The following is a 115343-nucleotide window of genomic DNA, read 5'->3' as shown; positions in this document are numbered from 1 at the left end:
AGAGAAGACACGATTAAGCTCTGTTTACTGGCAGCTCTCGCCGGCGAAAGTGTATTCTTATTAGGTCCTCCGGGCATCGCAAAAAGTCTTATCGCTAAGCGCCTAATCCAAGCTTTTGACAACAGCAGCTATTTCGAATATCTGATGACACGTTTCTCTACGCCAGAGGAAGTGTTTGGCCCGTTAAGCATCCAAGAATTAAAAGACAACGGTCGCTATGTAAGACTGACCGAAGGCTACCTACCAACAGCACAAGTTGTGTTCCTTGATGAGATCTGGAAAGCAGGTCCTGCAATCCTAAACACACTGCTTACTGTCGTGAACGAAAAAACCTTTAAGAACGGCAGCGACATTGAGCGTGTACCGATGCGCTTGTTGGTTTCTGCATCTAATGAACTTCCAGACGAAGACAGCGGCCTAGAAGCGCTTTATGACCGTATGTTGGTTCGCGTGTTTGTAAACCGTATTCAAAACAAACAAAACTTCAAATCGATGCTGACGACTGGCACATCTCAAGAGGCCGTGATTCCAAAAGGTTTGGCGATCACTGACATTGAATATCACCAATGGCAGAAAGAGCTCGACAAGCTAGAACTGACCGATAACTCGTTTAACAAGTTGTATGAACTGAAAACCATGCTTGAGGAAACAGTTAAGAAGCAAGGTTCAGCATCTGAGTCTGATTTGTACGTATCAGATAGACGTTGGAAGAAAGCCGTTAAGTTATTAAAGGCGAGTGCTTTCTTTAGCGGTCGAGACAGCGTAAACCCGCTAGATATCATGCTGCTACAAGACTGTTTATGGCACAGCCCTGAATCACGTGATGTGGTTCGTAGCGTGGTTAAAGACTTTGCATTGAATCGTGCGTTCGATCAGCAAGAATCAAAAGCGCAAATCGAAATGTCTCGTGAAGAGCTTGAAGAAATTCAGGACGACGTTGAATCGACGCTGTCTGTGTCTTTGTCGATGGAGTCTACCAGTGGCTTGCTACGTAAAGACGTTTACCAAAACGATATCAAGAACGCGAAGATGTACAGCGTGGGTAGCGCGTACAACTTAGTAAAACTGGTTCTGCTACAAAGCAACATGTCAGTGTCTGAATCCGAGAAAGGCGATAGCCGATGGGTGTACGTAGCCAAAGACGATTTTGACCGTGTGCTTAAAGAAGGTCATGGAGACATCTACGGTTACGTAAACGAAAACAAAAATCTGTGCCGCTTGAAACTGGATCTTGATGCATCAAACCAGTTGGTTATTAAAGACATCGCTAATCGCTCGGTATTAGTCAGTGTCGTGACAACCGACGGTTTGGACCAAGAGCTTTACAACAAGTGGCTAACTGGCGCAGAGAGAGCGTTAGAGCAGCTCACAGAGGCCGAGTTCAAGTTGAAACGAGTTCGTACTGAATTCCATGATGCGTTGCCACATAACTACATCGACCCAGAGCTCCCTAAAGCGATGGAATCAAGCTTACAAGCGGTTACACAAGACTTGGAAACCACAAAGGTGAAGAGCAGCAAGATCGCACAGCGCATTAAGTTTATGAGTCAGTACTTCGAGTAAGGGGAGACAAGTATGTTAGGAGCAGACGGCTTAAACCTTGCTTTAATGGTTGCTGACTCAGGCATCATAGATACAGCGATGAATGATCTCATCGCTCGTTCTCAGGTCATGATGGCGGCTGAGAATAAAGGCGTGAAAACGTCAGTAAAAAACCACTTGGTAAAATGGCGCGGTAAAGTGAAAAAACGCGTCACCAAGGTGTGTGAAACGGACCGATTCCAAGAAGAAATCGCACTTTACCAAGAAGTCATTCACTGGGATGAGCCCCAGTTTTTTGATGAGATTGACAGTGTCATCAAAAAATTGGAGTGGCACTCAGCGTTTTACCTTCAAGCAAGACGTCTGATGGAACACAACAAGGGCGTTTACAATGCGATGTTCCCGCACTATTTCTGCGACCAGTGGTATCAATCACTGTCCGACGCGATCAAGCAAGCGCAAGTTACTGAACTTGAAACCAGCAAAGAGAAAGTCTTAGCCGACCTATACCAGCGCATGGAAACCATGAAAAACATGGATAAAGTGACCGAATCTGGTGATGAAGGCAGTGTAGGGCGCTTGTGGGACATGGCATCGGCTAAGTTAAGTAAAACTGACTTAACCGTAATGAAGCGTCATGCTGAATTCTTAAATAAGCATAAAGGCCTACAAGAGATCGCCGAAAAACTTGGCCGTATGGCTGGTGAGGAAGATGATCTTTCGCTACACAAAGCCCCTGTAGAAGAACTGCAGATGGTGGAAGAGAAAAGCGATGAAGCGGTTGATGACATTGTCGGGATTCACGAGAGTGATGACCTTAATAAGATGCTTCCAAACGAGACCATGTTCCTAGCTTATCCTGAACTCGAAGTTATCTTCTACAAGCATTTGGCTGACAAGCGCTTACTAAGCTATCGCTCGCAAGGTAAATCTCGTACGTTACGCAAAGTTAAAGCGCAAAAACCGGATAGCAAGAAAGTTGATATCGAAAAAGGCCCATTTATCGTTTGTGTGGACGCGTCTGGCTCGATGAGTGGCTTCCCAGAGCAATCTGCCAAAGCAATGGCTTATGCTTTGATGCAAATCGCTCTTGCGGAAGAACGAGACTGCTACGTGATTCTGTTCTCTTCTGAGCAGATCACCTATGAGCTAACACGACAAGATGGCCTGCGTGAGGCAAGTGATTTCTTAAGTTACTCATTCCACGGTGGTACGGATTTAGAACCTGTGCTGATGAAGTCGATTGATTTGATGACGGGTGATAAGTACAAAAACGCAGATTTGATTGTGCTTTCTGATTTTATTGCGCCTAAGCAGTCAGACGAGATGATCGCTCAAGTCGAAAAGCTGAAAGAACACAAAAACCGTTTCCATGCAGTGAGCTTATCTAAGTACGGTAACCCTCAACTCATGACCATGTTTGACCATTGTTGGGCATATCACCCAAGCTTAGTTGGTCGTTTCATGAAGAAGTGGTAACGCTAGAACATCTTATATAACTCGATTTTGCTGTGTGTTTTTTGATTGAAGAGAGCGAACATGCAGCAATTTGATTTAAATGTCAGCAAACGGAATTTAAATTCACTTTTTTGTTTGACTATCTCCTCTCAATCCGTAAAGTAGGCACCCGAACACAGCGGTGCGGCTTACTTTAGTCCCTAAAGTGTTGAATTAAAAAGGCGCCTTGGCAGAGTGGCTATGCAGCGGATTGCAAATCCGTGGACCTCGGTTCGACTCCGGGAGGCGCCTCCATTATCTCTCTAATTTCTAGAGTTGAATAATGAAATGCGATACTAGCTCAGTTGGTAGAGCGCAACCTTGCCAAGGTTGAGGTCATCGGTTCGAACCCGATGTATCGCTCCAAATTTTGTAATGTTGATTTATTTCGACATGAAGATGGTGTTTTACTTTTCAGTAATCGGCATCGCAATAAAGAATTGCGTGCCCTGGTGGTGGAATTGGTAGACACAAGGGATTTAAAATCCCTCGACGTTCGCGTTGTGCCGGTTCAAGTCCGGCCCGGGGCACCATCTATTTGGTTGTTACTTCTGTAGGTAGCATTCAAAAGAGTTGTTCTCTTAAAACACTATTGAAGGCGCCTTGGCAGAGTGGCTATGCAGCGGATTGCAAATCCGTGGACCTCGGTTCGACTCCGGGAGGCGCCTCCATCATTTAGAAAAAACCAGTCCTCGCGGCTGTTTTTTTCGTTTCTGGCTTTCCCAAAAACCTCTTAAGTGCACATTTCAATGTTTATCAAAGAAATCCTTATTGCGGATATATTTGCTCATCAAGTGATAAGAGAAAGGTCTTATTAACCAACTAAAAATAGAACGTCCAAGGCGAATAAACGTTGGAGTGTTTTCATAGATTCTGCCGTTGTAGAGCCAAAGTACCTTTCCTACATGCCAATACAGTAAAGGTACGGGCGGCATGAAGGTCACGATGTCGATATCACAGCAGATTCGGTAAGTCTTCTTACTTAAGCGATAGTGCTTTCGAAAACTCCAATCACCGATCGCAGGTTGCCCAAAGGTCACGATTCGCTTAATGCAGCCTGGGTATTTCTGGTCAAAGTAGTCGGCAAAAACACAACCAATCGCGCCGCCGGAAGAGTGACCGGTAATCGAGATTCTTTTTCCTTGTTCCAAAAGCGGGATGAGCGTCGCTTCCAACCGTTCAATTACCGTTAAGCCAAGCTTATCTTCATTACGATTTGGTTGGCTTTCCTGAAACATCAGATGATAGAAGCCAGCATGTACTTGGTAATTGAGTCCAATCCTTTTGCAGCTTCTTGTCCATAGGGCGAAGTTAAGTAGCCAGTCTGACACACTGTGTGACCCTTTAATAACCACAACCACTTCGTCTTTGTCGCTGCTCCAAAGCACTCGAATCATGGTTTTACCAAACTGGTTCTTTATGATGCGCTGTCCATTAGGATCGAAACCATAGCGAGTTTGCTTAAAAACTCTAGGGTAGGCGAGGTTACAAAGAACGGCGTAGCGTTCATATTGGTATCGTTTTAGTGGTTTCACATGTTTGCTTCTTAATAAGAGTTACTTAAAACTCTAGTCGTTGAATGTGAAAAGCACATGAAAACACCATTTACTTGATTCGTTAGAGAAAAATCGAAATAGGCTGCTGTCGCCTAAGTTAATCCTAGTTAGTAAATAGCGTTATAAAACTAGAGAACAACGTATAAGAACCGTACAAGCTGCACTAAATTTATTCTTTGGAGAGTGATAATTAATCACTTGAATTAAAAGATAAAATTTATGGTTGACGAATTTTATCCATCCGTTAAAGTACACCTCGTTCTCACGGCTTAGGTCGCTGAGAGATGGTGTTTTACTTTTCAGTAATCAGCATCGCAAGATTGCGTTGCCCTGGTGGTGGAATTGGTAGACACAAGGGATTTAAAATCCCTCGGCGTTCGCGCTGTGCCGGTTCAAGTCCGGCCCGGGGCACCATCTATCTTGCTTCTACTTCTGAGTAGAGTGATGAACAAAGAGTTGTTCTCTTAAATCACTATTAAAGGCGCCTTGGCAGAGTGGCTATGCAGCGGATTGCAAATCCGTGGACCTCGGTTCGACTCCGGGAGGCGCCTCCATTCTCTCTTTCATTTTAGAAAGTTGATGAATGAAATTGCGATACTAGCTCAGTTGGTAGAGCGCAACCTTGCCAAGGTTGAGGTCATCGGTTCGAACCCGATGTATCGCTCCAAATTTTGTAATGTTGATTCATTTCGACATTAAGATGGTGTTTTACTTTTCAGTAATCGGCATCGCAATAAAGAATTGCGTGCCCTGGTGGTGGAATTGGTAGACACAAGGGATTTAAAATCCCTCGACGTTCGCGTTGTGCCGGTTCAAGTCCGGCCCGGGGCACCATCTATTTGATTGTTACCTTGTTTGGTGATGCTCAACAGAGTAGTTCTCTTAAAACACTATTGAAGGCGCCTTGGCAGAGTGGCTATGCAGCGGATTGCAAATCCGTGGACCTCGGTTCGACTCCGGGAGGCGCCTCCACTATTCAACGTGAAAGGCCAGCAGAAATGCTGGCCTTTTTGCTATCTGAAATTCCATTTCTTCGCACTTTCCTAATTTCTAACGCCGTCCATTCATTGAATCGCAATTCTGGCTAGATGACTCAATCTGATTGCTCTGCTTTACGGAGTTCTACGTTATCAAGGCGCTTTATTGCACTGGTTGTATAAGTTAACCCAAACGTATTTCTAAGAAAGTTGTTTGAAGAAAACTGCGAGTAGCTCAGCAAGACAAACCAAGTTAATCGAGTGTGCGATTTATAAATGGAATCGATGGGTAGGGGATCTGAACGACTGTGTTTTTGGTCATCCAGTTCTTCACATTTATACACAGTTGCTCATGAACCTGTAACGCTTTCATGAGTTATTACACTTCTTATGACTGCAAATGAAAATGATTGTCATTTACTTGCGTTGTTGCTAGTCTATTGTGAAATATTACAACAAGCATGCTTGTGTGTGAAATTGCCTATAAAACGCCTCTAAACCTTATCAAACCTATGGTTATTCGTTTGCTATGGCGTAAAATTAGCCACTTCTACCTCTTTTGTTCTACCCCTTTTGGGTAGTTCGATTTCGTAATTGATTTACATCATATTTTCATTTTCTTTCATAATTCATTATTCGCTCAGTTAAGAAATATATAACCTTCAGGAATTCTTATGAGCAAGATGAAGCTAGTCGTAATCGGTAACGGGATGGTCGGTCATCGCTATATCGAAGATTTAGTCGAGAAGACAGATGTTGCTAACATGGACATCACGGTGTTCTGTGAAGAGCCTCGCGTAGCCTATGATCGTGTACACCTTTCTTCTTATTTTTCACACCATACTGCGGACGAACTTTCTTTAGTTAAAGAAGGCTTCTACGAGAAACACGGCATCAACATGCTGATCGGCGAACGTGCTATTAACGTTAACCGTGAAAAGAAAACAGTTTACTCAAGCACTGGTCGTGAAATTCAATACGACAAACTCATCCTTGCTACAGGTTCATTCCCATTCGTTCCGCCAATCAAAGGCAACGAAGGTAAAGACTGTTTTGTTTACCGCACAATTGAAGATCTAAAAGCTATTGAAGCGACGGCTAAGAACTCTAAGTGTGGTGTTGTTGTTGGTGGTGGTCTACTTGGCCTTGAAGCGGCAGGTGCACTTAAAGCGCTTGGCGTAACCACACACGTTGTTGAGTTTGCTCCTAAGCTAATGGCTGAGCAGCTTGACCAAGCGGGTGGTAACCAACTTCGTCAAAAAATCGAACGTATGGGCGTTAACGTACATACAAGCAAGAACACGCTTGAGATTGCTCCTGAAGGCACTGAAGCTCGTAACGTAATGCGCTTTGCAGACGGTACAGAGCTAGAAACTGATTTCATCGTATTCTCTGCTGGTATTCGCCCTCAAGACAAACTTGCTCGTCAAATGGGCTTAGGCATTGCACCTCGTGGCGGTATCGAGATTAACGATCACTGTCAAACGACAGACAAAGATATCTACGCAATCGGTGAGTGTGCGTCTTGGAACCAAACGTTCTACGGGCTAGTGGCTCCTGGTTACAAGATGGCGACAGTTGCCGTTGACCACGTTGTTGGTAACGAAAGCACATTTGAAGGTGCTGACATGTCTGCGAAGCTTAAGCTTCTGGGCGTGAAAGTAGGTTCAATCGGTGATGCAAACGGTCGTACTCCTGGTTGTAAAAGCTACGTTTACCAAAACGAAGAGCAAGAAGTTTACAAACGCTTAATCGTTTCTGAAGACAACAAGAAACTGCTTGGCGCAGTAATGGTTGGCGATACTTCTGATTACGGTGACCTTCTTCAACTTATGTTGAACGAAATTGACCTACCAGAACATCCAGATGCATTGATTCTTCCAGTACACGCTGGTGGTGAAAAACCAACGCTTGGCGCTGATTCATTACCGGAAACTGCCGTTATCTGTTCTTGTTTCGACGTAACCAAAGGCAAGATCGCTCAAGCGGTCGCTGAAGGTCACCATACCATTGGTGATATCAAAGCAGTCACTGGCGCAGGTACAGGTTGTGGTGGTTGTATTCCACTTGTAACTTCTGTGCTAAACGCTGAACTTGCTAAAGCAGGTGTGGAAGTGAAGAACGACGTTTGTGAGCACTTTGCTTACTCTCGCCAAGAGCTTTTCCACCTGATTCGCATCGAAGAAATCAAAACATTCGATGAGCTACTAGAGAAATACGGTAAAGGCTACGGCTGTGAAGTATGTAAGCCTCTAGCGGGTTCTATCCTTGCTTCTTGCTGGGGTGACCATATCCTTAAGCCTGAGCTAGTAAAACTGCACGATACCAACGACAACTTCTTAGGTAACATCCAAAAAGACGGTACTTACTCGGTTATCCCTCGTATGGCGGGTGGCGAAGTAACGCCTCAAGCTCTAAGCGTTCTTGCGGATGTTGCGGCTGAATACAACCTATATACGAAGATCACTGGTGCACAACGTATCGGTCTATTCGGTGCTCAGAAAGATGACTTACCAGCAATCTGGAAGAAGTTAATCGCTGCAGGTTACGAAACGGGTCAAGCTTACGCAAAAGCACTTCGTATGGCTAAGACATGTGTTGGTTCAACTTGGTGTCGTTACGGCGTTCAAGATTCAGTTGGCCTAGGCGTGATGATCGAGAACCGTTACAAAGGCATCCGTACTCCTCATAAGATGAAGTTCGGTGTGTCGGGCTGTACTCGTGAGTGTGCTGAAGCTCAAGGTAAAGATTTAGGTATTATCGCAACGGACGCTGGTTGGAACATGTATGTGTGTGGCAACGGTGGTATGAAGCCTCGTCATGCAGACCTACTGGCAAGCGACCTAGACCAAGAAACGCTGCTGAAATACATCGACCGTTTCATGATGTTTTACATCCGCACGGCTGCGCCACTACAACGTACTTCGGTATGGATGGACAACCTAGAAGGCGGCGTTGACTACCTACGTGAAGTGATTGTTGATAACAAACTTGGCATTAACGACCAGCTTGAAGCTGACGTGGCTGGCCTCGTGGGTAACTTCGCTTGTGAGTGGACTGACACTATCAACGATGAAGCTCAACTTAAGCGCTTTGCTCACTTCATCAATGCTGATGACCGTGATGAAAACGTTGTTTTTGTTGATGATGGCCGTGAACAACACCGTCCTGCGACATTCACTGAGAAACACCCTGAAGCCATTACTTCAAAGCACCAGGGCGACATCATTCACGTAGAAACTGTTTAAGGGGAGACGACATCATGGCATTTACCAAAGTTTGTAAGATCGAAGACATTATCCCAGGTACAGGTGTTTGTGCATTGGTTGGTGGTGAGCAAGTAGCTATCTTCCGCCCAACCAAAGCTGAAGAAGTATTCGCGATTAGTAATACAGACCCTTACTTCCAGTCTAACGTGTTATCACGTGGTCTGATTGTAGAGCACAAAGAAGAGCTTTGGGTGGCAAGCCCGCTTAAGAAGCAACGCTTTAACCTGACAACAGGTGCGTGCATGGAAGACGAGAATTTCAACGTGAAAGCGTACAAAGCTCGTGTTACCAAAGGTGCTGTAGAAATCTCTGCTTAATCTTTGGATGAGTAAGATTTGATAGTTCAAGGGTTCTAGTTCTCGATATTGCCTTAACTCGGCAACTAGAGCCTTTTCCTATCCAATTTTAACTTTTAATTTTACTTTTTAAGGACAACATTATGTCTCCTGATTACAAACCAGCTGAATTCGTTCAAACGATGATTGATGTGGGTGAAGCGAAAACTAAAACAAGCACTCGCGACCTTCTGATTCGAAGCACTATGGCTGGTATCATTCTTTCTCTAGCGGTTGTTGTCGCTATTACAGCAATGGTACAAACAGGCATTGGCCTTGTTGGCGCACTAGTGTTCCCAGTTGGTTTCGTTATTCTAAGTGTTATGGGTTATGACCTAGTCACTGGCGTTTTCGGCCTTGCACCTTTAGCTAAGTTCGACAACCGCCCAGGCATCACTTGGGGCCGTATCCTACGCTGTTGGGGTATTGTTGGTCTTGGCAACCTTATCGGTTCTTTGATTGTTGCTTTCCTAGTGGCTGTTTCATTAACAGGTAACTTCTCTCTAGAGCCAAACGCTGTTGCTCAAAAATTCATTGCTGTTTCTACAGGCCGTAGCTTAGGTTTTGAAAACATGGGTATGGACGGATGGATCACGTGTTTCGTACGCGGTATCTTCTGTAACCTAATGGTATGTCTAGGTGTGATTGGTAACATGACAGCGCGTACTGTGTCTGGCCGTGTAGCAATGATGTGGTTCCCAATCTTCATCTTCTTCGCACTAGTATTTGAGCACACAGTAGTAAACATGTTCCTATTCCCACTGGGTATGATTCTTGGCGCTGACTTCGGTATCGCAACATGGTTGAACTTCAACCTTATCCCAACAATCCTAGGTAACATCGTTGGTGGTCTACTAATGACATGTGTTCCTCTATATCTTACTCACGCTAAAACAGCTCCTTCTCTAGGCGCTAAGTAATTCTGAATACGGTGAAACGTAATTTAGTGTGAGATTGAAAGCCCCAACAAAATGTTTGGGGCTTTTTAGTTCGAAAGCCCTTATATCATTGCGCAAATTACTCGCAATAGACTGTTTTGTTATAATTACTTCTATCTTCGTTAGTATTTAAACTGAATATTTATATCAACACCTGATAGTCTAAGGGTTAAGGATTTGGATAAGTCATCATGAATACAGTGACTTATCACATAGATTGAAGCTTGAGATAAAACAAGCAAACCTTCGGAGCGCAGCATGTCAGAAGTATCGTCATCGAATGTTAAAGAAGTACACAACGGATTTGTTTCATTGGTAGGTGCAGGTCCAGGCGACCCAGACTTACTTACGTTAAAAGCGGCACGCGTGATTCAGCAAGCAGACGTTTTGGTTTATGACCGCTTGGTATCAAAAGATATCTTAGCGATGGCTAACCCAGACGCAGAAATGCTGTATGTGGGCAAAAAGCTTGATCATCACTGTGTACCGCAAGATCAGATCAACCAATTATTGGTCACTAAAGCAAAAGAGAATAAACATGTAGTACGCCTGAAAGGTGGTGACTCGTTTATCTTTGGACGTGGCGGGGAAGAGTGTGAAACTCTGGCTGAGAATGACGTGAGATTTGAAGTCATTCCTGGTATCACTGCAGCTGCTGGTGCTACGGCTTATGCGGGCATCCCGTTGACTCACCGTGACCACGCTCAAAGCGTCCAGTTTATTACCGGCCACTTAAAGAAAGATGGCGAAGATATCGACTGGCAATCTCTTGCTCAACACAATCACACGATCGTGTTCTACATGGGTTTAAAAGAGAGTCCGAATATTCAGAAGAATCTACTCGATAATGGTATGCGAGCTGACATGCCGGTTGCGATAATCGAAAATGGAACACGCCAGGAACAGAAGGTGTATCGAGGTGGGTTGAGTGACTTAGCTAACCTTGCAAGCGTCGCTAAAAGCCCGGCTTTGATCGTTGTTGGCAGCGTGGCTCAGCTTCATGAAAAACTTGATTGGTTTAACAAGTAACCAAGTCACGCTTAATCGATTTGTATAGAGTTAAATACTGCAGCGGCTACTTTGTCGCTGCATTTCTTGTTGACGCATTGGCATTTCGTCGATGATATTGGTGATTTTCTGCCAGTCTGTCTTACCATTCCATCTGTGTTTCTCTTTTCCGTCTTTACCAATCAATACCGCAGTGTGTGACCCTTTAGGGATCTCATAAACGCTGGTTACTGCCTCTAGGTTAAACTCTTCTTCTAACCAAGTGGGTACGGTGTAGCCACTCTCTGCAATCACCATGATAACCACATCACGTTCGTCCAATTGGCAGTTGTTGATCAACACTTCGTTTAGAAATTCTTTGACCACTGAGTCCTCTTTTGGCGCGAAATATATGACGCTTCGGTGTGGGAGTGGACTGGAATGAGAATAAGCTGGGTAGGCAAGCACTGAGTTGATGGTTAAGCTCATGATTAACACCGTACTGATAGTTAGAACCTTTAAAACATTAGACCAAACGTCCGAGCGATTGACTGCTTGCGCCGCTTTGGATGTTTCAATGCTTATGCACGATTTGTGTGTTTGTCGGTGTAGCATAGCCAACCTCCTTTTAATACGCTAAGCCTGAGTACGATTCAGTTGTGACGTCAATGAAGCCCACGAAACACGGCGCCATCTAGCAGCAGAACAAATCGACTGACTTTAAGCATAGTTAGGTTTACGCCAAAGGTACTTAGGTCACCACTAAATATAATCAGATTTACGTTAACGATAGCCAGTAGGTTCATTTTTATTGAGTAAAGCGACTCGCATTTTACAATTGAATAGAATAGGGTATACGGAAAATCTAAAGGTATGAATTTATGGAAAACATAGCAATTTTGGTCGACGTTCAGAACGTTTACTACACGACACGCGATAAATACCGTTCTAACTTCGACTATAACCAGTTTTGGTATGTTGCCACGGAAGGGCGTAACGTTGTTGCGGCTAATGCTTACGCAATCTCAAGCCAAGATCCTAAACAGCGTCAATTTCACCATATCCTTCGTGGTGTAGGCTTTAATGTGAAGTTAAAGCCGTTTATTCAACGTCGAGATGGCAGTGCAAAAGGTGACTGGGATGTGGGTATTGCGTTAGACGCGATAGAGCTTGCTGAGACGGTTGATACGATTGTTTTGGTATCAGGAGATGGTGATTTCGAAATCCTTGTAGAGCGAATCAAAGAGCGCTTTGGCAAACCTGTTGAAGTGTATGGTGTTCCCGGGTTAACTGCTCAAAATCTTATCGATTCTGCCTCAAAATTTGTACCGATTGAAAAAGATTTTCTTCTATAGGGTAAATCTCTCATTTTATAATTGAAATCAATAATAACGATAATTAGAATGCAAACAGTTCTTATTTATCGGTGTGTGCAATGTCACGTGTTTTAGTTGTTGATGATGATATTCAGTTGTGTGAACTACTGGGTGAAGTATTGGAAAATGAGGGGTATCACGTTGATACCGTTCATTGCGGTGAATCCGCTCTAGAGTTTATTCAATCGAATCCTGTTGATTTGGTTTTACTCGATGTGATGCTCCCCAATTTAAGTGGCTTTCAAGTCGCAAGACGTATTTGTCAGCGTTTTGCTACTCCTATCCTTATGCTAACCGCGCTTAACGACGATGTCTCAATGCTCGATGGCTACCAAGCTGGGGCCGACCAGTACATCGCTAAACCTTTCAATGTTCCTGAACTCTTAACCCGTATTAAGGTGATCTTGCGCCGAGTGGGTTTTGAACGCCAAAGACAATCTTTAGCTTCGTCTAATCACGGCTTGTGTGAACAACTCTCTCGTTTGCCATTAACCGGCACTGAAAAAGACCTGCTAGATTATTTGGTTAAAAATGACGGTATTGTTGTGTCCAAATCTGATTTGCAAATCCATGTACTCAAGAAAGAGCTGTGTCCTTTCGATCGTAATTTAGATATGCATATCAGCAATATACGTAGAAAGCTCGTTCAGGCAGGTTTGTCTAAACAACATATTAAAACCGTTCGTGGTAAAGGTTACAGTTACCTCGAGTCGGTCGGAGCATGAGTAAAAAATTGCTGCGTTGCCCTGATTTTATTGCTAAGCGTAAAGACGGACTCACTTTCCAACTGTTCAGTTACCTGACCGTCATTTTGGTGAGTATTTTGATCCTGCAAGTTGTCGCTGAAAGAGCCTTGATGAAAGCGCTACTTAAAGTGCCAGAATCGGTAAAAGCGGAAATGCTAGACCTTGCTTACCAAGCGAATGTGTTGATCGAAGAAGGGGACATGGATGAACTCGCAGACTGGGGTAATGCTCAGCAGTATTATCTGTTCGTCATCGATAAAGACAATCGTCCGATCACACATCGTCACATGCACCCGCATTTTGAATTTAAGCTCAAATACTTAAGAACGTTAGATCACCAACTTAGTGATCGTGTGAGTAAGCCGATCTTCGGCTTACCACTGGATAACGGTAAAACACTGGTTATCCAACTACCGCACCAGTTTCACCCCGCAAAATCTTTTGCGCCATATTCCTATATGCTTAAAGCATTGATTGCATTGGTCGTATTGTCTCTGTTCTCGATTATCATGGCCAAAAGCCTGCAGCAACCGTTGGATAGATTGAGAGAAGCGAGCCGCAGACTTGCGCAAGGTGACTTTACGGTCAGTGTGGTATCGGAGTTAAATTCCACCACGCGAGAATTCAACGAGCTCGCACACGATTTTGATCATATGACCTTTGAGATTCAATCTCTGGCTGAAAAGCAACGTCGTTTGATTCGTGATGTGTCACACGAGTTAAGAACGCCATTAGCAAGGCAAAACCTCGCACTGCACCTGCTGCGCAGCAAGGTTGATGATAAAAGCATTGGTTTGTTAGAACGAATGGAAAATGAAACAGAAGAGATGAACAAGCTGGTGGGTGAGATACTTGAATTTAGCCGGTTAGAAACCTCTCGCTATGACTCCAAGTTGAGCTTGATGCACCTAGAGCACTATTGTTCAATGTTGATCGCCCAGATGCAAAACGATTTAAAGCCAAACCAAACCCTAGTCGGTGATTTATTAACGCCAACATCGATGGTGAATGTTGATGAGAGGCTGCTTCTAAGAGTGATTGGCAATCTGTTCGGTAATGCCATTAAATACGCAGGTGAACATGCTCATGTTGTCGTTACTACGTATGAACAAACGACAGATAAACGTTACAGTGTCATATCTGTAGAAGATGATGGTGATGGCATTCCTGATAACAAGATTGCAGGTATATTCGACCCGTTTACACGCATTGAGTCAGCTCGAGACAAACAGTCTGGTGGGTACGGCCTAGGGCTTGCGATTGTTAAAGAAGCGATGGGTGTGATGAATGGGCACGTTACTGCTGAGAATAGAGAAGGTGGGGGACTGAGGGTCAATCTTATGTTCCCAATCGACGATTAACTTAAGTACTTTTTCTAGAGATAGTTAATACCGAATACGAATTCAAAAAACGATACTCAATAAAAAACGCCACTGCATCTGCAGTGGCGTTTCTGTTTATACGCTTTTTTGAGTTAAGGTGTAGCCATTAATTACACCTTAGCTCGAAGGCAAGAGCGTAGCGAAACTAGATTATGCCTGTTGGCGTGCTAGCTTAACTTCTTCTTCTTTCTCACCTGCTGCTGGGTCGTTGAAGCGAGACTCGTCTAGAGCGCCTTCAGACTTAGCAACGATGATAGATACGGCACTATCACCTGTGATGTTTACAGCGGTACGAATCATATCAAGAAGGCGGTCAACACCCATGATTAGAGCAATACCTTCAAGCGGTAGACCAACTTGGTTCAATACCATCGCTAGCATAACAAGACCAACACCAGGGACACCTGCAGTACCAACAGACGCCAGTGTCGCCGTTAGGATAACCATTAGGTAATCACCCATTGAAAGGTCGATGTTGTACGCTTGCGCGATAAACGCAGTCGCAACACCTTGCATGATTGCAGTGCCGTCCATGTTCACAGTTGCACCTAGTGGTACTGTGAAAGAAGCGACTTTGTTGTCTACGCCCATGCGGTTCTTAGCTGTTTCCATTGTTACTGGAATTGTTGCGTTCGAAGATGCCGTTGAGAATGCAAACATGATTGCATCTTCCATCTTACGTAGGAACGTAATCGGACTAAGACCTGTGAATCCTTTAAGCATTGCGCTGTAAGTCACCAAGCCGTGTAACAGTAGGGTACCTGCAAGTACTAAGAAGTATTCTGCTAGGTTCCAAATTGCACCTAAGCCAAGGCCTGAGAACAGTTTCGCCATCAAGAAGAACACACCGTAAGGAGCAAGGTTCATCAGTAGCGCAACAAGCTTCATGATCACTTCGTTTAGATCAGAGAAAACTGCAGCGATACGTTCGCCGGGTTTGCCCGCTGCACTGATTGCGATACCAAACAACACAGCAAACACGATAACTTGCAGTGTCTTACCTTCAGCCATAGCCTGAATAGGGTTGGTAGGGAACATGTCGATGATAACTTGGCCCAAAGAAGGGGCATCCGCTGATTTGAAAGAGCTCGCAGCAGTAAGATCCGCACCAGCTCCAGGTTGGAACAGGTTACCGATAGTTAATGCTAGAGTGATGGCAACGGCAGTAGTACCGATATAAAGTGCAAGCGTTTTGCCACCCATACGGCCAAGAGTTGATAAGTCTTTAAGAGAACTTGTACCGCACACTAGTGAAACGAAGACTAGAGGCACAACAAGCATTTTTAAACTGGCGACAAAGATTTGTCCGCCTACTTCAAAGAGTCCGTTAACGATGTAGTTGTTAACAAATCCGCTGTCTGCAAAAAGGGATTGAATGGCAAATCCCGTTAATATACCTACGACCATACCGAGGATTACTCGACCAGTCAGAGACATAGGTTTCTTGGTATTCATTTAGAACACTCCTTATTATTTGTAACTTTGATACCTTTTCAAAGTGAGCAGGAGATTAGCAGTCGGTTGTTCAAATCGAAAAACAAAAAATGAGTTTGGAATTATAGATGTGATCAAAATCACTGATAATTCCGTCAATTAAACAAAATCAAACAAAATAATTCACCATAAATTTACATTTATCGAGAGTTTTATACATAAAGCTGTCGTTTCAAAGGTAGTAAATAAGAAGAGATAATTTTCTTATCAATCTTGCCATCTTAAATAGGTGGAGCTAATAACGCTGTTTCAAAAGATTTGACGTCGATAACCACTTTTTAGCGTAAATGCTCTCTAACCATCTGTATTGAATTGGTTTTGTTTAACTTTATAAAAACGACTCCCCGACACGCCTTTACAAAACTTTACGAATGCAAAGAATGTAAATTTAATGCAAATGGTAATAGTTATCACTTATATTCTCTCTCGGAATAATTCAGTGGTACCGGAAACGGTTCAGCGAGCACATCGAATAAATAACAAAGTGCTCGTCTAAAAGAATAAAAACGGAGTAAAGGACATGTTTTCAAAGAGCCCATTGGCTTTAGTGATCGGCGCGGTATTAGCTTCACCAGCAGTATTGGCAGAAACAGTAAAAACAGACGAGCATATGGTTGTTGAAGGTCGTGACTACGGTTACAAAGCCGACACGAACACAACAGCAATGCGCATGGAGGCGACTCAATTAGAGACTCCGGGACAAGTTTCAGTAATCGATGAGCAAATCATCGATGAACAGCGTGCAACAACGCTTGGTGACGTGCTTAAAAATGACGCGAGTGTAAGTGCTGGCGGTACAAGCCGTAACCGTGAACGTTTCTCTCTACGTGGTTTTTCGGTAGAAAGCTCTTCGGGCTTCCTTAAAAATGGCCAGCAACATTGGTCTCACTACCGTCAACCAATTGAACTGCTAGAGCGTGTTGAAGTACTAAAAGGACCTTCTGGTCTTCTTTACGGTATTTCTGCACCAGGTGGTTTGATCAATATGGTAAGCAAGAAGCCAACTTACGATACACAAGTAAGTGTTAGCCAAGATATTGGTTCTAATGACCATTCTCGTACGACGGTAGACGTAAGTGGCGCTTTGAACGATGCTGAAACTCTACGTGGTCGCGCGATTCTATCTAAAGAAAGCTACGGCTCTTGGAGAACTTACGGTGACGGAACTGAACCACAAACAGAACGTTTTGTTGGTGGTGTATTCGTTGATTACGATGTTACTGAAGACGTTACGGTTTCTGTTCATTACGACAAAACTAACGACGAAGGTAGCGTAGATTCTGGCGCTCTATACACACTAGACGGCAACCGAGTGGGTAGCGACAAGCACATCTGGGATGCACAATGGTCACAGATCGAGAATGATGTTGAGAACGTTGGTTTTGATATTGCTGCTAACCTGACTGATACATGGTCAGTAAAAACAGGTTTCAATTACCAAGATTTCGAACGTATTGATATGGAAAGCTACCCAAGCTTTTCAAATATGAATCCTGATGGTACGGGCACCGTGACTCAAGGCGGTAACTACCGTCATGATAAATGGCGTTTCAGAACGGCTTACGTTGATCTAACAACAACCGCTGATCTTGCGGGCACAGAGCACCAACTATTATTCGGTGCTAACTGGTTAGGTTACAGCTACTACCGTGGTATGGATCGCTTCAGCAGCGCTGAATACGCACCAGATGCAACAGTACCAGCGCCGTCAGTGGGTCCAACATCGTTAGGTAAGATGAGTACTTACGATACTTGGGGCTTCTACATCCAAGATTTGATTACTATCAATGATGAATGGCAAGTTCTTGCGGGTGCTCGTTTCGACCGTAAAGTAAGTGATGGCGTAGCAGAAGAAAACGTGGCGCCTAAGCTTGGCGTGATTTACCACCCAGCATCAAACGGTAGTATCTACGCTTCTTACTCTGAAAGTTTCGAACCACAAGGTGTTGTTTCTAGCGGAAGCCGCAACTACACCAACGATGGTGAACTTCTTGACGCAGCAACGGGTGTTTCTTACGAAGTCGGTACTAAGTGGGAGCTGATGGACGAGCGTCTGTTTGTTTCTGGTGCGGTATTTGATATCACTCAAGAAAACATCTCAATGGATGTAGAAGACACTGCATCAGGTGATTGGACGAAGACACAAGGTGGCGAACAAGTTCACCGTGGTGCTGAGCTAGCCGCACAAGGCTTTATTTCAGAGCGCTTCTCAATGTCTGGTTCTGCAATGTACTTAGATGCTGAAATCACTAACCATGAAACATATGAAGGTAACCGTCCAGTAGACGTACCTGAGTTTGCAGCAAGCGTTTGGTCTACTTATGCAGCAACAAACGAAGTTGATGTAAACCTAGGTCTTATCTACGAAGGTTCTCGTTACGGTGATAGCGCGAACACATTCAAGAAAGACGGCTACGCTCGTGTAGATATGGGTGCTGCATACACGCTTAAGTACGACGATTCTCTTGACTTCGTAGCGCGTCTAACAGTAGAGAACGTATTTGATAAAGAATACCTAGCGGGTGGCGGTTCAACATCTTCAAACCACCAATTTGCTGAAGACGTAGTAATCGGCGAAGGCCGCAACTACATGGCGACTTTACAGGTAAAATACTAATTTGTTAGTAGGGTACTATTGTTAGCCTAAATACTAAGGGGAAAGTTTCGGCTTTCCCTTTTCGTGATTCTGTTATTCAGTAAAAATATCCCTAGTAATGAGAGTGACTTTTAATGATAATGAGAGTGCTTATCAATAAAATTCATTTGACCTTCTTCTATAGTAAATGACTACAATTATGAATCTTTTAAAAACTAGCCTAGCGCTTGCCATCAGTTTGGTTGCAACGTCTTCTATGGCAAACAGCTTGGATCAAGCTCAATCAATTCAAAACAAGACCAATAACGCGTCGGCTTCGAGCCAAAAGGTTATTGATAAAAGCTCACAAGCGACTTTAATGCTGCAAGCTGAGATTGAGCGTCTGCAAGAAGAAGTGAAAAATCTAGAAATCTATCACGATCACCTTGCTGCATTGGTTGAGAGCCAGAAACAAGAAGCTCAGAGCATTGAAGGGCAGATCGACGAAATCAAATACACACGTCAAGGTGTTGTGCCTCTGATGTATCAGATGATTGATGGCCTTCAACAGTTAGTTGAGCAAGATGTGCCAATCAAGAAAGAACAGCGTCTGGAAAGAGTTGAAAAGCTACAAGCAATGATGATTCGTGCTGATGTGAGTGATGCTGAGAAGTATCGTCGTATCCTAGAAGCTTACCAAATCGAGATGGACTACGGCATCAAGCTCGGTGCTTACCAAGGTCGTATTGCATTGAGCAACGATAGAACGATTGAAGCTGACGTGTTGCATCTAGGTCGTATCTCTTTGGTGGCTCGTAACCTAAATGGCAGCCAATACTGGTCTTGGAATCAAACACAAAATCAGTGGCAAGAGCTAGATTCTTCAATGAAATCTGAGCTAGATAAAGCTTACGACATTGCAAGCCAACAAGCGGCGCCAAGCCTAATTACTTTACCTGTTTCTTTAACTGTTGCGGAGGTTAAGTAATGAACTTAAAACCATTAGCAGCATTGCTTTGCATTACGTCTATTTCATTTTCTGCTTTCTCTGCATCAGACACGACGGCTCAGCTAGTTAATAAAGCAAAATCAGAGAGTCGAACTCAAGCTTCTCACAACGTAGTGCGTGAAGCTGATTTCAAAAAGACAGAACAAGAACTGAAAGCGATCAAAGCTCAGCTTGAAGCGAAACGTACCTCTATCCAAGGTGCGACAGATGTTCTGACTCAAACCTTCAGTGATAACGAAAACAAGCTTGCTCGCTTAGAAGAGAAGCTGCGTTTAGAAACCGGTAGCTTAGGCGAGCTGTTCGGTGTCGTTCGTCAAAATGCTAAAGAACTAGGCGCAGAGCTTAGCTCAACAGTAAACAGTGTTGATCGTGCGGAGCACACAGCGACTGTTGATCAGATTATCGATGCGAAATCACTACCATCAATGCCACAGCTTTCTGGCTTGTGGATGAGTATGGTAGAGCAGATTCAAGCGAGCTCTGAGCTTAGCAAATCTCAAATTGCTTTCATCAATGGTGAAGGCAACACACAAACTGTCGACGCTTATCGCTTAGGTTCAATCGGCCTGGTAACAGACCAAGGCTATGTTAGCTGGAACACTCAGCGTGGAGATGCGATTGCGTATCTGAAACAGCCATCGAATGGTCCAACTTTAGCATCGCTATCTACATTAGCTAATGGCGATGTGTCTAACGTGGTTGTCGATCCTTCTCGTGGGTTCATGCTAGAGCAACTAGCGCTAACACCAAGCCTCATAGATCGCCTTCAAGCCGGTGGTGTTGTTGGTAAAGTGATTCTTGGCTTGCTGGCAATTGGCTTAATCATCGCATTAGTTCGTGGTATTTCTTTGGCTATCGCTCGCCAGAAAATTCGCGCTCAACTTAAGAATCCAGAGCAAGCGGGTGATAACCCACTAGGTCGTGTTCTTGCGGTTTACAACAAAGAGCAAAACCAAACCGTTGAAGCACTAGAGCTACGACTTTTAGAAGCGGTAGTGGATGAACAGACTCACCTAGAGAAAGGCTTATCGATGCTTAAGCTATTGGCAGCGCTTGCTCCAATGTTAGGTCTTCTAGGTACTGTAACCGGCATGATCGAAACATTTCAAGTGATCACACAGTTTGGTAATGGCGACCCTAAAGTGATGGCGGGTGGTATTTCGATGGCGCTGGTAACAACCGTACTTGGTCTTGTTGCAGCAATGCCTATTCTATTAGCACACAACATTCTTAGCACTCAGGCTGAAAATATTCGCAATATTCTTGAGAAACAAGGTATTGGTCTTGTTGCTGAGCAGGCAGAAAAAACGGTTGAATCAAAAGCTGTCGTATCACCAGTTGGGACTGCTGCGTAATGGATATTTTTTCGGGTTCTCTATTACCAGCGCGTTGGTTAACGAGTGACTGGCTGCTGTCTTTATCAAGCTTTATGGAGCAGGGCGGTTTCGTTCTGTGGTGGCTAGCGGCTGTCGTCCTGGTTTATTGGGTGCTTGTAGTCGAACGTGTACTTTATCTTGCGTTCTACTTTCCAAAGCAGCGCCAAGCTTGGATTACTAAGTGGCATGAAAGAGAAGATCACTCTTCTTGGCACGCCAAAGCCATTCGTGAAGGTTGGTTAGGGCAAGCGAGTATCTTACTTAACCAGAACTTGAACTTTATTAAGCTGTTAGTCTCTATTTGTCCGATGTTGGGTTTGCTGGGTACCGTTACCGGTATGATCTCTGTTTTCGATGTCATGGCGACTCAAGGAAGCAGTGACCCTAAATTGATGGCTTCAGGTATCTCGTTGGCAACACTGCCAACCATGGCGGGTATGGTTGCTGCATTAGCGGGCATGTTTGTTCACGCTCGTTTAGCGAAAGTGTGTAACCGCTTAGAATTGAAATTAGAAAAATCTTTAAGGAGTCAACGATGAGACTCGGTCGACGTCATTCAAAAAACGAAGAGGCTCAAATAGACCTTACTTCGATGCTTGATATTGTATTTATCATGCTTATTTTCTTTATTGTGACCAGTTCATTTGTTCGTGAATCAGGGGTTGAAGTCAATCGCCCACAAGCATCTAACGTAGTAAGCCAAAAGGATGCGGGCATCTTTGTTGCGATTACTTCTGCGAATGACATCTTCATCGATAAACGTGTTGTTGATGTTGAGCGTGTCCAAGCGACGTTAGAACACTTGTTGCTAGAACAACCTGATGCTTCTTTGGTTATTCAAGCGGATGAACACGCTTACAACGGTACGGTTGTTAAAGTGATGGACGCCGCTAAAGGTGCGGGTGTTAAAAACATCGCGCTTGCTGCTGAAAAGCGATGATCTTGGAGGATCTTCATAAATGATTCGCCTATTTCTTGCTTTACCGCTAGCGGGTGCATTGGGCTTAGCTCTGTTTTCTTTTATGGCTTGGATGGTCGATAATGGCCATCAACGTTCACCAGACAACAGTGAGACGTTAAGTTTCAACATGGTAATGGTGGAACAAGAACAAGAAGTCCAAAGAAGACAACGTGCAGTTCCTGAAAAACCAGAAATGCCAGAGCCGCCACCGGAAGCGCAAACGTCTCAGTCACAAGCTGAAGTTACGCCTCTGAATTCGATGTCTTCACTGCCTTCTTTGGATTTGAATACATCGATTGACGGCCTAGCGATTAACGCTCCGACATTTTCTGATTTTGGGTCAAACCAACAGGCAATGCCTTTGTATCGAGTAGAGCCTCGTTATCCTGCGAAAGCGCTGAAGCGCGGAGCTGAAGGCCATGTGATTATGTCTTTTACTATCGATGAAACGGGACGCCCAATTGACATTCAAGTCACTGACGCAAACCCACGTCGTATGTTTGAACGTGAAGCGATGAGAGCACTTAAAAAATGGAAATATCAACCGAAAGTCGTCGATGGAAAAGCGATAGCTCAGGTTGGTCAAACCGTGAAACTAGAGTTTAAGTTGGCAAAATGATGAAACAGATATGGATATTAGTGGGCTTGTTGTTAATGCCCCTTACAACACAAGCGCAAGAGCTATCTCAATATACTGCCATTCGTGTTCAAAAGGCGCATAAGCTTGCTCAAGATGAACAGGTTAAGCAGGCGATTGATGTACTTGCAGGCTTGGAGCTTTCTAAAGGTTACGACAAAGCATACGTAGCTCGTATGCTGGGTGTGTTTTACTGGCAAGATGGCAAAACTGACGCGGCGATTAAGCAGCTAACTTATGCCGTCGATACGAATTTGCTAGTCGATGAGCAAGCTTGGATAACGAAGCGTATGCTGGCTGATTTGTTGTTGAACGATCAGCAGTTTAAAAACGCGCTTCCGCACTACTACGAGTTAGTGAAAACAGCGCCAGAGAAGGAAAAGAAAGACACGCTTTGGATGCGAATTGCACAAGCTGAATACCAAATTGAAAACTGGTCGAAAGTCCTAGTGGCCATCGGTAATCACGACAAGTTCAATTCAAAACCAGAGTTATCACCTCTATCGCTAAAACTGGGCGCACAGCTTCAGTTAAAGCAGTGGAAACCGTCTATTCCGACACTGGAAAGCCTCATTGAACTTCAACCAGAGAAAGATAACTGGTGGCGTCAACTTGTTGGTATTCAGCTAAGATTAGAACGTAATCGTGATGCATTGAACACGTTAGCACTGGCTGAATTACAAGGTGTTAAGCTGAAAAACTCAGATCGCCGCTTGTTAGCACAGCTTTACGCGAAACGCGGCATTCCAGAACGTGCAGCTCAAGAAATTAGCAAGCTAGATGATGCGAACAGCGACGTTCAACTTCTGGCGGAGCAAGCAACTTACTGGCAGCTAGCGAAAGAGTGGGACAGTGCCATTGAAGTGTGGACGTTAGCGTCTAAAAAAGACACTCAATATCATTGGAACGTGGCTCAGTTATTGGTTCAGCAAGGTTACTACGACCGAGCGCTGGTTGTTTTAGACAAAGTGAAAGACAAAAACAAACAGGCTGACGTTGCATTAGCAAAAGTGCGTTCATGGTACAAGCTAAAGAATCTTGATAACGCGCTTGCTCAAGCAAAACGTGCAAACAACATTGAACCATCTTCTGAAGCAAAAGGTTGGATTAAATATCTGACTCAGCTACGAACAGTCAGCGATAACGGAAACGTCTAACGGCTGATAGTCAGAAACACAAGAAACAAAGCAACAAAGTAGAAAAAGGGTGTCATTTGATCGTTCAAATGACACCCTTTTTAATTTTGTCTCGTAACCTGTCTCATAATTCAGTCGGCTAGAGTGGGTCTAGTTTTACTCGTCGGATCGATTACGGGTCGCACATTGTCCCACTAGGCGTAGCACTTTGAATCACTAGGCGTAGCACTTTGAATCACTCCGTTGGTATCAGCAATCCAGTTAATGGTGCAGTCACGATAAGGGTTCTTAAAGGCATGTAAAGTATAACCATTATCTAATGGTTTCTTTGTTTCAGCCCAGGCATAGTTTCGAGATGCCCAAAAACTAACAGGGCGTGAGCGTTCGGTTAGGTAGCGCTCTTGTACATCGGTTATATCTGAACCGATATACTCCTGGATAGGTTCTTCCGTGCTGGCCATTTGGCTACTGCACGCTGTTGCTAGCGCTGCAAAAGCCAAAACAAAAATACGCATTTCAAATCCTTTTAAGCTTCATTAGCTATCATCAAACCAGTGATCAAATAGTCCCAACTTTCTATCCTTAAAGCCACAACTGTTACCTTAAACCCATCTTAATCAAGCGTGTTGAGATTGAGTTTTTTTTGAGCTTTGACCCTGTTATCGATAACCTCTAATAGAACGAATCAAATCCCTTTAGTACACGTTAGCAAGAATATGCATACAGTTCGATTACTTCCCATGTAATGTTATGTAAATTTCCTTACGCCACTCGGCAAACGTAAACAATGTAAATTGAATGCCAATACGAATGATTATCAACTAAATTGTCGCCATAAAATTTATAGGTATTGGTTTGTATGTCGTTAAAAAGTAGGGCGGTTCAGTCATGGGCTCGTCGGCTTCATGTTTATATTTCTATGGCGCTTCTGTTCGTGCTTCTTTTTTTCTCAGTGACAGGTATCACCCTGAACCGACCTGAGTTATTTGAATCAAGCCAACCCAATATCCAACGCTCTACGCTAACGCTTCCTACGAGTTTATTTACGATCCAAGACGGCCGGTTAAAAGCTGACGAGACAGCATTTGAAACGTTTCTGTTTGAAGAAGCTAACCTCTCCGGCGTGCCTTCAGGTTTAGACATCTACGCCGAGATTGATGACGGTGAGTTGCTCATCGGCGAAGTGTCTATGGACTTCAAAGGACCAGGCTACAACGCCTCTGTGTTCGTTGACGTGACGTCTGAAATGGTGGAAGTCGAAACCACCAATTACGGCGTTATCGCGCTTTTGAACGACCTACACAAAGGCCGTAACAGCGGTGAAGTTTGGAAGTGGTTCATCGATATCACTGCTCTGCTGATGATCTTTTTTGTGCTGACTGGCGTGTGCTTATTGTTACCTAAGAAAAAAACACTCAATACCTCCATTAAATGGACGGTATTTGGCTCTGCAATCTCACTTGCTATCTATTTTGTCGCCGTACCTTAACCCTCAGTTCGATTGCGAGAGCAACTTGAAGAACGGATGAAAGGTTTAACGGATTTAAAAGGTTGTAAAACATGAACAAATTGAACTGGAGCAAGGTGCTTCTTGCTTTATCTCTTTTGCCAAGTCTAGCTATGGCACAAGCGATCCCTGATACGGCAAAACTTGATGTGAACTTTAAGCTTCCAAAGATTGATACCTCTATGTACGCGCGTCCTTATGTGGCGGTGTGGGTAGAGAACAGCGAACGAAAGTCAGTGAAAACCATTGAGCTTTGGGTCGGTAAAGATGAATGGCTTAAAGACTTACGTAGCTGGTGGAGAAAAGTTGGGCGTTACGATCGTGAATTGGTTGATGCAGTGACTTCTGCAACGCGTCCTGCTGGCCAGTACCGTTTCGTTTGGGATGGTAAGAGCGATGATGGCCAAACTCTAGAGCAAGGCGAATACACGGTTCATATCGAGGTTGTGCGTGAACACGGCGGCCGTAATTACCTTCGTCAAAAAGTATCGCTAACGGATGTAAATGCTTCTTATGAGCTAAAGGCGACAGAAGAGACGGGTGAAATCACTCTGAACTACATCGCTAAATAGTAAGTGCGAATAGCAAAAGCAAACTGAACAGAATAGACAGTCGTCATCGTAGGCTCAGATAGAGCGACACGGCTAACAATTATAAATAATGGAATTGAACATGATGAAACAGACAAAAATTAAGGCACTTGCACTAGCGGGTGTTATGGCGTTCGGCCTAGCAGCAACGACAACAGCGCAAGCTCACCCGCGTTGGATTCTGCCGTCTCACTTTACCGTGTCTAAAGAAGGCGGTGACTGGCTAACGTTCGACGTTACTGCATCTCACGGTACGTTCGTTTTCGATAAGCCAGCAGGCAGTGAAAACGCACATGTCATCATGCCAGATGGTCGCAGCGAGCGTCCTAACTTTGTTATTCGTGGTAAACGTCGTTCTATTTTTGATTTCTACTTCGAAGAAGAAGGTACGCACAAAGTGGCAATCAACAATGAGCCTTCTTACTACACGCAATACAAAGCGGGTCGTCGTGACACAGTGAAATGGATCAAAGCAAACAAAGCGGAACGTGATTCAGTTCTTCCTGAAAAGTCGCGTGACGTGGTAACACAAATCAGCTTCACTCGTGCAGAAAGCTACATCACAGTAGGTAAGCCATCGGATTCAGTCTTCAAAATTGAAGGCAAGCTACTTGAAATGAAGCCAGTAACGCACCCTTCAGACATCATTGAAGGCGAACCGGTGACATTCCAATTCTTCTACAACGGTGAAATCCAAAAAGACGTGAAAGCGGAGATCACTCGTGAAGGCACGCTTTACCGCAACCACCAAGAACAGATTGATGTAGTGAGTGATGAGAACGGTGAAATCACGTTCACTCCAGACGTAGCGGGTCGTTACGTAATGAAAGCGAACTACAAAGGTGAGTTGATTGACAACCCACTGGCAGACAAAGCAAGCGCGAACGTTCACCTAACGTTCGAAGCACTGCTTCAATAATTTGTGATGTCGGGGCTAGATCCCTGATTAAACGACCAAAAAACTTAAGGGCTCATTTGAGCCCTTTATCGCTCAGTTTACTTCTGAGAATTTGCACTGTGGCTAGGGTATGAACCATGACAATAAAAACAAAACTAAAATCGATAATCACTCCATGCTTGGCTCTGGGACTCGGTTTCGCTGCATTACCTGCGCAAGCACACTTTCCACTGATGAGCTGTTGGTTTGAAGGCAAAATCGTGGCGTGTGAAGCGGGTTATTCGGATGGCAGTAAAGCGATTGATTACGCGGTTGAGATGTACGACTACGAAGACAACTTGATTGCAAAAGAGATGACCGATAAGCGCTCTATCGTTGAGTTTCCAAACCCTGACACTGAGTTCTACCTTGTATTCGATTCAGGCCATGAGTTTCCTGTTGAAGTCGACGTTGTTGAGATCAGCGAGAAATGATGATCCAAAGTGTACGTGCTGACACGGGCGGCAGAGAAGGCAAATGGGTAGGGCTGATCATTGTGTTCATTCTGAGCTTTGCTACGGTCGCGATCCCATTTCATCAAGCAGAAACCCACGTAAAAGCGGTACTTGATCATCAAATTCTGGTGACCGATGTTGAACAAGAAAACTTGGCAATGTTGTCAGAGCTGCGTTTAGCGCATGAAGAGATTCGTGACCTACGTATGGACTCAGACGGCGAATGGCCAAGTGTTTCGTCACTTAAAGATGAATGGGTCGCGCCATTTGTTGAAGACCAGAGTTGGAAGCGCAAAGGTTCTCATACTTGGTTATTGGACGCGCGTGGTTACTACTTTTCTACGCCAAGTGAACAAGCTACATCAAGTGAATATGCTGCACAAAGCGAACATGGCTTTGCTGACTCCTTTATTTTAAACGCCAACAGTGTCTCTCCTGAAATCTGGATTTTCTTTGGTGGCGTATCAAGTCAACCGACTAATTTTGATGAGAACACACTGGAATCTTCAGGCTGGAAAATGGTCGTCAATGAATCAGAAGTTGAGCAGCATGATGCTTATTCTCATTAAATAATCCGGCTTACAAAAATGCTCACTAATAATAAGAGATTTACTATGCGAATTATGACTCTATTGATGTCGTTATTGGCGGTGTTAATGACACCCAATGCATTGGCAAAAGAATATAAGATCGATAGCGACAAGCTAACGATTGGTATAACCCTTCAGCCTTACTACAGCTATGTAAAAGCGGTGGTGGGTGACAAAGTGAACATTCTTCCATTGGTTGATGCTGGGTTTAATCCGCATAACTACTTACCACAACCGAATGATTTGAAGCGATTGAGCCAGATGGATGCGATCGTGGTAAACGGTATTGGTCACGATGACTTCGCGCTTAAAGTGATTTCAGCCGCGCAACGTGATGACTTAGTGATGATTGAAGCAAACAAAGAAGTGCCTTTACTTCCTGCTCTTGGTCAGTCTGTTGGTCAAGGTGCCGTTAATCCGCATACCTTCGTTGGGCTTTCGACAACGATTCAAAAGGTTTACACCATCGCCAGTGAAGTGTCTAAGCTCGATCCTGACAACGCGGCTTTTTATCGTAAAAATGCACGTAAATACGCAAAGCAATTTCGCTTTATGAAGCGCGATGCGATGTTGTCATTAGGTGAGCTAGATACATCAGGTATGAAGGTAGCGACTACGCACAATGCGTATGGCTACATCCTTCAAGAGTTTGGTGTGGATGTCGCGGCGGTGATTGAGCCTGCACACGGTGTTGAACCGAGTGCGAGCCAGCTGCAAGAGACGATCGAAAAGATCCGCGCTTCCGGCATTGATGTTCTGTTCTACGAGCTAAACATGCCAAACCGTTTTGTTGACACGATTGAAGCGGAAACAGGTGTGCAGCTTTACCGTTTTTCTCACATGACGCATGGCGAATATCAAGACGACAAAGTTGAAGTTGAGATGAAGAAGAACCTCGAGACGTTGATCGAAGCAATGAAATTTGCGGCGGCGAACCAAGCTAAAAGCGGGAACGCATAATGTTAGGTCCATCGATTTCAATCAATCAACTCGGTCTGCAATACGACAACAACGTCATTCTTGACGATATCTCACTAGAACTTAAAGCGGGTGAGTGTCATGTAATCATGGGGCCAAACGGAGGTGGTAAAACTTCTCTGCTGCGCTCTGTTCTTGGCCTTACGCCTTTCTCTGGACAAATCAATATTCATTGGCCAGAAAAGCCAAGTATTGGTTACGTTCCTCAAAAAGCGGCCTTCGAATCGAGCTTACCTCTAACGGTAATGGATTTCGTGTTGCTTAACCAAACTCGAATTCCGCTATTTTGGCGTCGTAAGTCTAAGCAATTGGATCTCGCACTCGCACAATTGGATCGTGTGGGTATGGCGACTCGTAGCGACCGCCGTATGGGCCAGTTATCGGGCGGTGAACAACAACGGGTGTTGTTTGCACAAGCGCTATTGGATAACCCAAGTTTGTTGGTGTTGGACGAACCGACAACAGGTATGGACGAGCAGGGCGTTCGTTATCTTGAATCTTTAATTCGTGAATGTGTTGATGAAGGCCGTACGATTCTTGCCGTTCACCATGATGTAACCGCAGTGCGTCGCCTTGAAGCGAATGTACATGTTGTGAATCGATTCTTGGTGGATAGTGGTCCACACGAACAAGTGCTGCACCCAAGTAAGATTGAAAGCTTGTTCCAGCATTACAGCAGTGGCGCTGCGATGAACAAACCGAAGGAGGTTGCGTAATGGATTGGTTACGACAACTTGCCATAAGTGGCGTTGAAGCGGGTTGGTTATCAGACAGCTTCATGTACGCGTTCATGGTGAATGCTCTGGTTGCCGCGTTGTTACTGGGCCCTTTACTAGGTGGCCTCGGTACTTTGGTGATTGCAAAGCGTCTGGCTTTCTTCTCTGAAGCGGTAGGTCACGCTGCATTAACCGGTATTGCTATCGGTGTTTTGCTTGGTGAGCCACCAGAAAACCCAATTATTGGTCTGTTCAGTTTCTGTATGATCTTTGCTTTGCTTCTTCATTTTGTAAGAAACAGAACCAATGTGCCATACGATACTTTAGTCGGCGTTTTCCTTGCGCTCGCTTTAGCGGTCGGCGCGGCATTGCTGATGTACGTGGCACGTAAGATCAACATCCACATGCTTGAGAACGTGCTGTTTGGTTCGATTCTCACGGTAACAGATCAAGACTTAGCGATTCTCGCAGGCAGCTGCGCACTCATCATTTTGCTCTTGATACCGACGTTCAACCGTATTCTTCTCACTTGTATTAGCCCTGATATTGCCAAGGTTCGTGGCTATAACACCAGCCTTTATGACTACTTGTTTGTCATGATGATCACCTTAGTGACGATTGCAGCAGTGAAGATCGTGGGTGCGGTTCTTGTTGGGGCATTACTGCTCATCCCTGGCGCGACGGCTCGACTGTTGACAAAACGCATGGGCAGCTTTGTTTTGCTTTCTGCGTTGCTGGCAACCATCGCGTGTTTGGTCGGAACGGTATTACCGATGGAGCTTAAATTGCCAGTGCCATCAGGCGCTTCAATCATCATCGTTTCTGCAACGTTTTTCCTAGCGGCAACGCTATACCGAATTATAAGAAAGGCATAATCATGACTTCTTTAATGAATCGTATCTCAATCTCAGTGAAAGCAGCGGCTCAAGTGAGTGCACTTAGTAGTCTGTTTTTGGTTGGCTCAATGGTGTCTCTCAATGTTAATGCTGAAGATATCCTAACCAGTACGCCGGTGACCTACGCGTTGGCGACTGAGCTGACCAAAGGCACAGACATTACGACTGAATACCTACCACCAAAACGCTACGGCATTGATCGCTTGCCTAATTGGTTTGGCACTAAGGGGGCGAGCAAAGTCCTTCAATCAGGAGAAAAGGCGACCGTTGCACTAACGCTGTCATCTATCTGGCAAGCTGATCCTACATTTGTATACGCAAGACAAGGCAACATTCGTTTGGTTGAGGTTGATGCTGCTCAAGCGATTACACCGCGCGCGCAAGGTGTCGCTGCGCTGACGTTATCAAATGGTGAAGTGTCTAAATACGCGTGGTTAAACCCAACCAATCTAACGCGTATGGCGGCAATTGTGGCTGATGACTTTAAGTTGTTGTGGCCGGCGCAAGCTGAGACCATTGATAGCAACCTACAGCGCGTAATGCTTGATGTTCGTGAACTGATTAACAAGCAACAAGCGGTGTTATTGGATAACGACGTAGATTCAGTATTGTTGCTTTCAGAAAGTTTGGAAGATTTCGCTTCAGGTAGCCAACTGTTTGTTGAAGAGCGCATGTTCAAAGCAGAACTGGAATGGACAGAGCAAGACAAAGCCAAACTCAAAGCGATGTTTTCAGAAGATGATGCACTATGGTTAGTCACAGCGAAAAAGCCAACTAACTTAATTAAGTCTCTAGTACCTAACGAGCGTATCTTAGTGGTTGATTCCGTTGACCGTTGGGGACGAGCGGGGATTAATGCAAAAGCGCCGTTTGCACGCTGGGAAGTTCAGCCTTTCAAAGGTTAAGTGGCTAAAATAAGTTAGCTAATAAACCACGTAATGAAAAAAGTACGATCAAAAAAGCAGCCCAATTAGAGGCTGCTTTTTTTGTTCTTGTCCATTGGCTCTTGGAAGAGTATCAGACAAGAGAACTGCGAGTTTACAACTTACTCTGCAGCTTTTGTCTCTTTAGTTTCGATACCCGCTTCTTCCGATTCAACAGAAGCTTCAACTGTGCCTTCAGCTTGCTCTTGAGCGGCTTTCGCTTGCTCTTCAGCTTCCATTTTTGCGCGGTCAGCTTTAGAAATATAGCGAGGCTTGTTGCTACCATGCAGTTTAGACGTCGCCTGTTTCTGTCTTTTCTTTAGAATTTGATTGATTTTTTTCTTACGGTTCATTGCTGCATAGCCTTGTATTTAGTTTATGCGGTGGAGGATAATCATTTTAGATCTAGAACTCAATATTTACATGCTATCCAGCAAGGAAAATATCACTATGCAGGCAGTCGATACCGCACGCTTACGATTAAGAATGATCGCACCTCAAGATGCGGCGTTTATTCAGCGATTATATAGCTCAGAAGATTTCTTACGTTACATCGGAAACAAGGAAATTACAGATACTGGCAAGGCTGTTGAATACATCGAAAACAACATTCTTAAGATGTATAGAGAGAAGGGTGTGTGTTTACTGATGGTTGAGATTAAAGAGTCTTCAACGCCAATCGGTGTCTGTGGTTTGATTAAAAGAGACACACTAGAGGCGCATGATATTGGTTATGGTTTTGTACCTGAAGTCTATGGTCAAGGTTATGCAAAGGAAGCGGCACAAGCGATAATTGAACAAGCTCAACATAATGCTGATATCGATCATTTAGTTGCCATCACGACCTCTGATAATATTCGAAGCATCGCACTGCTGACTAAGTTGGGTTTTGTGTTTGAGCGAGTTGAAGAGGCGATCAATGAAAGCGTCAATCTCAACCTGTACGGTCTATCACTGAGTAATTAATCATGTTTCAACATAACAACATTCTGCAAGGCGAACTCGCAACCGAGTACAAAACTGTTATTGCTATGGTGCACATCTATTGCAAAGATCATCACGGTGCTGTTCGTTTGGACAACGCGTTATGTGAAGAGTGCGAGCAACTGTTGCGTTATGCCGAAACACGACTTGATCGCTGTCCTTATGGCGAGGCGAAGCCAACCTGCAATAAGTGTCCAATTCATTGCTATAAGCCTGAGCCTAAAGAGCAGATGCGTTTAGTGATGCGATATGCTGGTCCAAGAATGCTACTCAAACATCCGATTTTAGCGATACGACATTTGATACATGAGAAGCGTAAAGTGCCAGAGAAGCCATTGCCGAATGTGTCGAACCGCCATATCCGAATGAACAAAAAGTAACGTATTGTTTGCAGTGGAAAACGGTTTAGAAATAAGAAAGGTCTGATTTCTCAGACCTTTTTGTTTTTATGTTCGATGACTAAACCTAGAACGTAAGAGATTACGCGGCTTGAGGCTCTTCGTAGGTAACCGTCAGGTTATTGATCCAGCGTCGGCTCAAGTATCGGTGTGAACAGATGGCCAGTTTCACCACTTCTTCTACCAACATCAGACCATAGATGTATTTGAAATCCCATCCAGCGACAAACGCACCGTAAACACATACTGGAATACCCACCATCCACATCGCGATGAAATCCATTCGCAGGCAAAAAGCGTTATCACCACCAGCACGAATAATACCGTTAATGATCACCATGTTGAGCATACGAATGACTACTGCAAAACACATAATAGTCATTGCAGGTGCAGCGAGTGGGTACAATGCATCGGTAGAAAGGTTTAGCCATGATAGAACATGTTCTTTACCCATAAACAGTAGCAACCCAACGACCGCGCCAAACCCAACGACGGCTTTAATGAATGTTAGACCCATGCTCATCGCGTCATCAAATTCATCACGGCCTAATGAATGGCCTAACAAAACAGAACACGCCACTGAAATACCAAAGAAGATCGAGTAACACAGCGATTCAAATGGTGCGAGCATCGAGAAAACCGCAAGCTCTGTTGTGCCCATGTGACCGAAGATCATTTGGTATGCCATAGTACCCATTGCCCACAGCACGGCATTCATCGTTAGCGGCAACGCAATACGTCGGTAAGACAGCCACAGTGACGGACGATGTGGTGAGCTTGGAGTGGTTAACAGCCAGTGTTTACGCATACGCATGTAGCTATACATCAAGCCCACTTGAATCAATCGCGCTAAGGTTGTTGCCAATGCCGCACCTGCAACGCCCATCGCTGGAATGCCGAAAGCCCCTTTAATTAGAATGAAGTTAAGCGCAATGTTGAGTGCAATGGTAACCCCCCCTAGTAACAGTGGAGTTACGGTGTCACCTGATGAGCGCATGCTTGCTTCCACCACGACAACAATATGAGTCAGCAGCAGAACAGGAAAGCCGTACCAAAGGTAAGTGGCGCCAAGCTCAATCACGGTTTGATCGCTGGTTTGCAACATCATTAAAAACTGGGATCCAAGAGTGATGATTGCAGTGACAGGCAGCAGAACTTTTAAGCCAAATACCATTGCGATGGATGACACTGTGCGTGCGCTTTTACGGTCGTTCTTTCCCCAGTATTGAGCGACTAATGTTCCGTTTGCTGAGGCCAACCCTGCCATAATCATAATAGCAACGAAGTGCCATTTTGATGCAATTCCCACAGCGGCCGCTGCTTCCATGCCAAAGTCACTGACCATTAAGACGTCAGCAAGGGCAAGAATAGCAACCAACGCACTTTGCAAAGCAACAGGCAAACCAAGTTTAACGATACGAGGTAAGATGCTCTCTGGCTTGTTATTCATAGATGAGTTAGGGTTGATGTTAGTTGTCATAAGCTCTCCGATTTATGGCAGAACTATAGTGATTTGAGTGAAGTAACAACATGTTTAAAAAACAACAAAACCTGTGCGAATCCGTCATTGATGCAATGAAGCCTAAATCTACGTGGCAAGATGATGTTTTTCTCGCGGAACAATGTAAAGAACGTTTTTTGACCGTTGAAGATATCCCGGAAATGAAAAGCTGTGGCGTCTACATGGCTGGTATGGCAAAGCTGCATGACGCGTATTGGGTTGAACGTGAATCTGTAAATGTTCATACGTTGATTTTTACTCAAGAAGGGGGGGGAATCTTAACCACCGCAACCTCAGTACAAGCGATTACGCCATACACACTTGTGGTTCTTCCTGCGGGAACCCCATTTCGCTTTGAACTAGATCCTCAATACAACTATTGGAAAATGGCGTGGATGCTGACGCCCGATGCCCCGCAATGGCAGCATATTGCGAGTTTAGGTCAGAACATTGTGCCTTTTGGACAGTGTGAACAGATCTGGTCGCTGATGAATTTGGTTCACTTTGAAATTGGCGGCCGTGCAAGTTACAGAAAACTGCTCATGAGCGAGATCATTCGAACCTTAACGGGCTTTGAGCCCAAATCGACCAGCACCACGGCACGTGTTCAGGCGTTATACAACGAAATCGAAAGCAGTCTACATTTAGCGTGGACCGTAGCGGGGATGGCAGAACGTGTTTTCATCAGTGAAGAACAGTTAAACCGAGTCACTAAGTCGTTGTTTAACGTGTCTCCACGTAGCAAGTTGATACAACTGAGAATGGACAAAGCGACCAGCTTGTTGAAGCAGCAAGATTGGTCAGTGTCGATGATTGCCAACCGCTTAGGCTACAAAGATCCTTATAACTTCTCACATCGCTTTAAAAAGCATTTTGGTTTATCGCCAAGTCAATATCGTAAAAGTCATCGGGTTGCCGGTTAGCGTAGTTTATTTCCTCGATCAATTACGCAAGATCAATCTTTGCAGTAATAATACTGTATTGAGATATCTATCAATTTAGTATTTTTACTCTATTCGGTACTATTGGAAATATCCAAGAGGGTGACTGCATATGCAATGCGAGGAATTAATGCAACAAGCTATCAAAAGTGTGAATGATTTTGAATTCCCGTCAAAGGTTATTCTAAATAATAAAGAGTTTCAATCAGGTACAAAAATTGTTCGAAAGCAGGGTTGTGGTTCAATAATAGGAACGCTTTCTGAGCCTCATCGTAAAGTACTTTTCTATCTTTACCTCAATAGAGGCCAAGTTGTAAGTAAGCAAATTCTCAAGAGTGTAGGTTGGGCTGGTAAAGCGGTGACAACTGCATCTGTGTTGGTTGCTATTTACGAGATACGAAGGATTCTCGACTGCCGTTGTATACAAACCGTTTCCAACGAAGGGTATGTTATGGAGTGATAAATAATCTCCTATTGATATCCTATTAATATATTAATAATAAAAATTTAATCTCTTTACCGTACGAGTTCCATTGATTATCGTCAATTCTAAAACGTCCACTTATAAGCGACGTTATATAAATATGAATGAATCTGACATTGTCGCTGGCTATATAGTAAGGGAATGATATAAAAATGGACTCTTATCCTGCAATAGAAACGAACCACTCTGAAAACAACCTAGTACTTGAATTAAACGGTAAAATTGTTGAACTCAACACCAAACTCATCCGCAATGTTGAAAATGGTTACGTACTGGCTACTATGCCTTTGGCGTACCGAAAGATCATTTTATTTATGAATCGACATCGTGGCGAACTGTTCAGTGTTAGTCAATTAAAGAAGATTGGCTGGGAAAGTGAGAAAGTCACCAATTCTTCTGTGATCGTCGCCATATCGGAAATTCGATCTTTGTTTGGTGATGGGCTGATCATGACGATAACGGGTGAAGGTTACGTGTTCCAACCTTAAACACTGTTCGCTGGTTTTATATTTCTCCGCATTATTACAGTTAAAGAAAAGGGCGCTTCATTTAGACGATTAGTCACACGAAGAGCCCCACTATTCTCTATCTAATGAACTTTCTATATCACTCGCCAGCAATCTGTAGAGGAGAGCGCTTTAGGCTTGCGATTAACATGTAAATCGTTGTCGCTAGCAGAGACGCAAACAGGTAAGTAAATAGTCCTGCTTGAGAGTCCATAAAGCTATCCGCAACTAATGGTCCTGCGACTGAACCGATGCTGTAACACAACAGCATAACCTGAGTCACTGACACCAGATAGCTTGGGTCTAAGTTACGACAACCTAAGTTAATCGCAATTGGGTAAAGTGCGAATGTTGCCATGCCCAGTACGAATAGGCTCATGCCTAGTACGTAGAAATCATGGTTTATCGTTAGTACACCAATGCTTGCAACCCCTAGTAGGCTGAACAGAGCCATTAATAACACTTGTCCTATGTGGTGAGATAACCATGTCACCATCGGCTGAACAGCCATACCACCCATAATTACTAAGGCCATCAAACCGCCAATATCTTGGTGTGCGATGTTGCGCTGAGCCAGTTCTACAGGCATCAAGCCATAAATAGAACCAAGTGTGAGCCCCGATACAATACAACCAATTAGTGCGCTGTGGCTCAGTTTGCTGATTTGTTTCAGTGACAGAGACTTAGCATCGTGAATTTGTGGTGCTGTCGCTTGTCCGTACATCAACACAATGATTGCACCAAACAACAAGGTGAACATTGCAATGAAAGGCACGCCGCCTGTAATACCAAGGTATCCTATGCCAAGTTGACCAACGGCAGAACCGCCGTATAGCGAACACATGTAAACCCCTAAACGTTTCGCACGCTGAGATTCATCACCGCTCATTAGCCAAGATTCTACAATCACGAAGATACCTGCAACAGCCACACCAGCCACAAAGCGAGCTAATAGCCATACCGCTTGGTGTGGGATCAATGGCAATACAAGGATCGTTGCGATGAACACACTCAATGCGATGACGAACGCGTCTTTGTGACCAACGCGAGCGATCGCACGCTCAATCAATAACGTACCCGCTAAAAGACCTGCATAAAAGGCACTCGCCAACCAACTCGATAGATTACTGTCTAAGCCATACTCAGACAGCATTAATGGTAATGAACTCATTAAGTAGCCTGAAGCTATCGCGTAAAAAGACAATGCAATAACAGGAACAGTTATGCGAGTTGTTGGTTGGATGTTGTCCAATGCAGGAGCCTCTAAATAGTGAAAGAAACGATGAATTTTCCGCGACTATGGGGGAGAAACTGGATTGGGTAAAACGAATAAAAATGGTCGTGAAGATAAAAGAAATTTATCGTGTTTGTTGGCTAAAATACCGTTGTGATATTTCATGTTTTCGCGATATTTTCTGCGGTTAAATAGCCGATAAAGCGTTGTTCAAACGACTATTTAATTTGAAAGACGGAGAGAGATTCGTTGTATTAATCAGATTTTAATTTAGGGCGTTTAATCGTGTTAGACCACTTCTTTTCGGTATTGTCTGGGCGAGCTTCCACTCCACTTACGAAAGGCATGTCGAAAGTTAGCGCTGTCTGAAAACCCAACGCGCTCAGATATCTCTTCAATGCTCATTTGAGTTGAAGAAAGGTAGTGTCGAGAAAGGTGAAAACGAACGTGGTCAAGTATCTTCTGGTAACTCGTATCGACGGCTTTGAGGTGCCGGCGTAGTGTTCGAGAAGACATCCCCAGTTCTGATGAAATAGATTCTATCGAAGGGTAACATCCAGGTCTCTCAAGTAGCATTTGCGAGACTTTTTCTTTTAGGCTGGTGGACGCACTGACTTTTGCCAACATGTCGTCACACGATTTCAGACACATCTGCAGCGTGATGGTATTGGCGGTAGGAAGAGGCGAGTACAAACTTGTTGCATCAAACTGCCATTCAAGGCGATCACTATTGAATTCGACAGGGCAACGGAAAATCTCTGTGTAGAGGTCGCCGTATTCTGGCTTCGGGTAGGGGAAGCGGATCACTTGGGATGGGAATGGCTGTTGCAGTACTTCTTCACACAGGCTTTGAATTGCGGTGAACCAATATTCGCAACAAAATGGCAGCAGCGAGTCCAAGTCGATCAGCTGCTCGGCTCTAAAGTATCCAACGTTATCTTCTACTGACATCGTTTTTCTAAGTACAGGGCCAGCAAGTTGCAGATATTTAAATCCAATCAGCAAAGCATCTAACAGCGTTTCACTACTGAATACGGCATAACCTAGAACACCAAAGTCGCTAAACCGTGCTTGTTGGCCGACTCTTAACCCTAAACCGCCTTCATCAGTGTTCGCCAATGCGTTACTGAACACCGCCAACTTTTGCGCCAAGGTAATGTGGGTGTCTGGCGTGTTGAGTTGCAGAGCATCAATGTTACTGCCTTCCAATAATGCTTCGATATTGAGGGCGGGTGACATATAGCGATGCAGTAATTGAAGATCAAGAATGCCGAATGCTTGCATATCGGGTTCGTAGACTGCGGTGTATTTCATAGGATGCCTCTTGTTGAATATTGCCATCTTAACCGAACTCTTAACATTTTCGCTTGTCGCCTGTTCTCACTTTCCCAAGCTTGTTCAAACTTTTGCTTTATGTGTGCAAGGTTTTACAAGGCCTGATAGAGCTGTGTCCGAATATCACCGGTTTTTGTCTTTTTGAAACCTGTTCGAAATGTTATCAAAATGTTGTAATTTAATGGGTTGCATATTGGAACATCTCAAACATTTTGCTCAATAATTACTATTTTGCTCAATAAATACTCTTACCTACATGACACGCCAATGTGCAGGGTTTGATAGCAACAAAGACAACACTTATTACAACGATTAAAACGTCTACGGTGACTGTGATTAACAGGTCTAAGCCGAATAAGGAGATCATGGATGCACAATCTTGCTGTTAACTTGGAGCGCAGCGCTTCGCTTTTTCCAACTAAAGCCGCTCTGCGTATGGGATCGGATGAAGTCAGCTTTTCTCAGTTAGAACAACTTTCTGGAAACGTGGCCGCGAATCTAAAAAGACTCGGGTTAAAGAAGGGAGATAAGGTCGCGTTGTCGTGTCCGAACGTCACATATTTTCCAATCGCTTATTACGGGATTCTAAAAGCGGGCTGTGTGGTGGTGCCTTTGAATGTGTTATTCAAGGCCAGAGAGATCGCTTATCACCTCAATGATTCAGATGCGAAAGCTTATTTATGCTTTGAGGGCAGTGAAGAGCTGCCCATTGGGCGCTATGGATTACAAGGTTTTGCGCAGGCCGATAACTGCGAACATTTCGTGTCTATGCCAATACCAAACGGCGCAACATCCACGCTCTCAGAAAAACACGAGCAGCAAGAAACGATTGCAGATTGGCTAGCACAACCTTTGGATGCGTATGAGTCTGTAGCGTGTCATGGCGATGATACCGCGGTAATTCTTTATACGTCAGGTACCACAGGCCAGCCGAAGGGCGCTGAGCTTTCCCACACCAATATGCAAACCAATGCGATGTCGTCACAGTATCTAATGAGATTGGAATACAGCGACACGACCATGGCTACGCTTCCTCTGTTCCATAGCTTTGGCCAAACCGTAATGATGAATGCGAGCGTGTTGACGGGGTCAACCATGGTCTTAATTCCGCGTTTTGAACCGTCACTGGTTATTGAACAGATCATTAACCACAAAGTCAGTGTGTTTGCGGGCGTACCTACTATGTATATCGCGCTTCTAAGAGCTGGAGAAGAGTCTCCTGATAGTTTAGAAGACACAAGCAAACGCTCTGAACAAGTCAAACACAGCTTAAGGCTTGGCGTATCTGGCGGCGCCTCTATGCCGCTTGAGGTTATTCGTCAGTTTGAATCCCGATTCGAACTTCCGGTATTGGAAGGTTATGGGCTGTCTGAAACAGCGCCGGTTGCCACCTTTAACCATATTGATGGTGATCGCTTGTCGGGCAGTGTTGGCCAACCCTTGTGTGGTCACCTTATTAAGATTACAGACATACAAGGTAATTCAGTCGCCATGGGTGAACTGGGTGAGGTATGCATCAAGAGTCCAAGCGTCATGAAAGGCTACTATCAAAGACCAGAAGCCACGGCGGAAGCCATTAGAGATGGTTGGTTCCTAACCGGAGATATCGGGCGCACCGATGAGCACGGCAACTTGTTCATTGTTGACCGAGTGAAAGACATGATTATCCGTGGTGGTTACAACGTGTATCCGCGCGAAGTTGAAGAAGTGTTGATGTGCCATCCTGATGTCGAAATGGTCGCCGTTGTGGGTGAGCATCATGATCGCCTAGGCGAAGAGATCCACGCTCATGTGGTGCTTCATGAACATACACAATGTGATAGCGAAGTACTGATAGCTTGGTGTCGTGAACAATTAGCCGATTACAAATACCCTCGCAAGGTGTTCATTCGTAAGGCGCTACCAATGACGGCGACAGGCAAAATTTTGAAACGAGAATTACACCCACTAGAAATAGCGGAGGTAACCAATGGATAGTTATGATTTTATTATTGTTGGCGGTGGTTCTGCGGGGTGTGTCATGGCTTCGCGGCTATCTGAAGACCCCAATATTACGGTTTGCTTACTAGAAGCGGGCGGTAAAGACACGAGCCCATTCATTCATACTCCAGTTGGCGTGGTGGCAATGATGCCAACCAAACTGAATAATTGGGCTTTTGAAACCGTTAAACAACCGGGTTTGAACGGTCGCAAAGGTTACCAACCGAGAGGCAAGACACTTGGCGGCTCTAGTTCTATAAATGCCATGATGTACGCTCGTGGGCACCGTTACGACTACGACACATGGGAAAGCTTGGGTAACACCGGGTGGAATTATGAATCGTGTCTACCTTACTTTAAGAAAGCAGAAAATAACGAAGTCCACCAAGATGAGTATCACGGCCAAGGTGGTCCATTGAATGTGGCTAACCTTCGATCGCCAAGCCCGATGTTGGAACGTTACTTAACAGCATGTGAGTCGATAGGGGTTCCTCGTAATGAGGACATCAACGGCGCCGCACAATTTGGGGCGATGCCGACTCAGGTGACTCAAATTAATGGCGAACGATGCAGTGCTGCCAAGGCTTATTTAACGCCAAATCTTTCTAGACCGAACCTCACTGTCGTGACCAAGGCCACTACGCATAAGGTCTTGTTTGAAGGCAAGAAGGCGGTTGGGGTCGAGTATGGTTCTAACGGAAAGCGTTATCAGATCCAATGCAGTAAAGAAGTGATTCTATCCGCTGGTGCCTTTGGTTCCCCCCAACTGCTGTTATTGTCGGGTGTCGGCGCTAAAGGTGAATTGGAGGCGCATGGTATCGAACAGGTTCATGAGTTGTCTGGAGTGGGTAAGAACCTTCAGGACCATATTGATTTAGTGCATTCTTACAAATGCAGTGAAAAGCGTGAAACTTTTGGTATCTCATTGCAAATGGCCTCTGAAATGACCAAAGCTTTACCGCTCTGGCACAAAGAACGCCGTGGCAAGATGAGCAGTAATTTTGCAGAAGGGATAGGCTTTCTCTGTTCAGAAGATCATATCGCCGTGCCGGATTTAGAGTTTGTATTTGTCGTCGCTGTGGTTGATGACCACGCTCGAAAAATACATACCAGTCATGGATTTACCTCTCACGTCACCTTGCTACGACCGAAAAGCATAGGCACCGTAACGCTCAATAGTAATGATCCTTATGATCCGCCTAAGATCGATCCTGCGTTTTTCAGTCATCCAGAAGACATGGAGATTATGATTAAGGGCTGGAAGAAACAGTATCAAATGCTAGAGAGCTCGGCGTTTGATGACATCCGTGGTAATGCTTTTTACCCAGTCGACGCCAGTGACGATAAGGCTATCGAGCAAGATATTCGTAACCGTGCGGATACCCAGTATCACCCAGTGGGAACCTGCAAAATGGGATCTAATGATGATTCGCTGGCCGTGGTAGATAAAGACCTTAAAGTCTATGGATTGGATAATTTAAGAGTCATTGATGCTTCTGTGATGCCGACATTAGTGGGAGCGAATACCAATGCGCCAACTATCATGATCGCCGAAAAAGTTGCAGACCAAATAAAAGAACAATACGGTTTTAGCAAGCAACAAGCCAATGAACAGGCAGAAGACGAGATGGTTGTATAATTAAGAGAAACAGAGATAACTGATTTACATTAGGTTAGGGAGTCATATTTTGGTAAGGCTCTCTAACCTATTTTTTTGTACGCTTCTTCAAGCACAAGCTAAATCAAAAGCGATATAAAATACGGATCTATTTGGTCAGAGCTTGATTAAGCCATTGATCAAATTGGCCTTTTGGTAACGCACCGTTAATCGTATCGACACGTTTACCGTCTTTAAACACCATCACCGTCGGAATACTTCTGATTTGGTACATCGCGGCAAGCTGTTGCTGAGCTTCGGTATCAATCTTAACGAATCGAACATCTCCCGAACGCTCTTTAGCAACTTCACTGAACACTGGCGCAAAGCCAACACATGGGTTGCACCATGTCGCCCAGAAATCGACAACCACAGGCTGTGAACTGTTCAAGATAGATTGGAAATTAAGTGACGTTCCCTCGATAGGAGCACCATCGAGCAATGCTGTTTTGCATTTACCGCAGGTTGGGCTTTCTGAAATTCTTTCTGAAGGAACTCGGTTTACGCCATTACAAGAAGGGCAACGTGTGTTGAATGTAGACATAACTTTCTCTTTTTATTGTAACTCCGTGTCTAACGCGATTTACGAATCACGCACGGAGCGCTTATACTGTTTAAAACTAGAATACGATACTTAAATAAAAACAAACAATAAACAGGTAAATGATGACAAAATTTTACGCCGAAATTACTGGCTGGGGAAAGTGTCTGCCACCAGCCGTGCTGTCCAATGATGATCTAAGCACTTTCATTGATACGTCTGACGAGTGGATTCGAACTCGAACTGGTATCGAAAACCGTCGTATCAGTCATGTAAATACCTCTGAACTTGCGACTGTCGCAGCAAAACATGCAATGGCGTGTGCTGGCCTAACTGCTGAAGATATCGATCTTGTTATCATCGCGACGTGCAGCCCAGACTCACTTATCCCAAACACCGCATCTAAGGTTCAACAGAACCTAGGCATTAAGAGCGCAGCGGCTTTCGACCTTAACGCAGCGTGTACTGGCTTCATTTACGGTGTTGAAACGGCGACTCGACTGATTCAAGCGGGTAACTACCGCAACGCTATCGTTGTGGGCGCAGAACGCTTGTCATTCTTCATTGATTGGACCAAGCGTGATACCGCGGTTCTTTTCGGTGATGGCGCTGGCGCTGTGGTTCTATCTCGCACTGAAGAACAAGTTGGCTTACAAGAAGCTCAGATCGGTTGTGACGCCGAAGGCCGTGATATTCTAGCGGTACCAAAATTCGGTACATCTATGGATCGTTTTGCTGCTGACAACGGTTATTGGGACTTTGATTTCGTTGGTAAAGAGATCTTCAAACGTGCAGTGAAAGGCATGGGCGCAGCGGCACACACAGTCTTGAGCCGCACTGGTATCTCAACCGACAACATTGACGTTGTGATTCCGCACCAAGCGAACATCCGAATCATTCAAACTCTGTGTGATATGGCGGGTATCGATCGCGATAAAGCGTTTGTTAACATCCAAAATTACGGCAACACATCCGCTGCGACTGTACCAATCGCATTGTGTGAATCGCTAGAGCAAGGTTTCGTTAAGCCTAACGACAATATTCTTGTTGCAGCGTTTGGTGCGGGTTTAACGTGGGGTGCTGGCCATATTAAATGGGGTAGCCGTGTTGAGCCGCTAGGTCAATCAGATGCTAAGCTTCCAGAAGCCGACAAATCTGCTTTAGAGCTTCTAGAAAGAGCCATTTTACACTGTAAAACACACCCGAATTCAGCGAGCGAATAACGCTGATGGGTACAGTCGCCAAAGTACGTCTTATGACGAAAGCCGACCTTAATGAGGCGGCTTTAGTTCACCAAGCTACATTTGTTCGGCAACAGCACTCTAAAGTTTGGTTACAATGTAACTTAAACGCTTCACCACGCTTTCTTAACTTTGTTGCTGAAAGCGATGGCGAGATTGTCGGCTACATTATTTGGGTTCAAAAGAGTGGGTTTAGACCTGAGGCTGTTTTGGAGCTAGAGCAACTTGCCGTGTTACCAAGCGCGCAGGGCCAAGGATTGGGTAAAAAGCTGATTCTAGACTCCCTGCCGCAAGTGAAGCATAAGCTAGCAGAGCAAGGCTCGACGCTCAAACACGTGCTAGTGACCACCAGAGCAGACAACTTTGCACAAAAGCTTTATCAATCTACGTTGGGTGCAGAAGTCGAAACCACAATTTCAAACCTGTACTCAGCTGATGAAGTGCTTATGATAGCTCGCAATGTAGGTGAGCGAATCTGATCGCTGAGTTTTTAGAACTAATTATAATCAGCGGTATAAATCGACTTACGTTTAATTAGGGACTTCTACAGTCCCTTTTGTTATTTCTTAGGAAGTGTTTTGAAGAAAGTTTTAGCAATTGGCTACGTTTGGCCAGAACCGAATTCATCGGCGGCTGGCAGCCATATGATGTCTCTTTTACGCCTGTTCAAGAGACAAGGTTGGTCAGTTGAATTTGCAACGCCAGCTCAAGAAACTGAGCACATGATCGATCTCTCTGAAGAGGGCATCTCGAGCCAATCCATACAGTTAAATTGCGATAGCTTTGACCAGTACATCGAAGAGCTGCAACCCGATGTCGTGATGTTTGACCGTTTCATGATGGAAGAGCAGTTTGGTTGGCGTGTTGAGAAAGTATGCCCGAATGCCTTTAAGTTACTGGATACGGAAGACTTGCAGTTCCTACGTAACGCGCGCCATGAAGCGGTTAAGAAAGAGACTGAACTGACCAAAGCGCATTTGTACAGTGACTTAGCGAAACGTGAAATTGCCGCAATCTTACGCTGTGATCTTTCGTTGATCATTTCAAGTTACGAGATGGATCTGCTTCAATCTGAGTTCAATATCGATCCTAAACTGCTTCATCACTTGCCGTTCATGGTTGATCTTAATACTCTACCTGAAAGCACGAAAAGCTTTGAAGAACGTAAGCATTTCATGACGATAGGTAATTTTAGACACGCACCGAACTGGGATGCAGTGCTTCAGTTACAAAAGATTTGGCCGAAGATTCGCAAGCAGTTACCTGACACTGAACTTCATATTTACGGATCTTACCCGCCGCCGAAAGCAACGGCTTTGCACAACCCTAAAACCGGTTTCCATATCAAAGGTTGGGCTAAAGACGCTCAAGAAGTGATGGAGCAAGCTCGCGTGTGTGTCGCACCACTGCGTTTTGGTGCGGGCATTAAAGGTAAGTTGCTTGATGCGATGAAGTTACAAACTCCGAACGTGACGAGTGAAATCGGCAGTGAAGGCATGTTACCGCAAGGTGATTTGCAATGGCCGGGCGCGGTTGCAGACGATATTGACGAGTTTGTTGAACAAGCTGTTGCTCTTTATAACGATGAAGAGAAGTGGCTTAAGGCACAAAGTCAGTGTCATTCAATTCTTGAAGCGCACTATGAACAGAATCAACTGGGCGACACATTGATTGAGCGATTAACTGCGTTAGAGTCTGATCTTGAATCTCATCGACTGGATAACTTCTTTGGTTCGATGCTTAAGCACCACAGCATGGCGAGCACCAAGTATATGTCGCAGTGGATAGCTGAAAAAAACAAGACTAAGTAACAGACACAATAAACTGAATCAAATAATAAGCCCTTAGGTTAACGCCTAGGGGCTTTTTTCATGTAGGACGCTTATTAATTCCAGACTTATAAACCGAAACATACTAGCAATACATTAGCATTGACTAATTTATATTTATTAGTAAACTCTAATTTAAGTTTATTAGTAAAGCCTAATTTAAAGTTGCGACGAGTTAAATTTAAGCAGTAACGAGTTAGATTCGAGTTGTTAGATGGGAGAGGTCGGTGATGAGTTTAATACCTTGGGATGCATTGTTCGGTGGCATGTTGTTAGGCGCGTCGGCAATTATTCTTATGTTAGGAATAGGGCGAATAGCAGGAATCAGCGGTATTGTTAGCCGACTATTGCCATTAGGCTCGGACAATAATGCAAGTAAGGCTTCTCAAGTAGGTTCGGACAACAACGTTAAGAAGACCGAAAAGCACTGGCGCATTGCCTTTGTTGTGGGAATGGTCGCAAGTGGTTGGGTATTGATTCCGACGGGTTACCAACTTCCACAGTTGGAAGAGATGAATCTCGCTTTGGTGATTATTGCTGGCCTCTTGGTGGGCTTCGGTACCAAAACAGCGAACGGTTGTACCAGCGGCCATGGCATTGTCGGAATGGCACGCCTGTCTAAACGATCTATTGTTGCTACCTGTGTGTTTATGGGTGTGGCAATCGTAACCGTGTTTATCAAGAACCTGATTGGTTTGGGGGCATAATGAAAAACACTTCATTTACTATCGTTATCGGTTTGGTCGCAGGTATTCTGTTTGGGTCAGGAATGATCATCTCAGGCATGGTTGATCCTGAGAAGGTACTCGGCTTCTTAGACATTACCGGTAACTGGGACATTAGTTTGGCATTCGTCATGGGCGGCGCGCTGTTGGTCTTCGCTCCGTTTTATCATCTGGTCATTAAAAAGCGTGCTAAAGCGATCAATGGCGAGTCGTTAGATAGCCGTAACAATCCACTAATCGACAGAAAGCTGATTCTAGGGTCAACTGCCTTTGGTTTAGGTTGGGGGATTGCAGGTTTTTGCCCGGGCCCTGCGGTAACCAGCCTAAGTGGCGGTAACCCGACGGTATGGGTGTTTATGGTCAGCATGCTGGTGGGAATGTGGCTGGCGGGTCGGACGAACAAAACCTGTTAGTAGCGAGCTTATCGCTGATTACATTGGCTTTGACGTTATTCTTTCTGAACTGACCAAGCATAGAGGCTGACTCGCTTTAATTAGAAAGCCAGTCAGCCTCTTTTTATATCTATTGTTTCTATTATTTGCAGTTATCTAAAATCTATTATTTAACAGTCGTTGAAACTGGGCAGTGGTCACTGAGTTTGTAGTTGAGCACATCTTGCGTTTCAAATACCTTTTGCTTCGCAGGAGTAGCATCTAAGGACTCGCTTACCACAATATGGTCTATTACTGAACGGAACTGGTGCGTGCGGTGGTTATTACGATTTGAGCGAACCTTACAATCTGCTCGAGTTTTTCTTGTTGCCAATTGAGCATCGGTGTTTTGCGTCATATCTTTCCACATCCAATCTCTTGTATAGGAGAGGTTGTGGTTAAAGTCGCCCAGAATCGCGTAGTCTTCGCCTTTACGTTCTCTTTGCTGTATCCACTTATTCAGTTGTTGAGCTTGGTCTTTGAGCCTTGAACAGTCACGGGTAGACTTATACGCGCCGCTGCAACCCGCCTTTAAATGCACTGACAGCATGTGAATTGGTTTTGTGTCCGTTTCTACAACCATATAGCTGGCAAACCTAAGCTTGCTGCTAGCACTCGTTTCTAGAGGAAAGTCAGCGTAGTCAGTGAGAGCGATTCCTTTACGAACCGCGAAGCCCGTATATTGGTTCACTTCTTTGAATTGTCGGTTACTGTTTTTGGGCAATGAACGATCAGATATCAAGATTTCATATTGATCGCCCGCGATGCGTTGAATGGCGTTTATGTCATCGACTTCTTGAAAAGCAACCACATCCGCATCTAAGGATTGGAAATACTGTTCGAGTTTATCGAAATCCGCTTGATCACGTTGGGCAGAAAACTTATTCACAGCCACATTGGTTGATAACCATTCGATATTCCAACTGGATATGGTCAAAGGTTCAGCAAATGTGTGGCTACTGAGTAAGCAACCTAACATTACCCACTTTTGAAGTCGTTTCATCCCAAATATCCCTAATTTTGTCGTCCAATATAGTTGAGCCGTTATCCTACAACACTTACCGAAAATTCAACTCTTTTTAGCAGTTTTTTTATTGTTACATTGTTTCTTTTCGACTTGAGAACTCACGTAATAATATTGGATTTATCTTGTTCAGCGTGCGCGTTTTATTGATCCAAATCAATACTCAAAGTTGGTGGTTCTCGTTAAATACGCCACAATATCTAGTGTTAGTTAAACGATAAATCGCTCTATATAGTGTGTTTGTGGATAAGTCTGTGAATACCTCAAGAGTAAGGAGAAGTGGTGAAATCAATCGTAATCAAGCGTGATGGCTCAAGAGCTCCATTCAGTAGAGATCGCATCCAAGCTGCAGTGGAAGCAGCATCAGACAAAGCCGATAAGGAAATTGCTATTTATGCTCTGAATGTGGCATTAGCAGTTGAGTTGAAGCTCGAAGACTACGATGAAGTTCATATCTCTGAAATTCAAACCATGGTCGAGAACGAGCTAATGCAGGGACCTTATAAGTCTTTGGCTCGTGCTTACATTGAATATCGTCATGACCGCGACATCGCACGTGAAAAGCAAAGCGCTTTAACGCGTGAAATCGAAGGTTTGATCGAAGAAAGCAATGTTGATCTGATCAATGAGAATGCCAACAAAGACGGTAAAGTTATCCCAACTCAGCGTGATTTGCTGGCGGGTATCGTGGCTAAACACTATGCGAAAACTCACATTTTGCCGCGTGACATCGTTCAGGCTCACGAGTGTGGTGACATTCACTACCACGATCTAGACTACGCACCGTTCTTCCCAATGTTTAACTGTATGCTTATCGATCTTAAAGGCATGTTAACGCATGGCTTTAAGATGGGTAACGCTGAAATCGACACACCTAAATCGATCTCTACGGCGACAGCGGTAACCGCGCAGATCATCGCACAAGTCGCGAGCCACATTTACGGCGGTACAACGATTAACCGTATCGATGAGGTTCTAGAACCTTACGTAATGGCGAGCTACGAAAAGCATTTATCGCTAGCAAAAGAGTGGGACATTCATAGCCCAGAAGCTTTTGCTATCTCTCGTACCGAGAAAGAGTGTTACGACGCGTTCCAATCTCTGGAATACGAAGTAAACACACTTCACACCGCTAATGGTCAAACACCATTCGTGACGTTTGGTTTCGGTCTTGGCGAAAGCTGGGGTTCAAAACTTATCCAGCAATCTATCTTGAAAAACCGCATCGCAGGTTTGGGTAAGAACCGCAAAACAGCCGTGTTCCCTAAACTGGTATTTGCAATCAAAGATGGCTTGAACCACCAGAAGCAAGATCCAAACTACGACATCAAGCAATTAGCGCTTGAGTGTGCATCTAAGCGTATGTACCCAGACATTCTTAACTACGACAAAGTGGTAGAAGTGACAGGGTCATTTAAAACGCCTATGGGCTGCCGTAGCTTCCTGAATACTTACGAAGAAAACGGTGAGTTGATTCATGAAGGACGTAACAACTTAGGTGTTGTTAGTTTGAACTTGCCACGTATCGCGATTAACGCAAAACGAGATATGACTAAGTTCTACGAGCTGCTTGATGAAAAACTGAAGCTAGCTCGTCGTGCTCTAGAAACTCGTATTTCTCGTCTAGAAAACGTGAAAGCGCGTGTTGCGCCAATCCTATACATGGAAGGTGCGTGTGGCGTTCGCTTGAAAGCTGACGACTCTATTGCCGATATCTTCAAGAATGGCCGTGCGTCTGTTTCTCTTGGTTACATTGGTATCCATGAAGCGATGACAGCACTTTACGGCACTGACGTTCACCTGTACGACGATGGCGAAATGCGTGCTAAAGCGCTTGAGCTGGTGGAGTACATGAAGCGTGAAGTGGAATCTTGGACGAAAGAAACAGGTTACGCGTTCAGCCTATACGGCACACCGAGTGAAAACCTATGTAGCCGTTTCTGCAGCATCGATACCAAAGAGTTTGGTGTGATTGATGGCGTAACAGACCGTGGTTACTACACCAACAGCTTCCACTTAGACGTACAAAAGAAAGTGAACCCATACGACAAGATCGATTTCGAGATGCCTTATCCAGAAATCTCTAGCGGTGGTTTCATCTGTTACGGCGAATTCCCGAACATGCAGAAGAACATCGAAGCGCTAGAAAACGTATGGGACTACAGCTACACGCGTGTTCCTTACTATGGCACCAACACGCCGATTGATGAGTGTTATGAATGTGGTTACAACGGTGAGTTCGACTGTACGAGTAAAGGCTTTACATGTCCTAAATGTGGCAACCATGACTCAACTAAAGTGTCAGTAACACGCCGCGTTTGTGGTTACCTTGGTAGCCCCGATGCACGACCATTTAACTTCGGTAAGCAAGAAGAAGTTAAACGCCGCGTGAAGCACCTTTAGTCAGGCCTAAGAGCATTAGAAATAAGATTGGTATCGGCGTTATGTCGATACCAATTCTTTTGTTTCAGTTCTTGCAGCATTTCGCTTCAAACTATTAAGCAATAACGAGTTTTCAATACTGCCTTATGAATTATCATCAATATCACCCAATCGACGTTGTAAACGGCCCAGGAACACGCTGCACTTTGTTTGTGTCGGGTTGTGTGCACCAGTGTCGCGGGTGTTATAACCAGTCGACGCAAAGGTTGGACTCTGGGCATTTGTTTACTCAAGTACTGCAAGACCAAATTATTGCTGATCTGAATGATCTGCGAATTAAACGTCGTGGTTTATCGCTTTCTGGTGGTGATCCTCTTCATCCTGCGAATGTGTCTGAAGTGCTTAAGCTTGTTCAGCGTGTAAAAGCCGAATGCGAAGGCAAAGATATCTGGATGTGGACCGGTTACGAGCTAGACGAGTTGGATGAAAAGCAGAAGCAAGTACTGGAATACGTCGATACTTTGATTGACGGTCGCTTTGAACAAGATAAAGCGGATCCAATGTTAGATTGGCGTGGCAGCTCAAACCAAATCATTCATCGGTTCCGACTCTAGTGGACTTGCGTTAGTTAACGTCATGCTACATTGGTGCAAATTAGTAGCCTCAGCTTCTCTGCTGAGGCTTTGTTATTTTATGACGTGCTAAATTTGTAAATTGATGGAGTATTGAACTATCTGGAATAGGGAATATTAGATTGCACCGGTTTCAACTAGAGTTATCTCCTAAAAATCAAAACTTTGATGAATTTCTGTTTCTTAAATTGTAAATAAAATGATAACTTGGAGGCCATTACTTGAATTTCAAAGGGTTGTGACTTTCATGTTTTCACATCTACCAAAACCAACTTTAGATCCAATTCTATCTCTTTCTGTTGCTTACCGCGGCGATACTCGTACTGATAAAGTCGATTTAGGCATTGGCGTTTATAAAAACGACCAAGGCGAAACTCCGATCATGAAAGCCGTTTCTAAGGCTCAAGATATCGTTGTTGAAACTCAGAAAACCAAAGCTTACGTTGGCCTAGCAGGCTGTGAAGAGTTTAACCAGAGCATGGTTGATCTGCTGCTTAAAGGGACTTCTGCAATGGATCGTGTAGCAGCGATTCAAACACCGGGTGCAAGTGGTGCACTTCGTATGTTGGGCGACTTAATGAAAGTTTCTCAGCCAGACACTACTGTTTGGATTTCAAACCCAAGCTACGTTAACCACAAACCGGTGATGGAAGCAGCAGGCTTAAAAGTTCGCTACTACAATTACTTCAGTCCTGAAACGAAGCAAGTTGATACTGCAAAAATGTTGGATGACCTTTCAAAAGCGGGTCCATCAGATGTGGTACTACTGCACGGTTGCTGTCATAACCCAACGGGTGCTGATATCGATTTTGAAGCGTGGCAGGAAATCACTAAACTATCGCAAAAGAATGGTTTCTTACCGTTCGTTGATATTGCTTACCAAGGCTTTGGTGACGGTCTAGAAGAAGACGCGAAAGGTCTTCAACATATGGCGAATAACGTTGAAGAGATGTTGATTACAACGTCTTGCTCAAAGAACTTTGGTTTGTACCGTGAACGAACAGGTGCAGCAATCGTTATTGGCAAAAACAGCGAACACGTTGGTAATGCCAAAGGTAAGCTGCTGACGCTTGCGCGTTCAACTTACACTATGCCGCCAGATCACGGTGCGGCTTTGGTGAAAACAATTCTTCAGAATCAAGAATTAACAACGATTTGGAAGCAAGAATTGAGTGAAATGCAGCAACGTTTGTTAAATCTGCGCCAAAGTTTATGTGATGAATTGCGAAATACTTATAACACGTCACAATTTGATTTCATTGAAAGCCATAAAGGTATGTTTACTGTACTAGGCTTTAAAGAAACTCAAATGAATCAATTACGTGAAGAATATGGTATCTACGGTGTTGGTGATGGACGCATCAATATTGCAGGTCTTTCTGAATCCCATATTCCTTATGTAGCAAAAGCGATAGCCAACGTATCAAAATAGAAGGTGACTGAATGTATAATTGGAAAGCGATTATTACCCTAATGTTAAGTGGCGGCTTGTTTGCTTGTTCGACAACGACTCAAGTTCCTGTCGAGCCAGAGAAAAAGCCTCAAATCGAACAACCTGTTGTGGATGACTCTTCAAAAACTGACGCAACAGAAGGCGAGAAAGTAACGGAGCCTACTGAGAAGCCTGAAGAAGTAAAACCAACTGAACCAGAAGTGAAACCTGCACCTGTTGAAAAACCAGTAGAGAAGGTTAGAAAAACAAGTGACGGCAAACTAATTCTTGGTGAAGAAGAGTGGGTGTTTGTTCCTGGTTTAAAAGAAGCGTTTAAAGCACGTGTCGATACAGGTGCAACAACCTCTTCAATCAGTGCAGTTGATATTGTTGATTTTGAACGTGACGGCAAAGACTGGGTTAAGTTCAAGATTGAACACGACGGCATCACAACTGAAGAGGTCAGCTTGCCAGTAGAACGTTGGGTTAAGATCAAGCAATCAAGCGCGGAAGGAACACAACGACGTGCTGTTGTTGTTGCTTCGATTCAAATTGGCGATCTAAAAGACAAAACTGAATTTACGCTAGCCGACCGAACGCATCTTTCTTTCCCACTTCTGTTGGGTAGAAGCTTCTTTAGAGATGTTGCGGTTGTCGACGTAAGCAAAAAATACGTTCAGAAGAAAATCACTAAATAGATTTAAGTCTATGAGTTCTGACTCAAACTCACGTTTCTGTTTTGATAAATTGAATCCCTGCTAATGGAATTAGCGGGGATTTTTTCTATTTATGGCGTAATAACCGACGAAATGCATTTAATTGTCCATTGTTCGCTATCCGTTCACTGTTTAACCTCGACAATGTGATCCTGATCTCTATATAATCCGCGCTTCGTTTTATGTTTAATCCATACTTTCGTACTTCTTATTTAGGCACGTCTTTCTGCCTAATAATTATCTGTCAGTACACGCTTAGGAATTAGTTCTTTGATATCTACCGCGAACATCACAATGCAATTTGGCGCAGAGCCGCTGTTTGAAAACATCTCTGCTAAATTTGGTAACGGCAACCGCTATGGTTTGATCGGCGCTAATGGTTGCGGCAAATCAACGTTCATGAAAATCCTAAGTGGTGCATTAACGCCAAGCTCGGGCAACGTTTCTATCACTCCAGGAGAGAAACTGGGTGTGCTAAGCCAAGATCAGTTCGCTTTTGAACAATACAGCGTTATCGACGTTGTGATCATGGGTGACAGAAAACTGTGGGAAGTAAAACAAGAACGTGACCGTATTTATTCTTTGCCAGAAATGAGCGAAGACGATGGTATGAAAGTCGCTGAACTTGAAAGTGAATTCGCTGAAATGGATGGCTACACAGCTGAAAGCCGTGCAGGTGACATCCTGATTCAAGCGGGTATCGAGGAAGAGTTCCACTTCGGTCTGATGCAGCAAGTTGCTCCGGGTTGGAAACTGCGTGTGCTATTGGCACAAGCGCTATTTGCAAACCCAGATATCTTGCTACTTGATGAACCAACCAACAACTTGGACATTCACACGATTAACTGGCTGGCTGAAGAGTTAAACCAGCGTAAATGTACAATGATCATCATCTCGCACGATAGACACTTCCTGAACTCTGTGTGTACGCACATGGCGGACATCGACTACGGTGAGCTACGTATTTACCCAGGTAACTACGAGTACTTCCTAGAAGCGTCTGGCTTGATTCGCGAACAACTTCTAGCAAGCAATGCTAAGAAAGCGGCTGAAATCAGCGAGCTTCAAGATTTCGTAAACCGTTTTGGTGCTAACGCGTCGAAAGCGAAGCAAGCAAGTTCACGTGCTAAGAAAATGGACAAAATCACACTTGATGAAGTGAAATCATCGAGCCGCATGAGCCCATCAATTGATTTCGGTGAAGGCAAGAAACTGCACCGTCAAGCGCTTGAACTTCAAGAACTTGGTCACGGCTTCGATGGCGAAACACTGTTTGCTGGTGGTAATTTACTGCTTGAAGCGGGTACGCGCCTTGCGGTTATCGGTGAGAACGGTGTGGGTAAAACCACGCTGCTACGTTGTCTAGTTCAAGAGCTAGAGCAGAACGAAGGTATCGTTAAATGGTCTGAAAATGCTTCTGTAGGTTATTGCCCACAAGACAGCACTAAGGATTTTGATAACGATCTGAGTATCTTCGATTGGATCTCACAATGGCGTACAGCGAAGCACGATGACCTGATGGTACGCGGTATTCTTGGTCGTCTACTGTTTACGGCTGACGATGCGAACAAGAAAGCACGCAACTGTTCTGGTGGTGAGAAGAACCGTCTGTTATTTGGCAAGCTAATGATGCAAGACATTAACGTACTTGTAATGGACGAACCAACCAACCACATGGACATGGAAGCTATCCAAGCATTGAACGATGCACTTAAGGTTTACACTGGCACGCTTATCTTCGTGAGCCATGACCGTGAGTTTGTATCTTCATTGGCAACACACATCATTGATGTGAAAGACAAGCAACTGGTTAGTTTCCAAGGTACTTATGAAGAGTACTTAGATCATCAGAAAAAGATGCTGATGGTTGCTCTATAGATGCAAATTGCTCGCTAAGCCTTAATGTGGCTAAAGCGAGCGATAACAGCGAATAATAAAAAGCCCCGAGCATGATTGTGCTCGGGGCTTTTTAAATAGTATCTCTGTATCACTACTTAGAAAGGGAATTTAGCTTAAAAGTCGACCCTAGCTTAGAAACAGAACTTAACTAAGGCAACTAATTCAGTTTAGCAGCCGATTCAGTTTAGAAGCCGAATCGAGCAGACATTAAGATTTGGTGGCCATAAGTACCATTGTTCCGCAGATCTACACCAACAGAAAGTTGATCGGTTGAGTGAAAACGAGCACCAAAACCAACAATTGAGTTGCTGTTATCGTTATCAATCAGTTGACCAAGGCGTGCGTTGACTTCAACATTTGCAATGATCCAGGCTTTTACGCCGATGTTTACTTCCGTTTTAATGTCGTTTTCATCGTTTCGCTCGATGTTGTGTAATAGCATCTGGCCATAGATATCGGCAAACTGTCCAATCGGACCATTAAAGCCAACACCAGCTGCAGCATCCCAGTCACTTTCGAAACCACTATCAATACGACCGATAAAATGAGCATTTTGAGTAAATAATGTTGTGAACTCACCACCAAACGTACTAGGGCTAGCCCCCATGCGTAGCTCGAATGTGTTGTAGTTAAAGTTGTTTGCAGACGCAGAGAATGAACACAGTGCAGCTAGTCCTAAAAGGACAGTCTTATTCGTGCAACCTAGCATGGTGACTCCATATAAATTGTATTTTCGGCAGTATAATACAAAAAAGCCTGCAATATGCAGGCCAATTACTTGAAGTCAGTATGTTTTGTATTTATCGCTTATAGAACTTGGATATGATCTACTTCGATTTCCGGCGTCTTGCCGCCTTCATATTCGCCGAAGATGCGTACTTTAGTATCAGCAGTTAGCGGTTGTGCTAGGCGGATATCATCATCCAATTCGATTTGAATTTCACTCTGCCCATCAGAGAAGACAAATGTATCATTCTTTAGCTGACGAACAATCTTGCCATCTACAATCGCTTCTTGCTCTGCGAACATGCTTGTGTCTGCAAGTAGTGTCGCAACAGAAACGGTTTCAATCGGTCCTGTGTAAGCAATAGGGCTCTCGTGCTTGCTGTTGCCGCTATTGTTGTGGTCGCCAGCCATTGCGAAAGTAGGAGCAAGAATAATTGTGGTTGCGATAGCTAATACAGTTTTTTTCATGATGAATCCCTTAATGTTGTTTTTAATAGAAACGTTGTTCTGAATTTGAAACATTTCTTTTCGTTAGTGAGTTTTTCGTTGATACGCTTATTTTGTTTGTAAGCTTTGTTTCGATGGAGCTATTAAACAACACTAGGGTTGAATCCAGAGTGAGTAAGGTATTCATTTTCCATTCATTTTATTGAGCATCTACTCGGCAATGACGTTAAGATGGAGGCAGAGAAATATTGCCTACAGCTATAAATTGAATATTAAGAAATTAAAACATTAAGGATTGAAGTACGAATGCGAGCACCATTAAGCGCCCTTATGGTTCAAGGGACAACGTCAGATGCCGGAAAAAGTGTTTTGGTGGCAGGTTTATGCCGTGTCTTGGCCAGAAAAGGCATTAAAGTGGCACCATTCAAGCCACAAAACATGGCTTTAAACAGTGCAGTGACAAAAGATGGTGGTGAAATTGGTCGCGCGCAAGCGGTTCAGGCACAAGCTTGTAATATCGAACCGTCTGTTCACATGAACCCTGTATTGCTCAAACCAAACTCAGACACGGGTGCACAAGTGATTCTACAAGGCCGTGCACTGAGTAATATGGAAGCGACGGGTTATCACGATTACAAGAAAGTCGCGATGAATACGGTGATCGATTCATTCGACCGACTTTCTGCTGAATACGAAAGCGTGATGATTGAAGGTGCGGGCAGCCCAGCTGAAATTAACCTTCGCGAAAATGATATTGCGAACATGGGATTTGCTGAAAAGGCGGATATTCCGGTGATCATTGTTGCCGATATTGACCGTGGTGGCGTTTTTGCGCACCTCTACGGCACATTAGAGTTGTTATCTGAATCTGAACAAGCTCGCGTAAAAGGTTTTGTAATTAACCGCTTTAGAGGCGATATCGCGCTGCTTCAATCAGGTCTTGATTGGCTAGAAGAGAAAACCGGCAAGCCAGTGATTGGTGTTCTGCCATACCTTCATGGTTTTAACCTTGAAGCGGAAGATGCCATTACTTCAGCCCAAGAGTCTGACGGAGAAGCTAAACTTAAAGTCGTGGTGCCTGTTCTAACCCGAATCAGCAATCACACAGACTTTGATGCGCTAAGGCTCAATCCTTCCATTGATTTACGTTATGTAGGCAAAGGCGAGCGTGTAAACAGCGCGGATTTGATCATCTTGCCGGGTACAAAATCAGTAAGAGCCGATTTGGATTACTTGAAAGAGCAAGGCTGGGACAAAGATATTCAGCGCCACTTACGTTTAGGCGGCAAGGTTATGGGTATTTGTGGCGGTTACCAGATGCTAGGAAAGATCATCCACGATCCGGATGGAGTCGAGGGTAAACCCGGCAGCAGTGAAGGGTTAGGGTATCTTGATACTGAAACGACCTTAACGCAGCAGAAAACCTTAACTAATGTGCACGGTACTATGATGCTGGATGGAAAATCAGCACAAGTAAAAGGTTATGAGATTCACGTAGGTAGGACTGATGTCAATGAAACAGCCTTACCGGTTCAGTTAGAATCAGGCAGCCTTGATGGTGCAGTGAATCAAGACAACTCGATTTTTGGTACTTACCTGCATGGCGTATTCGATAACAGTGATGCGTTATCGCTTATTTGCGAATGGGCAGGAGCCAATGATGTAACCGCGATTGACCACGAACAACTTAAAGAGTTGGGTATTAACCGGATCGCCGATGCCATCGAAGAGCACTTAAATCTTGATCTGCTTTGGCCTGAGCTTAAAGCCTTGGTTTGAACTGGAAATATCGGTTAAGAAATCAAACGAACAACAGATAAGTGAGAACAATGAAAAAGCTAGTCACCCTTGTAACCTTGGCGTTAACGACTTCGTTAAGTTCGACTCATCTTTTGGCGGCAGAAAAGCTACGAGTTTATGCCGCTTCGTCTATGACTAACGCGGTTAATTTGTTGATAGAAGAATTTGAGAAAGAACATTCGGTCGATATTGTTCCCGTTTATGCCAGCACATCGTCATTGGTAAGACAGATTGAAAGAGGGGCGCCTGCGGACATTTTTATTTCAGCAAATGAAAAGTGGATGACGCATTTAGTTGACCGAAAATACGTTTCTAGTGACAATGTCACAAACTTGTGTGAAAACGAACTTGTGTTGATTTCTCCGAAAGAGACGTCAGTATCATTGGAACTCTCAAAGGGAGACCAATGGACTAAACTGCTGACTAATGAACGACTTGCTGTAGGTAATACGATGTCGGTGCCTGCAGGTATTTACGCTAAGGAAGCGTTAGAAGCTCTGGGTGTTTGGGATAATGTGAGCACTCGATTGGCACCAAGTAACAATGTTCGTATGGCATTGGCTTTAGTCGAACGCAGTGAAGCGAAACTCGGTATTGTCTACAAAACTGATGCGCTGCTCTCTAAAGAAGTGCGTTTAGTAGAGACGTTCCCGTCTGATTTGCACACCTCAATACGTTACCCTGTAGCGAAAATGAGCGACAGAGTGAGTGCAGAAGAGTTCTATACTTTCCTAAACACAGAAAAAGCGAAGGACATCTTGAACAGTTTTGGATTTGAAGTGCGTTAAATGAGTTACTTATCGGAATACGAATACCAAGCCTTAATGCTGAGCTTGAAAGTCGCTGGGTTTGCCATCTTATGGTTGATTCCTATCGGCATTGGCTTAGCTTGGCTGCTTGCTAAGAAACAATTTGTTGGCAAAAGCATTGTTGAGAGTATCGTGCATCTGCCTTTGGTTCTCCCTCCAGTGGTCATTGGCTATTTGTTGCTGGTGATGATGGGCAGACAAGGCGTTATTGGTTCTTGGCTAAATGAGGTGTTTGGTATTGTATTTAGCTTTAGTTGGAAGGGAGCGGCATTGGCGTGTGTTGTTGTCGCGTTGCCATTAATGGTTCGCTCTATTCGACTTAGCTTAGAGACGGTCGACAGCAAACTGGAAGAAGCGGCATCCACATTAGGCGCGTCGCCTATTCGCGTGTTCTTCACCATTACATTGCCTCTTATGATCCCCGGGATCATTACTGGCACCATGCTTTCTTTCGCCAGAAGCTTAGGTGAGTTTGGCGCGACGATCAGTTTCGTTTCAAATATCCCTGGTGAAACGCAAACCATTCCTTTGGCTATGTACACCTTTATTGAAACCCCTGGTGCAGAGATGGAAGCGGCACGTTTGTGTGTGATTTCTATTGTGATAGCACTGGGTTCATTGATGCTCTCTGAATGGCTTAATAAGAAGTCGGCACAACGACTAGGAGGAAATGCATGAGTGCTTTGATCCTCCAATACCAACAACAGCTCGGCGAAACTTTCTTCGATATTGACTTAGAACTACCAAGTAGTGGAATCACGGCTATTTTTGGTCGTTCTGGTGCGGGTAAAACATCTCTTATTAATGCGATTAGCGGTCTTAAACAACCGGATAAGGGACTGATCAGCGTATCAGGGAGTACCTTATTTGATAGTGGCAAGGGCATTAACTTGCCAACCCACAAACGTAACGTGGGTTATGTGTTCCAAGAGTCGCGATTGTTTCCACACATGAAGGTGTCAGCGAACCTCAAATACGGTATGAAAAGCGTTGATAAGGCGCATTTTGAGCAAATCGTTTCATTGTTGTCTTTGGGCTCATTACTTGATCGTTATCCGGCACGTTTGTCAGGTGGAGAGAAGCAACGTGTGGCGATAGGTCGTGCTTTGTTGTCTAAGCCGAGCATTCTGTTGATGGATGAGCCTTTAGCCTCTCTCGACTTACCTCGTAAGCGTGAAGTGATGCCGTTTCTTGAGAACTTATCCGAAACGGTGCAAATCCCGATTATCTATGTCACGCACAGTCTCAATGAGATCTTACGCTTGGCGAATCACTTGGTGATTATCGATCAAGGTAAAGTGATATCTTCGGGTGTCACGGAAGAAGTATGGGCATCAAGAGCCATGCAGCCTTGGCAATCCTTCTCTGAACAAAGCTCGTTGTTCGAAGCGACTTTAGCGGAACATAATGACGATTATGCGCTGTCTCGCCTAATGCTAGGAAAGTCGACGTCGTTATGGGTTCAGAAAGTATCGAGTGACCTAGGGGCGGCGGTAAGGTTACAAGTTAGGGCAAATGATGTCTCTATCACGCTAGAACAGCCGCAAGGCACTTCGATACGTAATATCCTTCCTGTGATCATTAAGAGCGTAGAGACGCACCAGCAAGGCACAAATAAGCAGAGTGTCGCTGTCGAGCTAGAGTTAGAGTCTGGATGCTATCTATGGGCAACCATTACATTGTGGGCGCGGGATGAGTTGAATCTAGAAATCGGGCAGCGTGTTTACGCGCAAATTAAAGGTGTGAGTGTCGCTCAAAGAGATATTGCCGTCACGCACTGATTCAGATGCGATCTTAGAGGCAATGCATAGATAGGTTCGCTCATTGTCTTTTTTATGTTTACAGCCTGTCAGCGATGTTGAATGCTTGTCTGCGATATGAATATTGATCTTGATTCCATGAATGGATAGGCGCGTCATTTTTATACGGTATAACTGCGAGTCTTGCGCCACAATGTATGAGTGTGAAGGCATATTGTTTGTTGAATCATATGAACATTAGCAACAAGGATATACAGATGTAAAACTCGACGTAAAGAAAATAGCGGATATAAAAAAGCCGTATGTCGTATGTTTGAAGTAACATACGGCTCAATCATAAGTTTTCTTTAAGCACTCAACCTAAATTTAGGTGAGATGATGGCTTATCGGATGAAAACTTCTTTAAAATCACGCTTCAAGATTGCATCACGGCGTGCTTTCTTGATTTGCTTAGCCATGTCTTTCACACAATTATGTAAAATTTGGTCAAGCAGTTGAGCTCGGTACTCTTCTTTTTCTTCATCAGACATGCCTTCTGGAAGTTTAAGAGTAGGGAACTCTTCCATCATGTTTACGCCAGCGAAAGCTTGGCTAACAGAGATTAGAGCGTGGAATTGCTCAAAGTTGTCCAAAACATTTTGTGCGCTTGCTGGAAGGCTGCTCCAAGTTTCACGCACTGCTTCTTCAGACACCTCATGAATAGAAGTAACCATGTTGTGCATCTCTTTCGGCACTTCATCAAATTCGATAACTTGGCGAAGCTCTGGTGAGATAGTGGTTAAATCGATTTCTTGTACTTCGTTGTTTGTAGCGTCTGACATAGTATTTCTCTTTAAAAAGAAACAATGCTAAAAAGTTCTGTAAAAAAGTCAATATAATATAGAGATTAGGGCATGATTTAAGCCCAAATTTGAGCTACTTTGAATATTCAACACTAGATAAAGGTGATGTGATGATAGAAAAGGGATCTTCGATGCGCATATTGCTGGTTGATGATGTTCAACTAGACAGGATGCAACTTGCTATTCGACTCAAGCAACTGGGTCATATTGTGGAAGCTGTCGGTAGCGGAAAAGAAGCCCTGAACGTCTATTCTGATTTTGATCCTGAACTTGTTTTACTGGATATTAGCATGCCAGATATGGACGGTTTTGAGGTCGCTAACGAGGTTCGCCGACAGTTCCCTGAGTGGGTGCCTATCATCTTCTTGAGTGGTCATGAAGAGCCAGAAATGATCGCCAAAGCGATTGATGCTGGTGGTGATGATTACCTGATCAAACCGGTAAACAAGGTCGTTTTAAATTCTAAGCTGATTGCGATGCAACGTATCGCGCACATGAGACGAGAGCTAAAACAAAGTACCGCCAAACTCGAAGAACTGAACATTCTTCTACAACAACAAGCCAACGAAGATGGTTTGACCAAATTGTATAACCGTCGATATATGGATACTAAGCTTGAAGAGAGCATAGCGTGGCACGGAAGACGTAATATAACCATGACAGTTATACTTCTAGATGTAGACTTCTTTAAGCCTTACAACGATAATTATGGTCATATTCAAGGGGATAAGTGCTTACAAGGGCTTGCTAATACCTTGAAACAGCTTTTTGTTCGAGCGGGTGAATTTGTCGGCCGTTATGGCGGTGAAGAGTTTGTTTTGATTCTTAGCGATACAGATAGCGAAGCTGCGAAGGTACACGCGACTCGAGTTAAAGAGGCATTATATAAGATGAACTACGCTCATGACCACTCAACGGTATCGGATAGAGTGACAGCATCACAAGGTGTGTTATCCTTTGTGCCTGAAGGTGGTGAATCTATTGCCTCTATTTACGAAAAGGTCGATCAAGCGCTTTATCAAGCGAAGCAAAGTGGTAGAAATACCTTTGTACAACGCAACATTTTGGAGCTTGCTCGTTAGTTGGCGAGCTCTTTTAGATATTTCAGTTTATACTTCTATTAGCGTTTGAGCTACGAAGTGCTTTAGTGATAAGAGAAATGCCACATTCGAAGTCATTTTCTATGGCGAATACATCTTGGACACTTGCGGTTCCTCTATTTTTTACCGTTTTTTCGGCGACCGTTAATGCCAACTGGCTAACTGATCGTTTCAGAAAGGATTTAGAACAGAGCTTCGCCACCAGTGTATTGCTCAACGACACCGATGTTTTCACTTTTGGTATCAATAATTTTGATCCCAATAAAGTATTTAGTTTGGACAATGAAAACATCGGTTCGAATGATTCGGTCAGTCGTAGACAAAGCATCACCTCCCTGAGCTTGCCTTACACATTTGAATTACCAAGTTATATTGAAGACAACCATCAAGAGGTGACGTTGCGCTTGTCTGCGTTGCGAATCGAGAACGATGTTGAATACGCTTCAGCAAATAAAAAAGATTTTCAAAAAGAGTCGGTAGTGTCTGGTTACGTGGAATTCGCGAATGTGTCCCAGTTAGATGAATATTGGAGCTTTCATTCCGGTATTGGCAATCACATCTCATATTACCGTAATGACTATGATTATCGCGCTTCTCTACTAAAGCCTATTCAAGATCAACTGGATGGTGTTTACCTTAATACTGATGCTTGGGCATATATCATTGAACCTAAAATCAAGCTGATGTACGAAGATAAGAATGACTGGGGAAAGTATAAATTGAGTACCAGTTGGCATTACTTTAATGGCGTCGGCTGGGGTGAGGCAAATAATGGCAATGTCGGTCATCCTGAAGGGTGGTATATCGCCAATGAAGCCAAGGTCTTCTATGATCTCGTACGTTGGGATAAGAACATCACCTCGATGTACTCGAGTATAAGAAGAATTGATATTGGTGGTGACACCGTAAAGTCGATGGGTACAACCTCCTACTATGAAGGCAGCGTAGGTTGGCTGCTTAATCCAAACCTGTTTAATGAGTGGGTCGATAACGTGGGAATAGGTTTTACGATTAACTACGGAAGTAGCTTAAAAGGTGGCAGCTTGGTTATATTCTTCAACCAAGATTAAGCTCTTTTTAACTGCTTTAGTCGGCGTGCCCTCAAATTAATGAGGCTTGTTGAACTTGGAAGTGATAGTTATTGAAGTAGACCGCTATTAATCCTCAGTCCTTTGGATCTCTAGCACTCAATATCTTTAACTATCACATTGTTAACGGTCAATACACAGCTTGTTTCGACCGGTTTCTTTCGCTTTGTACAGCGCTTGGTCAGCAAGCTTTAACACCTCTTCAGGAAGTCTGGTGGTTGTACTATCAGACAATCCAATACTCACCGTCACATTCACCACTTCCGATGGTTTACCGTTCTTACCACGCTTTTTCATACCCACTTCATGATCATCAGGGCGCTCATGGTTATTCCGAATCGTCATGTTGTAGTTTTGAACCTCGGAAATTAGAGCTTGAAGATGCTCTTTAACTTGTTCCGAATGTTTGCCTTTAAAGATAATCGTGAATTCTTCTCCACCATAACGATAAGCTTTCGCGCCACCGGTCGTTTCTCTCAGAATGCGAGCCACCAGTTTTAACACATCGTCGCCAATGTCATGTCCGTAAGTATCGTTGAATTGCTTAAAGTGATCGATATCGACCATCGCCAGCGAATACTTACGCCCTAAGTGCTTCATATCGACTTCTAAGGCGTGTCGACCGGGAATATTAGTTAGTTGGTCATTAAAGGCCATATCATGACTAGCGGACATCACATAAACGATGATCAATGTGCCTGACAATGAGAACATGGTGTTGGAGATGTATTGAACGTCGAAGAAGATGAACGTACAAGAAGAAAGCAAAATTGCGCTATAAACCACAACATCGATAGAGCGGTTATACACCAATACTAGAATGGCAGTAATACCAAACAAGCAAAGGCTATACAACACCAAAACAAAAGGCAGTTTGGAGAAGTCTCTGACAATAAACAGAAGCCCTTCACTCCATGATTCAAAACCGCCGGCATGGAAGTGGGAGACGATGAGTTGTGCCCACACCATGAATAGAACGAGAACGATGGCGTAGAGCAGCATCGACTTTGAGTTTACGCCGTTATCAGGGAAGGCATAAACAAGTAAGCAAGTGACCGGTACCAATGCCGCAAGTAACGAGAGCTCTAATAGTGTTGTGCCAGTATTGAGAGGCGTTTGTAAGCGAACTTGGATGATCAGATAAGCGAGAAGCATGGTCACCGATACCATCGCCATTCGACCTTGTCTGAATGTGTGGCATAGCAGAACCGCAACGCTCAATAAAATGTAAGGAAGGTTGCTAGCAAACCCTAAATTTGAGTCCGTCACGAGAATGACGTTGTCCATACCAACGAGCAAAATTGTTAGCAGGACTAAAGGGAAGCAAAATCGAAACATGCTCGACGTTACAAAAGATGATGCCATTTATGTGGTGAGCCTAACTATATTGATGATCTTATTATTTAATACTATGCGTAGGATACGGTTAAACAAGCAATTGCCAAGCTTTTTGCCTAAATTAGAGCAAAAACATAGTCATAGGTCGCTATTGGTGCAATCATTTTTATATGTATTTGAGTTGCTATTAACTATAGAACGGACTAAACAGTATATATGAGAATTTAATTAGTCGTTATAGATACTTAACAAAAGCTAGGTGGTTTGTACTTAATGGTTACATGATGACCAACAAGCGAGAAATGTAAATCTGTAATGAAATTTAAGTAAGGTTTATAACTAAGTTACAGTGAGTTTTGCGATTAGGTTGTTCATTGGCTGAAACTCGGTCATAAACAACCGCTACAAATGGAGGTGTAGTATGCAAATAAGTGTTGATGTACATAACTATATGGAAACTCTGGTAGGTCATGTATTGGCTACCGAGGAATATGTGTCTAGTTATACCAACGAACAGTTGGCCGATCTCGCGTGCTTGGCTTTAGGTCAGCTAAAGCCTATCTATATTCGTTTTGATATCGATTTCCTGTCAGCACTGCCAGAAGACAAATTGGTGCTCTATAAACGCAATAGTGAGATCGCGGTCAAAAATGCAGAAAGTATGATTATTGACGATCGAAGACGCGAACGTGACGACAATGTGCCTGTTATATTTAGTCAACACAATTTTGACGATGACGTAGAATTGCAATGGTATGAAAAGCCGTTGTTGAACCGTAAACAGTCATGATAGTTTAGGGTGAATACGGTCATTTAAGGAGTAAAAAACGTGGGATTCTTTTCTAGATTATTTGGTGGCAAAGAAAAAACCGAACAAAAAGTAGAAATTGAGTCAGTCGAATATAAAGGCTTCAATATCTATCAAGATGCCATTGCTGAATCTGGTCAATACCGTGTTGCTGGGCGAATCGAGAAAGAAATTGACGGTGAAATTAAAAATCATCGTTTTATTCGTTCAGATGTTGTTTCAAACAAAGAAGACGCCAACGAACTGATGCTCAAGAAATCGCAGATGTTCATCGACCAAATGGGCGACAACATATTTAGCTAGCCAATTAGGGTTAGAATTGATGTTGGTCATAATTTAGAGAGCTTTCAGTGTATATGCTGAAAGCTCTTTTTAGTTTTAGGGATAAAGAACAGCTAGTCGGTTGTTATCAAAAGGATTATTGGCAAGTGGTTTGACCTCTTTATTCGAGAGGGCCTTCATTTATCGAAATTAAGCGCTCAAATTCTATCCAAATCGTTATAAGTAATAACTTTTTCTGTTCTTTGAACAAAACGCTTGAAGTATTAGTTGTCGTTAGATACAAACGAATAAGTCATTGTGCCAATAGTTGAAGTGTCGCTATGCAAATTGGTGTAGCCAAGTGCGCTTACGACCTCTTTAATTTGTCTTTGGTAAGAATAATAATCACAAATTGATACACAAGGAGTCTAATTTGTTGATAGGTGTACCAAGAGAAACGCTCGCTGGTGAAACGCGAGTCGCTGCATCGCCGAAATCGGTCGAACAGCTTCTAAAGTTAGGATTTGAAGTTTGTGTTGAATCACAAGCAGGTGCGCTAGCAAGTTTTGAAGATTCAGCTTATGAACAAGCTGGTGCAAAAGTTGTAAGCGCAGATGAAGCTTGGAAGTCCGATATTATCTTTAAAGTTAACGCCCCGATCGTTGACGAATCTAAAAATGAAATCGATCTACTTAAAGATGGCGCAACATTGGTCAGCTTTATTTGGCCTGCTCAAAACCCAGAATTAATGGAACAATTGTCCAGTCGTAACATCAATGTGATGGCGATGGATTCTGTGCCTCGTATTTCAAGAGCTCAAGCACTCGATGCGCTAAGTTCTATGGCAAACATCGCGGGTTATCGTGCGGTTGTTGAAGCGGCACATGAATTTGGCCGATTCTTCACAGGTCAAATAACAGCGGCAGGTAAAGTTCCACCAGCGAAAGTACTGGTTGCAGGTGCGGGTGTTGCTGGTCTAGCGGCAATTGGTGCAGCAGGTAGCTTAGGTGCGATTGTTCGTTCATTCGATGTTCGCCCTGAAGTAAAAGAACAAGTAGAGTCGATGGGTGCTGAATTCTTGGAAGTTGATTTCCAAGAGGATACAGGCGCTGGTGATGGCTATGCGAAAGAGATGTCTGAAGCATTCAATAAGAAAGCGGAAGAACTTTACGCGGCTCAAGCAAAAGACGTTGATATCATCATTACGACGGCACTGATTCCAGGTCGTCCTGCACCCAAGCTAATTACCAAAGAGATGGTAGATAGCATGAGTGCGGGTAGCGTGATTGTGGATCTGGCGGCTGCGAATGGCGGTAACTGTGAATACACGGTTGCGGATCAAGTCATCACTACTGCGAATGGTGTCAAAGTTGTTGGTTACACCGATATGGTTGGTCGTTTACCGACTCAATCCTCTCAGCTGTACGCGACTAACCTTGTTAACTTACTGAAACTGCTTTGCAAAGAGAAAGACGGCAACATCAATATCGACTTTGAAGATGTTGTGCTGCGCGGTGTTACTGTGGTTAAAGAAGGCGAGGTGACTTGGCCAGCTCCACCCATTCAAGTTTCTGCTCAACCTCAGCAACAAGCGAAACCAAAAGCAGCGAAACCCGAGCCTAAAGTTGAAGAACCTGTTTCTCCAATTAAGAAAGCGGCGGGTATGGCGGTTGCTGTTGGTGCATTCGCTTGGATAGCTTCGGTTGCTCCTGCTGCATTCTTATCTCACTTTACCGTTTTTGTTCTCGCTTGTGTGGTGGGTTATTACGTAGTTTGGAATGTTAGCCATTCTCTTCATACACCTTTGATGTCTGTAACCAATGCGATTTCAGGGATTATTGTGGTAGGTGCGCTATTACAGATTGGACAAGGAAGCGGCGTCGTGACTTTCCTCTCTTTCATTGCCGTTTTAATTGCAAGTATCAATATCTTTGGTGGCTTTACTGTGACCAAACGTATGCTTGAAATGTTCCGTAAAGACTAAGGAGTAACAGATGTCTGAAGGATTAGTACAAGCAGCTTATATTGTTGCTGCTGTATTCTTTATTATGAGCTTGGCTGGATTATCGAAGCAGGAATCTGCACGTGCAGGTAACTATTACGGTATCACGGGTATGGCAATCGCGTTGATCGCGACGATCTTTGGCCCTCACTCAGCGGGTATTGTGTGGATCATCATCGCAATGGTGATCGGTGGTGGTATTGGTATCCACTACGCAAGAAAAGTAGAAATGACTGAAATGCCTGAGCTGGTGGCAATTCTGCACAGCTTCGTAGGTATGGCAGCGGTACTTGTGGGTTACAACAGCTACATCGATCCACCGGCGGCTGTGTCACTTAACCCTGCTGATATTCATGCAGAGCACGTGATCCACCTAGTAGAAGTGTTCCTTGGCGTGTTTATCGGTGCTGTGACGTTCACAGGTTCGATTGTTGCGTTTGGTAAGCTTCGCGGCGTTATCTCTTCGTCTGCACTGAACATTCCTCACAAGCACAAATGGAACCTAGCGGCTATCGTTGTTTCTACACTGCTTATGATCATGTTCGTGAAAGCAGACGGCAGCATGTTTGCACTGATGGTAATGACCCTTATCGCATTTGCATTCGGTTACCACCTAGTGGCATCGATTGGTGGTGCAGATATGCCAGTGGTTGTTTCTATGCTGAACTCGTACTCAGGTTGGGCAGCGGCGGCGGCAGGTTTCATGCTTGCGAACGACTTGCTTATCGTAACCGGTGCACTCGTTGGTTCGTCAGGTGCAATTCTGTCGTACATTATGTGTAAGGCGATGAACCGTTCGTTCATTAGTGTTATCGCTGGTGGCTTTGGCCAAGAAGTCACAGTATCTGATGGCGATGAAGAGCAGGGTGAACACCGTGAAACTTCAGCTGAAGATGTGGCTGACATGCTTAAGAACTCTAAGTCAGTAATCATCACACCGGGATACGGCATGGCAGTAGCTCAAGCTCAGTACCCAGTGCACGAAATCACTGAGAAGCTAAGAGCGCAGGGCGTAAATGTTCGATTTGGTATCCACCCAGTTGCAGGTAGGTTACCGGGTCACATGAACGTACTACTTGCTGAAGCAAAAGTACCTTACGATATCGTTCTTGAAATGGACGAAATCAACGATGACTTCGACGAGACAGATACTGTATTGGTTATTGGTGCAAACGACACCGTGAACCCTGCAGCATTAGAAGATCCAAACAGCCCGATCGCTGGCATGCCAGTTCTGGAAGTTTGGAACGCTCAAAACGTTATCGTGTTCAAACGTTCTATGAATACAGGTTACGCAGGTGTTCAAAACCCACTGTTCTTTAAAGAGAACACACAGATGTTGTTTGGCGATGCGAAACAGAGCTGTCTAGGGATTTTAGAGCACCTATAAGGCTTGTTCTAAAAACACCTGTAAACGAAGGAGCTCATATGAGCTCCTTTTTTTGAACAGCGGAAAGTGATTCTTTGATAATCATTCGCATATAATCGCAAAGTTCTCATCATGAAACATCCGCCCTTGGATTGACGTGTTATTAAATCAATGAACTAGTACGCATGCACGGCACCGCCGTATTATCATGGAATTAACCGCTGATAGTCGTCATTCTCACTGTTTTTCATGCGGTTAAAAATTTATCTTTGATAGCGAATGGTATATATTTGATTGATCTATATGAATTTGCGCTGGGTTGTGATCATCAAAAGAAAATTTACACTTCTTATCGCTACATTGTCAGTGTCAGTAAACGCGTTTGCTGACTCTTTGCCTGAGCGTATCGATAACTTTACCAAACTCTTTGATCATGAAACGGCAGTTGAATCTTATGACATTCGATTGCTTCAGGCTGATTATCCAACTCGCTTGATCATGCCGTCTTCAATGCTGCCACAAACGGCAGAGTATCCGTTAAAAGACATCCAACGCTTATACCAGTTATCAAAAACGTGTAGCGGAAAGTTACCGTTAAGCCCTTTGATCACAGAACCTTTGGTTTTTACTCGCGCGATGTGTAAAGGCACCAAGCTTTCAGACCGATGGTTTAGTCGTAGTGGTTTGATTCACCCAGGTGGAGGGTCTTACGCTGCTCGTTACGTTGAGAAATACCCAGAAAAGTTCGATTCTTTGAAGCGCTATATGCACATTCAAGAGCGACCAAACGCTGAACATGATGAATTGTTGTCTCGTTTGCAGCAGATGGATAACGAAGCTATTACTGCACTGTTAGCTGGCGCGAGCATGTTCGTTGAATTGGACGAAATGTGGGTAAAACGCGGCGACAGATATTACCTGTATAAAGAATCAGTCTGGAACGAAAACGCAACGCTTGCAGGGCTGTCGTTCAGTTTGTCTTCAGAAGGCAACAGCTGTTTTGTCCAACGCGGTAACGTCTGTTGGGAAATAGAAGATCATTCGGAGCTGCTACAAGTCGCCATGTTTATCTTGGTGATCGCCAACATCATGTTGGTGCTTGGTTGGGCCGTTTATCGTTGGAACAGTAAGAAACAAGAGATGAAGAGCCGTATGCTTGTTCTTCAAATTCTAACGCACGAATTAAGAACGCCGATTGCGAGTTTGTCATTGACGGTTGAAGGGTTCAGACGCGAATTCGAACACTTACCAGAATCGGTATATGGTGAGTTCCGTAGATTGTGCGAAGATACTCGTCGTTTAAGACAGTTAGCTGAAGCAAGTAAAGACTATTTACAGTCAGACAATCAACCACTCGCGACAGAGTGGGTGCCGAGTGTCGAAGAGTGGCTTCAGTACAAAGTTGAAGAAGATTTCGCGCCGGGAATTGAACTGCGTGTTAACAAAGATATTGCTGCAAAAGTAAACGTATATTGGTTAGGAACGTGTATCGATAACCTGATCAGAAACGCTGTTAAATACGGTGTCGCACCAGTGATACTAGAACTGAATACTTCTGACAAGAAGCTGACATTCAAAGTTATAGATAATGGAGACTTGTCCCGCAAAGATTGGGGGCAACTAAGAAAGCCATTCGTTAGTAAGAGTGGACTCGGTTTAGGTCTGACGATAGTGGAATCTATGGTCGGAAAAATGGGCGGTCACATGACGCTTATCGGCCCCCCAACAACATTTATTTTGGAGATACCTTGTGAAACAGACATTGCTTCTCGTTGAAGATGATAAAAATTTAGCTGACGGTTTATTAGTTAGCCTTGAGCAAGCTGGATATGAATGTTTGCATGCAGAACTGATCTCTGAAGTTGAAGGCTATTGGGAACAAGCGGATCTGGTTATCCTAGACCGTCAACTTCCTGATGGTGACTCAGTAGATTCACTTCCTGGTTGGAAGAAAAAGAAAGACATCCCTGTCATTTTGCTAACCGCATTAGTTACAGTAAAAGACAAAGTAGCGGGTTTAGATTCAGGCGCTAACGACTACCTAACTAAGCCGTTTGCAGAAGCAGAGCTGTTTGCTCGTATTCGTGCTCAACTTCGCTTACCAGATGCTGAAGAACAAGATGCATCAAAAGTCATCGCTCAAAACCTTGTTATCGATAAAGCAACTCGTGAAGTGTTTTTCAACGAACAAGAAGTAACGCTAACACGCACAGAGTTTGACTTACTATTGTTCTTGGCAAGCAACCTTGGTCGCGTTTTCACTCGTGACGAGCTGCTTGATCACGTATGGGGTTACAACCACTTCCCAACAACACGTACAGTAGACACACACGTTCTGCAACTTAGACAGAAATTGCCGGGTCTAGAAATCGAAACGCTACGTGGCGTTGGCTACAAGATGAAAGCGTAATGAAAAAAGCCTTACTTCCACTATTATTGCTGTCTGGCGTGTTCAATAACGCGCACGCTGCAGATTGGTTTAAGAACAGCGATGCTCTAACCCAAGTGCACAAGCATTTATTGGATAACGATTTGTCCCAGATGTTTGATTCATTAGTGGAAGTTTGGCAGATTAATGCTTCTCAGTCTCGAGAAGATCACCTCAATGAACTGTTTGACCAAGCGTTGAATAAAGATTGTGGTAAAACCCTCACCAAAAAGACATTACCGGATTGGGTCAGTTCGGTAGTCGTAAAAAGACACGTCATTCAAAGCCCGGGGCGAGATACATTCCGTGTTGCGATTGAGGTCGAATCTGATAACAATATTCAAGATATCACCTTTGAAAAATGGGTCGATAAAGTTGTTTCGTCTGATAGTGAATTCACCAAAGAGAACGAAGTCGTCAACAACGCCTCAGTCAATTTGTATCGTAAGCGCTATAACTTAGCGTCTCAGCTTGATTCTGGACTATATCGTTTAAACGTAAAAGGTGATGGCGGTAACTCTTGGAGCACTTGGGTTATTCTTGGTGAAGTTGCCATGCGTCAGCAAGTTCGCTGGGCATCTAAAGACACGTGGCGTATCGATAAGAAAGAACTGCTTAACCCTTATTGTCCACTTCCTAAACTTGAAGTTGGTTTGTACGATTATGTCGACGAACACTATGAACAGGTCTGGGGAAAGAGCTACGAATCTGATTACCCGATGAATCTTACGGGTGAAGATCTACCCAATGATCGCTACGTACTTGCCGTTTCAATGGTACATTCGCGTTGGCAAGGCGACATAGCGATAGAACAAGCACAAACTATCAGTAAAACTTATGATATTTCTAGCGAAGAAGAGTTAAAGTAATTTAAAATTGTGCCGTTAACTATGTAAGGGATCTAACAAAGATAAACGGCATGAAAAAAACTACTAAACTACTCGCAGCGTCAATTGCATTCGCCAGTCTTCCTCTTTCAGCAGCAAACTACGCCATTGAAGCGCGTGGTGATGCTATGGGTGGTGTTGGTGTTGTTTCTGCAAACTTCCTAACCGCTCCATTCTATAACCCAGCATTGGTTGCGATCTATCGTCGTAACGATGACATGGGCATGATTACACCAAGCTTTGGTGGTAGTTATAACGACCCTGATGACATGAAATCGAATATCGATAATGTTATCGACGCAACAAACACATCAGATTTAAATGCCGCCCTTGATAAGCTCGATGGCAATCAAGCGAACGTTGAACTCGGTGGTGTTGTCGCATTTGCTCTTCCAAACCAGTTTGTCGCGGCAAACCTTTTCGCAAAAGCCTACACAGAATCGTTTGCCACACCCGACGTTTATACCAGGGGTTCAGATACAGATAAGCTTGAATTATCTACGGTTGAAGCAGTTTCAATCGGTGTTACTGAAGTTGGTCTTTCTTTAGCAAAATACCAAACCTTTATGGGCCAACACATCTCATTTGGTGTCACACCTAAGATTCAACGTATTTACACGTACAACTACATCGCTTCGGTTAATGATTATGACTTGTCTGATGTCAGAGAAAATGGTGATGGTGAGACGGCATTTAACATGGATGCCGGCGCACTTTGGTTCTTCGGCCCATTTCGTGTAGGTGTTGCAGCAACGAACTTAATCTCTCGAGATATCGAAACGAAAGATACTTCAAAAACAATCACAAGCACTAGTGGTGCAACTCATCAAGTAGGTGGTAAATACACTTACCAACTTGAGCCGGTTTACACGGTTGGTGCAGGTATCGTGTCTGACTACTTTACGTTAAGTGTCGATTACGATTTGAATGAGACAGAAAAGTTCACGTCCTTTGATGATAACGAGCAGATGATTCGTGTGGGTACTGAAGTCGACTTGCTACGTCAGCTTAAGTTAAGGGGAGGGTACTACAAGAACTTGGCTTATTCGGATTCGGAAGGAACAGTCACCGCTGGTATTGGTTTGTCTCCCCTTAATTTATTCCAGTTAGATATCAGTGCTAACTACACGAATGAAAATGCGATGGGTGCTTCAATCAATTTCCTTGCTAGTTACTAACAGTCCTTATATAGTTCTGCTCCTAAACAAAGGAGCAGAGCATGCTAAACGACTTACCAACCCTTTCTCACGAAGAACAACAGAAAGCTGTTGAACGAATTCAAGAAATGATGACTCAGGGCATCAGCACAGCACAAGCTATCAAAATCGTTGCTGAGCAAATTCGTGAAGAAATGAGTAATAAAGAAGAGTAGGGCATCAGCCCTTCTTTTTTAACACCTTAATGCACTATAACTAAATATATTGCCCTCTAGTATATTATTTTGTACATACCAGCCCTTTAGTTACCCTAAATCTCGGCCTAACCAAAACCCTTAAATTTAGCTTATTCAGCAACTTACGTCAGAGTAATTCACTTTGAAGGCTTTTCTTGGTTTCCATTTGTAATTAAATTACAAGCAGACCTGAAAGTGAAACAACTACCACCCTAGGTGTCAGCATTTATGTCACTGTGCCTAAGTAGTTAAATATATGGCGTTTTTTCAGTCTGGTGAGGCTGTGACTTCTATTTTGAGTAGCATATGATCAGGAGAATGTGGGTAAATAGATGATTGGGCATTTGAACTAAGAACAGAGCTAAATAAGTAGTAACCGATTTGCTCAATACCGATAGCGGGATCGATTTAACTCGGCTTAACCCAATCTTAGTCGGTCAAATATGCTAATTTCAGAATAGATATTTATGAACATAGAGACGTAAAGAAGCTCTTTATAGGGGAGTGATCTGGGAGGATACAATCAACCTGAGAGTACTACTGTCGGGTTATTCAGGGTAAGAAGAGGGAGCTTAAAAGTGTGAGTCGATTGGAGTAGCTATGTCGAGTCAACAAAGCTTATTTATGACTTCGTTTAATCAGCTGTTGAGAATCTATTGGCTACTATACGAAGCAGTTAGCGACAGAGCATTAATTGAGTATTGTATAGCTTTAGCTGCAGTCTCACGAACCTTAATAAGACGTAACGACTTGGTTTCGTCCGTTGTCCTTGGCTTGGTAGAGCGCCTGAGCTGCCCGTTTAATAGCTGAACGAATTGATTCATTTTGTGTCAGTTGTGTAAATCCACCAGATGCAGTGATCGCAAGTTTAAATGGCCAATCGCTTTGCTCAAGCGCATCATAGAGATTAGTGATACTTTCGTTACACTGTAGCGTATTTTGATCGATGCAGACCAGTAGAAATTCTTCACCACCCCAACGGTACAATAAGTAGTGCTCACCGAGGTTCTCTGATGCTGTAGCGACAAACTGAATCAGAACCTGATCACCCACTTCATGGCCGTATTGGTCGTTTACTTGCTTGAAATGGTCTAGGTCGAATAGAGCGATATGAATCGATTTACCTTGTTGCGCAAGACGTTCAAAATCATAGAAGGTATCCAACGCTTCTGTTCGGTTTCTGCAACCAGTTAAAGGGTCGGTTGTTGCCTTTACCTTTAACTCTTCGATCTCTTGGGTTAACAAATGTCTGTGTTCTGCAGCAACGTTTTTCGCTCGCTTGGCGATGTATAAAGCACAAGATCGCGTACATCACCCATAATCCGATCAACAGCTTTCCTAGCACAACACGGTCCATCGTCTTGCCGTGGAATACAATGCTTTTTACAGTGAGCTTATGGTGACCGTCAAGCGTGCTAGCGCCAAGTCCAAGCTCAACAGAAACGGCATTGGTAATATCCACCGCGCTATTAGTAATAGGGTGGTTGTAATAATCAATCCACCAAAGCGGAACATTGAAGTAATCTAAGTTGATGTTGCCTATATCGGATAATGAGAAATCTAAGCGATTGAACTTGTTGGACATCGCGTCGCCTGAACGCTGTAGTTCTCATCGTAGTTCCGAATGTAGAAGCGAAATCTTGGATTCTCTTGGCCTTGGTAATCCATGTTGATAGTGACTGAATCATAGGTAGAGAGATCGAGCCCTTTACCTTCTGTCGATATTACGAATTCAATCTCACAGAATGGAGCGTTATAGTTCGTTTAAAGTCACACTGTAACTCAATTCCATCTTTCGACTTGTGTAGTGAACCTATCGTGCCGCCATCATGGTCTCTGTCAGTGTTAACAAGGGTCGGGTATCTGTCTGGTGTGATGATGTAGTTCTTATCCATAATAGTACGAAAAGAGATCAGTGACTGCCAGGCATAAAACAGAAAGGAATATGTTGAGTTGTCTGAAAGCTTTATCGCTCATAATATTAATCAGTACGTGTGACTGTTTGATTATGCGCGATGCCTTATTCTGGCGCAACCAAAGATTACTTTTGAATTGCGGTGTGGTGGAATCGTAGCATCCAAAAACGAACAAACAGCCGACTTTTATACAGGAAACAGATTTATTAAATTCATAATAAATCAAAGCGCCCTCGTATTTTGTTATTTTTGTTTAATATTCAATCAATAAGTGCGGTTTTTACGGGGAGAATATTTAACTGTATAAATATGCAGTTAAATAGAAAGTGCATGTTTTGTTGCGTACAGAGCTAAGAGAGCGGTTATGTAGTCCAATTTGCCCCACAATATTTATAATTCTCGAGTACACTTTCGTTGCAGTGTCACTTTTATACATAAACTCAAGCAGAGGACTATTTCTCAGAACGGCACGGAATTTCTACGCGGTGTGAATAACATTACAAATCGATTGGCGCATAAGCTTGGCACTCCAATAACTTTTGATGAGGCATTTAAACTGGCAGGATTAGCCGCTGTTGGAGTTATCGATTTTTCTAACAGCACAATTTATTTGGATAAATCGAGGTCCTTTCATGAATATGGTATTGAAGGTGTAATCCAAGAAGTTTTTCAAAATGCAGCTCAAGATATATTGTACTTGCTGGATGATGAGAGTTTTCTCGAGAATTTTGTAAGCGTACGAAATTCCTAACGAGTCTGAATTGGCAGGTAACTCAAAACAGAATTCAGCGTGTGGAGTTGATTAAAAACACGCTCGTGTGTGAAATCTGAAGCGAAACGAACAGCGATACACACAAGATTGACATACAGTACCTTGAATCATTGGTGTAAACAGAAATAGTGGTAAGTTTGATCAGAAGAACAAAAGTTCTCGTTATTAAAGTTGCTGTCTAGAATGATGTAGCCATTGGCCACGTCAACGCTTGTAAACGGACAAACAAGACCCATAAAACCCATGACATGAAAGACTTATTCAAGCGTTGTGTGCAAAATCCGCAAGAACTAAGGTGCTGAATAATCTCAGATTTCAATGTCCGTCACTGCGTATTATGTACGTTATGTTAAATTGGTTTTGGTGTTTATAAGGCAGGTATCTTTGCGTGATGCCCTGCCTTTAATCAGTGTCGATATTCTCTGATTTATACTGTGTATTTAACCATAATGGTTATTTACCATAAAATACCTAATATCCAGTGATAATAATCTTCGATTTTAACCCTGGTATTAGTTAGAGATTAACCGCCAGCGAATTTAACTTTGTAGCCTTTCTTTTCAAGATGCGCTTTGATCTTGTCGCGCGCGTCGCCTTGAATTTCGATGTTGCCATCTTTTGCTGAGCCACCACAGCCGCAAACTTTCTTAAGTTCTGCTGCCATGAGTTTTAATGGTGCGTCATCTAGGTCTAAGCCAGTAACGACAGAAACGCCTTTGCCTTTACGGCCTTTGGTTTCTTTTTGGATTCGAACAATCCCATCGCCTTTAGGACGTTGGACTTTCTCTTCTTCAGGCTTAATACGACCTGTTTCTGTTGAATATACTAGGCTCATAATTTACTTCTTTTGTTGCTCTGCTTTTTGTTTTGCGAGTAAGTAAGCTTCTATATGACGTTGGATAGCAATCTTGCCGCCTTTAATTAGGCGACCGTTAAACATGCAATACCACGCATTAGGCTCACCGGTGTCATTCTTGATTTGGTAGCCGTTGAAGTTTTCCGTCGAACCACCAGTTCCTCTCGACTTATTTAACGCAGTGAACTCTTTTGGATCAATAATAGATGCGGTTTCAATCCACCAATCAATACTCTTCTTAACGGCAGCTAGGTTGCCTTGAATAACATTATTTTTTAACTTCGCACGCCAAACCGTGTTAGTGGCATCCGTCGATTGAAGATGGATGCTTCGGTAAATTGAATTAGCCATATCTATTGATCATCTTTTTGTTTTCGCTGCATTAATCATAAGTATACTTATAATGATATCAAGCATAATATGGTAAAAACACCTATCGAGGTACGGTAATTTGAGAAAAAAAGTCCCTATTTTAACCGACCCTGTGATAATTAATTCATTTGTTGAAAAATTAAACAAGCACGTGACAATTGAAATTATAGACGAGTTGACAGGTTATCAATATTCTCATAATTCACTATTGGGCATTTACAGTGACTGGAATCGCTATCATGCGTTCTGTACTAGACATCGTATTAGTACACTTCCCGCATCTATAACCGCTGTTCGTCGTTTTCTTGAAACTGAGTCTAACGCTAGAAAATACGCATCCCTAAAACGTTACACTGCAACGCTTAGCATGTTGCACACTGTGCTCGGCTTTGCTAACCCGATTAAGCATAGGCAAGTTCGTTTTACCCTGCTCCACTTACAATCTCAAATGGCCGGTGACGCCAAACAAACCAATGCTATGACATCTGTGCATCTCACTGATTTAAATACGTTACTCTCCCATGAGAAAGCAAACTTGAAAGAGATCAGAGACATCGCTATTTATAATGTGATGTTCGAGTGTGCTTTAAAGCGCTCAGAACTTAAGGCGTTATCGATGAGTGATGTTGAGTACGTCGAAGATCATTATAAAGTAACAGTCAAAGATTCTGCTTATCAGTTGTCACAAATAGCCAGTATTGCACTTCAACGTTGGCTTTCGTTTGCTGGTATACAAGATGAGTTGGCGGTATTTCGAGCGATAGACAAGCATGAGAATATTGGTTTGCAGACTTTAGATGATTCGTCCATTTACCGGATATTGAGAAGAGCTAGCGACTTACTGCAACTTCCAGAAAACCATCATTTCTCTGGAAATTCGATTCGTGTTGGTGCAGCGCAAGAGTTGTCTAAACAAGGTTTTAAGGTAAGAGAGATTCAGGACTTTGGTCGTTGGCTCAGCCCTGCAATGCCTGCCCAATATGTTGGTTTCACTGGAACGGCTGAGAGTGAGAAGCTGAAGTTTAAGGCGCTAATACCTTGGCAATAAGCGCTTCGTAGATTACTTGGATATTGTTATTTGGATATAAGTTGCGGCTCAAACGATAGATTTTTAAAAACAGCTGGCTTTAAAAACAACAAGTGCCTTGGCGAAAGCTCGAGGCACTTGTTGGTTCAGCTCTAAGTGAACGAAAACGAGTTAGAAACCTAAGAAAGGCTCGTTCTCACGCAGTTCTCTAAGAACTGGTTGAACTTAGGGCCATCATGTTCCACCATTTTAGGGAACATAGAAATTGGCGTCATACCTGGGAAGGTGTTTACTTCGTTTAGGTAGATCTCGTTGTCTTGTGTTAAGAAGAAATCGATACGAGATAAGTGGCGGAGCTTCATTTGTGTAAAAACTTTACGTGCGCTGTCTGCGATCAACTCGCGTTGCTCGTCAGTTAGATTATTTGCTTCAACTTCAGTGATTGAATGACTGTCTGCGCTGTACTTCTCTTCGTAAGAGTAAAATGCGCCATTCGGTGCAATCACCTCACCCGGCTTGCTGATATGTAGCTCACCATCGATTTCATAAGCAGCAACTTCTAGCTCTCTAGGCACCACTGATTTCTCAACCAATACTTGGTCCGAGAAAGTGAACGCTTTGTTGATAGCCTCACTTAAATCTTCTACTTGGTTAACTTGGTAACAACCTACAGAAGAGCCTTGGCGAGCAGCTTTCACGAACACTTTACCCCATTTTTCAAATGCTTGAGTTGCTTGCAAGTGAGATTGGTCATTATTGTCTGATAAGAACAGATAAGGCGTATTTGGAATACCAAGCGCGTCGTACCAAAGCTTTGACGTGATTTTATTAAAGCTGTTATTACTTGCTTCTGAACCACAACCTAGGTACGGAATCTTAGCCATTTCAAACAGTGATTGAATGTCACCAGTTTCACCCGGGAAACCGTGGATACAAGGAACAATGAAATCGACTTTAGATGTTAAATTTTCACCACGTAAGGTTTGATCATTCATATCAAGATAAACCAATTCACCTGAATCAAGACACCAGCCTTCGTTTTTAATTTCAACTCTTACAACGTTGAAATCTGCAACGCTATTGAGTTGTTCAAAAAGGTAATTGGCTGAAACTAAAGACACTTCATGTTCTGAAGATCCACCGCCGCAAAGTAGAAGGATGTTTGTGGTGTTCATGGGTAAATTCGGTCCTTGAAACTAGGAATACTGACTTCAATGATAAACAAAAGTCGAGATAGGTACAGCGTTTTGATTGTCAAAATTGCGTTCGAAAGATCAAGCGATTAACTATTAAACAAAATAGCGAGTTTTAAAACAAAAGAAGGAGCATTTGCTCCCTCTTACTGAATTAAAACTTAGTTTAACTTGTTAAGCGTTGGGTATTCCGAGTTCTTGATGTCATCAATGCTCTTAACGAACGGCTTCAAGTTTTGGAAAGTGGTTGGCAGCGTAGAGATTGCTTTTTTAGCTTCTAAGCGCGTTGCGTAGTCTCCGTAAAGTACGGTGAACCACTTAGTGCCATTAACCATTTTGTAGTTTTCCCAAACTGGTTGAGAAGTCGTAGGTAGCATTTTCACGAAAGAATCGACTTTACTTTGGCTGCCCACAGCAACAACTTGAACCGTGTAACCAAATCGCTGGTTCATGTCTTGTTGTTTCTGAGTTGGGCCTGTCACTGTCGCAACTGGCTTAGTTCTCGTTGTTTGAGTCACTTTTTGTTCAACAGACTCTGTCTTAACAACGTTAACAACATTTTCTTCAACAACGCTTGTTTGCTGAGATTGAGATACAACTGGAGCTTCAACTTTGGCCGTTTTGTACTCTTCTTGATAACTATCTGAAGTGACATTGGTAACGTAGTCGTCAGATACACATGCAGCCAAGAGCAGTGGCAAAGTCACAATCGCAAATTTTTTCATGGAAAGCTCAATATCCTTAATAATAATTACTATAAATCATGCCGATACGTCGGTTTAGAATCAAGTTCACTTTGAGATTATACACTATTAGCGGGTGACCTATTTCACAAACTTTATGCAGTGTTTGCTTATTCATCTGAATTCGGTGAATTTGCCATCAACCCGCAAGCGAAAAGTAAGTTACGATGAACTTACGTGCATTGCTAGGATATGTCTATGAATCATCTTGATCCTCTACTTAAACCCCGTTCAATCGCTGTTGTTGGTGCTTCTCAACGAGAAACGCGCGCAGGATATATTGTTATGAACAATTTGTTGCATGGGGATTTTAAAGGTGCGGTGATGCCGGTTACGCCGAAATATGATTCGGTGGCAGGCGTACTCTCTTACAAGAACATTTTGTCGTTACCGATTGTTCCTGATCTCGCAATCTTGTGTACCAATGCGACACGCAATGTAACCATTTTCGAAGAGCTGGCTGAGAAAGGTATAGCCTCTGTGATTGTGCTTTCTTCCGACATGCAGCAAGAAAGCGATAATGGTGAGACGTATGATGAACGATGCCTAGCGATTGCCAAAAAGCACAACATTCGAATGTTGGGTTCAAATAGTTTGGGGGTAATTGTCCCTTGGTTAAATTTGAACGCCTCATTCTCTCCTGTGACAGCATTACCCGGTAAGATCGCCTTTGTTTCTCAGTCGGCAGCTGTGTGTACCACGATTCTCGATTGGGCTAATGACAAGGAGATCGGTTTCTCTGCGTTTATCTCTATAGGTAATGGTAGCGATATCGAATTCTCGGAGTTATTGGATTATCTTAGTACCGACTCTCACACCGAAGCGATATTGCTTTATGTAGACAGTATTACTGATGCGAGGCGCTTTATTTCTGCAGCGCGTGCGGCATCGCGCAATCGACGAATTTTGGTGTTGAAAGGCGGACGAACCGCGAAAGGCAGAGCTGCTGCAATAGCACACACTGGCGGTGCCGACACATTAGATATTATTTACGACTCTGCAATTCGACGCAGCGGCATGCTACGAGTTAAGAACTTACATGAACTGTTTGCTGCGGTAGAAACACTGACTCATTCAGTCCCCTTGCGTGGCGAGCGTTTAGCTATTGTTACCAACGGTGGCGGCCCTGCGATTATGGCGGTGGATACCCTATTTGACCGTGGTGGTAAGCTCGCAGAGTTTTCAGAAGAGACACTTGATAAATTGAATAAGGTGTTGCCATTGAGTTGGTCTCATAACAACCCTATCGATATTGTTGGTGATGCCGGTGATCAGCGTTATATCGACACCATAAACATTTTACTCGATGGCGATGAAGCGGATGCAATTCTTATCATGCATAGTCCGTCAGCGATAGCGCATTCCGCTAAAACGGCTGAGCGAATTATTGAAGCCATTAAAAAGCACCCTCGCCACAAGCGATTTAACATCCTGACGAATTGGTCTGGTGAGTTAACAGCAAGGCCTGCGCGAAAGCTGTTTACCGAAGCGGGTTTCCCAACTTATCGCACCCCTGAAAGTTCAGTGGTCGCGTTCATGCACTTAGTCGAGTACAGACGTAACCAACGTCAGTTAATGGAAACGCCGACTACGGCAGAAAAAGTACACATTGAAGATCTAGCAGATGCAAAAAATTGGATAGAACGTCAACTACTGGATAAAGATACAGTTAGCCTTGATACTCACCAAAATAGCCAGTTTTTTAAGAGCTTCAATCTCGATGTACTGCCGACTTGGATTGCTTCTGACCCAAGCGAAGCGGTACACATAGCCGAAACGATTGGTTATCCCGTCGCAGTAAAATTACGTTCGCCGGATATTGCACACAAGTCGGACGTACAAGGCGTTATGCTGAATTTACGAAACAGCAGTGAAGTGGCCAATGCTGCTCAAGCAATTCTCGATCGCTCTCAATTATCTTTCCCTACAGCGCACATCCATGGCTTGTTAATTCAAGGTATGGCGAAGTTGGCGGGCGGCCAAGAGTTGCGTATTAAGGTCACAACAGACGAAACCTTTGGCCCCATCATTTTACTTGGACAAGGTGGTTCGGAGTGGGATGAATCGATAGATGCTGCCGCTGCTTTCCCACCGCTCAACATGACACTGGCGCGTTACTTGATTATTCGAGCGATAAAAAGTGGCAAGATTCGCCTTCAAAAGCTCCCTAATCCTATTGATATAGAAGGTCTTTCTGAACTATTGGTACGTATATCACAGATGGTCGTCGATTGCCCTGAAATACATGACCTAGATATCCATCCAGTACTGGCCAACGGAGACAAGTTCACAATATTAGATGCCGATATCATATTGAAAGCTTACGAAGGGGATCCACAAGAAAGGTTGGCGATTCGCCCTTATCCCGTAGAGCTTGAGGAACGTATCCAGCTAAAAGACGGAACCGAAGTGCTGTTACGCCCTATTCTACCCGAAGATGAACCGCTTCATGCAGACTTCATTAATCGTGTATCTAAGGAAGATCTCTATAAACGTTTCTTTAGTGATGTAGGTGAATTCAATCATGAGGCGTTGGCGAATTTCACTCAGATTGATTTCGATAGAGAAATTGCTTTTGTGGTAGTTCGCGAGGAACAAGGCGTTCCAGCGATCATCGGTGTGTCTCGTGCACTGATTAACCCAGAAAACACAGATGCAGAGTTTGCGATACTGATACGCTCTGATCTAAAAGGTGTCGGATTAGGTCGTATTCTATTGACTAAGGTTATCGACTATTGCCGGGCGAAGCAGACCAATCAGATGTCGGGTATGACAATGCCAACCAATAGAGGGATGCTGACACTAGCTCAAAAGCTCGGTTTTAAGCTAGATATCAGTTTTGAAGATGGCACGGCAGATATGGTTCTGCCGCTACTTGAGTGACCATGTCTTTTTTAGGTGTTGAATGCACCAAGATTTGGCGTCGCCCATTTTGTTGCGTCGCCAAGCCATCACTATATCGATAGGTTGCGGTTCTGTTCCCGAAATCTGCTGTAGAACGCCAGATTCGATCAGTGGTTTAGCGATAGCACTCGGCAAAGTGCCAATCCCTAACCCCGTCGTTAGAGCTTCTACTTTTGCGGGGAAGCTCGTTACTGTTAAGCGCGGTTGTTTCTCTAGAATATTGATACTTAATGCCGGTTGGTCACGGGCAGTATCCGCAATTGCGATCACCCTGTAACTTTCTCTCGCCTTTTGATCGAATTCACCAGAACGTTTATGAACATAGTGGTTTGCCGCCGCGACCCATACCATTTCTATTTTACCAATCACGTCACTTTTAATATCGTTTGGAATTGTATCGAGCTTAGGGCATACCAATAAATCGGCACGACCATCTGTGAGAGATTCCCAACAACCAGCTAGGATCTCTTCTTGTAAACGAACACGTGTCTTACTAATTTTGCCTAGTTCATCAACAAGTGGAAAGAAGTTGGCAATTGGGATGATGCCATCGAAGGCGATGGTCAAATCAAGCTCCCAACCATTGGCTAGAATACTCGCATCATTAACGAGTTGTTCAGTGGCACCAAGAATGATCCTACCTTGCTCTAATATTAACTGCCCCGCCTCTGTGAAATTTGCACGGTGGCCTGAGCGGTCGAAAATCATGATATCCAAGTCTTGTTCTAACTTCTGGATTTGATAACTCAATGAAGAAGGTGCTCGGTCCATTTCATTCGCTGCGGCCGCAAAACTCCCACGGCGATCGATGGCATCCAGTATATGTAGTGCTTCAAGTGTTATTGGGCTATGCATCAGTATCCAACTTTATAAATGAGAGGTTAATCACAAAAATTGAAGTATTCACCAGCTAAATGGAACGTTTAAAGCTTTTAAAATACAACGAGTTATACGGTTAAAACAGGTTTAGACTGACGAAATTGAAAATAAATTCAAATGCAAATAATAGTAATTATCATTTAGATCCAATATTATCTTTCGCAAATCAAGATAATACTATGGAATTAAGGTAACTATCAGATGTATAAGCAATCCCTACTCTCTGCTTCAATCGTTTTAGCGCTTTCATCAACCTCAGCCTTTGCTGAAGATTATGCCCTATTTGACGAGGTTGTTGTATCTTCGACTCGTACTAATCAACAACTTGAAGATGTTGCTGCGTCGGTAACTGTGATTAACGATAAAGATATCGAAAAGAACATGGTAACGGATGTAGAAGACTTATTTAAGTACACGCCAGGGGTCACGGTAACTACGAATTCTCGTCAAGGGATTCAAGGTATTAATATTCGAGGCATGGAAGGTAATCGAGTTAAGGTTATCGTTGATGGCGTCTCACAAACTAGCCAGTTCACTCCAAGCGGTACTCAGTCATATAACTTTATCAACTCTTCACGTGTTGATGTTGATACGGATATGTTGAAGTCTGTAGAAATTGTTAAGGGTGCGGCCTCTTCTTTATACGGTTCAGATGCAATTGGTGGTATCGCTGCATTCGAAACAAAAGATCCAAGTGACTTCTTGAAAGGTAGAGATTTCGGTGGCCATGCCAAATTCAACTACTCTTCTTCTGATAATACATTTAGTGAGTCTGTTGCCTTAGCTAATCGTATCGGCGATCTTGAAACTCTAGTTGCTTATACTCGCAGAGATGGTGAACAAATTGACAACTTCGGTACGCCTGACGAGCAAGAAACTCAGAACAATAATTTGTTGGTTAAGCTTCAATATCAATTGAACGAACAACACCGTTTAGAGTTTTCCGGTAACTTCATTGAGAATTCTGGTGATACCGATTTAAATAGTGCAAGTTACACCGACTACACTGGCGAAGACTCAACTAGCCAACAGCAAATTGGTATCAAACATATTTGGGATGCCAACCTAGCGTTTGCTGATCGCGTTACTTGGCAGGCTGATTGGTTGAGTAAAGAAGAAAACGGTATAACGAATCGTACATCTAACGGCGGCAGCATATTCTTACCACCTGCAGGTAATGTTCAGAAAAAAGATTATATTTACGAAGATGAAGGTTATCAGTTTGACGTGCAATTCGATAAGTTCTTCATGACGGGTAACGTAGAAAACTACTTTATTTATGGCGCTTCATACTCTGACAAAGATATTAAAAACGTTAATAATGAATATAACTCTATCAATGCAGACCAAGTTATTTTCTATATCCCTGCCGCATCTGAAACAAAATATGGATTCTTTGCTCAGAATGAAATGACGATCGGAAATTGGATGATTACTCCGGGCGTTCGCTTTGATGGTTTTGAAACAGATCCAGGTGATACAAGCCAAAACCCAAGTGGTAACCCTGCAGAAGACTATGCTAAATACTCTGATTCAGCGGTAACGGGACGTTTGGGTACAACATATACTCTAAATGATGAGAATAAGATCTTCGGTCAAATCAGCCAAGGCTTTAGAGCACCAGATTTCCAAGAACTTTATTATTCATTTGGTAACCCAGCGCACGGCTACGTAAATGCTCCTAACCCAGATTTAGAAGCGGAAGAAAGTATTTCATACGAGCTTGGCTGGCGCCACAACACTAATCACTCATCAAGTGAAATCGCTATCTTCTACAGCGACTATGATAACTTTATTGATACTCAACCTGTTAGTGGTTCTGGCTCTCCTATGGATCCGACAGTCTATAAGAATATCAACATTGATGAAGCTGTCATCAAAGGTATTGAAGCTTCAAACACGTTATCTTGGAATCGCTTCATGCCAGTACAAGGTGTGAGTACTCGTGTTGCAGCTACGTACACGGAAGGCGAAGACGGTGAAGGTAACCCTCTTAACAGCGTGAACCCTTGGAACGCTGTAGTTGGATTTAACTATGATGCTCCTTCAGCATTATGGGGTACATCACTTAACATCAGTTATACTGCTGGTAAGAAGTCTAGTGATATCAATAGTGTTGGTTTATCTGATGAAATTTTACCAACTGATTCAGCAACAGTGGTCGATCTAACCGCATACTACTTGCCAATGAAGGACCTTACACTTAGAGCTGGTCTTTTCAACGTTACGGATGAAGAGTACTACTCGTGGAATGACGTTCGCGGTTTCTCACAAGAAGATAAAGATTACACGCAAGCTGGTCGTAACTGGTCTGTGACTGCTAAATACGAATTCTAATTCGTTAAAAACCTGAATTGCAGAGACTAAAAAGCCAGCTAAATGCTGGCTTTTTTTATTTCACTAAAAATTGTATAAAAAAGGAATAAGTGAAATTACGTCTTACTTCTCTGCCATTTCTTTCTTAACCATTACTGCAGCAGCAATGATGAAAGTGATGATTAGGCCTAGTTCCATGATTAACTCCAAAGAAAATTAACATTAAACATATAATTCGCGAGCATAATAACACAACCGATACGGAATGATACTTTTTAACCACCAATTTACTTTTTATTCGATTAAGATCAAAAAAGATGCCCTAAAGCATCTTTTTGTAAGTTAATCATTCATGAAATAACTATATCAACCAGGGAAACCATCAGGGTTCGTTGACTGCCAGCGCCATGTATCTTCAGTCATTTCAGTCAGTGTACGTGTCGCATTCCAACCAAGTTCTTTCTGAGCTTTAGCAGGATCTGCCCAACATTCAGCGATGTCACCCGGACGACGCTCGACTAGCTTATAAGGGATATCTTTACCGCTCGCTTTCTCAAACGCTTTAACCATATCCAATACACTTGAACCGTTACCAGTGCCAAGGTTATAGATATGAAGACCGTCTTTACGCCCTACTTTCTCAAGCGCTGCGATGTGGCCATCAGACAGATCCATTACGTGGATATAATCACGAACGCCTGTGCCGTCTTTTGTTGGATAATCGCTGCCAAATACAGAAAGAAATTCACGGCGACCTACTGCTACTTGAGATACAAATGGCATTAGGTTATTTGGTATACCTTGTGGGTCTTCACCCAGCTCACCGCTTGGATGAGAGCCTACAGGGTTAAAGTAACGAAGTAGTGTGATGCTCCAATCTGGATTGGCTTTTTGGAAATCGGTTAAGCACTCTTCAACCATTAGCTTACTACGACCATATGGGTTGGTTGCGCTTGTTGGGAAGTCTTCGGTAATTGGCACACTCGCAGGATCGCCGTATACCGTCGCTGAAGAGCTAAATACTAATGTTTTTACACCAGCATCACGCATTGCATCAACAAGAACTAAAGTACCGTTTACGTTGTTGTCGTAGTATTCAAGAGGCTTTTCCACAGATTCTCCGACGGCTTTCAGACCAGCAAAGTGGATAACCGCTTCGATGTTGTGTTGCTTCATGGTTTCAGTCAAAAGCGCTTTATCACGAACGTCACCCTCAATGAAGTTGGGGCGAACGCCGGATACTTTTTCGATACGTTCTAGAACGCTTGGCTTGCTGTTGTACAAGCTATCAAAAAGTACAGGTTTCATACCTGCGTTGATCATCTGGATACTTGTATGGCTACCAATGTAACCCATGCCACCTGTAACTAAAACATTCATGCTTAGCAGACCTTTAAATTAAAATTATTCAACCTATCACTTATGATACAACAACTTAGGGTTGGCTCACAAACACTGGAGCCTATTTACCCTTACGAGAGAACACAAACTGACCTTTTCCTTTGCGTTTCGCTTGGTACATCGCTTCATCAGCAACTTTTAAAATCACGTCAATATCTCGCTCTGGGCCATCAACTAAATGGATACCTAAACTCGCTCCAACATGAAGTAAACGTTGTTTATAATTCACTTCTTGCCCAATCAGACCCAGCAATCGCTCGGCTAACTTAGCTAACAAGACTTTGTTTGTCTGTTTAATAATAAGAACAAATTCATCACCCGACAAACGTGCAACCAAATCTCCCGCTCTTACCTGAGATAACAACCGGTTTGACACTTGTTTAAGGATTTCGTCACCTGCATCGTGCCCATAGTTGTCATTCACTTCTTTGAAGCCATCCAAATCCAAATAGATAACCGCAAAGTGCTGATTAGAATAGTGGCTCGATGTGACAATATCATCTATGACCTTATACAGCTGCGCTCTATTTGCTAGCCCGGTTAATGCATCGTGATGAGCTAAGTGTTCGAGTCTTTCCATCTCTTTGACGTTTGATAAATCAGACAGCGTTAATACCATATCAAACTCGTCTTTCTCACTGTCTGAGGCAACTCGATTCACTTTGACAAACATAGGAATTAACGTGCCGGACGCGCTCTTCTCCCAAACTTCGCCTTGCCATTGCCCATAGTTGTCTAACGAATTGCGAATTGTCGGCAGAAGTGATGAAAATTGTTGCCAAGAAAATACTTCAAATGGTGTTTTGCCCACCAGCAGATCGGCGTGATAACCGAGAAGTTGTGTGATAGCTGGGTTAACCATAGTTATCACATTGGACGAGTTCAGCACGATTAAACCGTCTTTACTGTTTTCGAAAACACCCGCTGCAATACGCTGACGACTCATGGCCGTTTCTATGTCTGTGACATCTTGGATTGCATAAAGAATACGACCATGTTTTGTCAAAGAACGGCTGCTCACACGAAGCCAGCGTTTTGATTGAAAGAGATCGGTGGTTTCCAGTAATTCGTCATTGAGTTCAATATTGGCATCAATAACATCTTGTAAGAAACTCGTTTGCTTGGTTGCGATCAACTCTTGGATTAACAAATTCTCAAGAAAGGCTTCTGAGCATTTAAAAATATCCCGAGTAGCTGCGTTCGCATGAACGATGAGCCCTTTTTCATCCACCACCAACAACGAGTGCTGAACGGTTTCAATGACCTCATTTGCAAACGATTTTTCTTCTTGTAACTTGTCCAACGTAAAATTGATTTGGTTGTCGCGATGTTGAAGTCTATCGAGCATGGTATTGAAAGCTCGAACCAGATCACCGATTTCATCCCGGTTCGTTGCGACCAATTTAGGCTGTTTGGAACGACGTTCAACAAAGGCTTGCATCGCCTCATTGAGGTTAAACATCGGTTCGATAATCAAGCGTTGGACCATTTTGACTAGCACTGCGCCTAAGATCACCAGAAACAACAGGTAGACGGCCGCAACCTTGAAAATAGTCGTTGAGATCGAATGAAACGCTTCTTTCGATATTGTGACTCTTAAATTCGCGATCACAACGCCATCCAGCTTCACAGGAACGAGTAAAAAGATGAAATGCTCAGAGATGGCAAATTGATGCGCCGCAATATCGTCTAATTCATCTGCGTTTGGCCTTGGAACCAGAGTGTTACTCACCTGATAGCTAGCAAAAAGCTGTTCGTTAATGTCATAGAGTTTCACTCTAACAATATCTTTATCTGCAACGAATGCTGACAAGATTTCCTGAGCCGATGACTTGTCTTCGAATAGGATTGCGGCTTGTAGGTTATAAGCAACACCTTGTGCTAGCACTTTAACACGCTGAATCAGGCTCTCTTTTTCTCTTTCAAACGTGACAGTGTAATTTATTGATTGAATCGTAACAAAAGTGACTACGATGAAGATGATAATGGGTAATACCATCTTGTTTTTAATCGATATGTTATTAATGAAAGGCAACATTATTGGCCCTCCACTATAGCGATTCGTAACAGGTTTGCGCCAATGACGTAGTCACCGCGCCTAGCGTTATCTAGGTTGATCTTAGCTTTGAGCTTATTATCGATGTTCGTTAGCTCAATGACTCCACCTAGGTCTGTAAAATTAGGGATGTCACTGATTGTCACAGTGTGTGGGGAGTGCTCTTGGCTACGAAATTGATCATTTTCATGATCAGATAAATATGTAATATCACACTTAGAAGTATTCGACTGTTGAACTTGGATTACGAGTGAACGAATAGATTTCCCCTCTGTAATTGACGTTAACACTTGGCTTACCTTTTTATCGCCAATCACACAAAAGTTCACAGTGTTCATTGAACTTTCATCGTCCCAACGAATAAAATTCGCAATTCTAAAAAGGTACATCGCTTTAATTTCATAAGGCTTGATGCTAGCCGCTGAGGTATTCAAAGGCACAATAAGCATAATTAAAGCGGCAAAACCTAGTTTAGATAAGCTGAGCTTAACGCGGTGCTTAAGCCATTTAGAATTCATTAGAGACCCTCATATACACCAACGACGGAATGTCAGTGAGTTTTTGTGTCACTTTCCAAACCGTTACCATTTCGACACCTAACATAGACAATTCTCCAAGGCCCATCGACATGAACTGGTCTAGAGATTTTTCTTGAGCAGAGACAAAAACAGGTGTCGTTAATGCTAGTCCTAAGCAAACCTGGCGGGATATCATGTGCTCACCTAATATACAGATAGATATTAATCCTTTAATCAATAGTTCAACTATATATGAAATGCCATACTGGTAAATCTACGGTGTCGAAAGTTTGAGTTAGGTCACTGTTTATTTATGGTATTTATAAGACCGTCATTACTTACCTCAACGTAAAGGATTAGCACCACGTGACAACGAAGATTTTGCTTAATTGCGACATGGGAGAAAGTTTCGGCAATTGGAAGATGGGCGATGACGAGTCGGTCATGGAATGGGTCGATATGGCAAACATCGCTTGTGGCTTTCACGCGTCTGACCCGCACGTTATGTCCAAGACGATAAAACTGGCACAGCATTATCACACCCAAATTGGTGCCCATCCCGGTTATCAAGATCTCGTTGGGTTTGGTCGCCGTTCTATTCCACATACCATGGACGAGATCAGTGAACTGGTGTGCTATCAAGTCGGTGCATTACAAGCCCTTTGCCGCTATCACCACACCTCTGTTGGCTATGTGAAACCTCATGGCGCCCTTTACAACGATATGATGGCGAACATTGATGTGTTTAATGCAGTAGCCCAAGCCGTCGCTGAATTTAACATCCCCTTGATGATTCTCTCTTCATCAGACAATCAACAGTATTTGGATATTGCAGACGATCATGATTTGCCTCTCTTGTTTGAAGCGTTTGCCGACCGTGCCTATTTGAACAACGGACATTTAGCACCACGTACTCAAAAAGGCTCGGTTTACGTCAATCAAGACGATATCTATAACCAAGTCATGCAAATCATTAACTATGGCTCGGTTACGACTTTAGAGGGTGAAAGACTGCCTATTGAAGCTGATACTATCTGTGTTCATGGGGATAACCCTCAATCCATCGCATTAATTAGAAAAATCAGACAAGACCTCAACGCTTTTAACTAGTATGAAGCGTTTGATTGGCATGAAGCGTGTAATTGGTATGACGCATGGTCTAATCGCTCGCCCAATCGAGTACCTAATCAATCGCTCCTAAGATCTAATTGTTTTGTATTGGCTTGGACACGGAAGTGAGACACGACAAGTAAGCTAATAAAAGGAAAGATAACAAACGTATGGAAACGAAATGACGACGAATCAGATTGAATTCAATATAGCGCCAGTCGCGGAATGTAGCGTTTTGGTGACGTTGACGCTATCGCCTTCAAATAATCAATCTAGCGCCGAATATGCGCAGTACATGGCTCACTTTTCCGATGCCATTCGCCAAAATTTAGCATCGGTGCTGATGAATGTGACGCCGGCTTACCAAACTATATTGGTCGACTACCTCCCTTATCGAATATCAGAACAACAGCTCATAGAACAACTCCATAATTTGTTGAATCACGCTCTATCGTCCTTTTCTAGTGTTAGTAAAACTCGTAATACGATTGAACTTCCTGCCTATTACTCACCAGAAACGGCGCTCGACTTAGTCAGGTATCAAGACAAAGGCGTGAATTTGGACGATATTATTCAATATCATACCTCACAGACATATAGCGTCAGTGCGATTGGGTTTACACCTGGCTTTGCGTTTATGTCTGATGTAGTTAATGAACTTGCTTTGCCCCGTCACTCCACACCTCGCTTAAATGTACCCAAAGGCAGTATCGCTATCGCGGACACGAAAACGGCTGTGTACCCTTCGGATTCACCGGGCGGTTGGAATATTATTGGCAATTGCCCGCTTCCGTTGTTCGATCATAGCCAATTGAAGAACGCCGATATCACTCAAAGACCATTGTCTCTGCTTAATGTTGGTGACACAGTCCGTTTTATCGCGATTTCAAGACAAGAATTTGTAGAGCTTACGTTTATGGAGATTAGTGGAGGTATCATAAATGGCTAAGACAAAAGCTAAACCAACACTAACAGTGATTAAGCCAGGCCCGTTGAGTTTGATTCAAGACTTTGGGCGATTTGGTGTTGCTCATCTTGGATTAACGCAAGGTGGACCGGTTGATGATTACTCTTATAGCTGGGCTAATCATCTATTGGGCAATCCAGTAAACCAAGCGGCGTTGGAAATCACGCTTGGGCAATGCGCGTTACGAATCGATTTTGATTGTGAAATGGCACTATGCGGGGGTGATTTACAAGCGAAACTCGATGGTAAACCACAGGCTAACTGGCGCACTTTTCAAGCATTTAAAGGGCAAGTTCTCTCATTTGGTTTACCTAAAAATGGTCTAAGGGCGTATTTAGCCATTAAGGGCGGATTCGATGCTCCATCAACTCTTGATAGTTGTTCTACCGTGACTCGTGAAAAGATTGGTGGATTAATGCAAGATGGAGAGCCATGCCAGCAAGGGCAGCAAATAGCTTTTACCCAACATCAACTATCACGTCCATTTAAAGCGTTGAGTGTCACCTTCCGATACACGCCTGATTACAACCTACCAGTGAACCTACGAGTGATCGAAGGCTATCAAAGCGAGCTATTCTCAGAGGCAGCAAAAGAGACTTTGTATAACGCGCAGTATCACGTTGACCAAAACTCTAATCGCATGGGTTATCGACTCAGTGGCAACCCCGTCGCCTCGCCTGACATTTCGCTGTTGTCAGAAGGCATTGCTTTAGGTGCAATTCAAATCCCCCAAGATGGGCAACCTATCGTGTTGCTTAATGACAGACAGACCATTGGTGGCTATCCGAAGATTGGATGTGTCGCCAGAATCGATTTACCGCGCTTAGCACAAGCCAAACCGGGGCATGCAGTCGCGTTTAGTAAAGGCGATCGCTTAGGTTTACAAGATGTTTGGTGCCAATGGGCTCAATTTTTCGGCTACTAGTCTTTGCTAATTGCTATGTAGCTATGTAGCTAATTGCTATGTAGCTATGTAACTAAGAATAATTAGCTAGGAAGAAGTAGTTTGGATGAGTTTCGGTATCTAAGCTGATGCTGAAATGAAAATTCGGCTTACCTATTGTAGTAAGCCGAATTGAAGAAGTTAAGCGCGGTAGATGATGATTGGCTATTAAGCGTGATCTTGACCTGACACTTTTGCAAGCGCTTCGGGATATCCACGTTCTTGTGTTAAATCTATCGCTCTGTTTTCAATATCATTTAAATTAAGTGACATTGTCACTGAGTGCGTACCTTCAATAGATACCGCCTCTGATATATCAAACCATTGTTCAGCAACCTTTTGTGCAGCTTCGAGTGTTGAAGAAGCTTTCACTACTTCAAGTCGAGCATAACGTTCACCACAGAATGAAACGTCTGAAGCTCGCAAGCTAGGATCAGTTCCTGGTATTTGCTGTGCACCAAACAAAGGCTTACCACCTACTAACGCAGAGCTGAAACTTGGAATGAACTGAGACATATGCGTTATTGCAGCGCGAGTTCTTAATTCAAGCTGCTCTTCGCTCCAACCCGATACGATTTTCTTAAGAAGCTTAGAAGGCAGCTGTGGCTGTGACGAATCTGTTGATGAAGAAACTAGCCCACCCTCAAACAGAGTAATCCCTTCTGTCATACCGTGGAGTTGGAACACACCATCAGCATAGGGCGTTAATTGCGCCATACCTTGTGGTGTACCTCTAGGGCCATGAAAGATAACCTCTGGCCACTCTTCATTACATTCTTGCGAATATGGCCACTCTGTAACGTATGCAGCTTTAAATTCAACAAGTCTTTGCTGCTTAGAACCAACAAAGTCGTCCACGATACCCGTTTCAAACCCACTCGCATTAATCAAGTAATCGGTCGTTAGTTGGCAGCTTTGGTTTTCAGCGTCTGTATAAGTCAAAGACCAAGCTTGGCCTATCGACTCAACAGATTGTAATCGGCTGTTGGTTAACACGGTACAGTTAGCTTGTTGCCCCAAAGAGAGTTGAGCGGTAGCAGAGAGTCGGAATACGCTCCAACCATATTCTTGAACCATAGCAACAGGATATTTTAGGGTCTCTAAATCTGTATGTTTCGCAAAAGGAATACACCAATCATCCAGCGATGTTGGTTTCAGAGGCTGTGTTTTCGCGGAAAGTGCTAATAAATCTTCTTTGCTGTACAGCTTGTAATACTCTTCCGGATCACCAAGCACTTGGTTGCTTTTATCTTGTTTAACAAGATCGGCATAAGCGCTTTTGATTATCTTAAGGCGTGGAAGCAAATCCAACGGCTCACCACCATCACTGTGCGGAACGGCGATGATTGTCGGGCGAATATTGATCGTATGAGGAAATAAGCGGACGGTATCAATTGACTGCGTGAGCAATTGAAGACACTGCTCTACAGAAATATCTCGATACAAATTGCCGCCAGCGTGCAGGTGGCAAATTGGTGGACCATTAACCAAACTCGGCCCTTTTTCCAATATAGTGACCTTAAAACCCAACTCACTAAAGTGAATCGCGCTCGTTGTTCCGGCAATACCACCACCAACAATGGCAATAGAAGGTTGATTTTTATCCGTTTTGTTGTGGTTCATCGTGTTCTGTAGAATAAGATTAACTGTCTCTATTCTACTTTTGTTCTGCGATGAATTAAAACACATTTTTATCAAGGTCTTAGATTAGTGGGATTTAATATCTATGTAAAAAACATAAATAATCTCTTGACTCAATAACCCCAGATAGAGTTTTGAAGGTTATTCTAACAGTCAAATTTGTCCTAAGTGACGCCACATAAAGGCTGCCTCAGCACTCTTAAAACATGGATGTTAACTTATCCCTAAAGTTATCCACCGTTTTTGTGGATAACTGTTGATAACGTTCTTGCTAAGTTGCGCAAACCCTTTGTTTACAGGGACTAACCGCTGTTTATTAAATCGGCGTTATTGTGCAATTAGTTTTAAAAAATGCTAAAAAGAGTGGAATCTAAGGTGCGATATTTTTTACTTATGCTACGGGTTGGTCATATAAAAAACGGTCTAAAGCGGCGTATTATAAATAGTGCATGACTAAGTATAAGTGATTTCACTTTTAGACCGTATTAAGCGATTGGCTAAATCTTGCCAGCGACTAACCAAAATCCTTGTTTACTGGTGCCAACAAACGTTTGATTAAACTATTCACTACCGCAGCTAATGTGATGAACGTTAACACCGGTAACGCTATCCAAAACATCGGGTGTAGTGAAGGTTGTAACTCGAAGCCAAAGTTCATAACGCCTGCCACGCTGAGCTCAGAACCGAGCGCTGCAATTGAGCCTGCGACTAACGCCATTAACCCGTACTCACACCAAATAGTATTGAGAATTCGCTTCTTACTCGCGCCTAATGTTCGATACAAGCGTATCTCTTGTTGTCTTTGAGATAAGCTCAATCGCAATAGAGTGAAGATAAGCAACAGCCCCGCCACCACACCTAATGCCGCAAGTACGGTAATCGACCAAACAATCTGTTTGAGCAGCTCTTGGATCTTGCTACCCATCTTGCGAATATCCATCAAACTCACGGTTGGGTGATTTCGAGAGAGTTCGTTGAGCATCTGATTATGTTGTTCTTCTAATCTGAAGCTCACTAGCCAAGTAGAAGGAATTGAGCTCAAGACATCTGGAGTAAAGATGAAGTAGAAGTTCGGCTTCATTTCACGCCACTCGACTTTGCGGATGCTATTCACTTTGGCAGAGACATTCTGGCTGTTGATTGTGAATGAAAGCTCATCGCCAATCTTTAGATCCAGTTGCTCCGCGACATCCGATTCCACAGATACGCCCTGCTCTTGTGTCCAGCTGCCTTCTAATACTTCATTGTACTCTGGCAAGCTATCTCCCCAAGTGAAGTTGATCTCGCGGCTTAGTGCGTCTGTTTCTCCTGAGGTATCGCTGTATTCCGACGCTTCAACACCGTTTATCGTCGTCAGTCTTCCTCGGATAATTGGAAAGGCCTGAGTACGCTCTACTTCGTTTGCATCAATCGTCTCGAGATAACTGTCTTTCTCATAACTTGCAATGTTAAGGGCAAACGCATTCGGTGCGTTCTCTGGTAAGGTTTGCTGCCAATCTGACAGTAAATCACTTCTTACCAACCAGATGATAGACAGCAACATCAGTGAAAGCGCTAAAGATCCAAATTGAATCCCAGTTGCTAATGGTGTGCGATTAATTCGACTTAATGCCAAACGCATAGATGTCGATGTCGGTAGTTTACCAACCAAACGCAGAACGAGCGTACTAACAATTGCGAGCACTAAGAACAGGCAAGCGATACCCGCTAGAACTATCCATACCAATAGATTGTCGCCATACATCAGCATCATTGGAATAATCGGTACCAGTAACAAGAGGTATTTTTTGTAGCTTTCATTGGACTGGTGACTTGATTGAATAACGCTGATTGCCGAGGTGTTGACCAAGCCAATTAACGGGATACCAAGAGCAGGAACACCAATTAAGATGCTTGATAAAATCGCCAAGATAGCCGGTTCAATGCCATAGCTAGGAAGTGGCGTTGGTAATAAGTCGCCCAGAGGTATACGAAGCAAAAACTCCAAGCCGATACCTATGGTAATTCCCAGAACTGTACCGATAACCACTAGCAGAGATACCTGTACAGACAACCATTTAACGATCCACTGCTTGCTTGCACCTAAACTCTTTAGCATCGCGATGGTTTTTCGGCGACTCGCAACATAATGTTGGCACGTGAGTACCAAAGTAGTCGCAGCCATGATCACAACGATAGCCACAGTTAAAGAAAGGTATTGAGTCGTACTTTCGAACATGTCATTAGTACGACTTGCTGAATCTTGAGTACGCCAACGATCGCTCGGTGTTAACTCGACACTGTCTTGCGCGGCTTTCAGTTTTGTATCATCACCGTTGAGAAACAGCCTAAAACTAACACGACTACCCGGTTGAATCGCTCCTGTGGCATCGATATCACTTGTATGGATCAGCACGGCTGGCATTTGTTGGAATGGGTTAAAGCTTAAGCCTGGTTCTTGAGTGATTCGTCCAGTTATCGCTAAATCGGCATCGCCAATAGTGACATTGTCACCAATCTCAACCTCTAACTGTGCGAATATACGCTCGTCTAGCCAAAGTTCACCCGGCTTAACATGGTTACTTGATGCTTTATCAGCGCCCTCTAAGATCATTTCGCCGCGTAATGGGTAATTACTTTCAACCGCTTTCACCGTCACTAACTGCATCGAGTTGTCACTGAATGCCATGGTTGAAAAACGAGTCAACTGAGAGCTTTCTAATTGTTCAACTTGAGTGAGGTCTAACAAGGATTGTGGAACTGGGTTTGCTGAGATAAACACGCTATCGGCAGTAAGCGCATCTTTGCCCTGCTTAACAATTACCTGCTCCATACGTTCGGCCAATGCCGACAATGCAAATACACAAGCAATAATAAGCGTTAAAGCGATTGAAACTGGCCACAACTGACCGTGTCGAATCTCTTCGATACTCCACGAAAACAGGCGTTTATTCAGTCCGTTTGATGAATTCAATTTAGACTTCCTCTATCTGACCGACATGCATCTTAAGTGTTCTTTGGCAACGTTGTGCAAGCTTGGGGTCGTGTGTCACCAACACTAACGTTGTGCCGTGGGATGAGTTCAATTCAAACAACAATTCAACAATTTTGGCAGCAGTTTGTTGGTCTAGGTTGCCTGTGGGTTCGTCAGCAAAAAGAATTTTTGGCTTAATCATAAATGCGCGCGCCAACGCGACCCTTTGTTGCTCACCACCAGATAGCTGAGACGGCAAGTGATCAAGCCTGTCTTTCAAGCCTACTGATTCAAGCAGAGCCGTCGCGCGTTCGATGTCTTCGTCTTCTCCCTTCAACAAACAAGGCAACGTGACATTTTGCAGCGCAGAAAGGCTTGGAATTAATAAGAAGCTTTGAAATACAAACCCTACCGATTCACTGCGGATCTTAGCTCTTGCCTCATCATCAAGCTGTGAAAGTGGCTGCCCTAATAAACTGATTTCGCCTTTCGTTGGTACATCAAGACCAGCAAGTAGCGTCATTAGGGTCGACTTACCCGCGCCAGACGTGCCGACAATCGCGACAGTTTCGCCCTCACGAATATCGATATCGACGTGCTCTAGGATTGTTAAATGTTCTTGATTAGTAGACACTGTCTTCGAAACAGCTTCTGCTTTAATGATGGATGTATGCATGACTCGACTAATTTCCTTTTTATTCTTTATTTTATTTTCAACCGCTTCTTTGGCTCAAGATACCGAGTTAGATTCTAAGTTACTGGTCCTTGGTGATAGCTTGAGTGCCGGTTACAACATGGACATCAAACAGAGTTGGCCAAGCCTGTTACCCGACGCGTTAGCAAAGCATGACAAAGCGGTAACCGTGGTTAACGGAAGTATTTCTGGAGACACAACTGGCAATGGTTTAGCTCGCTTACCACAATTGCTTGAAGAACACGCTCCAGACACCGTTCTTATTGAACTTGGTGCGAATGACGGACTTCGTGGATTCCCACCAAAGCTGATGTCTGCAAATCTTGATCAAATCATTGAGCAGATAAAAGCTGCGGGCGCGAAACCTATAATGATGCAGATTAAAATCCCACCGAATTACGGAAAGCGTTACAACCAGCAGTTTGAATACGTTTTTGCAGCGCTTGCTGATCAACAAAACGTACCACTTTTACCGTTTTTCCTAGAGCATATCATCCTTAAATCTGAGTGGATGATGAACGATGGATTGCATCCAAAACCAGAAGCTCAACCTTGGATTGCTGAATTCGTCGCCGAAGAATTATATCAGTATCTTTAAGTTTTAATGGTCTAGCTCAATAAATTTTACACAGCTTTACGTTAGCCTGAGTGCATATCACCGTTAACTGTAAGGTTATTTATGCTGATCGAACCTGTTATCAAGGGTGTGGTAGCCAAAAGCGCTCACCCTCTTGGCTGTCAAGAAGCCGTAAAGCAACAAATCAAGTTTGTTAAGAGTGCGCCGCAAATCAAAGATGGCCCTAAACGAGTACTGATTATCGGCGCTTCCTCAGGCTTTGGCCTTGCCGCTCGTATTGCCCTTACTTTTGGCGGCGCAAAAGCTGACACTATCGGCGTCTCATTCGAGCGCGGTCCAAATGAAAAATCCCTAGGTAGTGCTGGTTGGTACAACAACATCTATTTCAAAAAAGAAGCCGAACGAGAGCAACGCACTGCTATCAATATCGTTGGCGACGCATTTTCGCAAGAAACACGTTCACAAGTTGTCGAAGCCATTGAAACCTACTTCGAAGGTGAAGTGGATCTGATTATCTATAGCTTAGCTGCGGGTGTTCGCCCTAAACCAGATTCCGAAGAGTTTTGGCGTTCTGCCATCAAGCCTATTGGTGAAAGCGTGACTGGCGCAACCATTTCTTTGGAACATGACAGCTGGGTGACCAACACACTAGAAGCTGCAACGGAAGAAGAAGCCGAAAGCACACTCAAAGTAATGGGTGGCGAAGATTGGGGACAATGGATTGATGAGCTCATCAACGCTGAATCTATTGCTCCGGGTTGCAAAACAATCGCGTTTTCTTATGTTGGTCCAGAAGTCACACACCCTATTTATTTAGACGGTACATTAGGACGCGCTAAGATCGACCTTCACCAAACCAGCCACGCACTAAACCTAGAGTTGGCTAACTTTGATGGCAACGCTTACGCGACTGTCTGTAAAGCCCTAGTCACTAAAGCGAGCGTTTTCATCCCGGGACTCAGCCCTTATCTACTTGCTTTGTATAAAGTGATGAAAAACAAAGAGACCCATGAAGGTTGTATCCAGCAAATGCAGCGTCTTTTTAGCACCAAACTTTATGGTCAATCAAAAGTACCACTTGATGGTGAGCGATTGATTCGTATGGATGATTGGGAACTAGAACCAGAAACCCAAGCACACGTGACTGAGTTACTAGAAAATATGGATCAAAACAACTTCCAAACTTTAGGCGATTACCAAGGGTTTAAAGAGGAATTTCTGCAATTAAACGGTTTTGGTCAACCATCGGTAGACTATAGGCAAAAACTTAACACAGAAGATTTTATAAAGTTAAAGCCTTAATCGAAACTTATCTCATTACTGAGACCCGGATTCACATTTGAAAACCTCTGCAAAATTGCGGAGGTTTTTTTGTGCAACATTTCTTATACTTAATTAACGTAAGATTCACAGTTTATTTGGTTCATCATAATTAACACAGGATGTGTTGATGCATTTAGCATAATTGACTCGGAGTCATATGAAGAAAATAAAAACGATTGACTTAGATATTCCAGACGATATGGAGTCCGGTTGGCAGAACATTGTTGACCTCTTAGCTCAAATCACTCAAGTGCCTGCCGCGCTCATCATGCGTGTTCACGCCAACTACATTGAAGTATTCTCTACTAGTCGCAGTAAAAACAATCCATACAACAAAGGGGATTCTGAAACCTTAGGCAATGGGCTTTACTGTGAAACGGTGATGGAGTCTCAACAACAACTTGTTGTGCCCAATGCCCTCGCCGATCCTGCCTGGGGAAACAACCCAGACATAAAGCTCGGTTTAGTCTCTTATTGTGGCATTCCGCTGCTTTGGCCGAATGGTGAATTATTTGGCACTATCTGCATTTTAGACTCGAAAGAAAACCACTACACTCCCACCTATATCAAGCTTTTACAGAGCTTTCGCACCTCGATAGAGTCTCAGCTTAAAACCCTGTTTCAACATGCTAAGCTCACTCAAATGAATAGAGACTTAAGAAACCGTGTTTATACTCGGACTAAAGATCTTGCGAGTCTTAATTATTCATTGAATCAAGAGATTGATAAGCGAAAAGCAGCAGAACAAAAGATCAATTTCCAAAAGAATCACGATCTCGGCACAGGCTTTTTAAACCGAAACGCATTTGAATCTCGCTTAAACCACAAGCTACTGTCACAGAGAAGGCTGACAGGCAGCTCATTTGCCGTCGTTCATATTTGTTTTACCAACGGCAGGCGCATACAGGCTCGATACGGCTATAACGCGTTAGACCAAGTACTGGTTGAGTACCGAAAACGCATCGACAGTCTTTCTGATATCGATGTATTAACTGCACGCCCTACTTCGGTTGACCTCGTGTTGGCGTTTAGCGTTAAAGATTTGCACCATCGCGTTGAAGAACTTTGCCAGACGTTAGTTAAAGTTGGCCATTCAGAATTCGATATCGAAAGTGACAAAGTGCATTTACACGCCTTTATTGGGATTGCTATTACCAACGACGAAGATGACGCGGAGAGCATTCTTCAGAAATCTTCTGAAGCGATGCTAGCCTGTAAAGATTCAGGCCAAAAGTTCGCTTACTACTCTCATTCCCATACCGAAGAACAAACCCACATTAATAAAATCGAAGGCTATTTGCTTCAAGCCGTTCGTAATGATGACCTTATGCTCTATTTTCAACCCAAAGTTTGTCCGTTGACGCATCGCTGGGTTGGTGCAGAAGCTTTACTTCGTTGGCGGCACCCTGTTTTGGGCGATATCTCTAACGAAACCCTGATCCACATGGCTGAGCAAAACGGTTTGATTTTCGAAGTGGGTAGCTTTGTACTGCGCAATGCGATTGAAAAAGCTAAAGAGTGGACTGAATACGTTGACGATTTCAAAATGGCCGTCAATGTATCTGCGATTCAACTCAAGAACATTCACTTTGCGGAACAAGTGGTTCACCTACTCGAAACCTACCACCTAGAACCTCGTTTCTTAGAACTTGAAGTCACGGAGAGCGGCCTGATTGCTGATGAAGTGGTTGCCAAGAATACCTTGGAATCTCTGCATGATATCGGCGTTACATTGTCACTAGATGACTTTGGTACGGGCTATGCCTCATTCAGTTACCTGAAGAAATTCCCATTCGATACCATTAAGATTGATAAGAGCTTCATCGACCAAATGCTCAACTCACACGAAGACTCGGAAATTGTTCGTTCTATTGTCCAAATTGCCAAAAAGCTCGACCTAAAAGTCACGATTGAAGGCATAGAGTCGGAGGTTCAGGAGCAATTTATTATTAATGAAGGCTGCGACGTAGGACAAGGTTACCTTTATGGCAAGCCAATGCCGAGCCAAGAATTCGAACACAGCTTAATCAATCAAAACTATTTGGGGACAACTCGTTACGCTTAAAGCGAAAAAGAACACTTTGTTTTGGATTTAGGCCTACTTTCTCTTTACTCTATAGGTGGTGATTTTTATAATCGCCGCCTTTCTGTTTTATCTTCCCTTTATATAGGCATTCCTCGTTATGGATCAGTTGACTGCAAAGCTTAAAAAGCTCGAAAAACAAAACTTCCGCGCATATCAACAAATTAAAGGTCAATACGACTTTGCTGATTTCGAATTACACATCGACCACGTTCAAGGTGACCCGTATGCTTCATCTTCACGTTTTCGCGCAACACGCGCTTGGTCGTTAACAGGGTTAGATTGGCTTAAAGAAAAGTCTTATGAATACCAAGTAGCAGCACGTGATTTCATTGCACGTAGCTTCTCTGAATTTGCTAAGCAAGAAGCGACTGTGTCTATCGCACTAACAGGTCAAACTGTTTTGGATAACACATCTGTGGTTTTCACCGAGCACGGTATCGAAATTCGTTTTCGTATCAACCTACCTGCTGATGGCCGCAGTATTCTTGCAAAGAAAGCAATCAACATCATTACATTCTATTTGCCTAAGTTTATTCGTCGCGCAACGCTTGAACGCGAACTCAACATTGAAGCGATGGTTAAACATTGTGAAGCCGTTGAAGACCAAGACGCATTGCGTGCTCAATTAGAAGAAAACAACCTAGCGGCATTCGTTGCAAATGGCAGTGTATTACCTCGAATTGCAGGTAACTGCGACCTACCAATGAAAGGCGCGGTTCCTTTCCTAGCACCAGAGTCTTTGAGTGTGACGCTAAACACACCAAACAAAGGTGATGTGACTGGCCTAGGTATTCCTAAAGGTATCACACTGATCGTTGGTGGTGGTTTCCATGGTAAATCTACACTATTGAATGCTGTTGAACGTTCTATTTACAACCATATTCCAGGTGATGGTCGTGAAGGTATCGTGACGGCGACGGATACGATGAAGATCCGTGCAGAAGATGGCCGATGTGTACATAACTTGAATCTTTCAAACTACATCAACCATTTACCAATGCAGAAAGATACGTCTAATTTCTGCACCCAAGATGCATCAGGTTCTACATCGCAAGCGGCTTGGTTACAAGAATCTATTGAAGCCGGTGTACAAACGCTCCTTATTGATGAAGATACGTCAGCAACGAACTTCATGATTCGTGATGAACGTATGCAAGCGCTAGTATCCAAAGGTGCTGAACCTATCACTCCACTTGTTGACCGTATTGGCCAACTTCGAGAAGAGATGGACATCTCGACTATCGTGGTAATGGGTGGCTCTGGTGATTACTTAGATGTAGCTGACACGGTAATTCAAATGCACGACTACCAAGCGGTAGACGTAACTGAAAAAGCACAAGAAGTCATTGCTCAACACCCTACTCAACGAACTAACGAATGTGAGACGGCATTAGAAACGTTTGTTCCTCGCTCGTTAAACCGCGCAGCACTGATGAACATTCTTACTGACGGTAAATTCCGAGTTAATGCGAAAGGCAAAGAGTCGCTGCGTTTTGGTAAAGAATTCGCGGATCTTTCTGCATTAGAGCAGTTAGAGTCGACTTCAGAAGTGAACGCGATTGGTTGGGCATGGTTCCAGTTTGCACAAACTCCGGGCTGGTCAAACAACCCTGCTAAAGAGTTTAGCGCTATCTTAAGCGATGAGTGGCACGTGAACATGCCAAACTACGGTGACTTAGCGAAACCAAGAGTATTGGATGTAATGGCTGCACTAAACCGTATGCGTAAATCTCAGTTCAAACCTTCGAACTAAGTTAGATTTAAGCATCATAAATTGTATTGACGGCTCTCATTGTGAGAGCCGTTTTTTTATTCGCTAACTCTATGCCTAAAGCGTTCAGGCTGACTCCTGCATCACTTTCTCTTGTTTAACGATAAAACCCACTAATATTGTGCTTATCCTAAAAATCATGACACAGCTTTTACAAAACTATGGCGATATTCATATAGAGTTCCGATTCGAAAGGTGTAACCAAATGTAACAAACCCTTGAGGCTTCAATGAATCATAAACGCGTTAAGATGCGTGACCATAAAATCGAAGTGAACTTGTTCAAAAATCGCGTAATCGTCGCGTTTTGTGGGATCTTGATGTTCACTCTTGTCTTGGTTGGTAATCTATACCGACTTCAAGTTGAAAATTTTAAAAGCTATCAAACTCGTGCCGATGGCAACAGAATCAAAGTATTACCTATTGCCCCTACTCGTGGACTTATTTACGACCGCAACGGAGTGTTGCTTGCAGAAAACAAGCTTGTCTTTGACCTGACTATGATTCCAGAGCAAACCGATGATGTTGATGCAATGCTCACCAAGCTAGACAAATACGTCCCCCGTGATGCTGAGCAGATCGCTCGTTTCAAAAAACGTTATCACAACACCCGCCGTTTTAAACCAGTGACTATTCTAGAGAACTTAACGGAAGAAGAGATTGCGAAGTTCTCCGTGCACCAGTACCAGTTCCCCGGCCTATCGATCGATACCAGCTTAAAACGTTTTTACCCGAATGGTGAAGTGCTTACCCATGTTCTTGGTTACGTGGCACACATCAATGATAGCGATCTCAGAAAGCTTGAAGAACAAGGGATAGAAGCGAATTATCAAGCCACAACAATTATAGGTAAGCTCGGCGTTGAACGTTATTACGAAGATATACTGCACGGTACCAAAGGCTATCAAGAAGTTGAAGTAAACAGCCGTGGGCGAATAGTCCGAACCATTGAGTACGTGCCGCCAGTAGCTGGCAAAGATATCGTGTTAAATATTGACCTTGAGCTGCAAAAATACGTCTTTGAGCAACTTGATCACAGAACCGGAAGCGCGGTTATTCTCGATCCGAAAGACAACAGCGTGTTGGCGATGGCATCTAGCCCGAGTTATGACCCTAACCTTTTCGTCGATGGCATTTCGAGTAAGAACTACCAACGTTTATTGAATGACCCAGCTCACCCGTTGGTAAATCGTACGACTTTAGGCGTTTATCCTCCTGCTTCGACCGTCAAACCATTCATGGCTGTGGCAGGACTGCAAGAACATGTTATCTCTGAGCACACCATTCGTGATGATCATGGTTCATGGCAGATTCCCGGTTCTAAACCTAACTCCAAAGCGTGGCGTGATTGGAAACGTTGGGGTCACGGACCTGTCGATGTAACTCAAGCCATTGAAGAGTCAGTGGATTCGTTCTTCTATCAAACTGCTTTTGACTTGGGTATTGACCGCATTTCAAGTTGGATGAACCGATTTGGATTTGGTGAACCGACAGGCATCGACATCTATGAAGAAAGTACCGCCAACATGCCGACTCGAGAATGGAAGATGATGCGTTATCGTACCCCTTGGTATCAGGGCGACACAGTTCCGATTGGTATTGGCCAAGGTTATTGGACATCTACTCCAATGCAACTTGCTAAAGCAACGTCAGTATTGGTTAATCACGGTAAGGTGATGCCACCTCATATCTTGAGAGCCACCTTAGATCACGGTGAAGATTTCAGTACGCAACAACTTGTCGAACCGGAACCAATGCCCTCGATTACTGAAGTACCGGACAGAATTTGGGATGTGCCGATCAACGCGATGCGACTCGTGAACCACGGTAGTCGAGGCAGCGGCAGACGTGCATTTAAGGGAACTGAATATACGAGTGGAGGAAAGTCAGGAACTGCACAAGTGTTTGATCTTGCCAAAGATCAGGTCTACAACTCGAAGAAACTTGCTAGGCATTTACTTGACCACGCACTTTACACGACTTTCGCACCGTATGAGCACCCTGAATATGTCGCTACTGTGGTTATTGAGCACGGTAACGGCGGTTCAAAAGTTGGGGCACCTTATATCCGTAAAGTACTCGACTATGCGTTTGAGCATAAAAGCGGTCAACAGAGCAAAGATCACTCTTAGCACCAACAAATAAAATAGCTCCAACACATAACGTATGTTAAAGCGCATAGCGCAATGACGACAAAGCCCTACTTGTATCACTCACAATGTGGGGCTTTCTATTTTAGGGTTTCGAGTTTCAATAAACTACGTAGTCGAGAGTTATGTTAGATTACGTGCTTCGCAATACATGCCACGCTTCACAGAGCGTTTGAAATTTTGCGGTGTTGCCCTCGTCTCTGTCTGGATGCCATCTCAACGCCAATTGTCGCCAACGCTTTCTAATGTCATGGTGAGTGGCATCTAAAGGTAACTCAAATAAGTTTAACGCTCGGCTTCGATCCATATCTAGTTCATCACCACCAACAAACTTCCTGTATCGAGTCCAAAATTCGTTCAACAGCCTTTTGACTTCGCCTTCGTCCGCTTCATAGTTAACCCAATTAATGTAGTAGTCTCGAAGTGGGTCTTGATGATCAATGTTGTGACTGCTTCCGTGATAACGGCCATTCATTAATTCAATGTCCATCGCTTGGACTTGGAGCCAAGCATCAGGGTGTAAGATTTCTTGAAGCTGATAAAGCGCATTCATAATGAGGAAGTTCTTCTTAAACAACTCTTTCTCCGGCACAGCATCCAACACTGGCACAAAACCAAGGCCGTTCAGATGAGCTGCCAATGTATGTACTTTCCATCCGCTTGGTTTTTGTTTTAGCACTTCCATAATTGGCCAAAGTAACGGGTTTTCCATATGTTTTTGGAAATTAGGGCTAATATCCTGATGACTTGGTGATTCTGGATTGTCTAACATAATAAAGTGGGCCCGTTGCCATATGCATTTGAGTGTCTTATTAATTGAAAGCGATTTACGCCAGTTTGTCGAGTTTCAAATCAAATAAACATCAATCCGTTGCACCAGATATACAAAAGGCCAGCATTACGCTGGCCTTCAAGAATATACAGTTTAACTGATTAGATAACGCCAAGTTCTCTTAGACGTTCCATTAGGTATTCGTTTGCTGTGTACTTTTCAGATAGCACTACTTCTGGCTTCGGGTGAAGGAATAGAGGCAAAGAGATACGAGACTTCTCTTGGCGTTCACCTGATGGGTTGATTACACGGTGAGTCGTTGATGGGAAGTAACCACCAGACGCTTCTTGCAGCATGTCACCGATGTTGATGATCATGTTACCGAAGTCACATGGAACATCAATCCACTCATCATTCTGAGATTTAACTTGAAGGCCAGGCTCGTTAGCCGCAGGCAGAACCGTTAGAAGGTTAATGTCTTCATGAGCTGCAGCACGGATTGCGCCCGGCTCCTCATCACCCTGCATTGGTGGGTAGTGAAGTACGCGAAGCAGAGTTTGCTCGCTGCCGTTAATCATTTCAGAAAGTGCGATTGAGAACTTCTCTTGTACTTCTTGAGGCGCGTGTGCTTCAACCCAACCTAATAGCTCTTGAGCAAAAGCATTAGCACGTTGGTAGTAATCTAGAATCTGTTCTTTCAGTTGTTCAGGAATCTGACCCCAAGGGTATACGTGAAAGTACTCTTTGATGTCTTTTACAGTGTGGCCCTTTGCAACTTCCGACACTGAAGGTGGAAAATATCCATCTTGTGTTTCAACATTAAAGTGGAAGTTTTCTTTCTCTTCAGAAATGAAGAATTGGTACCAGTTTTCGTAAATTGACTCAACAAGCTCTTTCGGGATTGGGTGGTTTTTAAGAACACCAAAACCAGTTTCACGTAGAGAGCGAACAAATTGTTCTGCTGCGTCGTCAGCAAGGTAATCGACAGTTTCCAGTTTCATGACTTTCTTTCTTGTTATGTAGTAATAGAGCGATTTTAAGGATCGCTTTGTTGTAAATCAAACTTTTGTGAAACTCTAGCAACCGTTTGTCTAGATACTGGGCTATAACACTACTTTTCAACAAATCTGGTAATCAACACCCAATTGAACACTGTTCATTACTGTGTAACACTATCACAAAATTCGACGAGAGATCTTGATATGACAATCACGCCACTTGCTCAAAATCGACCATTACTGTCATTGACAACGTTTTATCTGATTGTGTTTCTATTTTCTGCGTTTGCTCCTTCTTCAAGAGCGGTATGGATTGCCGAAATTGTCCCAGCGCTTGCGATATTGGTGGGAATCTGGTGGCTATCAACAAAGCTAACCTTCACTAAGACAGCTTACGTTTTGATGTTTATCTGGCTGATTTTACATACGATAGGCGCGAAATATACCTTCGCAGAAGTGCCATTTGATTGGTTTAATAACCTGATTGGATCTGAACGTAATAACTTTGACCGCGTGGCGCACTTTTCGATTGGTCTTTACGCTTACCCGCTCGCTGAGTACTTGATTCGTAAAAAACTGGCTCAACCGGTACTGGCCTGTTTCTTTGCGCTATTTGCTATCATGAGTGTTGCAGCAGGTTATGAGATTATTGAGTGGTGGTATGCGGAGATTGCAGGTGGTGATGAAGGTATCGCATTCCTTGGCTCACAAGGTGATATTTGGGATGCTCAGAAAGACATGCTTTGCGATACAACTGGAGCGATAGTTTCGTTGTTACTTCTCAAGCTTCAAGGGCGAATTAGAGTTCATTGATACTCGACTCTGATTCTTAACATCAAGATCAGTTCTTAACTTCAATAACAGCTCTGAAATGCCACACACAATTCGTGCTGTGGCATTTTTATTTCATCGTTACTTTGCCGCCAACAAACTTGTAGGCTGGTGTGCCTCTAACTAAGGTATCACGTGCGAACTCTATGCCACATTCAGGGCAAATGCAGGGCTCTGTCGTGAAATCTTCAACAATGCGTTCTTTAAAGCACTTAACGAGAGCACCTTTGCCTCCTTTCCGATACTTGAAAAGCTGTGTCTTGCATTTCGCACAGAAAATCTGAACCGTCTTGGTCGGTTGTTTCTTGTTTGGTTTAGCCATAGCAGTTAATGATTGAATTCTTTATTTCTTAAGTTTAGGGGCGACAAGAACCAAGCTTATCCCAAGCAGTATAACGGTTGATGAGACTATAAATTGCATGGTGACAGGTTCAGATAACAGTACTACACCACCAAGTGTCGCGATAACTGGAACAGAGAGTTGCGCGATAGATGCAACAACGGTGTTTAGTTTTTTCACGACGTAATACCACAAGCTATAACCCACACCAGAAGCTACCGCTCCCGATAATACTGCGTAAATCAAACCTTGCTCCGTTATAGATATTTGTGCCGTGACGCTCGGAATGAAGGCTAGAAGACTTAACAAAGCAAGAATGACTAACGAACCAAAACCAAAATTGGCCGTCGTCGATTGAAGTGCGTTCGTAGATTTCTTGCCTGCCAGAGTGTAAATACCCCACCCAACTCCAGCCAATACCATTAATATGATAGAGGTTAGATCTGGTGAGCTTGTCGCACCAGTCGGCATGAGTAAATAAACAAGCCCTGCAACAGACAATAAACAGCCACCCCATTCAATCGACGACATTCTGTTGCCAGCGAATAAGTGCGCAGCAATCATGGTAAATTGAACAGCGACAAACAGTACCAGAGCCCCAAGCCCTGCACCTAATGTGAGGTAAGCAAACGAGAAACCGAACATGTAAACCAGTAGAGCCAATATCGCGGTTAAATCGAGCTCAGAGCGAATCTTGGTATACATAGAAGCGTTACCTTCTAACTTGTCTTGTTTACGTTTAGCGCTTGAAGATAAGGTCAATAAAATCAACAGTGTGAGTGCACCGGATAAAATGCGCACGACCGAAAAACTCAAAGGATCAATCGTTTGATCCATTAAGGCCCAACGACACAAAACTGAATTAGCAGCAAAGGCCACCAGCGTAATAAATGTAACCATCACAGTTTGCATCGTTTTGTCCTAATTGAGTTGTTTGGTCCTAATAAGTGTTCTTGGATTTCAATCAACGTCAGGCTTCACCCAAACTTGGCTAAAGTCGAACCAACCGAGTGCATTACACTTTGCGTTCTGCAACGTACCGCATTGATCTTTGTTAACGCCCAACCAACAGTGGAACATCGGAATTAACTGATTGCTTTGCACCAGTTGTTTACCTAACTGTCGTGCTGGGAATTGCTCGAATTCTCCCGAACGCCAACGATCAATCATGTGACACCATTGGTCGAAATCTTCAGCTGGGCTCGATTCATCCAGAAAGCTGTAATCCATCAACCAACCGGCTAATGCATCGTCTCTATTATTGGCAATCCCCATTGGGTTGATCCAAATATCGACATCATCAGCGTGTGGTGGTTCGGTTTCGTAACCGGAAAGCTCGACATCAACATTATATTGCTTCAACACAGTGACGATGGCTTTAGCGAGTGTTGGAAACATTGGGTGTTGGCATTGATACGCTAATTTGATACTTGGTTTAACACTTGCTGGTGGACAAATCGGTACCTTTAACTTGATGTCATACCAACCGGGCTTGATACCGTAAGCATGCAAGACTCCCAAGTCGATCACTGTCTCTTTTGGAATATGCACAAACAAATCTGACGCATTTAACGCGTTTGATAGAAACTCAGCCCAAGCTGGGTCTTGTGCGATGCCCTTCTTTCTGTTCAGTAATAAATATGTACAGCCCGGATCAAGCTCTACTTCGTCATCACTATCACCACGGTCCGCCATTATCGGCTTCGAAAGGCTTGGGTAAACCATCGACGAATAGGCTTCATCAACGACCCACACCTCCACACGATCGATCAACGGCCTAAAACCAAAGTATCCATTGAAAGCCGTTAACACGAGTTGCTTTTCGTCGTTTTTTTCAATGCGATAAGGGCCTGTACCAATTGGGCGAATATCGTAATCTTCTCCACGTAAAATCATCGGCAGAGTAACTTTTGCGACGGATTCAGTTAACGCGAGTGGGAAATATTTGTCTGGACGCGTTAAAAAGACATCAACCACACAATTTGCCGGTGAAGACACGTCCTTAATATGCGAGAACATGTTAAGCGGTTCGAGTAAAAGCAGCGTATCCACAACGTGGCTCGTTAACAACGGTTCGCCATTATGGAAACGGACGCCCGGCCTTAAGAAAAATCGCCATTGGTGGTCGTTTATCTTTTGCCATGAATGAGCGAGATCAGGCTGCAGTTGATCGTTCTCATCTAAGCGAGTTAATCCACTGAATACCTGACAAGCGATGTGTTGCTCAGAACGTCGCATCGATTTGGTTGGATTAAGCATGGAAAGCGGACGGTAGTAAGGTAAACGAATAACCTGTTCACCCTCTTGATACTGTACTCCCAAGTAATTCTGAATAACTTGAGTAAGTTTGGCGGCATTTTGGTCAAGTACCGACAGGGCTTGACCAATTTTACCTTCTTTTAAGTAGCGGCGTGCTAAGTTTTCGCTTACATCACAACGATTCTGCTTAAAGATAAGTTGAGATAACTTACCGCGACCCGCTGCAGGTAACCACTCTACCCAACCTTCTTCTTCGAGCTTGTTCAATACCATTCTGGCATTACGACGTGTACAACAGAGCACCTCTGTTATGTCGTCGAGCTGAACATCAGAATCTTTGCCATCGAAGTATTCAAACAGGGTTTCAAATTGAACGCGAAGTCTTGGGCTGCTCATAAAGAGGAAAACTTATTCAAAGGATATTGAATTCAGTTTCCCTATTTTATGAGCCAAAATCAATCGAACTTAATACTATTTTACGAAGGGATTACGAATGTGGGCGATTTAGTGCTTTTAACAGAGAGTGAAAAGCCGAAATAAACGCAATGATAACCGCTAATTACATCACATCACAGCCGATTTCATTGGCAATGTCACGAAGCTGTTGTTCGTTGTCTAATTTAATCGACCATTTACACTCAGAACCATTGGCCGAAATGACGTTTGCCCCTTTTCCGATCAGCTGAATTGCATCAACTTGCGCTTGTAATGTAACTCTATGCTCTCCATCTAAACGAACAACCAACTCATGTGCAGTTGCGATGACTTTTCCACTTTTAAACGTTATGACCATGGATTTCTCTAGCTAAAATAAACAGTGTGTAAATGAGGTTTAATCAGGTATGGCTAGGATGATTACTGCGCCTCACCTTGATTGCAGAACTAACGTTTGTGCTTCTTCACTGCAATGGTCAAACGGCTTGTGCAAACCAAGCGTTGACGTTCATCAGTGATGTTTATCTGCCATACTTGAGTAGATACGCCAAGGTGAATAGGCTCAGCGGTGCCGATAACGTGCCCCTCACGCATTGAACGAACGTGATTAGCGTTGATGTCTAGCCCTACACAATAGTAACCATCGGGTACACAGAAGTTTGCAGCAAGTGAGCCAAGCGTTTCTGCTAAAACCACAGATGCACCGCCGTGAAGCATGCCCAGTGGTTGGTGCGTGAAATGACAAACTGGCATGGTTGCCACCAAGGAATTATCGTTAACCTCGGTGTAAACAATGTTGAGGTGCTCAATTAAGGTATTTTTTGAGGTCGCGTTGAAGGTGTCTAGGTCAACGGGCTTTTTCCAAATGCTCATGTGGGTTCCTTAATTAATGATCTTGTTGTCGCGTGCATAGCTTTTTCTATATTACTGGCTGTTAGTTATCTTACAGTCCTTAGTTATTACGCAAGTTGATGTTAACATGCATAAAAACCGAATACACAGAGGATATTGTATGACGTCATGGACGAAGTTTGCCTCGCTTCTCACTCTTGCAGGCCTAACCGCGTGTAGCGCTTCCCCGACAGGAAGAAACCAACTGCTGCTTTTTTCAGATCAAGATATGTCTCAGCTTGGGGCACAGTCTTTCGAACAAATGAAGAAAGAGCAACCCATCAGTAAAGACGCAAAAACCAACGCGTATGTTCAGTGCGTAGCGAACAGTATTACTCAACACATTCCTAAGCAAGGCTTTAGTGAATGGGAAGTGGTGGTTTTTGATAGTGACCAAGTGAATGCGTTCGCTCTGCCAGGCGGAAAAATTGGCGTGTACACAGGTTTACTCAATGTCGCGGTAAACCAAGACCAACTGGCTACGGTTATCGGACATGAAGTGGCGCACGTTCTTGCTGACCACAGTAACGAACGCCTATCACAATCACAACTCGCCAATACAGGTTTATCGATCACCAGTGTTGCTCTAGGTTCATCAGAATACAAACAGTATCAAGGCATGACCATGGCTGCATTAGGCTTGGGTGTTCAATATGGTGTAATTCTGCCCTATGGTCGAACTCAAGAATCTGAAGCTGATATTGTAGGCCTAGAGTACATGGCTAAAGCCGGGTTTGATCCAAACCAGAGTGTCGATTTATGGAAGAATATGGCGAAAGCATCAGGCGGCAGTCAACCACCAGAATTACTTTCGACGCACCCTTCTCACAGTACCCGAATTAAAGATCTACAAACTAAGATCACGACACTGCCTCAATCGAACGTTGCTAAACCAAATTGCAAAGTTTGATTTAGCGAACGCACAAGTTAAAACTGCAGATGTTAAAACGCCCTATCCAAATGGTTAGGGCGTTTTTCATTTTGTTTATATTTGGCGACCCTGCGCTTTTATGAACAAGTCACTCAATTATAGATATTCGTTAAGTGCCTAGAATCTGTAACGGGAGGCTCAGTAATTGGTCGCCGGTTGAAGCGAAGTACCAGATAACACCGATCAATCCCGTTACTAAGCCCACATACCAAAGGAACGATACGATTTGGCCATATCTGTCTAATGGCAACAAATGGCTATGGTGACGGCCTCTCCATTCGAACAGAATCTCGACACTACCCATGATCAATAAGAATCCAAACAGGGTTAAGTTCAATTGGTAACTCAACACGACACCTGCAACGGCTGCAGCGACACACAGTACAATACCCAACACGCTATTC

General features: G+C 43.6%; 104 protein-coding genes, 9 tRNA genes and 2 pseudogenes (2 of these 115 running past the window's edge). 80 read left to right on the top strand and 35 right to left on the bottom strand.

The window, feature by feature from the left end; all coding sequences use genetic code 11:
• The 6 genes from OQJ75_RS02910 to OQJ75_RS02885 all read left to right on the top strand — a co-directional run.
• On the top strand, window positions 1-1563 hold the 3' portion of the coding sequence (locus tag OQJ75_RS02910) for an ATPase RavA domain-containing protein (protein ID WP_017632334.1). The gene continues 93 nt to the left of window position 1, outside the view; only the last 1563 of its 1656 coding nucleotides appear in the window; its start codon lies beyond the left edge, outside the window; its stop codon occupies window positions 1561-1563.
• A gap of 12 nt (window positions 1564-1575) precedes the next feature.
• Window positions 1576-3021: an ATPase RavA stimulator ViaA gene (gene viaA, locus OQJ75_RS02905; RefSeq protein ID WP_265970654.1), complete on the top strand. Its 1446-nt coding sequence runs from the start codon at window positions 1576-1578 to the stop codon at window positions 3019-3021.
• 199 nt (window positions 3022-3220) lie between these two features.
• Window positions 3221-3294, top strand: a tRNA-Cys gene (locus OQJ75_RS02900).
• A 35-nt stretch (window positions 3295-3329) separates the two neighbouring features.
• Window positions 3330-3405: transfer RNA gene (locus OQJ75_RS02895), tRNA-Gly, on the top strand.
• 80 nt (window positions 3406-3485) lie between these two features.
• Window positions 3486-3572: transfer RNA gene (locus tag OQJ75_RS02890), tRNA-Leu, on the top strand.
• A gap of 64 nt (window positions 3573-3636) precedes the next feature.
• Window positions 3637-3710 (top strand) — tRNA-Cys (locus OQJ75_RS02885).
• Window positions 3711-3785: 75 nt separating this feature from the next.
• Here OQJ75_RS02885 and OQJ75_RS02880 read toward each other — a convergent pair.
• Window positions 3786-4574 carry a lipase family protein gene (locus tag OQJ75_RS02880; protein WP_265970655.1) on the bottom strand — a complete coding sequence of 263 codons (789 nt, stop codon included), beginning with the start codon at window positions 4572-4574 and terminating at the stop codon, window positions 3786-3788.
• 348 nt (window positions 4575-4922) lie between these two features.
• Here OQJ75_RS02880 and OQJ75_RS02875 point away from each other — a divergent pair.
• The 9 genes from OQJ75_RS02875 to cobA all read left to right on the top strand — a co-directional run bounded on the left by OQJ75_RS02875 (window position 4923) and on the right by cobA (window position 11143).
• Window positions 4923-5009 (top strand) — tRNA-Leu (locus tag OQJ75_RS02875).
• A 66-nt stretch (window positions 5010-5075) separates the two neighbouring features.
• Window positions 5076-5149 (top strand) — tRNA-Cys (locus OQJ75_RS02870).
• A gap of 37 nt (window positions 5150-5186) precedes the next feature.
• Window positions 5187-5262: transfer RNA gene (locus OQJ75_RS02865), tRNA-Gly, on the top strand.
• 80 nt (window positions 5263-5342) lie between these two features.
• Window positions 5343-5429: transfer RNA gene (locus tag OQJ75_RS02860), tRNA-Leu, on the top strand.
• Window positions 5430-5493: 64 nt separating this feature from the next.
• A tRNA-Cys gene (locus tag OQJ75_RS02855) sits at window positions 5494-5567 on the top strand.
• Window positions 5568-6246: 679 nt separating this feature from the next.
• Complete coding sequence (gene nirB / locus OQJ75_RS02850; RefSeq protein ID WP_265970656.1) at window positions 6247-8820, top strand: nitrite reductase large subunit NirB; 2574 nt, start codon at window positions 6247-6249, stop codon at window positions 8818-8820.
• Window positions 8821-8834: 14 nt separating this feature from the next.
• The gene (nirD, locus tag OQJ75_RS02845; RefSeq protein WP_239846466.1) at window positions 8835-9158 is read left to right on the top strand and encodes a nitrite reductase small subunit NirD; all 324 of its coding nucleotides are present in this window, start codon (window positions 8835-8837) and stop codon (window positions 9156-9158) included.
• Window positions 9159-9280: 122 nt separating this feature from the next.
• Window positions 9281-10096: a formate/nitrite transporter family protein gene (locus OQJ75_RS02840; protein WP_017062558.1), complete on the top strand. Its 816-nt coding sequence runs from the start codon at window positions 9281-9283 to the stop codon at window positions 10094-10096.
• Between the two features lie 276 nt (window positions 10097-10372).
• Window positions 10373-11143 carry a uroporphyrinogen-III C-methyltransferase gene (cobA, locus tag OQJ75_RS02835; protein ID WP_265970658.1) on the top strand — a complete coding sequence of 257 codons (771 nt, stop codon included), beginning with the start codon at window positions 10373-10375 and terminating at the stop codon, window positions 11141-11143.
• Between the two features lie 30 nt (window positions 11144-11173).
• Here the strand turns inward: cobA and OQJ75_RS02830 are convergent, their stop codons facing one another.
• Window positions 11174-11716, bottom strand: a complete 543-nt coding sequence (locus OQJ75_RS02830) for a DUF4174 domain-containing protein (RefSeq protein ID WP_265970659.1) — start codon at window positions 11714-11716, stop codon at window positions 11174-11176.
• Between the two features lie 266 nt (window positions 11717-11982).
• Between OQJ75_RS02830 and OQJ75_RS02825 the strand changes: the two genes are divergently transcribed.
• From OQJ75_RS02825 to OQJ75_RS02815, 3 genes are all read left to right on the top strand, one after another.
• Entirely contained in the window at window positions 11983-12456 is a 474-nt protein-coding gene (locus tag OQJ75_RS02825; protein WP_004731130.1) for an NYN domain-containing protein, read from the top strand.
• Between the two features lie 80 nt (window positions 12457-12536).
• Entirely contained in the window at window positions 12537-13202 is a 666-nt protein-coding gene (locus OQJ75_RS02820; protein ID WP_265970660.1) for a response regulator transcription factor, read from the top strand.
• On the top strand, window positions 13199-14584 hold the full coding sequence (locus OQJ75_RS02815; RefSeq protein WP_265970661.1) for a sensor histidine kinase: 1386 nt from the start codon (window positions 13199-13201) through the stop codon (window positions 14582-14584). Before OQJ75_RS02820 ends, OQJ75_RS02815 begins: the two co-directional genes overlap by 4 nt.
• Window positions 14585-14755: 171 nt before the next feature.
• On the opposite strand, the gene OQJ75_RS02810 is transcribed toward OQJ75_RS02815, so the two are convergent.
• A complete protein-coding gene (locus OQJ75_RS02810) occupies window positions 14756-16060 on the bottom strand; it encodes a dicarboxylate/amino acid:cation symporter (protein WP_048660112.1) in 1305 nt (434 codons plus the stop codon).
• Window positions 16061-16619: 559 nt separating this feature from the next.
• Between OQJ75_RS02810 and OQJ75_RS02805 the strand changes: the two genes are divergently transcribed.
• The 7 genes from OQJ75_RS02805 to OQJ75_RS02775 all read left to right on the top strand — a co-directional run bounded on the left by OQJ75_RS02805 (window position 16620) and on the right by OQJ75_RS02775 (window position 23814).
• A complete protein-coding gene (locus OQJ75_RS02805) occupies window positions 16620-18716 on the top strand; it encodes a TonB-dependent siderophore receptor (RefSeq protein ID WP_265970662.1) in 2097 nt (698 codons plus the stop codon).
• A 178-nt stretch (window positions 18717-18894) separates the two neighbouring features.
• Window positions 18895-19662 carry a DUF3450 domain-containing protein gene (locus OQJ75_RS02800; protein ID WP_265970663.1) on the top strand — a complete coding sequence of 256 codons (768 nt, stop codon included), beginning with the start codon at window positions 18895-18897 and terminating at the stop codon, window positions 19660-19662.
• Window positions 19662-21038, top strand: a complete 1377-nt coding sequence (locus OQJ75_RS02795) for a MotA/TolQ/ExbB proton channel family protein (protein ID WP_265970664.1) — start codon at window positions 19662-19664, stop codon at window positions 21036-21038. Before OQJ75_RS02800 ends, OQJ75_RS02795 begins: the two co-directional genes overlap by 1 nt.
• The gene (locus tag OQJ75_RS02790) at window positions 21038-21598 is read left to right on the top strand and encodes a MotA/TolQ/ExbB proton channel family protein (RefSeq protein ID WP_265970665.1); all 561 of its coding nucleotides are present in this window, start codon (window positions 21038-21040) and stop codon (window positions 21596-21598) included. Before OQJ75_RS02795 ends, OQJ75_RS02790 begins: the two co-directional genes overlap by 1 nt.
• The gene (locus OQJ75_RS02785) at window positions 21595-21999 is read left to right on the top strand and encodes an ExbD/TolR family protein (RefSeq protein WP_004731145.1); all 405 of its coding nucleotides are present in this window, start codon (window positions 21595-21597) and stop codon (window positions 21997-21999) included. The genes OQJ75_RS02790 and OQJ75_RS02785 overlap by 4 nt, the downstream gene beginning before the upstream one ends.
• Before the next feature lie 19 nt (window positions 22000-22018).
• Window positions 22019-22639 (top strand): energy transducer TonB, encoded by a 621-nt coding sequence (locus OQJ75_RS02780; RefSeq protein WP_048612627.1) that lies wholly within the window; start codon window positions 22019-22021, stop codon window positions 22637-22639.
• Window positions 22636-23814, top strand: coding sequence for a tetratricopeptide repeat protein (locus OQJ75_RS02775; RefSeq protein ID WP_265970666.1), 1179 nt, complete (start codon window positions 22636-22638; stop codon window positions 23812-23814). The genes OQJ75_RS02780 and OQJ75_RS02775 overlap by 4 nt, the downstream gene beginning before the upstream one ends.
• Before the next feature lie 173 nt (window positions 23815-23987).
• Here OQJ75_RS02775 and OQJ75_RS02770 read toward each other — a convergent pair whose 3' ends face one another.
• On the bottom strand, window positions 23988-24308 hold the full coding sequence (locus tag OQJ75_RS02770) for a hypothetical protein (protein WP_265970667.1): 321 nt from the start codon (window positions 24306-24308) through the stop codon (window positions 23988-23990).
• 344 nt (window positions 24309-24652) lie between these two features.
• On the opposite strand from OQJ75_RS02770, the gene OQJ75_RS02765 reads away from it, so the two are divergent.
• The 9 genes from OQJ75_RS02765 to OQJ75_RS02725 all read left to right on the top strand — a co-directional run bounded on the left by OQJ75_RS02765 (window position 24653) and on the right by OQJ75_RS02725 (window position 31367).
• Window positions 24653-25282 (top strand): PepSY-associated TM helix domain-containing protein, encoded by a 630-nt coding sequence (locus tag OQJ75_RS02765; RefSeq protein WP_265970668.1) that lies wholly within the window; start codon window positions 24653-24655, stop codon window positions 25280-25282.
• Window positions 25283-25353: 71 nt separating this feature from the next.
• Window positions 25354-25872 (top strand): DUF2271 domain-containing protein, encoded by a 519-nt coding sequence (locus tag OQJ75_RS02760; protein WP_265970669.1) that lies wholly within the window; start codon window positions 25354-25356, stop codon window positions 25870-25872.
• A gap of 100 nt (window positions 25873-25972) precedes the next feature.
• Window positions 25973-26809: a DUF4198 domain-containing protein gene (locus tag OQJ75_RS02755; RefSeq protein WP_017109579.1), complete on the top strand. Its 837-nt coding sequence runs from the start codon at window positions 25973-25975 to the stop codon at window positions 26807-26809.
• Between the two features lie 116 nt (window positions 26810-26925).
• Window positions 26926-27261 (top strand): hypothetical protein, encoded by a 336-nt coding sequence (locus tag OQJ75_RS02750; protein ID WP_108156521.1) that lies wholly within the window; start codon window positions 26926-26928, stop codon window positions 27259-27261.
• Window positions 27258-27851 carry a DUF6162 family protein gene (locus OQJ75_RS02745; protein ID WP_265970670.1) on the top strand — a complete coding sequence of 198 codons (594 nt, stop codon included), beginning with the start codon at window positions 27258-27260 and terminating at the stop codon, window positions 27849-27851. Before OQJ75_RS02750 ends, OQJ75_RS02745 begins: the two co-directional genes overlap by 4 nt.
• Window positions 27852-27896: 45 nt before the next feature.
• Window positions 27897-28832, top strand: coding sequence for a metal ABC transporter solute-binding protein, Zn/Mn family (locus tag OQJ75_RS02740; RefSeq protein WP_265970671.1), 936 nt, complete (start codon window positions 27897-27899; stop codon window positions 28830-28832).
• Window positions 28832-29566, top strand: coding sequence for a metal ABC transporter ATP-binding protein (locus OQJ75_RS02735; protein ID WP_265970672.1), 735 nt, complete (start codon window positions 28832-28834; stop codon window positions 29564-29566). The genes OQJ75_RS02740 and OQJ75_RS02735 overlap by 1 nt, the downstream gene beginning before the upstream one ends.
• Window positions 29566-30441 carry a metal ABC transporter permease gene (locus OQJ75_RS02730; protein ID WP_265970673.1) on the top strand — a complete coding sequence of 292 codons (876 nt, stop codon included), beginning with the start codon at window positions 29566-29568 and terminating at the stop codon, window positions 30439-30441. The genes OQJ75_RS02735 and OQJ75_RS02730 overlap by 1 nt, the downstream gene beginning before the upstream one ends.
• A gap of 2 nt (window positions 30442-30443) precedes the next feature.
• Entirely contained in the window at window positions 30444-31367 is a 924-nt protein-coding gene (locus tag OQJ75_RS02725) for an ABC transporter substrate-binding protein (protein ID WP_265970674.1), read from the top strand.
• 140 nt (window positions 31368-31507) lie between these two features.
• On the opposite strand, the gene OQJ75_RS02720 is transcribed toward OQJ75_RS02725, so the two are convergent.
• Window positions 31508-31738 (bottom strand): DUF2986 domain-containing protein, encoded by a 231-nt coding sequence (locus OQJ75_RS02720; protein WP_004731171.1) that lies wholly within the window; start codon window positions 31736-31738, stop codon window positions 31508-31510.
• Between the two features lie 97 nt (window positions 31739-31835).
• Between OQJ75_RS02720 and OQJ75_RS02715 the strand changes: the two genes are divergently transcribed.
• Window positions 31836-32351, top strand: a complete 516-nt coding sequence (locus OQJ75_RS02715; protein ID WP_265970675.1) for a GNAT family N-acetyltransferase — start codon at window positions 31836-31838, stop codon at window positions 32349-32351.
• 2 nt (window positions 32352-32353) lie between these two features.
• Complete coding sequence (locus tag OQJ75_RS02710) at window positions 32354-32749, top strand: nitrous oxide-stimulated promoter family protein (RefSeq protein WP_108156527.1); 396 nt, start codon at window positions 32354-32356, stop codon at window positions 32747-32749.
• A 100-nt stretch (window positions 32750-32849) separates the two neighbouring features.
• Here OQJ75_RS02710 and OQJ75_RS02705 read toward each other — a convergent pair whose 3' ends face one another.
• Complete coding sequence (locus tag OQJ75_RS02705; protein ID WP_265970676.1) at window positions 32850-34247, bottom strand: MATE family efflux transporter; 1398 nt, start codon at window positions 34245-34247, stop codon at window positions 32850-32852.
• A 50-nt stretch (window positions 34248-34297) separates the two neighbouring features.
• Here OQJ75_RS02705 and OQJ75_RS02700 point away from each other — a divergent pair, with 50 nt between their 5' ends.
• The 3 genes and pseudogenes from OQJ75_RS02700 (at window position 34298) to OQJ75_RS02690 (ending at window position 36181) form a co-directional block, all read left to right on the top strand.
• Window positions 34298-35191: a helix-turn-helix domain-containing protein gene (locus OQJ75_RS02700; RefSeq protein ID WP_265970677.1), complete on the top strand. Its 894-nt coding sequence runs from the start codon at window positions 34298-34300 to the stop codon at window positions 35189-35191.
• A gap of 120 nt (window positions 35192-35311) precedes the next feature.
• Window positions 35312-35698 (top strand): annotated as a pseudogene (locus OQJ75_RS02695) (winged helix-turn-helix domain-containing protein).
• 147 nt (window positions 35699-35845) lie between these two features.
• Window positions 35846-36181 (top strand): winged helix-turn-helix domain-containing protein, encoded by a 336-nt coding sequence (locus tag OQJ75_RS02690; RefSeq protein ID WP_017104789.1) that lies wholly within the window; start codon window positions 35846-35848, stop codon window positions 36179-36181.
• 118 nt (window positions 36182-36299) lie between these two features.
• Here OQJ75_RS02690 and OQJ75_RS02685 read toward each other — a convergent pair whose 3' ends face one another.
• Both OQJ75_RS02685 and OQJ75_RS02680 read right to left on the bottom strand, forming a co-directional pair.
• Window positions 36300-37451, bottom strand: a complete 1152-nt coding sequence (locus tag OQJ75_RS02685; RefSeq protein ID WP_017109590.1) for an MFS transporter — start codon at window positions 37449-37451, stop codon at window positions 36300-36302.
• A gap of 270 nt (window positions 37452-37721) precedes the next feature.
• Complete coding sequence (locus OQJ75_RS02680; protein ID WP_076670822.1) at window positions 37722-38747, bottom strand: AraC family transcriptional regulator; 1026 nt, start codon at window positions 38745-38747, stop codon at window positions 37722-37724.
• A gap of 390 nt (window positions 38748-39137) precedes the next feature.
• Here OQJ75_RS02680 and OQJ75_RS02675 point away from each other — a divergent pair, with 390 nt between their 5' ends.
• On the top strand, window positions 39138-40745 hold the full coding sequence (locus tag OQJ75_RS02675) for a long-chain-fatty-acid--CoA ligase (protein WP_265970678.1): 1608 nt from the start codon (window positions 39138-39140) through the stop codon (window positions 40743-40745).
• Window positions 40738-42387: a GMC family oxidoreductase gene (locus tag OQJ75_RS02670; RefSeq protein ID WP_265970679.1), complete on the top strand. Its 1650-nt coding sequence runs from the start codon at window positions 40738-40740 to the stop codon at window positions 42385-42387. The genes OQJ75_RS02675 and OQJ75_RS02670 overlap by 8 nt, the downstream gene beginning before the upstream one ends.
• 127 nt (window positions 42388-42514) lie before the next feature.
• On the opposite strand, the gene trxC is transcribed toward OQJ75_RS02670, so the two are convergent.
• Complete coding sequence (trxC, locus tag OQJ75_RS02665; protein WP_017104795.1) at window positions 42515-42949, bottom strand: thioredoxin TrxC; 435 nt, start codon at window positions 42947-42949, stop codon at window positions 42515-42517.
• Window positions 42950-43071: 122 nt separating this feature from the next.
• On the opposite strand from trxC, the gene OQJ75_RS02660 reads away from it, so the two are divergent.
• From OQJ75_RS02660 to OQJ75_RS02640, 5 genes are all read left to right on the top strand, one after another.
• Window positions 43072-44169 carry a ketoacyl-ACP synthase III gene (locus OQJ75_RS02660; protein WP_076670830.1) on the top strand — a complete coding sequence of 366 codons (1098 nt, stop codon included), beginning with the start codon at window positions 43072-43074 and terminating at the stop codon, window positions 44167-44169.
• Between the two features lie 32 nt (window positions 44170-44201).
• Window positions 44202-44666, top strand: a complete 465-nt coding sequence (locus OQJ75_RS02655) for a GNAT family N-acetyltransferase (protein WP_265970680.1) — start codon at window positions 44202-44204, stop codon at window positions 44664-44666.
• 99 nt (window positions 44667-44765) lie between these two features.
• On the top strand, window positions 44766-45998 hold the full coding sequence (locus tag OQJ75_RS02650; protein WP_265970681.1) for a glycosyltransferase: 1233 nt from the start codon (window positions 44766-44768) through the stop codon (window positions 45996-45998).
• Between the two features lie 248 nt (window positions 45999-46246).
• Complete coding sequence (locus OQJ75_RS02645) at window positions 46247-46723, top strand: YeeE/YedE family protein (RefSeq protein WP_102314030.1); 477 nt, start codon at window positions 46247-46249, stop codon at window positions 46721-46723.
• The gene (locus OQJ75_RS02640; protein WP_265970682.1) at window positions 46723-47154 is read left to right on the top strand and encodes a YeeE/YedE family protein; all 432 of its coding nucleotides are present in this window, start codon (window positions 46723-46725) and stop codon (window positions 47152-47154) included. The genes OQJ75_RS02645 and OQJ75_RS02640 overlap by 1 nt, the downstream gene beginning before the upstream one ends.
• 145 nt (window positions 47155-47299) lie before the next feature.
• On the opposite strand, the gene OQJ75_RS02635 is transcribed toward OQJ75_RS02640, so the two are convergent.
• Complete coding sequence (locus OQJ75_RS02635; RefSeq protein ID WP_265970683.1) at window positions 47300-48175, bottom strand: endonuclease/exonuclease/phosphatase family protein; 876 nt, start codon at window positions 48173-48175, stop codon at window positions 47300-47302.
• Between the two features lie 303 nt (window positions 48176-48478).
• Between OQJ75_RS02635 and nrdD the strand changes: the two genes are divergently transcribed.
• From nrdD to OQJ75_RS02610, 5 genes are all read left to right on the top strand, one after another.
• Entirely contained in the window at window positions 48479-50599 is a 2121-nt protein-coding gene (nrdD, locus tag OQJ75_RS02630) for an anaerobic ribonucleoside-triphosphate reductase (RefSeq protein ID WP_265970684.1), read from the top strand.
• Between the two features lie 125 nt (window positions 50600-50724).
• Complete coding sequence (gene nrdG, locus OQJ75_RS02625) at window positions 50725-51192, top strand: anaerobic ribonucleoside-triphosphate reductase-activating protein (RefSeq protein ID WP_265970685.1); 468 nt, start codon at window positions 50725-50727, stop codon at window positions 51190-51192.
• 265 nt (window positions 51193-51457) lie between these two features.
• Entirely contained in the window at window positions 51458-52642 is a 1185-nt protein-coding gene (locus tag OQJ75_RS02620) for an amino acid aminotransferase (RefSeq protein WP_017632435.1), read from the top strand.
• A gap of 11 nt (window positions 52643-52653) precedes the next feature.
• Window positions 52654-53340, top strand: a complete 687-nt coding sequence (locus OQJ75_RS02615) for a RimK/LysX family protein (protein ID WP_265970686.1) — start codon at window positions 52654-52656, stop codon at window positions 53338-53340.
• Window positions 53341-53628: 288 nt separating this feature from the next.
• Complete coding sequence (locus OQJ75_RS02610) at window positions 53629-55236, top strand: ABC-F family ATPase (RefSeq protein ID WP_265970687.1); 1608 nt, start codon at window positions 53629-53631, stop codon at window positions 55234-55236.
• 205 nt (window positions 55237-55441) lie between these two features.
• Here OQJ75_RS02610 and OQJ75_RS02605 read toward each other — a convergent pair whose 3' ends face one another.
• Together OQJ75_RS02605 and OQJ75_RS02600 are read right to left on the bottom strand one after the other, a co-directional pair.
• Complete coding sequence (locus tag OQJ75_RS02605; RefSeq protein WP_017087055.1) at window positions 55442-55966, bottom strand: hypothetical protein; 525 nt, start codon at window positions 55964-55966, stop codon at window positions 55442-55444.
• Window positions 55967-56064: 98 nt separating this feature from the next.
• Window positions 56065-56451 (bottom strand): YgiW/YdeI family stress tolerance OB fold protein, encoded by a 387-nt coding sequence (locus OQJ75_RS02600; protein WP_265970688.1) that lies wholly within the window; start codon window positions 56449-56451, stop codon window positions 56065-56067.
• Window positions 56452-56736: 285 nt separating this feature from the next.
• Here OQJ75_RS02600 and OQJ75_RS02595 point away from each other — a divergent pair, with 285 nt between their 5' ends.
• From OQJ75_RS02595 to modC, 4 genes are read left to right on the top strand one after another with little or no spacing between them, the layout of a single operon-like run.
• Complete coding sequence (locus OQJ75_RS02595) at window positions 56737-58209, top strand: cobyric acid synthase (protein WP_265970689.1); 1473 nt, start codon at window positions 56737-56739, stop codon at window positions 58207-58209.
• A 50-nt stretch (window positions 58210-58259) separates the two neighbouring features.
• Window positions 58260-59018, top strand: a complete 759-nt coding sequence (gene modA / locus OQJ75_RS02590) for a molybdate ABC transporter substrate-binding protein (protein WP_265970690.1) — start codon at window positions 58260-58262, stop codon at window positions 59016-59018.
• Window positions 59019-59717 carry a molybdate ABC transporter permease subunit gene (gene modB / locus OQJ75_RS02585; RefSeq protein ID WP_265970691.1) on the top strand — a complete coding sequence of 233 codons (699 nt, stop codon included), beginning with the start codon at window positions 59019-59021 and terminating at the stop codon, window positions 59715-59717. It abuts the gene before it with no gap.
• Complete coding sequence (gene modC, locus OQJ75_RS02580) at window positions 59714-60820, top strand: molybdenum ABC transporter ATP-binding protein ModC (protein WP_265970692.1); 1107 nt, start codon at window positions 59714-59716, stop codon at window positions 60818-60820. Before modB ends, modC begins: the two co-directional genes overlap by 4 nt.
• Before the next feature lie 362 nt (window positions 60821-61182).
• On the opposite strand, the gene OQJ75_RS02575 is transcribed toward modC, so the two are convergent.
• On the bottom strand, window positions 61183-61620 hold the full coding sequence (locus OQJ75_RS02575; RefSeq protein WP_004731036.1) for a DUF3069 domain-containing protein: 438 nt from the start codon (window positions 61618-61620) through the stop codon (window positions 61183-61185).
• Between the two features lie 152 nt (window positions 61621-61772).
• On the opposite strand from OQJ75_RS02575, the gene OQJ75_RS02570 reads away from it, so the two are divergent.
• Both OQJ75_RS02570 and OQJ75_RS02565 read left to right on the top strand, forming a co-directional pair.
• Complete coding sequence (locus OQJ75_RS02570) at window positions 61773-62723, top strand: diguanylate cyclase domain-containing protein (protein WP_265970693.1); 951 nt, start codon at window positions 61773-61775, stop codon at window positions 62721-62723.
• Window positions 62724-62800: 77 nt separating this feature from the next.
• Window positions 62801-63811 (top strand): Solitary outer membrane autotransporter beta-barrel domain, encoded by a 1011-nt coding sequence (locus OQJ75_RS02565; RefSeq protein WP_265970694.1) that lies wholly within the window; start codon window positions 62801-62803, stop codon window positions 63809-63811.
• A 141-nt stretch (window positions 63812-63952) separates the two neighbouring features.
• Here the strand turns inward: OQJ75_RS02565 and OQJ75_RS02560 are convergent, their stop codons facing one another.
• Window positions 63953-65194, bottom strand: a complete 1242-nt coding sequence (locus OQJ75_RS02560; RefSeq protein ID WP_265970695.1) for a GGDEF domain-containing protein — start codon at window positions 65192-65194, stop codon at window positions 63953-63955.
• Window positions 65195-65588: 394 nt separating this feature from the next.
• Between OQJ75_RS02560 and OQJ75_RS02555 the strand changes: the two genes are divergently transcribed.
• The 9 genes from OQJ75_RS02555 to OQJ75_RS02515 all read left to right on the top strand — a co-directional run bounded on the left by OQJ75_RS02555 (window position 65589) and on the right by OQJ75_RS02515 (window position 74294).
• A complete protein-coding gene (locus OQJ75_RS02555) occupies window positions 65589-65957 on the top strand; it encodes a late competence development ComFB family protein (protein ID WP_017060104.1) in 369 nt (122 codons plus the stop codon).
• 39 nt (window positions 65958-65996) lie between these two features.
• Window positions 65997-66278 (top strand): HlyU family transcriptional regulator, encoded by a 282-nt coding sequence (locus OQJ75_RS02550; protein ID WP_265970696.1) that lies wholly within the window; start codon window positions 65997-65999, stop codon window positions 66276-66278.
• Between the two features lie 391 nt (window positions 66279-66669).
• A complete protein-coding gene (pntA, locus tag OQJ75_RS02545; protein WP_176679671.1) occupies window positions 66670-68220 on the top strand; it encodes a Re/Si-specific NAD(P)(+) transhydrogenase subunit alpha in 1551 nt (516 codons plus the stop codon).
• A gap of 10 nt (window positions 68221-68230) precedes the next feature.
• The gene (gene pntB / locus OQJ75_RS02540; protein ID WP_017632825.1) at window positions 68231-69628 is read left to right on the top strand and encodes a Re/Si-specific NAD(P)(+) transhydrogenase subunit beta; all 1398 of its coding nucleotides are present in this window, start codon (window positions 68231-68233) and stop codon (window positions 69626-69628) included.
• A gap of 282 nt (window positions 69629-69910) precedes the next feature.
• A complete protein-coding gene (gene vxrA / locus OQJ75_RS02535) occupies window positions 69911-71383 on the top strand; it encodes a sensor histidine kinase VxrA (protein WP_265970697.1) in 1473 nt (490 codons plus the stop codon).
• Window positions 71358-72017: a response regulator transcription factor VxrB gene (gene vxrB, locus OQJ75_RS02530; protein WP_017632827.1), complete on the top strand. Its 660-nt coding sequence runs from the start codon at window positions 71358-71360 to the stop codon at window positions 72015-72017. The genes vxrA and vxrB overlap by 26 nt, the downstream gene beginning before the upstream one ends.
• Window positions 72017-72904, top strand: a complete 888-nt coding sequence (locus tag OQJ75_RS02525; protein ID WP_265970698.1) for a DUF2861 family protein — start codon at window positions 72017-72019, stop codon at window positions 72902-72904. The genes vxrB and OQJ75_RS02525 overlap by 1 nt, the downstream gene beginning before the upstream one ends.
• A gap of 50 nt (window positions 72905-72954) precedes the next feature.
• Window positions 72955-74100, top strand: coding sequence for a conjugal transfer protein TraF (locus OQJ75_RS02520; protein WP_265970699.1), 1146 nt, complete (start codon window positions 72955-72957; stop codon window positions 74098-74100).
• Between the two features lie 41 nt (window positions 74101-74141).
• Complete coding sequence (locus OQJ75_RS02515; RefSeq protein WP_004731009.1) at window positions 74142-74294, top strand: YoaH family protein; 153 nt, start codon at window positions 74142-74144, stop codon at window positions 74292-74294.
• A gap of 753 nt (window positions 74295-75047) precedes the next feature.
• Here OQJ75_RS02515 and OQJ75_RS02510 read toward each other — a convergent pair.
• A pseudogene (locus OQJ75_RS02510) lies at window positions 75048-76292 on the bottom strand (GGDEF domain-containing protein).
• Between the two features lie 426 nt (window positions 76293-76718).
• On the opposite strand from OQJ75_RS02510, the gene OQJ75_RS02505 reads away from it, so the two are divergent.
• Window positions 76719-76982 (top strand): glycyl-tRNA synthetase subunit alpha, encoded by a 264-nt coding sequence (locus tag OQJ75_RS02505; protein ID WP_265970700.1) that lies wholly within the window; start codon window positions 76719-76721, stop codon window positions 76980-76982.
• Window positions 76983-77526: 544 nt separating this feature from the next.
• Here OQJ75_RS02505 and yciH read toward each other — a convergent pair.
• Together yciH and OQJ75_RS02495 are read right to left on the bottom strand one after the other, a co-directional pair.
• Window positions 77527-77838, bottom strand: coding sequence for a stress response translation initiation inhibitor YciH (gene yciH, locus OQJ75_RS02500; RefSeq protein ID WP_265970701.1), 312 nt, complete (start codon window positions 77836-77838; stop codon window positions 77527-77529).
• A gap of 3 nt (window positions 77839-77841) precedes the next feature.
• On the bottom strand, window positions 77842-78210 hold the full coding sequence (locus OQJ75_RS02495) for a DUF3319 domain-containing protein (protein WP_102383143.1): 369 nt from the start codon (window positions 78208-78210) through the stop codon (window positions 77842-77844).
• A gap of 100 nt (window positions 78211-78310) precedes the next feature.
• On the opposite strand from OQJ75_RS02495, the gene OQJ75_RS02490 reads away from it, so the two are divergent.
• On the top strand, window positions 78311-79279 hold the full coding sequence (locus tag OQJ75_RS02490; RefSeq protein ID WP_265970702.1) for a tyrosine-type recombinase/integrase: 969 nt from the start codon (window positions 78311-78313) through the stop codon (window positions 79277-79279).
• A 158-nt stretch (window positions 79280-79437) separates the two neighbouring features.
• On the opposite strand, the gene OQJ75_RS02485 is transcribed toward OQJ75_RS02490, so the two are convergent.
• Window positions 79438-80433, bottom strand: coding sequence for a D-alanine--D-alanine ligase (locus tag OQJ75_RS02485; protein WP_265970703.1), 996 nt, complete (start codon window positions 80431-80433; stop codon window positions 79438-79440).
• A 179-nt stretch (window positions 80434-80612) separates the two neighbouring features.
• On the bottom strand, window positions 80613-81176 hold the full coding sequence (locus OQJ75_RS02480; protein ID WP_265970704.1) for an SPOR domain-containing protein: 564 nt from the start codon (window positions 81174-81176) through the stop codon (window positions 80613-80615).
• A gap of 216 nt (window positions 81177-81392) precedes the next feature.
• Between OQJ75_RS02480 and OQJ75_RS02475 the strand changes: the two genes are divergently transcribed.
• Window positions 81393-84077, top strand: a complete 2685-nt coding sequence (locus OQJ75_RS02475) for a bifunctional acetate--CoA ligase family protein/GNAT family N-acetyltransferase (RefSeq protein ID WP_265970705.1) — start codon at window positions 81393-81395, stop codon at window positions 84075-84077.
• Here OQJ75_RS02475 and OQJ75_RS02470 read toward each other — a convergent pair.
• A complete protein-coding gene (locus tag OQJ75_RS02470; protein ID WP_265970706.1) occupies window positions 84066-84953 on the bottom strand; it encodes a LysR family transcriptional regulator in 888 nt (295 codons plus the stop codon). The two genes, OQJ75_RS02475 and OQJ75_RS02470, sit on opposite strands and share 12 nt — an antisense overlap.
• A 225-nt stretch (window positions 84954-85178) precedes the next feature.
• Between OQJ75_RS02470 and OQJ75_RS02465 the strand changes: the two genes are divergently transcribed.
• On the top strand, window positions 85179-87314 hold the full coding sequence (locus OQJ75_RS02465) for a TonB-dependent hemoglobin/transferrin/lactoferrin family receptor (protein WP_265970707.1): 2136 nt from the start codon (window positions 85179-85181) through the stop codon (window positions 87312-87314).
• A gap of 345 nt (window positions 87315-87659) precedes the next feature.
• On the opposite strand, the gene galE is transcribed toward OQJ75_RS02465, so the two are convergent.
• The 4 genes from galE to OQJ75_RS02445 form a co-directional block, all read right to left on the bottom strand.
• Window positions 87660-88673: a UDP-glucose 4-epimerase GalE gene (gene galE / locus OQJ75_RS02460; protein WP_248376308.1), complete on the bottom strand. Its 1014-nt coding sequence runs from the start codon at window positions 88671-88673 to the stop codon at window positions 87660-87662.
• Window positions 88674-88755: 82 nt separating this feature from the next.
• Entirely contained in the window at window positions 88756-90732 is a 1977-nt protein-coding gene (locus OQJ75_RS02455; protein ID WP_265970708.1) for a diguanylate cyclase, read from the bottom strand.
• Complete coding sequence (locus OQJ75_RS02450; RefSeq protein WP_265970709.1) at window positions 90732-91268, bottom strand: YfiR family protein; 537 nt, start codon at window positions 91266-91268, stop codon at window positions 90732-90734. Before OQJ75_RS02450 ends, OQJ75_RS02455 begins: the two co-directional genes overlap by 1 nt.
• Window positions 91258-91464: a hypothetical protein gene (locus tag OQJ75_RS02445; protein ID WP_248391239.1), complete on the bottom strand. Its 207-nt coding sequence runs from the start codon at window positions 91462-91464 to the stop codon at window positions 91258-91260. The genes OQJ75_RS02450 and OQJ75_RS02445 overlap by 11 nt, the downstream gene beginning before the upstream one ends.
• 170 nt (window positions 91465-91634) lie before the next feature.
• On the opposite strand from OQJ75_RS02445, the gene OQJ75_RS02440 reads away from it, so the two are divergent.
• From OQJ75_RS02440 to OQJ75_RS02430, 3 genes are all read left to right on the top strand, one after another.
• Window positions 91635-92378, top strand: coding sequence for a 5-oxoprolinase subunit PxpA (locus OQJ75_RS02440; protein WP_265970710.1), 744 nt, complete (start codon window positions 91635-91637; stop codon window positions 92376-92378).
• Window positions 92379-92559: 181 nt separating this feature from the next.
• Window positions 92560-93327, top strand: a complete 768-nt coding sequence (locus tag OQJ75_RS02435) for a 5-oxoprolinase subunit B family protein (RefSeq protein WP_260811707.1) — start codon at window positions 92560-92562, stop codon at window positions 93325-93327.
• A complete protein-coding gene (locus OQJ75_RS02430) occupies window positions 93320-94270 on the top strand; it encodes a biotin-dependent carboxyltransferase family protein (RefSeq protein WP_248376301.1) in 951 nt (316 codons plus the stop codon). Before OQJ75_RS02435 ends, OQJ75_RS02430 begins: the two co-directional genes overlap by 8 nt.
• Window positions 94271-94456: 186 nt before the next feature.
• Here the strand turns inward: OQJ75_RS02430 and OQJ75_RS02425 are convergent, their stop codons facing one another.
• The 3 genes from OQJ75_RS02425 to OQJ75_RS02415 form a co-directional block, all read right to left on the bottom strand.
• Window positions 94457-95911, bottom strand: coding sequence for an FAD-dependent oxidoreductase (locus tag OQJ75_RS02425; RefSeq protein ID WP_248376300.1), 1455 nt, complete (start codon window positions 95909-95911; stop codon window positions 94457-94459).
• A gap of 532 nt (window positions 95912-96443) precedes the next feature.
• Window positions 96444-98882, bottom strand: coding sequence for an ABC transporter permease (locus tag OQJ75_RS02420; RefSeq protein WP_265970711.1), 2439 nt, complete (start codon window positions 98880-98882; stop codon window positions 96444-96446).
• A gap of 1 nt (window position 98883) precedes the next feature.
• Window positions 98884-99558, bottom strand: a complete 675-nt coding sequence (locus OQJ75_RS02415) for an ABC transporter ATP-binding protein (protein ID WP_004730959.1) — start codon at window positions 99556-99558, stop codon at window positions 98884-98886.
• On the opposite strand from OQJ75_RS02415, the gene OQJ75_RS02410 reads away from it, so the two are divergent.
• From OQJ75_RS02410 to mrdA, 5 genes are all read left to right on the top strand, one after another.
• Window positions 99557-100174 carry an arylesterase gene (locus OQJ75_RS02410; RefSeq protein WP_065099866.1) on the top strand — a complete coding sequence of 206 codons (618 nt, stop codon included), beginning with the start codon at window positions 99557-99559 and terminating at the stop codon, window positions 100172-100174. The two genes, OQJ75_RS02415 and OQJ75_RS02410, sit on opposite strands and share 2 nt — an antisense overlap.
• 81 nt (window positions 100175-100255) lie before the next feature.
• Window positions 100256-101455, top strand: coding sequence for an enoyl-ACP reductase FabV (gene fabV, locus OQJ75_RS02405; RefSeq protein ID WP_265970712.1), 1200 nt, complete (start codon window positions 100256-100258; stop codon window positions 101453-101455).
• Between the two features lie 178 nt (window positions 101456-101633).
• Window positions 101634-103541, top strand: coding sequence for a GGDEF and EAL domain-containing protein (locus tag OQJ75_RS02400; RefSeq protein WP_248376297.1), 1908 nt, complete (start codon window positions 101634-101636; stop codon window positions 103539-103541).
• A 118-nt stretch (window positions 103542-103659) separates the two neighbouring features.
• Window positions 103660-105315 carry an ABC-ATPase domain-containing protein gene (locus OQJ75_RS02395; RefSeq protein ID WP_265970713.1) on the top strand — a complete coding sequence of 552 codons (1656 nt, stop codon included), beginning with the start codon at window positions 103660-103662 and terminating at the stop codon, window positions 105313-105315.
• Window positions 105316-105562: 247 nt separating this feature from the next.
• Window positions 105563-107464: a penicillin-binding protein 2 gene (gene mrdA, locus OQJ75_RS02390; RefSeq protein WP_265970714.1), complete on the top strand. Its 1902-nt coding sequence runs from the start codon at window positions 105563-105565 to the stop codon at window positions 107462-107464.
• Window positions 107465-107615: 151 nt separating this feature from the next.
• Here mrdA and OQJ75_RS02385 read toward each other — a convergent pair whose 3' ends face one another.
• Window positions 107616-108254 (bottom strand): DNA-J related domain-containing protein, encoded by a 639-nt coding sequence (locus tag OQJ75_RS02385; protein WP_265970715.1) that lies wholly within the window; start codon window positions 108252-108254, stop codon window positions 107616-107618.
• A gap of 161 nt (window positions 108255-108415) precedes the next feature.
• A complete protein-coding gene (locus OQJ75_RS02380; RefSeq protein WP_265970716.1) occupies window positions 108416-109255 on the bottom strand; it encodes an isopenicillin N synthase family dioxygenase in 840 nt (279 codons plus the stop codon).
• 201 nt (window positions 109256-109456) lie between these two features.
• Here OQJ75_RS02380 and OQJ75_RS02375 point away from each other — a divergent pair, with 201 nt between their 5' ends.
• Window positions 109457-110065: a DUF2238 domain-containing protein gene (locus tag OQJ75_RS02375; RefSeq protein WP_265970717.1), complete on the top strand. Its 609-nt coding sequence runs from the start codon at window positions 109457-109459 to the stop codon at window positions 110063-110065.
• A gap of 88 nt (window positions 110066-110153) precedes the next feature.
• Here OQJ75_RS02375 and OQJ75_RS02370 read toward each other — a convergent pair whose 3' ends face one another.
• The 5 genes from OQJ75_RS02370 to OQJ75_RS02350 all read right to left on the bottom strand — a co-directional run bounded on the left by OQJ75_RS02370 (window position 110154) and on the right by OQJ75_RS02350 (window position 113990).
• Complete coding sequence (locus OQJ75_RS02370) at window positions 110154-110405, bottom strand: hypothetical protein (RefSeq protein WP_017632610.1); 252 nt, start codon at window positions 110403-110405, stop codon at window positions 110154-110156.
• A 21-nt stretch (window positions 110406-110426) separates the two neighbouring features.
• Entirely contained in the window at window positions 110427-111335 is a 909-nt protein-coding gene (locus OQJ75_RS02365) for a DMT family transporter (RefSeq protein ID WP_265970718.1), read from the bottom strand.
• Between the two features lie 48 nt (window positions 111336-111383).
• Window positions 111384-113078: an SgrR family transcriptional regulator gene (locus OQJ75_RS02360; protein WP_265970719.1), complete on the bottom strand. Its 1695-nt coding sequence runs from the start codon at window positions 113076-113078 to the stop codon at window positions 111384-111386.
• A 163-nt stretch (window positions 113079-113241) separates the two neighbouring features.
• A complete protein-coding gene (locus tag OQJ75_RS02355) occupies window positions 113242-113475 on the bottom strand; it encodes a DUF3389 domain-containing protein (RefSeq protein ID WP_004730938.1) in 234 nt (77 codons plus the stop codon).
• Between the two features lie 89 nt (window positions 113476-113564).
• Entirely contained in the window at window positions 113565-113990 is a 426-nt protein-coding gene (locus OQJ75_RS02350) for a hotdog fold thioesterase (RefSeq protein ID WP_017074330.1), read from the bottom strand.
• A 139-nt stretch (window positions 113991-114129) separates the two neighbouring features.
• Between OQJ75_RS02350 and OQJ75_RS02345 the strand changes: the two genes are divergently transcribed.
• Window positions 114130-114918: a M48 family metallopeptidase gene (locus tag OQJ75_RS02345; protein ID WP_265970720.1), complete on the top strand. Its 789-nt coding sequence runs from the start codon at window positions 114130-114132 to the stop codon at window positions 114916-114918.
• A gap of 130 nt (window positions 114919-115048) precedes the next feature.
• Here the strand turns inward: OQJ75_RS02345 and OQJ75_RS02340 are convergent, their stop codons facing one another.
• Window positions 115049-115343, bottom strand: the final stretch of a protein-coding gene (locus tag OQJ75_RS02340) for a site-2 protease family protein (RefSeq protein ID WP_265970721.1). Its footprint extends 788 nt past the window's final position; 295 of the gene's 1083 nt are visible here — the last part of the coding sequence; its start codon lies off the right edge, out of view; its stop codon occupies window positions 115049-115051.

The organism is Vibrio sp. 14G-20 (genome assembly GCF_026241515.1).
Lineage (GTDB): Bacteria > Pseudomonadota > Gammaproteobacteria > Enterobacterales > Vibrionaceae > Vibrio.
This window is presented reverse-complemented; position numbering and strand designations above follow the sequence as displayed.

Bases quoted from the DNA above. Each gene is read 5' to 3' on its own strand.
- viaA (WP_265970654.1), top strand. From the start codon at position 1,576: ATGTTAGGAGCAGACGGCTTAAACCTTGCTTTAATGGTTGCTGACTCA.
- nirB (WP_265970656.1), top strand. From the start codon at position 6,247: ATGAGCAAGATGAAGCTAGTCGTAATCGGTAACGGGATGGTCGGTCAT.
- nirD (WP_239846466.1), top strand. From the start codon at position 8,835: ATGGCATTTACCAAAGTTTGTAAGATCGAAGACATTATCCCAGGTACA.
- OQJ75_RS02840 (WP_017062558.1), top strand. From the start codon at position 9,281: ATGTCTCCTGATTACAAACCAGCTGAATTCGTTCAAACGATGATTGAT.
- cobA (WP_265970658.1), top strand. From the start codon at position 10,373: ATGTCAGAAGTATCGTCATCGAATGTTAAAGAAGTACACAACGGATTT.
- OQJ75_RS02830 (WP_265970659.1), bottom strand. From the start codon at position 11,716: ATGCTACACCGACAAACACACAAATCGTGCATAAGCATTGAAACATCC.
- OQJ75_RS02825 (WP_004731130.1), top strand. From the start codon at position 11,983: ATGGAAAACATAGCAATTTTGGTCGACGTTCAGAACGTTTACTACACG.
- OQJ75_RS02820 (WP_265970660.1), top strand. From the start codon at position 12,537: ATGTCACGTGTTTTAGTTGTTGATGATGATATTCAGTTGTGTGAACTA.
- OQJ75_RS02815 (WP_265970661.1), top strand. From the start codon at position 13,199: ATGAGTAAAAAATTGCTGCGTTGCCCTGATTTTATTGCTAAGCGTAAA.
- OQJ75_RS02810 (WP_048660112.1), bottom strand. From the start codon at position 16,060: ATGAATACCAAGAAACCTATGTCTCTGACTGGTCGAGTAATCCTCGGT.
- OQJ75_RS02805 (WP_265970662.1), top strand. From the start codon at position 16,620: ATGTTTTCAAAGAGCCCATTGGCTTTAGTGATCGGCGCGGTATTAGCT.
- OQJ75_RS02800 (WP_265970663.1), top strand. From the start codon at position 18,895: ATGAATCTTTTAAAAACTAGCCTAGCGCTTGCCATCAGTTTGGTTGCA.
- OQJ75_RS02795 (WP_265970664.1), top strand. From the start codon at position 19,662: ATGAACTTAAAACCATTAGCAGCATTGCTTTGCATTACGTCTATTTCA.
- OQJ75_RS02790 (WP_265970665.1), top strand. From the start codon at position 21,038: ATGGATATTTTTTCGGGTTCTCTATTACCAGCGCGTTGGTTAACGAGT.
- OQJ75_RS02785 (WP_004731145.1), top strand. From the start codon at position 21,595: ATGAGACTCGGTCGACGTCATTCAAAAAACGAAGAGGCTCAAATAGAC.
- OQJ75_RS02780 (WP_048612627.1), top strand. From the start codon at position 22,019: ATGATTCGCCTATTTCTTGCTTTACCGCTAGCGGGTGCATTGGGCTTA.
- OQJ75_RS02775 (WP_265970666.1), top strand. From the start codon at position 22,636: ATGATGAAACAGATATGGATATTAGTGGGCTTGTTGTTAATGCCCCTT.
- OQJ75_RS02770 (WP_265970667.1), bottom strand. From the start codon at position 24,308: ATGCGTATTTTTGTTTTGGCTTTTGCAGCGCTAGCAACAGCGTGCAGT.
- OQJ75_RS02765 (WP_265970668.1), top strand. From the start codon at position 24,653: ATGTCGTTAAAAAGTAGGGCGGTTCAGTCATGGGCTCGTCGGCTTCAT.
- OQJ75_RS02760 (WP_265970669.1), top strand. From the start codon at position 25,354: ATGAACAAATTGAACTGGAGCAAGGTGCTTCTTGCTTTATCTCTTTTG.
- OQJ75_RS02755 (WP_017109579.1), top strand. From the start codon at position 25,973: ATGATGAAACAGACAAAAATTAAGGCACTTGCACTAGCGGGTGTTATG.
- OQJ75_RS02750 (WP_108156521.1), top strand. From the start codon at position 26,926: ATGACAATAAAAACAAAACTAAAATCGATAATCACTCCATGCTTGGCT.
- OQJ75_RS02745 (WP_265970670.1), top strand. From the start codon at position 27,258: ATGATGATCCAAAGTGTACGTGCTGACACGGGCGGCAGAGAAGGCAAA.
- OQJ75_RS02740 (WP_265970671.1), top strand. From the start codon at position 27,897: ATGCGAATTATGACTCTATTGATGTCGTTATTGGCGGTGTTAATGACA.
- OQJ75_RS02735 (WP_265970672.1), top strand. From the start codon at position 28,832: ATGTTAGGTCCATCGATTTCAATCAATCAACTCGGTCTGCAATACGAC.
- OQJ75_RS02730 (WP_265970673.1), top strand. From the start codon at position 29,566: ATGGATTGGTTACGACAACTTGCCATAAGTGGCGTTGAAGCGGGTTGG.
- OQJ75_RS02725 (WP_265970674.1), top strand. From the start codon at position 30,444: ATGACTTCTTTAATGAATCGTATCTCAATCTCAGTGAAAGCAGCGGCT.
- OQJ75_RS02720 (WP_004731171.1), bottom strand. From the start codon at position 31,738: ATGAACCGTAAGAAAAAAATCAATCAAATTCTAAAGAAAAGACAGAAA.
- OQJ75_RS02715 (WP_265970675.1), top strand. From the start codon at position 31,836: ATGCAGGCAGTCGATACCGCACGCTTACGATTAAGAATGATCGCACCT.
- OQJ75_RS02710 (WP_108156527.1), top strand. From the start codon at position 32,354: ATGTTTCAACATAACAACATTCTGCAAGGCGAACTCGCAACCGAGTAC.
- OQJ75_RS02705 (WP_265970676.1), bottom strand. From the start codon at position 34,247: ATGACAACTAACATCAACCCTAACTCATCTATGAATAACAAGCCAGAG.
- OQJ75_RS02700 (WP_265970677.1), top strand. From the start codon at position 34,298: ATGTTTAAAAAACAACAAAACCTGTGCGAATCCGTCATTGATGCAATG.
- OQJ75_RS02690 (WP_017104789.1), top strand. From the start codon at position 35,846: ATGGACTCTTATCCTGCAATAGAAACGAACCACTCTGAAAACAACCTA.
- OQJ75_RS02680 (WP_076670822.1), bottom strand. From the start codon at position 38,747: ATGAAATACACCGCAGTCTACGAACCCGATATGCAAGCATTCGGCATT.
- OQJ75_RS02675 (WP_265970678.1), top strand. From the start codon at position 39,138: ATGCACAATCTTGCTGTTAACTTGGAGCGCAGCGCTTCGCTTTTTCCA.
- OQJ75_RS02670 (WP_265970679.1), top strand. From the start codon at position 40,738: ATGGATAGTTATGATTTTATTATTGTTGGCGGTGGTTCTGCGGGGTGT.
- trxC (WP_017104795.1), bottom strand. From the start codon at position 42,949: ATGTCTACATTCAACACACGTTGCCCTTCTTGTAATGGCGTAAACCGA.
- OQJ75_RS02660 (WP_076670830.1), top strand. From the start codon at position 43,072: ATGACAAAATTTTACGCCGAAATTACTGGCTGGGGAAAGTGTCTGCCA.
- OQJ75_RS02655 (WP_265970680.1), top strand. From the start codon at position 44,202: ATGACGAAAGCCGACCTTAATGAGGCGGCTTTAGTTCACCAAGCTACA.
- OQJ75_RS02645 (WP_102314030.1), top strand. From the start codon at position 46,247: ATGAGTTTAATACCTTGGGATGCATTGTTCGGTGGCATGTTGTTAGGC.
- OQJ75_RS02640 (WP_265970682.1), top strand. From the start codon at position 46,723: ATGAAAAACACTTCATTTACTATCGTTATCGGTTTGGTCGCAGGTATT.
- OQJ75_RS02635 (WP_265970683.1), bottom strand. From the start codon at position 48,175: ATGAAACGACTTCAAAAGTGGGTAATGTTAGGTTGCTTACTCAGTAGC.
- nrdG (WP_265970685.1), top strand. From the start codon at position 50,725: ATGAATTATCATCAATATCACCCAATCGACGTTGTAAACGGCCCAGGA.
- OQJ75_RS02620 (WP_017632435.1), top strand. From the start codon at position 51,458: ATGTTTTCACATCTACCAAAACCAACTTTAGATCCAATTCTATCTCTT.
- OQJ75_RS02615 (WP_265970686.1), top strand. From the start codon at position 52,654: ATGTATAATTGGAAAGCGATTATTACCCTAATGTTAAGTGGCGGCTTG.
- OQJ75_RS02605 (WP_017087055.1), bottom strand. From the start codon at position 55,966: ATGCTAGGTTGCACGAATAAGACTGTCCTTTTAGGACTAGCTGCACTG.
- OQJ75_RS02600 (WP_265970688.1), bottom strand. From the start codon at position 56,451: ATGAAAAAAACTGTATTAGCTATCGCAACCACAATTATTCTTGCTCCT.
- OQJ75_RS02595 (WP_265970689.1), top strand. From the start codon at position 56,737: ATGCGAGCACCATTAAGCGCCCTTATGGTTCAAGGGACAACGTCAGAT.
- modA (WP_265970690.1), top strand. From the start codon at position 58,260: ATGAAAAAGCTAGTCACCCTTGTAACCTTGGCGTTAACGACTTCGTTA.
- modB (WP_265970691.1), top strand. From the start codon at position 59,019: ATGAGTTACTTATCGGAATACGAATACCAAGCCTTAATGCTGAGCTTG.
- modC (WP_265970692.1), top strand. From the start codon at position 59,714: ATGAGTGCTTTGATCCTCCAATACCAACAACAGCTCGGCGAAACTTTC.
- OQJ75_RS02575 (WP_004731036.1), bottom strand. From the start codon at position 61,620: ATGTCAGACGCTACAAACAACGAAGTACAAGAAATCGATTTAACCACT.
- OQJ75_RS02570 (WP_265970693.1), top strand. From the start codon at position 61,773: ATGCGCATATTGCTGGTTGATGATGTTCAACTAGACAGGATGCAACTT.
- OQJ75_RS02565 (WP_265970694.1), top strand. From the start codon at position 62,801: ATGCCACATTCGAAGTCATTTTCTATGGCGAATACATCTTGGACACTT.
- OQJ75_RS02560 (WP_265970695.1), bottom strand. From the start codon at position 65,194: ATGGCATCATCTTTTGTAACGTCGAGCATGTTTCGATTTTGCTTCCCT.
- OQJ75_RS02555 (WP_017060104.1), top strand. From the start codon at position 65,589: ATGCAAATAAGTGTTGATGTACATAACTATATGGAAACTCTGGTAGGT.
- pntB (WP_017632825.1), top strand. From the start codon at position 68,231: ATGTCTGAAGGATTAGTACAAGCAGCTTATATTGTTGCTGCTGTATTC.
- vxrA (WP_265970697.1), top strand. From the start codon at position 69,911: ATGAATTTGCGCTGGGTTGTGATCATCAAAAGAAAATTTACACTTCTT.
- OQJ75_RS02525 (WP_265970698.1), top strand. From the start codon at position 72,017: ATGAAAAAAGCCTTACTTCCACTATTATTGCTGTCTGGCGTGTTCAAT.
- OQJ75_RS02520 (WP_265970699.1), top strand. From the start codon at position 72,955: ATGAAAAAAACTACTAAACTACTCGCAGCGTCAATTGCATTCGCCAGT.
- OQJ75_RS02515 (WP_004731009.1), top strand. From the start codon at position 74,142: ATGCTAAACGACTTACCAACCCTTTCTCACGAAGAACAACAGAAAGCT.
- yciH (WP_265970701.1), bottom strand. From the start codon at position 77,838: ATGAGCCTAGTATATTCAACAGAAACAGGTCGTATTAAGCCTGAAGAA.
- OQJ75_RS02495 (WP_102383143.1), bottom strand. From the start codon at position 78,210: ATGGCTAATTCAATTTACCGAAGCATCCATCTTCAATCGACGGATGCC.
- OQJ75_RS02485 (WP_265970703.1), bottom strand. From the start codon at position 80,433: ATGAACACCACAAACATCCTTCTACTTTGCGGCGGTGGATCTTCAGAA.
- OQJ75_RS02480 (WP_265970704.1), bottom strand. From the start codon at position 81,176: ATGAAAAAATTTGCGATTGTGACTTTGCCACTGCTCTTGGCTGCATGT.
- OQJ75_RS02475 (WP_265970705.1), top strand. From the start codon at position 81,393: ATGAATCATCTTGATCCTCTACTTAAACCCCGTTCAATCGCTGTTGTT.
- OQJ75_RS02470 (WP_265970706.1), bottom strand. From the start codon at position 84,953: ATGCATAGCCCAATAACACTTGAAGCACTACATATACTGGATGCCATC.
- OQJ75_RS02465 (WP_265970707.1), top strand. From the start codon at position 85,179: ATGTATAAGCAATCCCTACTCTCTGCTTCAATCGTTTTAGCGCTTTCA.
- galE (WP_248376308.1), bottom strand. From the start codon at position 88,673: ATGAATGTTTTAGTTACAGGTGGCATGGGTTACATTGGTAGCCATACA.
- OQJ75_RS02455 (WP_265970708.1), bottom strand. From the start codon at position 90,732: ATGTTGCCTTTCATTAATAACATATCGATTAAAAACAAGATGGTATTA.
- OQJ75_RS02450 (WP_265970709.1), bottom strand. From the start codon at position 91,268: ATGAATTCTAAATGGCTTAAGCACCGCGTTAAGCTCAGCTTATCTAAA.
- OQJ75_RS02445 (WP_248391239.1), bottom strand. From the start codon at position 91,464: ATGATATCCCGCCAGGTTTGCTTAGGACTAGCATTAACGACACCTGTT.
- OQJ75_RS02435 (WP_260811707.1), top strand. From the start codon at position 92,560: ATGACGACGAATCAGATTGAATTCAATATAGCGCCAGTCGCGGAATGT.
- OQJ75_RS02430 (WP_248376301.1), top strand. From the start codon at position 93,320: ATGGCTAAGACAAAAGCTAAACCAACACTAACAGTGATTAAGCCAGGC.
- OQJ75_RS02425 (WP_248376300.1), bottom strand. From the start codon at position 95,911: ATGAACCACAACAAAACGGATAAAAATCAACCTTCTATTGCCATTGTT.
- OQJ75_RS02410 (WP_065099866.1), top strand. From the start codon at position 99,557: ATGACTCGACTAATTTCCTTTTTATTCTTTATTTTATTTTCAACCGCT.
- OQJ75_RS02415 (WP_004730959.1), bottom strand. From the start codon at position 99,558: ATGCATACATCCATCATTAAAGCAGAAGCTGTTTCGAAGACAGTGTCT.
- fabV (WP_265970712.1), top strand. From the start codon at position 100,256: ATGCTGATCGAACCTGTTATCAAGGGTGTGGTAGCCAAAAGCGCTCAC.
- OQJ75_RS02400 (WP_248376297.1), top strand. From the start codon at position 101,634: ATGAAGAAAATAAAAACGATTGACTTAGATATTCCAGACGATATGGAG.
- OQJ75_RS02395 (WP_265970713.1), top strand. From the start codon at position 103,660: ATGGATCAGTTGACTGCAAAGCTTAAAAAGCTCGAAAAACAAAACTTC.
- mrdA (WP_265970714.1), top strand. From the start codon at position 105,563: ATGAATCATAAACGCGTTAAGATGCGTGACCATAAAATCGAAGTGAAC.
- OQJ75_RS02385 (WP_265970715.1), bottom strand. From the start codon at position 108,254: ATGTTAGACAATCCAGAATCACCAAGTCATCAGGATATTAGCCCTAAT.
- OQJ75_RS02380 (WP_265970716.1), bottom strand. From the start codon at position 109,255: ATGAAACTGGAAACTGTCGATTACCTTGCTGACGACGCAGCAGAACAA.
- OQJ75_RS02375 (WP_265970717.1), top strand. From the start codon at position 109,457: ATGACAATCACGCCACTTGCTCAAAATCGACCATTACTGTCATTGACA.
- OQJ75_RS02370 (WP_017632610.1), bottom strand. From the start codon at position 110,405: ATGGCTAAACCAAACAAGAAACAACCGACCAAGACGGTTCAGATTTTC.
- OQJ75_RS02365 (WP_265970718.1), bottom strand. From the start codon at position 111,335: ATGCAAACTGTGATGGTTACATTTATTACGCTGGTGGCCTTTGCTGCT.
- OQJ75_RS02360 (WP_265970719.1), bottom strand. From the start codon at position 113,078: ATGAGCAGCCCAAGACTTCGCGTTCAATTTGAAACCCTGTTTGAATAC.
- OQJ75_RS02355 (WP_004730938.1), bottom strand. From the start codon at position 113,475: ATGGTCATAACGTTTAAAAGTGGAAAAGTCATCGCAACTGCACATGAG.
- OQJ75_RS02350 (WP_017074330.1), bottom strand. From the start codon at position 113,990: ATGAGCATTTGGAAAAAGCCCGTTGACCTAGACACCTTCAACGCGACC.
- OQJ75_RS02345 (WP_265970720.1), top strand. From the start codon at position 114,130: ATGACGTCATGGACGAAGTTTGCCTCGCTTCTCACTCTTGCAGGCCTA.